Consider the following 85,774-nt stretch of genomic DNA (forward strand, 5'->3'; position numbering starts at 1 on the left):
CAACCGGCTGTATTTCTTCCATCCGGGCGAAGGCTACCGTGCAGGCGATCCCCGCCATCAGAGCCCGTATATGGAAGTGATGTTCCATAAGGGGACAGTGCTGTCAGTGTTCCCTGTGCCAGAAGGGACGGAGAACACGGTTGTAGGTGTGCTGCCGAAGGGAGATTGGCTGGAGCAGGAACAGGCGCTTTACGGCCTGGTCCGGGGCGTTTATTTTGCTGTCTGGCTGTCCAGGGCGTATCAGCTGACCAGCCGGGAGGATTACTTGGAAGTAACGGCGGCAGGAATGCCGGGCGGTGTAGCGGTTGAAGCTATATCAGCAGCCGAGGCAGCGGAAAAAGGCATCGGCAGCCTGGCGGAGTTTGCCGCTGCTCTGTCAGCCCGTAAGCCGGTGTTCACGGCTGGAGCTGTACTCTCGGCAGAATACACTACCCTCGGCGGTGATCTGCTGCGGCTTGAGGCCGGCATAGACAAAAGGCCGGCAGCTTCAATTAACAGCAAACCAGTTAGATGGGAAGATTATAAGGTATAGTTATTGCTGCTGTTTATTATTTGATAACGCGCCCTGCAAGTGATATCCTTTTTGGGAGAATAACTCACAATACGCTGTTTGGTTCCTATGATGCGATACATTAGTTGGATTTTCGCCACCTAATTTCAATGTTTCTTACTATTAATCGGCACTAGTTGGAAAAACGCCACTTATTTCGGGCTGTAAGCCCTGCTGGGTGCAAAATATGTAGAATTAAGATGCGTTTTTCCACTTGTTTCTTGCTTTTCGATAGTTTGCTAAGAATTAGGTGGCGAATTTACACTTATTTTGATCATCAATCGCCTTAAATGGAGCAATCCCACTCAGATTCGGAGGAATCCAGATGACTGCCAGACTTCAGAAAGTGCCGGACGGCTTTACAGCAACGTTTGACCGCCATTACAAGCATACAGTAGATGAAGTCTGGGCTTATCTGACGGACAATGAGCTGCTTTCCAAATGGTTTCCTGAGCTTAGGGCCGGTGAGCTGGGCACGGGCGGAAGCATGACGTTTGATATGGGGGACGGGACGTATGAGGTGATGGGCATCTCGGATTACGAGCCTGCCGCTGTGCTGGAGTACGCCTGGGGTGAGGATAAGATCAGGTTTGAGCTTGTAGCAGAGCCGGGCGGAAGCAGTCTTCGGCTAATCGAGACGATAAGTACAATTACGGACCACACTCCCAGGGACCTGGCCGGCTGGCATGTCTGTCTGGATGTTATAGAAGCGCTGCTGGAGGGAAAAGGTTTCGTTAACCGCAAGCATGCGTGGGAAGAACAGTATAAAGTGTATTCCGGACTGGTTGAGCGGATGCGCAATAGCTGAATAGAGGATCATATGAAGCTGCCCTGCCGGGCAGCTTTTTGCATGATCAGATGCCTATCGTACCCTCTACAAGTGAGACACGAAAGAAAAATCGAATTCATTCACATATATGTAATAAATTTACTCAAAAGCATCTGTACAATCCTAAAAAAGGATTTATAGTGGAAGTTAGGTTGACTCCTGCGGAAATGTGTTTTTCGCAGCAATCTGCAGTTTCCAAGTTATTGGAGGGATGTCATGAACGATGAATAACTGTTATCGGTAATAACAGCAAGAATGACATGGAATGCTACAGCTGCAGCTGCTACTGAAAAAATAAAAAATTAATCCGGAGGTAAATGTTAACGTGAAAATAAAAAAGAGATATTCTTTCACTGCATGTATTGCGCTTTCTGCTGTAATCGCTTTTGGCGGCTTGCAATGGGGGATACCGTCAGTACATGCGGCCAACGTCTTCAGTGATGATTTTGAGTCCGGCAGCGCCGGTAATTGGACCAGCACGACAGGTACCTGGTCAGTAGTAAAGGACGGCAGCTCTTATGTATATTATCAATCCGGCAGTTCAGAAGGCCGTACCTCGGCAGGCAGCGGCTCCTGGACCGACTACAGCGTCAAGGCTGATGTCAAAATCGATAATTTTAACGGCACAAACCGTACGTATGTGTGCGGACGTTACAAGGACGGGAACAATTACTACGCCGCTTCCATCTCCAATTCGAACGGGGGAACACTGGAAATCCGCAAAAAGTTCGGCGGCGAAAGCACTACACTTGCTACGAAGACCGGCTTCTCCATCACGACAGGAACAGTGTACAACATCCGGCTGGAACTAGCCGGGGATTCGATCAGCATGTATGTAAATAATGTGCTGCAACTAAATGCACACGATAACATTTTAAGCTCCGGCGGGGTTGGATTGATTGCCTACAAGACGGCTGCCAAATTTGATAATGTAATTGTAAGCGATACCACAGCTGCTCCTACATCCACGCCAACCGCTACAACGGCACCCACCAGCAGTCCGACAGCAGCGCCTACACCGACTGCAACTCCTTCAGCAACAGCGACAACAGCGCCCACTCCTGCGCCTACAGCTGTCCCGACTGCAACTCCGGTTTCCGGCGCGCTTTATGTCGCTGCTAACGGTGCTGCGGGCAATGCCGGTACGATTGGAAGCCCGACTACGCTGCAATCTGCATTAACCCGGATTGCTGCGGGCGGAACGATATACCTGCGCGGCGGCACCTATTCCTTCTCTTCACCAGTGACGATCGAGCGGGATAACAGCGGCACCGCCAGTGCGCGCAAGACCATCGTCGCCTATGGAAGTGAAAAGCCGGTTTTTGATTTCTCCGCCCAAGCATTTGCATCCTCGGAACGCGGATTACAGATCTTTGGTCATTACTGGCATGTAAAAGGACTTGAAGTCAAGGGAGCCGGAGACAACGGCATCTTTATTGGCGGTAACTACAACATTATCGAGAATATAGAGGCGCATCATAACCGGGATTCCGGACTGCAAATCAGCCGTTATGCCTCGTCTGCCGCCAGCATGAGCGAATGGCCAAGCTACAATCAGATTATCGGCGTATACTCCCATGACAATTTTGACCCGGATAACGGGGAGGATGCGGATGGCTTTGCCGCCAAGCTGACGATTGGACCCGGAAATGTATTCGATAAATGCGTTGCAGCCTGGAATACCGATGACGGATGGGATTTGTACACCAAGACGGATACCGGCCCCATCGGCGTAGTAACCATTAAGAATAGCATTGCCTACAAGAACGGCCAAACCTCCGACGGCAATTCAACTTCAAACAGTGACGGCAACGGCTTCAAATTGGGCGGGGAATCCATCTCTGTGAACCATATTGTGACGAACAGCGTGGCCTTCCAGAACAAAAAGCACGGCTTCACCTATAACAGCAACCCCGGCTCCATCAAAATGACCAACAATACGTCATGGAGCAACGGCGGAAGCAACTTTGCTTTTGATGCAGGTACCCATGTCTTCACGAATAACCTGAGCTTTGCCGGATCATCAAGCGACAAGACAAGCGGAACGGATGTTTCCAGCACTAACGTATGGTGGAAGAATAACGCGAGCACCAACGCCAAGGGGCTTGTGGCGAGCAGTGCGGATTTCGTCAGCCTGACTCCTTCGGTTATCCGGAATGCTGACGGCTCTCTCAGCCTCGGCAATTTCCTGAAGCTGGCCTCAGGCAGCGATTTGATCGGCTCCGGTACGCCAGCCGGCACTAATATCGGCGCCACCATTCAATAGTTTATGCAATAACACTGTATTAGGAGGAACCGGGCTGCTGTCCGGTTCCTTTTTGCTGCACTGCGGGTTGCTGCCCGGGGAGTACATGTTATAATATTTAGGAGCATTCATTATAGCTGCTGAACAGTTGCTAAAAGGAATCCCAGGAATGGCTTAATGGAGGTAAAGCGTGGCAAAAGCGAAAGTGGCCAAACGGCCGACGAGAGATGAATTTGTGCTGGAGGAGCTCGGCAACCAGTTGACAGAAGCAATGCAGGAGGAGTCAGTGATCGTGCTGACCGTATGGGGAAAAGAAGAAGAGGTGCGCGGGCAGATTACCGGTATGGACTCCCGGACCGGCAAGGTGCATGTCAGCTTTAACGGGGAACTGCACAAGGTTCCGTTTATGGATATTATGGCAGTGAATTATCCGCGCGATTAGCCGGGCAAGACAGCTTGACCGGATGACGATTCCAAATAACTGAACCCTTGGGCCGCCAAGGGTTTTTGTTATTGTCCGGCAGAGCTGTCCCGAGCATTAACGCATCCGGTATTATAGACTGCAAACGGCGCGTGTTATAATAGCTTTTATACATATTCAGCGGGTTATAATCTATTAAATGATACTGGGCAGAAAAGGGTGGGAAACATGCAGACAGGTAAAACAAACGCGCTGCGGATGCTGGATGCCAAGGGCATCCGCTATGAGGTGCATCATTATGATAACGAGGACGGGGCGATTCACGGAACCGCGGTGGCCGAAAAGATCGGTCTTGATCCGGATACGGTCTTTAAGACTTTGGTGGCACATAACGGACCCAATCTGTATGTGTTCGTCATTCCGGTAGGCGGGGAGCTGGATCTGAAGAAGGCCGCCAAGGCTGCGGGAGAGAAGAAGATCGAGATGCTGCCGATGAAGGACCTGCTGAAGTGGACAGGGTATATCCGGGGCGGCTGCTCGCCGGTCGGGATGAAGAAGCTGTATCCGACTTTTATTGAGGAAAGCGCGGAGCTGTACGATACGATTGCGGTCAGTGCCGGCAAAATCGGCATGCAGATGGAGCTGGACCCGCAGGAGCTGGCCGGCATGACAGATGCCGTATTTTACGATCTGGTCAAATAGGACGCAGGACACAAAAAGCAGTGGCGCGGGAAAAATTCCTTCGGCCACTGCTTTTTATTTAGTCCGCTGCCGGCCAGGCTGTCTATAACCTGGCCGCCAGCAGGCCAAGGTATTCCTTCAGCGCCACTCCGGTAGACTCCATCGATCCGGGTGAAGGGAACAGCTTGGAGAGGGTGAAGGAGCCTATGCGGCTGACCCTATAATCGCTCGGATAAGCCTGCGGGGATAACCCGGCGCTGCGGAATTCCTCCATGCCGCGCGCGATATGGAAGGCGGAGGTGACCAGCACCGGGCGGCTGAGCCCGTGCTCCTTCATCAGCGCTGCGGTAAACTCAGCGTTCTGCTCGGTGTTGAGCGACTGGTTCTCGGTCAGGATATCCTCTGCCGGAATGCCAAGGCCAATCAGCTGGCGCTTCGCAATGTCCGCTTCATTGCCGCTGTCGGCGAACACCTGGCCGCCGGTGAACAGCAGCGGCAGGCCGGTTTCCCTGTATAACCGGGCTGCCGTCAACAACCGGTTGGCCGCAGGCCCATACAGATTGCCCTCGCCGTCAATATCCGGCGTTCCGCTTGTTGCCCCGCCGCCCAGTACGACGATCACATCGCCGTCGATCCGGGATGGCGGACTGTATTTACGCTCCAGGCTGCCCATCAGCAGACTTGACATCAGCGGTGTCATAGACAGGTAGAGCAGCAAGGTAATAACCAGCAGAGTGACGGCCGGACGGCGGTTTTTGCGCCAGATCCAGAGTGCAGCCGCAGTCAGCAGCAGGACGAACAGGCCCGGCGGCAGAATAAAGCTGTAGATGAATTTAATGAAATAGATCAGGAAGATGACCGCCTTTCCTTTTTGGTACAAGTATACAAGCTGCAGCCGGATTGTGCCATGCGGCCGCATGAAGAGGGGAACAGACAGTTACGGATCACCCGCTTAAAAAACTGCGGTTTTCCATTAAAAAGCTGCATCTGTCCTGCCAGGCTTCTGTGGTACAGTAGTGGTGGGGCAATCCCGGAAGCGGCAGCAAGATGACATATACACGGAGGAACAAGCATGAACAGAAGCATACGTGTGGTACTGGCCGATGATGAGCCGGTCATTCTTCGCGGGCTCAAAAAACTGATCGCCTGGGAGTCGCTCGGCCTTGAAATCGTCGGGGAAGCAAGCGACGGGATTGAGCTGAAGACGCTGATAGACAGCGCTGCTCCCGATCTGATTATCAGTGACATTAGCATGCCGGGTTATTCAGGCATTGACATTATACGCGAGATTCATGAATCAGGCCGCTCCATCAAGGTGGTGTTCATCAGTGCTTATCAGGAGTTCGCTTATGCCCGGCAGGCGCTGCAGTACGGCGCGGTGGACTACCTGCTTAAGCCGGTCAATACCGGCCAGCTGGAACAGGCGGCAGGCAAGGCAGCCGCGCTGATCCGCCAGGAGTCGGAGGAGGAGCGGAACAAGGAGAGGCTGAAATCCTATGAACGTAAAAAGGTCTCGGGCACGATTGAAGAGCTGCTCGAACAGCTGACGGACGGCAACAAGGGGGCTGCAGTCACGCTGGCCCGGCTGGGGAATACGGCCATTACCCGCTTTGCTACCGTTTGTGCAGTGGAGATCGATGAATACAGCGGCGGCTCCTCCCGTTGGGAGGAGCATGAACGCAAGCTGGTGGAATTCGCGCTCAGCAATATTATCAAAGAGACGGTCGAAAGCAGCGGCAGCGGATATGTGTTCCGCAAGGGGGAACGGCTGTGTATGCTGCTGCAGCATGAGCAGGCTGAACAGCCGCTTGCTCTGTTGATTGATCTGCACCAGAAGATCAACAGCTATCTCAAGCTGCAGGTGACCATCGGCGTGGGCCTGCCGGGAGACGGAATGGAGGAGGCGGACGAATCCTACCGCAGCGCCTTGAAAGCGCTCAAATCCAAATATTTCTGCGGCTTGAACCGGGTTATCGCAGATGACGGCGCTGCTCAGGCTCATTCTTCACTGTCCTCGCCGGCCTTCCTGGCGGAGACTCAGCTGTCGCTGATAGAAGCGCTGAAGATGCTGGAGAAGGAGACTGCCGCCGGCCGGTGCAAAGAGCTGCTTGACCAGGTGGAGCAGCTCTCCGTCGGCAGCCCTGCCCAGGCGGTATCGCACATCTACAATACGGTGCTCCAGCTGGAGCAGGAACTTGCCGAATACAGTGCGGATGCTGCCGCCCAGCAGGGCCCCAGCCCGCTGCTGCTGGAGCAGCTTACTGCGGCTCCAACCTATGCTGCGCTGGGGGAGGCTTTCTGCAGCGTGGTACAGCAGCTGTACGACCAGCTGGCCGGCAGGCTGAGCGGCAAAGAGATGCCCCAGCTGCTCCAGGTCAAAGCTTATGTGGAGGAGCATTATGCCGAGAATATTACGCTGGAATCCATGGCAGCGATGCTGTACATGAACCCGTATTATTTCAGCAGCTTTTTCAAGAAGCATACCGGCCAGAACTTCAAGCACTATTTAACGGAGGTAAGGCTGAACCATGCCCGCCGGCTGCTGCTCCAGAGCAATCTGATGATCTATGAAATCGCCGAGCTGGTCGGCTATAACAATGCCCGTCATTTCAGCGATATGTTCAAGAAGAAATTCGGCAGGCTGCCGCAGGAATATAAACAGTCCTGGAAGCCTTGACGGCATGATAATAGAGTTTAAGGGGGAGTATGCGTGCTGAACCGGGGGAGGAGCAGCAGTATTTTCGTCAAATTTTCGGCATCCTTTCTGCTGGTCGGGCTGATTCCGCTGCTGGCGCTCAGCTTTTTTTCCGTCAAGACCTTTTCCGGTTATGTGGAGCGCTATACGGCCAACAATCTGCAGCAGATGGTGCTGTATATGGGCTATAATCTCAACTCCGCGTTTAACCAGTACAATGAAATCTCCAAGCTGATGTACACCGGCCGTTACGACGGATACATCGACAGCTACAGCCGCAACCAGACGGCGAATGTCAATGAGCTGGGGCAGATTAATGCCATCCCGATTGACAGCTTCCTCAAAACGCTGCTGTTCAGCGATTCCTATATTACCGGTGTGCAGTTTGTAAGGAGTGCGGACGGCAAGGTATACTCGCAGCAGAAGGAGAACCGCTCGCTGGTAACGGACGACTTCGCCCGGCCGGAGTGGCTGGCGGCCATGGCTAAAGATCCGGCCAAAGCAGCGGTATTTCCGGCACATACGGATGATTACTTTTTTGACTCTCACAAAACCGTATTCACCATCGGCCGCACCCTGATCGATACCTCGGGCAGAGTGTCCCGGGAGCCCAAGGTGGTTGGGACCCTTTTCCTGGACATCGACACCTCGCTGTTCCAGCAATTTATCGGGGAGCTCAGTCTCGGCGCCAAGGATGAGCTGTACCTGCTGGACGGCCAGGGCAGAGTGTATTTCAGCAATCAGAATGTGGCTCCGGGGGCAGTAGTAGAGCCCGTGCTGGATGATAAGGAGCGGATCACACTCAGTCAGGAGATCCCTTTTCTGGACGGGCAGATTATCGCCGGAATCCACCGCGGCAGCCTGTTCGAGCAGCTGCTGTCGGCAAGGATGACTGTATATACCGCCATTGCAATCTGCGCGGTTGTGATGATTGTAATGGGGGCGTGGTTTTCCCGCCGCCTGGCTGCACCGATCAGGGAGCTGATCAGGCAGATGACGGTGGTGGAGTCAGGCAACCTGGATACCCAGCTGACAGTGAACAGCAATGATGAGATGGGCCGGCTGGCCCATGGGTTTAACCGGATGGTGGAGCGCCTCAAAATTCATATTGACGAAGCCTATGTGGCCCAGATCAAGCAGAAGCAGACCGAGCTGAACGCGCTGAAAAGCCAGATCCGGCCGCATTATCTATACAACACCCTGGAGGTTATCCGCATGAATGCAGTGGATAAGGAGGCCGGGGAAGTGGCGGATATGATTCTGGCCCTCTCGGATCAGCTGAAGTATGTAATCGATTACGGGGAGGACCGGGTCAGCCTCGGCAGCGAGCTTAATCATCTTCATAATTATTTCTACATTATTTCCGTCCGGTATGAAAACCGGTATACGCTTCAGCAGGAAATTCCGCAGGATATTGATTTGGACTGGCCTGTGCTGAAGCTGTCGCTGCAGCCGGTGGTCGAGAATGCTGTACAGCATGGTCTGCGCCAGAAGGGCAAGGGAACAATAGGCATCACGGTTGAGCGTAGGGGACACGTAATGGCTGTCACCATTTATGATGACGGCATCGGGATGAGCCGGGAGACACTGGCACAGCTTCACCGGAATCTGGAAGACCCCGCCGCCCCCAGCAAAAATGTAGGCCTGAAAAATGTCCATGAACGTATCCGTTCCAGCTTCGGGGATGAGTATGGCCTTACCGTCAGCAGCCGGGAGCATATCGGAACATCCGTTACCCTGCTGTTTCCTGTTATTGAACAAAGATCGTAGTCTACTGTAAGGGAGCGCAAGCGGTGTATGTACAAGTTTAGCAAAAGAAAAACGGCAGCGGGTATTCTCACCCTCGCGATCCTTGCCTCCTGCAGCACGGGCCGCTCCGGGGATGAGGGCGGGGGAGAGGAGGAATCTCTCCGGCCGGTCACCTTTTCCATTGCTTATGCTGCCGGGGATATGGCGACGACTCAGGCACTGAAGGCGGTTATTGCCGCCTATATGCAGGCTCATCCCCATGTGACGATCAAGGACCTCAGCGAAATTTCCTCCAGCGCCTATCTGGACTGGCTGAAAATAAAGGATGCCGTCGGCGAGTTTCCCGATCTGCTGGAGATGCGTGATACAGAGGCCTTCGCCGCTGCAGGCAAAATCGCCCCGCTCCCGAAGGAGCTGGTGGAGCTTCTGGACCATCCTGTACAGGTGTACGGACAAGTGTGGAACGCTCCGCTGTATGAAACCCCGCCGCAGGGCATCATCTACAGCAAAAAAGCTTATGCGGCAGCCGGAATTACCAGTCTTCCGCAAACCTATGATGAGTTTCTGGACGTGCAGGAGAAGCTGAAGGCCTCCGGCATTACACCGCTGGTGGCCGGGGGGAAGGATCTGTTTCACCTGGGCTTCTGGATCAATAAATTTCTGATCGATAATGTGTATGCCGCTGATCCGGACTGGAACGAACAGAAAACGGCCGGCAAGACCAGCTTTACCGATGCCAATGTGATACAGGCCGTAAGCGACTTCAAGCAGCTGTTCACCCGTTATGTTGATCCAAGCTGGCAGAATATCGGCGATAACCAGACCGTATCCTTCCTTGTGTCAGGGAAAGCGGCCCAGCTCTACTCGGGGCCCTGGATGTTCTCGCCGATTGCAGCTGCGGACCCTGCCTTTGAATTCGGCTTCTATGCGGTGCCGGACCGCACCGGGCAGGTCAAGGTGACCGGCCTTCCTTCGCTTGCCGGCTGGTCCTTCTCGACGGAAGCCGCCGGTGATCCGGTAAAGGCAGCAGCGATTACGGATTTCCTGCAATTTTTCTTCAGTCCTGAGCAGTACGGCACCTTTCTGGCGGCAATTAACGGGATTCCGGCCACCATAGTTAAACCGGTCTATCCGGTCAGTGAGCCGATGCAGGAGGCGCTGCGTATTCTTGACGACCCGCAGACTGTGAAATCAAGGATGATCAACAACTGGTGGGGCGGCAATACCATTCCGCAGCAGTTCCGCAACTGGTACTATAAGCTGCTGGAGGAGCTCGTTGTCAGAAATGGCGATGTAAGCAGCGCAATGAAAGAAGCAGACCGGGAATATGACCGGCAGGCGCGGGAAGAGGGCTTGAAGGAATAGCAGAAATTTAGCTGAATAACGGACATGCGAGGGGGATCTGCGGATCTCCCTCTTTTTGTATCATGGAGATTTATTAAAATTACCGCATACGGAGCTTAAAAAACTGCATTCAACCCTTGAGTGCAGAATGCTATCCTGTAATCACAAGGAAACGCTTTCTAAGATGATGCGCACATCGGGTGCTGTTTCCCAGGCTTTAATCCATCTTCAGTCTCATAGGGGGTCTTGTTCATATGTATAAGAAATCAGTAACCGCATTGTCTGCAACCCTTCTGGCCGCAACGGCCATTCTGTCGGCTTGCGGAAGTAACAATAACGCTTCAAATACTGCTAACAACGGAAATAACACAGCAGCAACTAATGCACCAGCGGCAACAACGGACGCCAAAAAAGAAGTGCAGTTCTCCATCGGCTATGCGTCCGGCGACCCGGCGACCAAAGAGGCGATTGCAGAAGCCGTCAAGGCTTTCATGGAAGCCAATCCTAACGTCAAAATCAAAGACATCAGCGAAACCTCTTCAGCGGCTTATCTGGACTGGCTCAAAACCAAGGATGCCGTCGGCGAATTCCCGGATCTCGTTGAAATCCGTGACACCCAGGTGTTTGCAGATGCCGGCAAAATTGTCGAGCTGCCTGCCGATCTGGCCGAGCTGTTTGACAATCCGCCGCAGGTTGACGGTAAGGTGTGGAATGCTCCGATGTCGGTAAACGTGCCGCAAGGCATTATCTACAGTAAAAAAGCATATGCCGATGCCGGCATCACCGAGCTTCCCAAAACGTATGACGAGTTTCTCGCGATCCAGGAGAAGCTGAAGGCCAGCGGCATCACCCCGCTTGTTGTCGGCGGCAAGGATATTTTCCATATGGGCTTCTGGGTGAACAAATTCCTGATTGATGATGTGTATTCTAAGGACCCGGACTGGAACTCCAAGCGTACGGCCAAGACAGTCAGCTTCACGGACGCCAATGTTGTACAGGCAATGACAGACTTTAAGGACCTGTTCACTAACTATGTGGACAAAGGCTGGCTCAGCACCGGGGATAACCAGACGGCTTCCATTCTCGTAGCAGGCAAAGCGGCCCAGCTCTATTCCGGCACCTGGATGTTTACGCAGATTCAGGAGGCAGATCCAAGCTTTGAATTCGGCTTCTATGCCATTCCTGACCGTGAAGGCAAAGTGAACGTAATCGGTCTGCCGTCGCCGGCCGGCTGGTCGCTTTCTGCTGAAGCTGCCAAGGATGCGGACAAAACAGAGGCGATCAAGGATTTTATCCGCTTCTTCTTTGCACCTGAGCAATATGCCAAATATCTGGCCAGCATCAACGCCATTCCTTCCACCAAAGAGAAGGTTACTTATGAAACCGGAGAACAAATGCAGGTGGCTCTTGATCTGATTGCCGACCCGAATGTCACCAAATCGCTGGCAATCAACAACTGGTGGGGCGATAACCTGATTCCTCCGCAGTTCCGCAACTGGTTCTACAAGCTGCTGCAGGATCTGGTCGTGAAGGACGAGAACGTCACCGATTACATGAAGCAGGCCGACACCGAATATGACGCTCAGGTGAAAGCGAACCAGCAATAAGCAGCACCGGATTACAGGTAAAAAAAGAAAAGCTGCCCGGGGGAGGGAAGTCCTGCTATTGAGCGGGCCCAGACCTTCTTTCCGGGGAGCATCTCCGGGAGGGAGAGCATCCATGTCTACAGCATTGCAACAGACAGACAAGCCGCTTGCGGCGCTTAAGCCCAAGAAAAAGAAGCAGTGGCAGTCCTATGCGCTGATGTTTATTTTGCCGTCTTTTCTGATCTATACGCTGTTTGTCATCGTGCCGACAGCAGGCAGTATTTATCTCAGCTTCACCTCATGGGATGGTATAAGTGAGGATATGCGGTATATCGGGTTCGCCAATTTTGTGGAAATCTGGCACAGCCCCCGCGTACACAATGCACTTAAAAACACGCTGGTCATGACCATCAGCCTGGTGGTACTCGAAAATATCGCAGCGATTGCCATGGCGATTCTGGTGGATAAGGTCCGCTGGTTCCGCAATCTGTTCAGAAGTATTTTTTATTTCCCGACACTGCTGAGCGGGATCGTAATGGGCTTTGTGTGGGCAATGATCCTGAATTATAATTTCGGCGTGTTCAATCAGATTCTTGATGCAGTCGGACTGGGCAGCTGGGTGGTTGACTGGCTGGGCAATCCGAAATACGCCATGCTTTCGATTATTTTGTCTACGGTCTGGAAAGGCGCGGGCTATTACATGATTATTTATCTGGCCGGGCTGCAGGGCATTCCGCCTGAGCTGAATGAGGCGGCCAGCATTGACGGGGCGAACGGCTTCCAGCAGTTCCGGCACATCACCTTCCCGCTGCTGGCCGGTTCAATGACGGTATGTATGGTACTGTCGATGATCAGCGCGCTGAAGATTTTTGACCAGATTGCGGTCATGACGGATGGAGGTCCGGGCTTTGAGACCGAGACATTGACCTATATTATTTACAAAGTCGGCTTTGGCGAGCTGCGGCAGGGCTTTGGTACGGCGCTGGCCATGGTGCTGTTCCTGATCATTATGCTGATTACAGTCATTCAAGTGAAATTCCTCCGGAAACGGGAGGTGCAGATGTAGCATGACTCTTCAAACGAAAAAAAGATTTGCTGAAATCTCAATGTTCATTGTTACGCTGGTGCTGGCTGTCATTTTCTTTTTCCCGATCTTCTTCAATCTGATGTCGGCCTTCAAAAGCAACGCCGAAATCATGCGGGACGCGATTGCCTTTCCTAAAGGGCTATACCTGGAAAGCTTCAAATATCTGCTGACCGAGACGGACTTTCCGCGCGCCATTCTGAACAGCCTGATTCTGACCCTGGTGTCCATCGTGGCCCAGGTGCTGATCATTCCGATGGCCGGCTATGCGATTGAGCGGCGAAACGCGCGCTGGACCAGGTTCATGTTCCTGTATTTCCTGGCCGGGATGATGATTCCGTTCCAGGCTTACATGATTCCGCTGTTCAAGGAGCTGAGAATGTTCGGCTTGTACGGCAGTCTGGCCGGTCCGATTCTGGTCTATGTCGCCGGTGCTGTCGGCTTTGGCTGCCTGCTCTACACCAGCTTCGTTAAAGGCATTCCGCAGGAAATTGAAGAAGCAGCGGAAATTGACGGCTGCTCACGCTACGGGATCTTCTGGCGGATCGTGTTCCCGCTGATGGGTCCGGTTACGGCCAGTATGGTGGTGCTGAACGGACTGGGAATCTGGAATGACTTCCTGATGCCAATGCTGGTGCTGCCTTCTGGCGAGCCAAAGACGATGGTGGTGGAAATATACCGCTATATAGGAGAGTTCTCCTCACGCTGGGATATGATCTTTGCGGGAACGGCGATGTCGGTTGTGCCGGTGCTGATTGTGTTCGTCGCCCTGCAAAAATATTTCGTCAAGGGTATTGCGGCGGGAGCCACAAAGGGTTAAAAGGGTTAAAGGAACGTTCTTTATGAGGTTTGCCGCAGAAATATGCAGAAAGACAAGAAATATAGTTCTATAAAGAGCCTGCGCCCAGCGCGGGTTTTCTGTTTTAAGCCGGAAATGGACAAGTATAAAAAGGATTAAAATGTATCCGATTAATCCTCAGCAATAACTCAGCAAGTACAGATGTTCGAAATGGGGTCGAGTGCTTCAACCGATTTCCCATATTTGCACATGGCGTTACAGTCGTTTCGTAAATCCGAAAAACGAATGTATGAGACAGGGCCGCACTGCGTTCGCTGCAAAGAAGGACGAAGCAGTTGTGCTCGCACTTCTTTTTCCCGTCTATCCGGGCAAATTAGATACAGCCTGGACGTTGCATTTCCTATGGATAATGATAAATCATGCAGTCTGAGAATTCCGGAGTAGATGGAGGTGCTCTTCTCAACTTCAAACCCCGAAACAATCTCATTACGTTCATTGAGCCAAAGAACATCGATAAAAGCGATCGTATCCGTAACAGATTTAGGGAGATCCATGGCTGGAAAAGCAGACAGGGAATACCGCCCTAAAGTCTCGTTCTGCCACTGTCTCTGATGATCGTTCTGGGCGATCCAGACGTTGTACCCAAAGGACCGTCCCAGTCTCGCCAAATACAGCTGCATTTCGGAATGTTCACTTTCTTCGTTAGTATCATTCAGCACCTCCAGATGCCGCTTATACCGCCCCTTTTCCCGTTTCTTTTCCTCCTCTTGAAGAAATGCCTCAGCATTCCCGCTAACAATCAAGCGCCCGGTTCCTATTTCAAACAGCAAGCCAGAAATGGCGCCCAGGTCCTTGGATAAGGATGAGCGGTAAGCCGTGTTGATGTCCAGCAATGTCTCGCGCATCTCCAAGTAAGCCGGCCAGGAGCCGAGCTTTATCTTACGATCCAGCAGGGAGTTAAACCCATTCACGATGGCTGTGTTGAACGGGGGGAAAAGTGTAGGATGCAAAAAATACAAGATATTAGCTACCGCAGGACCAAGGCTTTTTATATGGTATTGATCCAGTTTCACGATCTCAGTCAATATTTGCTTTTCGTCAGAGGCCTGCAGCACGGCCTTCAAAAATCGGCCAAAAGCCAGCTGGTTCTCTTCATTTTCATAAATGTCGGGTATGCGCAGTTTAGGTTTCCAGTAAAACGCATGTGCAGCACCTTCAAAAACTTGTTTTTGTTCACAAATCGCCTCCATACTCAAATCATATCTTGGATTATAATGTCGATTTAACAGAGTTGCTGTGCGATTTGTTCGTTTGATGTGACCCTCCTCTTGGACGAATGAATGGAAGAGCAGGAAACCTCCAGCCACAGCGCCACGGCTCTTCATCTCAAGCGATGAGCGAAGAAGAGATGATGGCCACGATGTATAACATTTACACGGTTAATGGGAAATCGTGTTCCTTAATCGATCCCTTGACGGCCAGGGTCTTGGGATACGATTCGCTTACGTTTGATAAATGCCGGATTGTGAAACTCATTTTTTTCACAAAAACCACATTAAATCTTCATACTTTCAGGTTAATGAAAGATAGCATCACCTCATTCGAAGACAGAAAGGAGAATGTTGTTTCATGATACATGAACAGTTACAGGAGTGCATTGAGGAATGTCTACGTTCTATGCAGACGGTATGAAATCTGATTCGCTGGAGACGATAATGCATACGCGTTAGTCTGCATAAATTTCACAATTCACCTATGAAGGAGTGTTATTTATATGAAAAAAGGTTTGTTCATTTTAGCTACAGCGCTGGTGGTCGTCATCAGTGGCTGTGGAAATACCGCAAATAACGGAAATGAAGCGTCCAACACACCCAATAACGCTGCATCCAGCATGAATCATTCGGAGATGGAACATGAGAATATGACAAGTGAAGTACCTGAAGGGTTAAAGGAAGAAGCGAATCCGGAGTACAAGGTCGGCGATCAAGTCGTCATTACTGAGGGGCACATGCCCGGGATGAAGGGGGCTGCCGCAACCATTGTAGGGGCTTATGATACTAATGTCTACGCGGTATCGTATACACCGACTACGGGAGGAGATCCGGTTACCAATCATAAATGGGTCATTCAGCAAGAATTAGAAGATGCTGAAGACCAGCTTTATGTACCTGGCTCCGAAGTGGTGCTTGACGTTGATCATATGCCTAGTATGAAGGGGGCTGCCGCAACCGTAGATACAGGTGAGCAAACCACTGTATACATGATTGACTATACCCCGACAACAGGCGGAGAGCCCGTAAGAAATCATAAATGGGTAACAGGAGATGAGTTGAAAGCGAAATAACGAGGATGAAAGAAAGCAGCCGCCAAGGGCTGCTTTCTTTTGTTTTAAGGAAATCTTGCAGATATGGGGTCAAAGAATGCCGTTAAAAATTTGGCTACCTATGTCTTCTTTTTCTAACGGTGAAAAGGATTAAAATAAGTACGGTACTAACTAATATCAAAGCCACACTGAGGTATTCTTTGCTGAGAATCAGCAATTGCTGAATTGAATAGGCTTCAATAATCACGGCTGGTAACTTTCCAAGCATACTTGCCGATCCAAAAGTGAGCCAGCTAACGCGACTAATAGAACTGGAAATATTAACCAATCCTGATGGGACAAAGGGGAGGATTCTTAACGCGAGAATGAGAAAGAATGCTTGGTGCCCAGAAGTTTGTTGAAGTCTTTTTAAATATTTATTCTCATTTTTTATACCCCGCATTAAGGACAAAAAGCCCCTGCGATAAAGAACAAAGCTGACAATTGCACCGAGCACTTCTCCGAAAAAGGAAATAATCATTCCGTTAAGAAAACCGAAAAAAGTGATGTTAGCTCCTGTGAGAAATACACTAGGGATGAAAGCAAAAATGCTTATTAATATATTTAAAACCAAACTTAAGATAATGGCGAAATAGCCACTCTCACCTAACAATTCAACCACGAACGCAGCCATACAAAATCCGTTCCTTTTTTTATTTATAGAATCGCATCTATATCATCTGTTGGACAGTCTGATTCAATTAATTCTATCCCCCTATCATGGACTTTAAGTATATCCTATCCTCTTTTTGTTTGCACTTTGATAACTTGGGGCTCATCCGTGAGTTCTATCTCTTTATATAGTTTATTATCAATACGTATACTTGCATATGTACTGGTATCGGGCCGGTCCTTTCTTATGGTTTAATGAAGATGAGCTTGTTAATGGGCAGCATCTGACCATGATGAAGGAGCGGGATTAATGATTGTAAAGCAAGTCTTGCCTTCCCTGGCAGCGGGATACCGTCACACGGCCGGCCTGAAGGCAGACGGTACGGTAATGGCTGCAGGGGATAATAAATACGGCCAATGCAATGTGGACGATTGGAGCGGTATTGTCGCAGTAGCCGCCGGCAATGCGCATACCGGCAACGCCCACACCATCGGTCTCAGAGCAGATGGCACAGTGGCTGCAGCAGGCTGGAATAAGCACGGCCAATGCGAGGTAAGCGGCTGGCGCGATATTGTGGCGGTGGCAGCAGGCTGGCGCAGGACAATCGGCCTGAAAGCGGACGGCACTGCAGTAGCCGCGGGCCGGAATCAGGATGGCGAGTGCGAGGTGGGCGGCTGGCGGAATATCGTAGCGGCAGCCGCCGGTGACTGGCATTCAGCCGGACTGCGATCAGACGGCAGGGTTATTGCTGCAGGGAATAACCGGTATGGCCAATGCGGGGTAAGCGGCTGGCGCAGTATTGTGGCTGTAGCCGCCGGTTATCTGCATACCGCGGCGCTGGAGGCGGTCGGTACGGTGGTAGCCGCGGGCCGCAACAAGGAACGCCAATGCGAAGTAAGCAGCTGGCGAGGGATTACAGCGATTGCGGCGGGGAGCCATCATACTGTCGGCCTGAAAGCGGACGGTACAGTAACGGCTACAGGCTGGAATAAGTACGGCGAATGCGAGGTAAGCGGCTGGCGCGATATTGTAGCCGTAGCCGCCGGCTGTACCCATACTGTCGGTCTTAAATCCGACGGTACAGTGGTCGCTGCAGGGAGTAATGAATATGGACAATGCGGGGTAAGCGGGTGGTATGATATCCGCCTGCCCTTCATTGGATAATGAACAGCCATGTGCCGTTTCCGGCGCATGGCTTATTTTTTTTGTTTGTATGATGAGAATAACCTATGTTACTATTAACATAGGTTATTCGGATTGGAGCGAAAGGGATGTCCATCAATTATGCCATTTTGGGACTGCTAAGCAGCCAGTCCCTGACCGGGTACGACATGAAGAAGATCATTCAGGATTCTTCCTTCATGTACTGGTCAGGGAATAACAACCAGATTTATAAAGCGCTGGTTGAGCTTTTGAAGGAAGAATATGTGACGAGTGAGGTGCAGCATCAGGAGAGCTCGCCCTCCAAGAAAATGTACACCATAACCCCCGAAGGAAGGGCTGAGCTGAAGCGCTGGGTTCTGTCGGCACCGGAGCAGCCCGAAGCCAGAAACACCTTCCTTATTCAGCTCGCCTGGAGCGATCAGCTGGAAACTGCAGAAATTCTTGGCATGCTGGATGCTTATGAGCAGGAGATTAAGAGCCTTATCCACCTGGAACAGGGACGCGCAGCCAAAGGGCAGTATGCGCCCGGGCGGAGCCCGCGGGAAGCTATGCTCTGGAAGCTGATTCAGGCGAACAAGCTGTCGGCGCATACGAGTGAATTGCAATGGATTGGAGAGGTCCGCAGGGCCCTTACTAATGAGAATGGGGATGGAGTGAAGCAAATGAAGGTTGAAGTGATTACCCGTGAGGGACAGCAGTACCTCGAAGTACGCCCGGCTGACAGTATGCTAAATACAGAGCAGGATATTCTGGATCTGATCGGCGCCTGCATGGAGCATGATGTATATAAAGTTTTGCTCCATGAAGCGGCGCTACCGGAGGAATTCTATAATCTGCGGACCGGGCTGGCTGGCACGCTACTGCAGAAATTCATGAATTACAGAGTGAGAGGTGCGGCGGTCATTGGCAGCGGGCAGGCAGGCAAGGGCAGATTCAAGGAGCTGCTCTCCGAGCTGAACAAGGGGAGCAGCTTCAGGACATTCGGCAATGAGGAAGAGGCGGTGGCCTGGCTGCTGCAGAGAGTTTAACGTTATAGTGTATAGCTGTATTAAAGGCCGTCTATATGACGGTCTTTTTTGCTGCAAGTGTAAAAGCACTGTTAGTGGAATGTCATTTTTCAGTCAATTTGTTGTGGGAACGGCTGTAAGAAGGTAACATTCTATCTAGGCTTTCGATAACATACAGAGGTGATTGAAGTGGATAAGCGGGTACAGCCGGAGCAGGGATTATTCAAGACGCTGCTCGAAATTTTGATGGTATCAGGCAGATTGGGCTTCACCTCATTTGGCGGTCCCATAGCCCATCTTGGTTATTTTCATGATGAATATATCCGCAAAAGAAAATGGATGGACGAAAAAAATTACGCTGACCTGGTGGCGCTGTGCCAATTTTTACCCGGGCCGGCCAGCAGTCAGGTTGGGATTGGCATGGGGATTATGCGGGCCGGGGTACCGGGCGGGATTGTCTCATTCCTTGGTTTTACATTACCTTCTGTAGTGGCCTTAATCCTATTTGCATTGATCCTTCAGGGCCTCGATGTAAGTAACGCAGGCTGGATTCATGGCTTGAAATTGGTGGCTGTCGCCGTTGTAGCACACGCAATTATCGGCATGGCCCAAAAGCTGACTCCCGATTTAAAAAGAAAAGCCATCGCATTATTGGCACTGGTCATTACATTATTATGGCAGACCGCCTTTTCCCAGGTCGGAATGATTCTTTTATCAGCAATACTGGGTTTCCTGATCTATAGCCGGCACGAAGCAGAGGCAGACAGCAGAATCAGTTTTCCGGTTAAGCGCAGCCTGGCTGCGTTATGTTTAGCTTTACTTTTTGGATTGCTGCTGCTTCTTCCGGTGCTGAGAGAAATGACCTCCATTCGCTGGATTGCAGTGTTTGACAGCTTTTACCGTTCCGGTGCGCTTGTGTTTGGCGGGGGACATGTCGTCCTGCCGCTGCTTGAACGGGAATTCGTAGCCTCAGGCTGGGTGAGTAAAGAGGCCTTTCTCGCAGGATACGGGGCGGCTCAGGCTGTTCCGGGGCCATTGTTTACTTTTGCCTCCTATCTGGGTGCTGTGATGAACGGATGGGCCGGAGGCCTGCTCGCGACAGCAGCTATTTTCCTGCCAGCTTTTTTATTGATTCTGGGAACCCTTCCTTTCTGGGATGGACTGCGCCGGAATCCAAAAGCAAAAGGAGCTTTAATGGGTGTGAACGCTGCAGTAGTAGGTATATTAATCTCAGCCTTCTATCAGCCGATTTGGACCAGCTCCATCCTGGCTCCTGCTGACTTTGCTTTTGCTTCGATATTATTCAGTATGCTGGTTTATTGGAAGCTGCCGCCTTGGATCGTAGTGTTGACAGGTGCGCTGGGTGGAACTGTGATAGCTCTTATATAGATCGGAAGAGAAGGGTTACCAAGAGGACATAACGGATTGAATCTGAAGATTAAGGCAGCCTGTCTGGATGATGGGCTGTTTTATGCTGTGATAACGGCAGTAGAGATTAATTATATCTGTTATTTATAGACTCTGATTGATAGAAAAGAGGTATAATCGTTCCAAATCTTTTATCTGGAGGGAACATCATGCACATCGCTTTTGCAGACGATTCTGACTATGAATACATAAGCAGCCGTGACCGGCATATTCCTGAGAATCTTATATCCGGTAAAATAGAGCGGAAGGAAATCTATATCCTGCGGGACGGGGACGGAGCGAATATCGGATGGATGCGGTATGGATACTTCTGGGACAACATCCCGTTCATGAACCTGATCTGGATAGATGAACCCCATCGGGGCAAGGGTACAGGAGCTGAAGTTGTTCACTTCTGGGAGGAGCAGATGAAGCAAAAGGGGTTTGATATGGTGATGACATCCACCCAGGCTGACGAAGAAGCCCAGCATTTTTACAGAAAGCTTGGCTATAAAGACGCAGGCTGTTTAATCCTTGATTCGCAGCCGCTCGAGATCCTGCTTACCAAGAAGCTGGACCATACCGTTTGAACTTAAAAATGAAGAAGCCCGTTTTCGCCATCAGCCGGCTGAGAACGGCTTTCTTTTACCAGAAATAATGATGTTCACTGCGCCAGGCTCTCCAGATCCGGTTGTAATTTGTTCCGCAGAATATACAGCATCCCGGCACCGACGAGGAATGCAGCAGCATCCGCAATGACCAGTGACCAGACCACCCCGTGAAAACCGTTCATCCGGTTGGCGACGTAGAGCACAGGGATCAGCGTAGCGCCTTGAATAATTGACATAATAAATGCGGCGGTCCCTTGCGCTGTTGCCTGGAAGATCCCCGTAAACAACGCCGTCGTGCCTGAAATGAACAATGATAAGAAGGTCACATGCAGGATATAGCTGCCCATTTCAATTAACTGCGGATCATTCGTAAACAAGCCGATTAAATGGTCGGAAATCAGATAGACGATAAGACCGAAAGCGACAGCTAGTGCCACAATCGTTTTGACCGTGAATCCGATGGTTTGCTTCATCCGCAATCTGTTGGCTGTAAAGGAGAAAGCGATAAGCGGCACGACTCCCTCACATAAGCCCATAATAATGAACTCGGGAAACTGCAATAAACGGGATGAAATACCGTAAGCGGCTACGGCGGTATCGCCATATTCCACAAGATAGTGGTTGAAGATCAGCGACATTGCGCCCATGAAGATACTCATAATGAAGACGGGAACTCCGATTTTAACAACATTGCCGACAATTTCTTTGCTGGCCTTGAACCACCGTACGGAAACCGTTAAAAATTGGCTTTTATACCCCATATGGAAGGCGTAATAGACACTCGCAACGAGGTTGGAGACGACTGTGGCTGACGCAACGCCGATAACATCCCAGTGGAACACGAAGATGACCAGCGCATCGAGGATGATATTCACAGCAACGCTGAGAATCATGCCAACCATTGACTTAACAGCTGAACCTTCAGAGCGTACAATATTCTCCAGCGTGAAGCATAATACGAGGAAGGGTGAACCGATCAGCATAACGGTGACATAATCCTTAGTAAAACCGAAGGAATCAGGCGTTGCTCCAAGGCTATTCACAATGGAATCGATGAACGGGAGGCCAACAGCAATGACGATCAAACCGAGTGCCAGGCTGCTGTAAAAAGCGAATGAGGATACATGCTTTACGTCATCGTATTTCTTCTCACCGAGCAAACGGGAAATGAAGGTACCGCTGCCCATGCCGATAAAGTTCCCCAGCGCCATAATAATTGCGAATAACGGCAAGGTTAGCGCAAGTGCAGTTAACATCGCAGTATTGTGGAGTGTTCCGATAAAATAGGCATTCAGGATGGAGTAGATGACACTCATTGACATACCCAGCATCATGGGGACGGCGAAGTGTGCTACGGCTTTGGCAACAGGGGCTTTCTCGAAATAATGGAGGTTTTCTGCATCCATTTCAATCACTTCTTTCTGGTTTAATAAACGCTTATCTAACGGTGTTAGATTGAACCTTACAGTGTTAGATGATATCATGGGTTTAGGAACTTGTAAAGCATAAACTTACACTGTTAGATAAAAGGGCGGATTAGGATGAAAAAGCAGCAGCCTCAGATTTCGGAGGAGCGGATTTTGGAAGCTTCATGGGAGCTTCTTGGAGAAGAGGGCATTGAGAAATTCAGCATGAGACGGCTTGCGGACAGAGTGGGGATTCAGGCTCCCTCTCTTTACTGGTACTTCAAGAGCAAACAGAATCTTTATCAGGGCCTGGCCAATCAAATATCCAAAATCATTCTGGAGGGATTCCATGCTGAGGGGGATTGGAAAGCGCAGCTGACCGGACTTGCAGTAACCGTACGAAACGTGCTTAGCCGGTATCCCTGCTCTACACAGCTCATGATGATGACATTGCCGCATGAGCCGGATATTATCCGGTTTACGAACCGGATGCTGCTCTGTGTGGAAGAGACACCGCTTGAGCCGGAACAGAAAATGCAGGTAGCCACTACGCTTATGAATTATGTTTTCTTTTTTGTACTGGACCGTTATCAGCATGAGCGTAATATCTCCGCTATGATTAAAGATCAGGAAGCGCTCCCGGGTGAGGAAATGCTTCACCTTCTGGATTCTATGAGTGAGAAGGACGCGGGGCTGTTCCGGAGGATGTTTACGACCGGGCTGTTCGAGCTGATGGGGACCGACCGGGCGTTTGAGTTTGGCCTGAAGCTGATTGTGCTGGGGATTGAGCAGGTGATAATGGAGCAGGAAGGACAGTAAGGATCCATACGCGTCAGTTGAAGGTCTCACGGTAAAAGAATACTAAAGAGAGCAGCGCCTTTCCGGATTATGACGAAGGGCAGCTGCTCTTTATTTTGGTTTTGTAATTAATAAATAAAAATATAAAAAGATTCATACTTTTTAAAAATTTCAATTGACTAACATGGGAATATCACTATAGAATAAAAGCGGTTACAGAGTTTCTTAAAGGTTTTATTTTAGTTATGTATGAAATAAACAAAGGCCGAAAAGAAACTTTTTTATCGAATTTATCTTGTAAGCGTTTTATTTATACTGGCGATAAGGAGGTGCTTTCCGGTGCCTTAAATGCTGCTTATGGCTTATGTGCGAGAAAGGGAATGGTTAGGGAACCGTTGAGGCCAATTTTAGAAACGGAGGGATTTACTTTTGAATAAATGGACTGGCAGGCTGACATCTTCACTTCTTGCACTGCTGCTGCTTGTTCCTTCACCGGCATTGGGGGCTTCGGGAACAGTAATGGACGGCAATTCTGCGGGACTGCAGACGGCTGCAGCACCGGATTATACAGGGCATTGGGCAGCCGAAGATTTGCAGACATGGGCTGACAAAGGGCTGCTGTCGGGGTACGGAAACGGCGTATTTAAGCCGGATCAGAACATTACCCGGGCGGAATGGGTCACCCTTGTAAACCGGGTATTTAATCTGCAGACTATGGCTGCTGCAAACAGCTTCAGTGATGTGGAGCAGGGAAAGGCTTACTACACCGAAGTTATGAAAGCGGTATCTGCAGGATATGTGTCAGGTTACAGCGATGGAACCTTCCGCCCGCAGCAGACGGTCAGCCGCCAGGAAGCGGCAGTTATGCTGTACCGGCTGTACCGACTTGATGCCGCTGCTGCTGCGTCAGGATCGACTGATGCTGAAGTCCTGCCTTCATTCAGCAGAGAAGCCGTTAACACCCTGCTGAGCGGAGGATTCCTCAGCGGCTATGAGGACGGCAGCTTTAAAGGAGGACGTCCGGTAACAAGGGCAGAAGCTGTCCGGATGATCGGCAAGCTGTCAGGTGAGATTATTCTGCAAAGCGGCAGCTATACACAGCTGCAGGCTAAGAACCTGGTGATCAGCACGGCCGGTGTGACTCTAAAGGACACCGAAATTACAGGCAATCTGTATCTCACGGAAGGGATTGCCGGTGGAGATATTCTGCTGGACAACGTGAAGGTTGCGGGCAAGATTATCGTCAGCGGCGGCGGTGAAAACAGTGTCGTGCTGAACAATACCTCAGCAGCCTCGCTGATCGCAGACAAGCCGGACGGCAAGCTGCGGATTGTTCTGAAGGGCAGTAGTAGCATACCGGATGTAACAGCTGAATCGGGTGTCAGACTGGAAGAAGATACGGCACTTGGCGGAGCGGGCTTCAGCCGGGTTAAGCTTGAGACCACCCTGCCTGCGGGTTCGCGCATCCAGCTCAGCGGCAGCTTTGATTCTGTTGTAGTCAATGCTGCAGGGGAGCCGGAGCTTGTTCTGGTGAAAGGAACCATCGCGGAAATGACGCTTAACCGCATGGCGGCGCTGCGTGCAGAGGCCGGAAGCGAAATCAGGAATCTGATTCTTGGTCTGAGCAGTCAGCTTACAGTTCAGGGAACCGGCAAGGTAAGCTATGATCCGAAATTCAGCGGTTTAATCAAGCTGGAGACTCCAGCAGCAACGGCAACAGCTACGGCTGCACCTGTAAGTAACGGCGGAAGTCCTGTATCCCCCACCGCTACGCCAAGCCAAGCGGCATCGCCAACACCCGCAGCGACTCCGCCGGCTACACCGGAAGCCACACCTGCACCGACTGCTCCGGTGTTCAGCAACGTATCCGTGCACGACCCTTCAGTGGTGAAGGACGGCGGTAGGTATTATGTTTTTGGCTCGCATATTGAAGCGGCTAAATCGCAGGATCTGCTGAACTGGACTACGTTCACCAACGGCTACAAAACACCGGACAATGCCATATACGGTGATCTGTCCGGCAATCTGGCGGAATCCTTTGCCTGGGCCGGGGAGAATGATTCCGACAGTAAAGGCGGATTCGCCGTCTGGGCGCCGGATGTGTTCTGGAATGCGGATTATGTGAATGGCGACGGCACAAAAGGCGCATATATGCTCTATTACAGCACCTCATCTACTTATATCCGTTCTGCAATCGGCTTTGCCGTATCACAGAAGATTGAAGGCCCTTATGTTTACGGCGGCACGGTGATATACTCCGGCTTTACGCTGGATGAGCAGTACGATGCGAATAGCACGGTCAACAAAAAGTGGACCAACACTAACATTCAGACGCTGATCGGCAAAGGGATGCTGGAAGGCATGAATACGGCCTGGTTCAATGCCAACGGCACGTATAACAACAAGCAGTATACCAATGCGATTGACCCGACCCTGTTCTATGACAAGGACGGCAAGCTGTGGATGACCTACGGCTCCTGGTCAGGAGGCATCTTCCTGCTTGAGGTTGACCCTGCGACCGGACAGCCGCTATACCCCGGTAAAGACGGGACTACAGCTGACGGAAGATTGATTGACCGTTACTTTGGCACCAAAATTTCCGGCGGCAATTACAAATCCGGAGAAGGTCCTTATATCGTCTATGACCAGTCAACGGGCTATTACTACCTGTATGTAACCTACGGCGGGCTGGCTGCTGACGGCGGCTACAATATGCGGCTGTTCCGTTCTGTGAATCCGGACGGTCCTTACAAGGATACGGCAGGACAGAATGCAGTGCTGGCGACGGACGGGGATCACTCGAACATCGGCAACAAGCTGATCGGCAATTTCCTGTTCAGCAATCTGAACGGGGAGGCGGATTTCCCGGTATACGGCTATGTCTCCTCCGGGCATAACTCGGTCTTTTATGATGAGGAGCAGGACAAGCTGTTCAACTTCTTCCATACCCGATTCCCGCTGCGCGGGGAAACCCATGAGGTGCGGGTGCATCAGATGTTCATGAACGAGGACGCCTGGCCGGTTGTGGCTCCGCACCGTTATTCCGGCGAGACGCTTGCCAAGGTTCAGCGGGCTGACGTTGTCGGGTCTTATCAGTTCGTCAACCACGGCAAGGATACCTCGGCCAAAATCAAGCCGACCGTCAATGTCGATCTGCTGGAAGACGGCACTTTGGGCGGAGCGGTTAGCGGCAGCTGGGAACTGGCAGGCGATTATTATGCCCATTTGCTGATTGACGAAACAGAGAACGGCAGTACAGTACAGCGCCTGTACAAGGGTGTATTTGTGAAGCAGTGGGATTCCACCCGGAATGAACAGGTCATGGTCTTCACAGCGATGTCAGACCAGGGCGTTGCCGTCTGGGGCAGTGCCATCAAGCTGCTCAGCGATGATGAGCTGGTTGCTAATATTGCCGGCGGCCTGACACTTGGGGATACCAGCAAGGTCTATAGAGACCTGACACTGCCGGTGTCCGGTGTGCACGGAGCTGTCATTACCTGGACATCCTCCAGCCCGGCGGTTGTTGCGGCGGACGGCAAGGTTACCCGGCCGCAGGCGGGAAGCGGCAATGCCGAGGTGCAGCTGACAGCTGCCATTAAGCTTGGCAATGCTTCGGTCACGAAGACGTTCACTGTCGTTGTCGTTCAACTCGGCGGCACGCTGCTGGAGGACGGACTGGTTGCAGCGTATGACTTTGAAGACAGCCTGGCAGAGAGCGCCGGGCGGCAGGCTGACGGCAGCGCAACCGGCAAGCTGCTGAACACAGCAGATGGAGCAGTGGAGTTTGCGGCCGGCCAGGACGGGCAGGCGCTCAAGCTTACAGGCAGCTCTGGTGTCCGGCTGCCGGACGGCCTGATTAACGGCAGCGCCTATACGTTCAGCCTGTGGCTGAATCCGCAGGAGCTGACAGCCTTCACATCGGCCTTTTTTGGAGCCAAAACCACTAATAACTGGATGAGTCTGCTGCCTTACGGCAACGGGGGGGCAACGACCCGGGTATGGTTCGGCAGTGAAACCTGGCTGGATGCTGATGCCGGCCTGCAGATCCCGGCCGGCAAGTGGTCGCATATTGCGTTCACCTATGATGCCGGAACGGTTAAGCTGTACCTGAACGGAGTGCTGAAATATACAGGGACGAACTATACCGACCTGTTTGACGGTGAAGAAAGTGTCTTTGCGCTCGGGGTCAACTATTGGGATACCCCGTACAAAGGGCTGATTGACAAGTTCCGCGTCTATGAAAAAGCGCTGACGCCTGAAGCCGTCGGCTGGCTGGTAAACGGTGAACCGGATGCCGATGTGAAGGTGAGCGCGATTGCTTTTGCTGATACAGCTGCAAGCATCGCTGTCGGAAATTCCTATACTCCAGCGGTCTCCATCCTGCCGGCCAATGCAGGCAACCGGGCTCTAACCTGGACCTCGAGCGATCCTGCTATTGCTGAGGTTGATAGTGCATCCGGGGTTATAACGGCAAAGCATGCAGGCGATACCATCATTACCGCAGCCTCCACCGACGGAAGCAATGTAACCGCAAGCTTGTCTGTGAAGGTTACGGACGGCCGGGTCGCGGTGTACTCTTTTGACGGCAATTTGAAGGATTCGCTTGAGCTCTCAGGTGAAGGCAGAGTGACAGGGGCGCTGGTCGGCAGCGCTACTGTAGGCAGCATTACTTACGGTGACGGGGTAACGGGCCAGGCGGCATTATTTGACGGGGCTTCCGGTATCCGGCTGCCGGACGGATTGATTAACAGCAACTCGTATTCAGTCTCAATGTGGCTGAAGCCGGATCAGCTGACGACTTACACGACCGCCTTTTTTGGAGCAAGCTCGAACAGCAGCTGGTTTAGTCTTGTGCCAAAAGGGCCGTCAGATGCCACCATATTGTGGTCAAACGCTGTCTATGAGGCAACTGCAGGCTACGTAATTCCTGCCGGAACCTGGACGCATGTCACTTTCACGGTTAATAACGGAACGGTCAAGCTGTACATTAACGGGGAGGAAAAGTTCTCGGGCAGCGGATTTCCGGATATTTTTAAGGATAATAACGGAGTTTTCACGCTTGGGGTCAACTATTGGGATGTTCCATTCAAGGGGCTGATCGATGAGCTGAAGATTTATAACAATGTACTTGCACCGGAAGCGGTGCTGGCTGATTACCAAACGGCTGGTCTTTAACGGCCGGATCATTTAGAAGAAAAAAGAGAAGGAGCGGGACGCGATGTCCTGCTCCTTTTTTGTCTATACCTAAAGCTGCTGATCCAATCGAGCTAGCTCTTACAGCCATTTAATGGCCCACTTCTCCACATGGCTGAGCGCTGTCCCGAGCTCCTGTCCCTTGACAGTGAGTGAATATTCTGTGCGGACCGGCCGGTCCGGGATCACGGTGCGGGTAAGGAGACCGCAGCCTTCCAGCTCCTTTAGCCGTTCGTTTAATATGCGTTTGCTCAGATCCGGAATGAGGGTATTCAGCTCGCTGAACCGTTTGGGGCCTTCCATCAGCACATGAAGGATGAAATTCACCCATTTTTTTCCGACGATATGATAAGCATGCTCCACTTTGGCCAGTAACGGTCTGATTTCCTGATCCATCACACATCCGTCCTTATAGTTATTATTAGTATCCTGCTCACTATACCATAGCAAAGACTTCGTGAAAATAAGTACTTTTCGTAAATGTCGAAATGAGGTTGACGAATGGATTTTACAGGCGTATGATGAGTTTTGTTAAGTTCGTGAGTAATTAATAGTAACCTAATAAATAATATATAATAACGGGAGGAATGAAAGTGGAATCATCTACCTTTGTGCTGTTTGGCGCCACCGGGGATTTGGCGAAACGCAAAATCTATCCGGCTCTCTATAATCTGTTTGCCGATGGCAAGCTTTCCGGTCCTCTCTCGGTGATTGGCCTGGGCAGAAGAGAGCTAAGCAACGAAACGTTCCAGGCGCAGGTGCTGGATTCACTGCGTACCTTTTCCCGCCGTCCTGTTGTAGAATCAGCGGGACTGCAGCGTTTCCTGCTGGCTTTTGAATATAGCATGCTGGACGTTGGGCGTCCGGAGGATTATACGAAGCTGCTGGCCCACGTGCAGCAGCGGGAAGCAGAGCTCGGCATTCCGGGTAACCGGATGTTCTATTTGTCGGTCGGCCCTGAATTTTTCGGTCCGATTGCCGCGAATATTCATGAGAGCGGTCTGGGTGACACCACAGGCTGGAAACGTCTGATTATCGAGAAGCCGTTCGGCCGGGATCTGCAGTCCGCGCGGGAGCTTAATGAGAGCCTGACTGCGGCTTTCCGGGAAGAGGAGATTTTCCGGATCGACCATTTCCTCGGTAAGCCGATGGTGCAGAACCTGGAAGTACTCAAGTACTCTAACCCGGTGCTCCGGGCGCTCTGGCAGAACCGTTACATCGCTAACGTTCAGATTACGGCTGCCGAGACTGTTGGTGTGGAAGAACGGGCAGGCTATTATGACAAATCAGGTGCGCTGCGCGACATGTTTCAGAACCATATGCTGCAGCTGCTGATGATGATGGCCATGCAGCTTCCTAAAGACAGCAGTCCTGAGGATGTCCGAAGCAAAAAGCGCCATGTTATCCGTTCCGTGCGGCCGCTGCTGAAGGAAGAGGTGACGCAGCATGTGGTGCGCGGACAATACGGCGCCGGCCATATGAAAGGCAAAGCGGTGCCAGCCTACCTTAATGAACCGGGTATTGACGCAAGCTCGCAGAATGAAACATATATCGCCGCACGCTTATGGATCGATGATCCGATGTGGAGCGAGGTGCCTTTTTACATCCGCACCGGCAAACGGCTGAAGGAGAAATCAACCAGAATTGTTATTGAGTTCAAGGAACCGTTTAATGACTCTCATAACGTTAACAGAGGCAAGCTTACGCTTGAGCCTAATCTGCTGGTGATTGAAATCGGGCCCGGGGAAGGCATTTCGCTGCAGCTGAATACCAAAAATCCCCGCCAGCACGGGTCGCTCGAGCCGGTAAGCATCCGGCATGATTCAGCTAATCCCGATCTGCCTGAAGCCTATGAGAACCTTATTTACGATGCACTGCTCGGAGACGCTACTTTCTTCGCTCACTGGGAAGAGGTGGAGCTGAGCTGGCAGTGGGTGCAGCCGATTCTTGAGGCCGTGGAGGAAGGTAAGCTCCCGCTCCATACCTATGCTGCCGGTTCTAACGGTCCGGCTGCAGCGGATGAGCTGCTTGGCGAAAACCACTGGTGGCTGGATGAGCCGGAGGAAGACGTCGAAGCATCCCGCAGAACGGATGAGCAGGCGATCCGGGCAGGAGCGTAAGCCAGATTTAACTGGCATAATACACAATCAGAAATTAACCGGAGGGATATCTAATGAAAGTCGGATTAATCGGACTGGGTAAAATGGGCTTCAATCTCGGCCAGAACCTGCTGGAGCATGGACATGAGGTTGTGGCATACGATGTAAATGCTGATGCAGTAGCCGAGCTTGGCACAAAAGGGGCAGCTGGAGCAGCAAGCCTGGCTGAGCTCGTAAGCAAGCTGGATACACCGCGGATCGCCTGGATTATGGTGCCGCACCAATTCGTCGATTCCGTAATCGCCGAGCTGACACCACTGTTGTCCAAAGGCGACATTGTTATAGAAGCAGGGAATTCCCATTACAAGGAATCAATCCGCCGCCACGGTGAGTTGGAACAGTCAGGGATCTACTATCTGGATGCCGGAACCTCGGGCGGTATGGAAGGAGCCCGCAACGGCGCCTGCTATATGATCGGCGGGGATGAAGAGGCCTGGGTTGTGGCTGAGCCGCTGTTCCGTGATACGTCTGTGGAGAACGGCTATCTGTATGCCGGCAAATCCGGCAGCGGCCATTTCCTCAAGATGGTCCATAACGGAATTGAATACGGCATGATGGCGGCCATCGGCGAGGGCTTTGAGGTTCTGGAGAAAAGCGGATATGACTTCGATTTCGAGCAGGTGGCCCGCGTGTGGAACAACGGGTCGGTCATCCGTTCGTGGCTGATGGAGCTGGTAGAACGCGCCTTCTCTAAGGATGCCAAGCTTGATGACATCAAGGGCGTCATGCATTCCTCCGGCGAAGGCAGATGGACACTGGAGACAGCGTTTGACCTGCAGGCGGCCACTCCGGTCATTGCGATGTCGCTGCTGATGCGTTACCGGTCGCTGGAGACGGACACTTTTACCGGCAAGGTGGTTGCTGCGCTGCGTAATGAATTCGGCGGCCATGCGGTGGAAAAAAACTAAGCAGCTGAACCAGCCTGTACGCTGCAAAAGCGTCAAATTTCAAAGTCCTGAACGGGATTTGGGATTTGGCGCTTTTTGGTGATTCGGCAATGAGATTGCACCCTCCCTCTGAATAAACGGTTCCCTCAGCCTCCAGTCTGATGTAGTATATAGAGAAAGCTCAGACAGAGATAAGGGGGGATCCTATATGGTTAACTTACTCGAAGTATTGAAGAAGGAAATCGTTCCGGCGGAAGGCTGTACGGAGCCGATTGCAGTAGCCTATGCGGTCTCTTTGGCGGCAGAGCTGCTTGAGGAGGAAATTACAGGCATTCAGCTGTTCCTCAGCGGTAATATTATCAAAAATGCGATGGGTGTGGGCATTCCCGGGACCGGACAGACCGGACTCCCGATTGCTGCAGCGCTTGGTGCAGTAATCCGCCGCTCCCACAGAAAGCTGGAGATTCTTTCAGGGCTGACGGCTGTTGAGCTTAGTCAGGCTAATGCGATTATAGACCGAAAGCTGCTGGCGGTGGAACTCAAGGACACCCCGGAGAAGCTGTATATAGAAGCAAGGGTACAGAGCGCGAATCACCGGGCAACAGCGGTTGTTGCGAAGGAGCACACTAATATCGTTCTGCTGGAGAAGGATGGTATCCCTATTAATATCCAGAAGGATAAGGGAGATTGCGGGGAGGACGAGCAGCTAAGTCCCGAAGACTACGCCGTTTCTCTCGAAGGGATTTATGAGTTTGTCTGCACTACAGCTTTTACTGATCTGGAATTTCTTCTGGAAGGCGCAAGAATGAACAAGGCTATTTCAGATGAAGGCCTGCGGGGGGATTACGGTCTTCAGGTCGGCAAAAAAATGAGCCAGCGCTCCGCAGTCAATCTGTTCGGCAACGATGTGGCCAATTCCGTAATCGCGGCGACGGCTGCGGCTTCCGATGCACGGATGGACGGCAGTGCGATGCCGGTCATGACGACGGCGGGCAGCGGTAATCAAGGGATCGCAGCTACGCTGCCTGTCATTAAACTGGCCGAGCTTATGGGGAAAAGTGATGACATGCTGGCCCGGGCTATTGCCCTCAGCAATCTGGTCACTGTTCACGTCAAGCATTACATCGGCCGGCTCTCACCGCTGTGCGGCTCAGGAATTGCCGGCGGAGTAGGGGCGAACAGCGGGATCATCTACCTGATGGGCGGCAGCCTGGATCAGATCAAGCATGGCATCCAGAATACCATTGCTTCCTTGTCCGGCATGATCTGTGACGGGGCCAAGTCCACCTGTGCGCTCAAAATCTCCACCGCCACCAATGCCGCAATCCAGGCGGCAACGCTGGCGATGAATAACATTTCACCGACAGACAATGACGGAGTCATTTTTGAAAAGGTAGAGGATACTATCCGCAACATGGAACGGCTCGTCCAGGAAGGGCTTGCCGCTACAGATGAGACGATTCTGAATATTATGCTGTCCAAAGCTTAATGCAGGCTGCAGCAGCTATACTAAAAGGACATTTCCCGGGAAGGGGGAAATGTCCTTTTTTTGGATACACATATTATATAGAAGAAACACAATCATCCGCACTAGCAGAGAACCTCAATATTCTCCTTGGCCAGGCGCTTGAGCCAGGCTTCTGACGGCTTACGGTCAGTGATCAGCACATCGATCCGGTTCAGCTCCACCAGCTTCGTAAAAGCTGTCTTGTCAAATTTCGTATGATCCGCCAGCAGCACAACCTTCTCCGCCTGACGCAGCATGTACTTCTTGAGCTCGCATTCCGGTTCGTTGGAATCGGTAATTCCCCGGTCCATATCGATCCCCTTGCAGCTGATTACGGCGGTGTCCACATTGTAGCGCTGAATCGTATCATGGGCGACCGGGCCAACCAGCGAGAGGGAACGGTGGCGGAGAGAACCGCCGGTAGAAATAATGTTCATGCCGGAATTGGAGAACTCCTGTAAAATATTGATCGAGTTCGTGATGAGTGTCAGGTTATTTTTGTTGCCCAGCAGTTTAAGGAATTCGAACGAGGTTGAGCTGGGGTCTACCATCAGGGTATCCCCGTCATTGATCAGATCAAGCGCCTTCAGCGCGATGTTGCGTTTGATGTCGGTATTGAGCGCATTGCGGGTTACAAAAGGAAGATCCTCGTTCGTATGCCTGTTAAGCATAGCCCCGCCGTAAGTCCGGCTGACAATCCCGTCCTTCTCCAGCTTCTCCAGATCCCTGCGGATCGTTTCTTCCGTTACTTCGAACATGCGGCTCAGGTCGGAGACCAGTACTCTTTTATCCTGATGGACAAGATCTATGATTCTGTTGCGTCTTTCGGCAGCCAGCATTTGTTATCACCTTTCCGGAGCTATACTCTTGAATCCCAATAGATATCTATAAATATAGACCTGAATATCTGTGTTTTGCAATAAATTAGACGAAAACCACACATAATTTATTATAATATTCATTATAATCTGCGTTTTGTAAACAGTAAACAAATAAAAACAACATAAATAATATTTTATTTGTTGACAACACAGAATTATGGAGCTACGATAAGAGTGTTCATTTTCTCTTTGAAAGCGCATGCTTCATAAGATTAAGCGCCTGAGCATAAGGTCCGCTGCGATTACTACAGAGACCAGCCTGAGGTGCCGCAGCCGGGATAACCCTTACAGAGAAGAAGATAACGAACTGTGCAACACAACATTATCAGGAGGCTGGTCAATCAATGAGTACCCGTGTTTATTATGTTCCTTCTATTAACATTATGGGCAAAGGCTGTCTGCAGGAAATCGCTCCTTACATTCAAGAACTGAATTTGAAGAAGGCGCTTGTTGTTACCGACAAGTTCCTTATGAAGAGCGGAATCGCCGGCAAATTGCTGTCCGTACTGGATGCAGCCGGTATTGAGTATGTGGTATATGATGAAGTTAAGCCGAACCCGACCTGTAAAAATGTTCATGACGGCGTGGATTTCCTTAAATCGCATGAATGTGATTATCTGATCTCGATCGGCGGAGGTTCACCGCAGGATACGGCCAAAGCAATAGGTATCGTTGCTACCAACGGCGGACATATTGCCGAGTATGAAGGTGTACACAAATCCAAGAACAAATCACTGCCGATTGTTGCAGTTAATACAACTGCAGGAACCTCCAGTGAAGTTACAATTAACTACGTTATTACTGACGAAGAACGCAAGGTTAAGATGGTAATGGTTGATAAGAACAGCATTGCGACCATTTCTGTAAATGATCCTGAGCTGATGGTTGATAAACCTGCTGCACTGACTGCAGCAACCGGTATGGATGCATTGACCCATGCGATTGAAGCACTGGTAACCCCGGGCGCTTACCCTGTTACGGATGCTACGGCTCTGGCGGCTGTTGAGCTGATCTTCGGCAACCTGGCTAAGACTGTGAAGAACGGCCATGATATCGAAGCACGTGAACAGATGGTATATGCGATTTTCCTGGGCGGACTTGCGTTCAATAATGCCGGACTCGGTTATGTGCATGCAATGGCGCATCAGCTCGGCGGAGTGTATGATCTGCCGCACGGCGTATGTAATGCGATGCTGCTGCCTTATGTGGAAGAAGAAAATGCCAAGTATGTTCCAGAGAAATTCCGGGCAATCGCCAAGGCAATTGGGCTCCAGGTGGAAGGCAAAACCGATAAAGAGTGTGCAGACTTCGTTATTGAGTCGATCAAGGAGCTGTCCAAGGAAGTCGGTATCCCTGCCAAGCTGTCTGAGCTGGGGGTTGACGAGGTAGATCTTGACCTGCTGGCTGAGAATGCCATGAAGGACGCTTGTGCGCCTGGTAACCCGTTCATTCCGACCAAAGAAGAAGTTATCGCCCTGTTCCGCAAAATTCTCTAAATTAATCTCAAGATAAGGAGATTCCCTATGAACTATCATATCGCCGTCGATATCGGCGCCTCCAGCGGGCGGCTTGTGCTCGGCACCATCGCAGACGGAAGTCTCTCGCTGGAGGAAATTCACCGTTTCAGCAACGGGTTCACCGAACGTGACGGCTCCTGCTTCTGGGACATCGATTATTTATTTGAAGAAATTCTGCGCGGCCTGCAAAAGGCCAAAGCAGCCGGCATCAGCAAATGCACGCTGGGGATTGATACCTGGGCTGTGGATTATGTGCTGCTGGATGCAGAGGGTAAGCGGCTGCAGGAGGTATACGCCTACCGTGACCGCCGGACTGACGGGGTAATGGAGGAAGTAGCCAAGCTGATTTCTCCGGATAAGGTATACGCCAAAACCGGTATCCAGCAATTAACTTTTAATACTTTATACCAGCTGTATGCTCATGACGCTAAAGAGCTGGCTGCAGCTGATCAGATTCTGCTCGTCCCGGATTATCTCTACTACAGATTGTCCGGCCGCAAGATCAACGAAGTAACCAATGCCTCGACCACGCAGCTGCTGAATCTTGCAGAGCGTGAATACGATGCAGAGCTGCTGTCCCTGCTTAAGCTGAGAAGAGAGCAGTTCGCCCCGCTTACCGAGCCCGGCGAAGTGCTTGGCAGCATCAAGGATGAGCTGAAGCAGCAGTATGACCTGCCGGACTGTGAACTCATCTGCGCAGCTACTCATGATACGGCTTCAGCCGTACTGGGTGTGCCTGTGCAGGATGACCGGTCTGCTGCTTACATCAGCAGCGGAACATGGTCTCTGCTCGGTGTTGAGCTGGATCATCCAGTCAATACAGAGGCGGCAATGCAGGCGAATTACACAAATGAGTGGGGCGCTTTTGGAACCTACCGTTTCCTCAAGAATATTATGGGACTTTGGCTGATCCAGGAGGTACGCAGACTGGACAGAGAGCGTTACAGCTTCGCTGAACTGGCTGAGCTTGCCGCAGAAGCTGAAGGCTACCTCAGCCTGATTCCGTGCAATGATCCGCGGTTCCTGAATCCGGACAACATGATTGAAGAGATTCGCCTTGCCTGCGCAGAGAGCGGCCAGCCTGTTCCGCAAACGCCGGGCGAGCTTGCCCGCTGCATCTTCGACAGCCTGGCACTCTCGTACCGCAGTTATCTGGGCGAGCTGGAACAGCTGACCGGCAGACCGGTAGAGGTGCTGCAGATTGTCGGCGGCGGTGCGAACAACACGCTGCTGTGCCAGCTTACTGCCGATATTATCGGCCGGGAAGTTTTGGCCGGTCCTACGGAATCGACAGCGCTCGGTAATCTCGCAATCCAGCTGATTCACACCGGAGAAGTTGCGGACATCCGCGAAGCCCGGACGATCATCGGCAAGTCCTTTAAGATACAGTCTTACCTGCCGCGCCCGCTTCCGCAGCTTGAGGCCCTGCTGGCCCGCTGGGAAGCCCTGCATGCAGTTTCTGCAGGCGGCAGCCAATAGATATAACCTTTGTTGAAGACAGTTTTGCACGAAGTAGATCAGATGGAGCAGATGCTCACAAAACTAAGCGTATGCTTTCGAAGTCAGTTTTGTCCGAAGCAAAATCAATGGAGCAGATGCTCACACAAAACTTTTAGGAGGACCCCAACATGGATCAGAGCATCATCAACAGTTATAACGAAGCGAAGAAGTTATATGCAGCCCACGGCATCAACGTGGATGAAGTATTGGAGAAGCTGGCGGAGATCAAGATTTCCCTTCACTGCTGGCAGGGAGACGATGTACAGGGCTTCCTGTTCAAGGACAAGGAGCTGAGCGGCGGTATCGCTGTTACCGGCAGCTATCCTGGACGCGCCAGTACACCGGATGAGCTCCGCAAGGATCTGGAAAAGGCCTTGTCGCTGATTCCGGGCAAACACAAGGTCAACCTGCACGCCATCTATGCAGATACAGACGAAAAGGTGGATCTGGATGAGCTGGAGCCGCGCCATTTCGCTAACTGGGTAGAGTGGGCTAAGGAACAGGGACTGGGACTTGATTTCAACCCGACCTGCTTCTCCCATCCAAAAGCGGCAGACGGCTTCACCTTGAGCCATGCTGACGAGGAGATCCGCAATTTCTGGATCAAGCACTGCAAAGCTTCCCGCAAAATCGCTGAATCGTTCGGCCGCGAGCTGGGACAGCCTTGTGTAACTAACTTCTGGGTACCGGACGGCTACAAGGATACTCCGGTTGATCGCCTGGCTCCGCGTGCACGCCTGCGTGATGCGCTGGATGAAGTGTTCAGTGAAGAGATTGACCCGCAATACAACATCGATGCCGTTGAGAGCAAGCTGTTCGGCATCGGCTCCGAGAGCTATGTTGTCGGATCGCATGAATTCTATATGGGGTATGGTCTGACCCGCGGCAAAGCCATCTGCCTTGACGCCGGACACTTCCACCCGACTGAAGTGATTTCGAACAAACTGTCCTCGATCCTGATGTTCAGCGAGCAGCTGCTGCTGCATGTGAGCAGACCGGTACGCTGGGATAGTGACCACGTAGTAACAATGGACGATGAGCTGCTGGAAATCGCCCGTGAGCTGGTCCGCGGAGATTTGCTGCCGCGTACGAACATCGGCCTGGACTTCTTCGACGGCAGCATCAACCACGTTGCCGCATGGGTAATCGGAACACGCAACACCATCAAAGCGCTGCTGCGCGCTATGCTTGAGCCTGTTGCCGAGCTGAAGAAGATCGAACTGGAAGGTGACTATACTTCCCGCCTGGCACTGGTAGAAGAATTCAAATCTTACCCGTTCGGCGCAATCTGGGATTACTACTGCGCTTCCCAGAACACACCTGTCCGCGAAAACTGGCTGGCAGAAGTGAAGACTTACGAGAAGGAAGTACTGTCTGCTAGATAAGGCTATTTATATAAACAAACATTAACTTGAGTTTTTAAATGGTCGTCATTTTTACCACCAACAGATCTGCATCCAAAAGGAGCGAAAACATATGAGTACTTCAGTTATTGAAACCAAAGGTTATATCGCCAGCACAGAAGCACCTTTCATCCAGGAAATGTCCGAAATTACCCACCACATGTGGTCCCTGGGCTGGGATGAGCTGAACGGCGGCAACATCAGCTATCTGCTGGATGAAGAAGAAGTAGCCAAGTACATTGATATCCGTGAGCCCCTGCGTACTATCCAGCTTACTTTCCCTGTAACTGAGCTTGCAGGCAAATACTTCATCGTGACAGGTTCCGGCAAATACTTCCGCAACGTGATTAAAGACCCGGAAGCTAACCTCGGCGTACTGCGCGTATCCGCTACAGGTGAGAGCGTTGAAGTGCTGTGGGGTCTGCGCAACAATGCTGTACCTACAAGCGAGCTGGCTTCCCACTTCATGAGCCACATTGAACGCCTGAAGGTTGATCCTACGCACCGCATTGTTCTGCACACTCACGCTACCAACGTTATTGCTATGACGTTCACCCATGATCTGGATGAGCTGAAATTCACCAAGACGCTCTGGGAAATGTGCACAGAATGTCTGGTTGTATTCCCTGACGGCATCGGCGTTATCCCTTGGATGGTTCCGGGCAGCAGTGATATCGGCCGGGCAACAGCCGCCAAGATGAAGGACTACCGCGTAGTCATCTGGCCGCAGCACGGTATCTTCGTGACAGGTGCGACTATGGACGCTACCTTCGGCCTGGTAGAAACGATCGAAAAAGCAGCTATCATCTACAACCTGATCGGCGGCAGAGAAATCAAACAGACGATTACCGACCAGCAGCTGGCTGATCTGGCTGCAGCTTTCCGTGTAACACCAAAAGCAGGCGTTCTGGACTTGTAGAATTTAATTTATATAAGAGAAACCGGACATCAGCAGTGTTTCTGCGGGTGTCCGGTTATTTTTGTCTGTTTGGCTAATCGGGCGAAAACGGCCAAATGTGCTGCGCCATTTGCTTTTGATCCCGCCAGCCATCATAATATACTTACTTAAAGTAATTATATTATGTAATGGAGGACCGATATGAACACAGACCTATTGTTTACTCCTTTTCAGGCAGGAACGCTTTCCCTTGATAACCGGATTGTTATGGCTCCGATGACCCGTGCTTTTTCGCCGGAAGGTGTGCCTGGTCCAGATGTGGCTGCCTATTACCGCAAACGCGCGGAGGGCGGAGTCGGGCTGATTGTTACCGAAGGTACGGCTATCAACCACCCGGCAGCTGTCAGTCATCCCGGCATCCCGAATTTCCACGGCGAAGCCGCGCTTGAGGGCTGGGCTGAAGTAGTCAGAGAAGTCCACGCAGCCGGAGGCAAAATTATTCCGCAGCTTTGGCATGTCGGCATGGCCCGTTCCATCGGCGATCTTCCGAATGCGGATGCGCTGCCGGTCGGGCCGTCCGGGCTGAGCCTCGCCGGCGAGCCGGTAACAGAGCCGATGACCAAGCAGCAGATCGACGGCATTGTTGCTGCCTTCGCGCAAGCGGCAGCGGATGCCAAGCGAATTGGTTTCGACGGCATCGAGCTGCACGGGGCGCATGGCTATCTGATCGACCAGTTCTTCTGGGAGAAGACCAACCAGCGCACGGATGAGTACGGCGGTGATCTGGAAGCCCGTACGACCTTTGCCGTCGAAATTATTGATGCCTGCCGCCGTGCTGTGGGTCCGGATTTCCCGATCGTGCTGCGGTTCTCGCAGTGGAAGAGCGGCGACTATTCGGCCAAGCTGGCCCGTACACCGGATGAGCTGGCCCGGTTCCTGACACCGCTGAGCAATGCCGGCGTAGACATTTTCCACTGCTCCACCCGCCGCTTCTGGTTACCTGAGTTCGAAGGCTCCGAGCTTAATCTGGCCGGCTGGACGAAGCAGATTACCGGCAAACCGGTCATTACTGTAGGCTCTGTAGGCCTGAACAGTGAATTTACAGGCGGTGCAGCAGACCCGCATGAGGAGGATAACCTCGACCGTCTGGTAGAGCGGCTGGAGAAAGGTGAATTTGATCTCGTAGCTGTAGGCAGAGCGCTGATCAGCGACCCCGAGTGGCCAGCCAAAGTGCAGAGCGGACACAAGGAGGAGATTATTCCGTTTACTCCGGCTGCAACCCGAACATTAAGCTGATTTATTTTTTGAATGCATACACAGCAATGAATAACAGCATCAGCGAAAAGAGCTTTAACCGTTTGCTTAAGATTCTGATCAGCCAGATCCCGGATCTGGCAAGCGGCGAAAGCTCTTTTTGTCGTGGTTCCCTAATAAAAATTTATTCTCCGGGAAAAAGGGTGAATTAGGATGAGGCAGCGTATAGCTGTAACCGGGTTTGGGGTTAAGGTGCCTAATGGTGAGAATTGTGATGAACTGCTGCAGAATCTGCTGAGCGGAAATTATAAGTTTACAGTGCGGAAGGATCTTACCCCTGACGGGGTTTCGCTTACGGTTGGCGAAGTTAAACAGCCTCTCGGTTTATTGGATGAGAAGCAGTACCGGGTGTTGCCGCGGATCGCCAAACTTGCGGTCAGCACCCTTACGGAAGCGCTCGAAATGTCACAGCTGGACCTTAAAGATCCAGAGACAAGTACAGGAATATTTATGGGAACGACCATGGGAGGGACCACAGAACTTGAGGCGATGGTCAGACTTTCATCCGGGGATCAGTTCAAGGAAATGCCGGTCTACTGCTGCGGACTGGTGCACTATCACAGTCTGGCCTCGGCGGTTGCGGGTTATTTTCAGCTGAACGGGATTACCAAAACGGTGACCACCGGCTGTACTGCCGGTATAGAAGCTATAGAGGATGCAGTGGTGTATCTGCAAAACGGCCGGATCAATACGGCCATTGTCGGTGCAGCTGACAGCAGCACCAATAAAGTAACCGTTTTCGGTTTTGGCAAACTGCGGGCCCTGCCGTTCAATCAGCAGGCGGAGGCGGCAGGTGCCCCTTTCAGCAATAAGAGCAAGGGTTTTATATTATCGGAAGGAGCTGCGGGTCTGATTCTGGAAACAGAAGAGCACGCGAAAGCCCGGAAAGCAGTGATCTACGGGTATATTGATGCTATAGCGACTAACAACGACGGTAAATCGGTGAACGGGCAGGACCCGGCAGGCCGAATTATGAAGGAGGTTGTGGGCCGTGTGCTGGCCGGAAGAATACCGGATTATTACAACAGCCAGGCTCTCGGCTATGCTCCTAATGACAGCATTGAAGACATAGTCTCGCGGGATGTGTTCCATCACAAGGTTCCTCTGACTTCGGTCAAAGGGCTGATCGGGCATCCGTTCAGTGTAAGCGGGCCTGCACAGATTATTGCTTCGCTGCTTGGCTTCCGGGAGCAGTTCATTCCCCGGACGATCCGGACGGACCAGGCAGGGTATGAGCATCTTCCGCTAATCACGGAGACCCTGCTCCAGCCATCTGCTAAAGTGCTGATTACGAGCCACGGTTACGGCGGCAATAATGCAAGCGTGTTTTTGACGAGAACCTGAGCCGGACCGGTCCTATAATCGGGCGCCGGGCTTTTCTGGCGCAGGCTGCAGCATGGCCAGCTTGCTGCGCCATGTCCTGGCCTCCTGTTTCTGCTGGTTCAGCTCATATAGCACTGCAATCCGTTCATAGGCATCATACTCTTCCGGATTGAACAGGATAACATATTTCAGGCAGGCGATTGCCCTCGTATATTTACCAAGTTTAGCCAGCACATCTGCCTCATAATGGGCCAAGGCAACCAGATCGATCTCAAGCCGGGTCCGCAGATTCAGGTTCCAGTCCTGATCCAGATTCCGGAAGAGCTCATCATCGACCTGCTGGAAGACATCCTGGATCAGGCTGTCTTTACGTGCAGGGTCTGTTTCCTTAACCGCCAGCCTGGTATTCTCCAGCAGGGTCAGCAGGTCACAGTCTACCGGGGCCATCAGTGAAATCTGCTGGTTATCACTATATAGAAGCCGCGTTTCTTCATTATTAAGCAGCTGCTTCAGATGATTCAGGCAGACACGAAGCTGGCTCCGGGCCTTGGTGTTCTCCATGTCCTTCCAGAGATCCTCGCAGAGCTGATCCCGGGCAGCACCCGGGTGCAGCAGCAGGTATATCAGCAGCTCTTTGGCGCTTCTTCTCCCCCAGCCGCCCAGCACCTGCGTATCATCAAGGAAGACCTGAAATGATTTCAGCAGCGTTACCTTTAGCCGGGCAACAGGAGCAACAGGAGCAGCAGGGACAGAAGTGTCATCGAGCTGCGCCTCCACGTTTACCATTCCGATAAAATCGGAATGCAGCTCCAATAAATAAGGGTCAAGCGGTGCCCGGTTACTTGTCTCCGTATCAAAAAACATCCGGATTTGCTTATATGTCTCCTCCGGCTGGTCATAAAACAGCATGTTGGATGCATTGTAGACAGTCATAAAGCGGCAGTTCGGGTTCGCCGAGGCAATCAGGCCGGACAGGTACGGCGGGTACATCGGATCGCGTTCACCTGTCAGCAGAAGCAGAGGTCCTGTATGCTTCTTGAACATCTCCATGATCTCGTCGTGGGCCCCCGCAAAAAAATCCAGCAGCTCAATATAGCTGTCAAAGCTTACCCTTGCGAATGCTGCAAACAGACGGTTAATTTCCGGTGTTCCAGGCTGAAAAAGCGTTGCATTCGGAACGACATGGCCGGCCAGGGCGCTCATGGACTGATGCTTCACCAGATTTTTGCGATAGTCCGCATATTTGCCGGCAGTGCTGCTTGAATTGAATAACGGCAGTGACAGCATGACGTTGCTGCGTACTTTTGCAGGATATACCTTGGTATAGTAGAGGCCAATAATGCATCCGGCACCATGGGAGATGATATCAAATTGTTCAATCCCGAGTCGGCGCAGCAGGCTGTCCAGATGTTCTACATAAATCCAGGCAAGCTTGGAAGGGTCAATGCTGTCTGTGCCGCTTTGTCCGTGTCCGCGGAAATCGTATCTGAGCAGGTGGAATTCATCTTCCATATAGGGAACGATCCGGTCCCAGGAGGTCAGATCAAAGCCCATCCCGTGAATTAGGACAAGTGTCCGGGTATTTTCGTGAGCCTGTTTAGCCTCTTTATATTCGTAATGTAGTTGTAAACCGCTCTCCAAAGTATGCTTCATTTCAGTGCTCCTCTGTCGGACCGCATAATCTATGTATCTATATTGATAAAAAAGGCAGTTATTTTATCATAATATGCGGTTTTTTGTAGAAAAGTGTAACGTTAATGTAACGGTATGCTGTTAAAATGGGAGAAAGCTGAATTCACGGGGAGATGATTTGCTGAAATGAAGATGTTTTTCATCTGCGTCAAAAAATCCAAACTTGAGATGGTGTACCTGCGAATGTACATCCGCCGCAAATGATGATGCTCCGCATACTTTATATATCACTCAGAGCCTTCCTGCCGAATCGCTGGAAGGTTTATTCGTTATGCCTGCATTGCCGGATGGATTGGCCTCCAGCATTTATGCTATAATTTTTTATTGGCGATAATACAATTAACCGATTTGATTACTGAAGCTTTCATTCATAAAGGACGTGAAAACATGACAATGGGGAATAACTCACCGGACTTAAAATCCGGCAAGGGCGGTTCGAAGGATTACTCGAAGTATTTTGATTTTTCTGATGCCAAAGTCATCAGTGAAGAAGAGGGGAAAACGACTTACCGGATCAAGGGTCGTACCGTACAAATCAACTCCAACCCGGATTATAAGGAAGGCAAGCGCCGGGGCAAGCAGGAGATCGAGGTTATTAACTTTGAAGATGCGGAAACCATCCGGATTATGGAGCAGTTCCGTGAAATGAACAGTCATAAGCAGCAGTATTATTTCATTGCGACCTACGGCTGCCAGATGAATGAGCATGATACCGAAACGATGAAGGGCATGCTGGAGGAAATGGGCTATCAGCCGGTGGAAGACCGTACTGAAGCGGATATTATTCTGCTGAACACGTGCGCGATCCGCGAAAATGCTGAAGATAAAGTGTTCGGCGAGCTGGGCCACCTCAAAACACTGAAGCTGGAAAAGCCGGGGCTGCTGCTGGGCGTCTGCGGCTGTATGTCCCAGGAAGAAGGCGTTGTGAACCGGATTATGGCCAAGCACGGGTTCGTGGACATGATCTTCGGAACGCATAATATTCACCGTCTGCCGCAGATCATCAAGGAATCGCTGTTCAGCAAGGAGCTGGTGGTCGAGGTCTGGTCCAAGGAAGGAGATATTATTGAGAATCTTCCCAAGAAGCGGGAAGGCATGCGCGCCTGGGTGAACATCATGTACGGCTGCGACAAGTTCTGCACCTACTGTATTGTACCGTTTACCCGCGGCAAAGAGCGCAGCCGCCGTCCGGAGGACGTAATCACCGAAGTACGCGAGCTGGCCCGCCTGGGCTTCAAGGAAGTCACGCTGCTCGGACAGAATGTGAACGCCTACGGCAAGGATTTTACGGATATGGACTATACATTCGGGGATCTGATGGATGATATGCGCAAGATTGATATACCGCGCGTCCGCTTCATGACCTCGCATCCCCGCGATTTTGACGATAGATTAATTGAAGTGCTGGGCAAAGGCGGCAATCTGACGGAGCATATCCATCTGCCGGTGCAGTCCGGAAGTACGGCGGTGCTCAAAAAAATGAGCCGCAAATATACGCGTGAGGCTTATCTGGAGCTGGTCTATAAGCTGAAAGCGAGTGTGCCGGATGCCGTGCTGACCACGGATATTATCGTCGGCTTCCCCGGCGAAACCGAGGAGCAGTTTGAAGAGACGCTGTCCCTCGTCCGTGAAGTAGGTTATGATATGGCATATACCTTTATTTACTCGCCGCGTGAGGGTACGCCGGCTGCAGCAATGGAGGATAATATTCCGCTTGAAGTGAAGAACGGGCGGCTGAAGCGCCTGAATGATCTGATTAAGGAACAGAGCCGGGTCAGCAACGACCGGATGCTCGGTGAACTGGTGGAGGTGCTGGTGGAGGGGGAGAGCAAGAACAACGCAAATGTACTCTCCGGACGCTCCCGTGCCAACAAGCTTGTTCATTTCGAAGGTCCCAAGGAGCTGATCGGCAGCTTTGTGCAGGTAAGAATTACCGATACCAAAACCTGGTATATCAAAGGGGATTATGTGGCTGAGGCTGCAGCAGTCCTCTAATCATAGAGAAATGGGGCGAGAAGCATGAGCCAGGAGAACCCGAATGTGAACAAATACGGCATGCAGAGCTACGATACCCGTGATCTTATTGTACGTGAGGATATTATGGGCAAAGCCAAGGAGCTTGCTGCTCTGATCTCTACCAGTGAAGAAGTGCGGCATTTTCAGCAGGCGGAGCTCAAAATCCAGAATCACGAGCGGGTGCAGGGGCTGATTGCCACCATTAAGAAGAAGCAGAAGGAGATTGTGGCCTTTGAAAGCTTCGGCAATAAAGCGATGGTTGCTAAGATAGAGCAGGAAATCGAAGCGCTGCAGGATGAGATCGACGGCATTCCGCTGGTGAATGAGTTCCAGCAGAGCCAGAGCGACATCAACTACCTGCTGCAGCTGGTCATTTCGGTCATCAGGGATACCGTTTCTGAGAAAATCAGCGTGGAGGCCGGCACGGATGCGCCGCCGTCTACCTGCGGAGATTGATTCGGGCTTGAGAGGGGGGCGGATGAAGATCCGTCCCTTTATCTACATCTGAATGTGCCGGATTTATTGATTTTAGAAGAGCAGGTTTGGTACATTAAACGATACGAACAGTAAACAATGACAGCGGCAAAGGATGATCTAAAGTGAGCGAGAACGTGGAACAAACCTACAACGCCAAAAAGTACCGCACCCCGGACGGAGTTCCGGCCGACATTGTGATGTTCACTTTGACGAAGCGGGAACGGAAGACGGTCACGAAGACGCTTCCTCTGCGCGAGCTGAAGGTAATGCTGATCCGGCGCAAAAAATGGCCGTGTGCCGGCATGTGGGCGCTGCCCGGAGGCTTTTGCCAGGAGGATGAGTCCATCTATGATGCGGCCACGCGGGAGCTGAAAGAGGAGACGGGGGTGGACGGCGGACATCTGGAGTATCTCGGTGTGTATAGCACTCCCGGACGTGATCCGCGCGGCTGGATTATCAGCCATGCTTTTTTTGCGCTGGTGGAGGAATGGATGCTGGAGCAGAGACAGGCCTCGGATGATGCCGGTGAGGTCGGCCTGTTTACACTGCAGGAAGCGCTGGAAGAGCTTGAGCTTGCTTTTGACCATCGTGACATTATTAAGGATGCTTATCTGCGGATTCAGCAGCAGATGCTGCAGACGACGATTGCCCGGCAGTTTTTGCCCCGGCATTTTACACTAAGCGAGCTTTATCAGGTTATCCAGACGGTAGTGCCTGAGTTCAAAGAGCCGAATTTTATCCGCAAAATCACTTCAACACGCAGCAGGCAGGGTATATTAAAAGAAGTGCGTGATGAAGCAGGTAACCCGGTCAGCTCGAACCAGTATTCCCAGCGGCCTGCGCAGCTCTACATGTTCACTGACCATGAGCCTTTATTATCTATTTATACTTGATATAGCGCTTCAATCACCGTCTTACTACACTAAAGGAGGCTTATCCAATGAAGGCATTGATCGTGATAGATTTCACCAATGATTTTGTTGACGGCAGTCTGCCGGTCGGGCAGCCGGGAATTGATATTGCACCCAGAGTTAATGAATTGACGGAGCAGTTTGTAAAAAGCGGCGATTATGTGGTCATGGCGGTTGACCTGCATGAGGCGGCGGATCCTTATCATCCCGAGAGCAGGCTGTTTCCGCCCCATAACCTGCGTGAGACGTCCGGACGGGAGCTGTACGGCGGTCTGAAGGCTGTCTATGAAAAGCACCAGGGATCTATCTATTGGATGGACAAAACACGCTACAGCGCCTTTTGCGGCACCGATCTGGAGCTTAAGCTGCGTGAGCGCGGAATACAGGAGCTGCATCTGATCGGAGTCTGCACTGATATTTGTGTGCTGCATACTGCGGTCGATGCCTACAACAAAGGATTCGGAATTGTGATCCATGAGGATGCAGTGGCCAGCTTTAACGCTGAAGGCCATGCATGGGCACTCGGGCATTTCCGCGGCAGCCTCGGAGCACAAGTGGTACGTGCCGATGCAGAATAACACAGGTCTAGGAGATGAGGATTTGAGGAGAGAGCTTGCTCTACATACAGACAAGTATCAGATAAATATGATGTACGCCCATTGGGTGAACGGGACGCATAAGCGCAAGGCGGTATTTGAGGCGTATTTCCGCAAGCTGCCCTTCGGGAACGGTTTTGCCGTCTTCGCCGGATTGGAGCGTATAGCCCAATATATCAGAGACCTGCGGTTCACGGAAGATGATATCCGTTATCTGTCGGAGCAGGAGGAGAATTATGCGCCTGCTTTTCTCGAGGAGCTGCTGCAGTTTCACTTCAAGGGAAACATCCATGCCATGAAGGAAGGAGCGCTTGTCTTTCCGGATGAGCCGCTGGTACGCGTTGAAGGAACGATTATGGAAGCACAGCTTGTGGAGACAGCGATTCTGAACTTTATGAATTACCAGACGCTGATTGCCACCAAGGCTTCACGGATCAAGCAGGTTGCTCCCAACGACATCCTGCTGGAGTTCGGTACCCGCAGGGCGCAGGAGGCGGATGCAGCGGTATGGGGCGCACGGGCGGCATATATCGGCGGCTTCCATGCTACCTCCAACATGCTGGCCGGCCGGATGTTCGGCATCCCGACCAAAGGCACACATGCCCATTCTTGGGTCCAGAGCTTCAGCAGCGAGCAGGAGGCATTCGATGCCTATGCCAAGGTGCTGCCGGACGGCGTTACTTTGCTGGTAGACACCTTCGATACCCTTCGCAGCGGTGTGCCGCATGCGATCAATACCGCGAAGAAGCTGGAAGCCGCAGGCAAGAAAATGAACGCCATCCGCCTGGACAGCGGAGACTTGGCGTATCTGTCCATCCAGGCACGCAAGATGCTGGACGAGGCAGGTCTGGATTACGTGAAGATTGTTGCTTCAAATGATCTGGACGAGAATACCATTATGGACCTGAAGCTGCAGGGGGCTGCGATTGATACCTGGGGTGTCGGCACACAGCTGATTACAGCTGCCGATCAGCCTTCCCTAGGCGGGGTGTATAAGCTGGTAGAGATCGAGTCAGCCACCGGTGAGATGATCCCGACCATCAAGATCTCCTCTAACCCGGAGAAGGTATCTACGCCCGGCAAGAAGGATGTGTTCCGCATTGTCGGCACGAACGGCAAGGCAATGGCCGATTACATCAGCTCTCCGGACGAAGCTGCCCCGCGCAACGGCGCCCGGATCAAGCTGTTTAATCCGCTGCATCCGTATTTGCGCAAGAATGTTGACAAATACGAGGCGCTGCCGATGCTGGAGCCGATTTTCGTGAACGGGTTCCAGGTCTACTCCCTGCCGCCGCTGGAAGAAATCCGCCGCTATCATGAACAGCAGCTCGACTTGTTCTGGCCGGAATATTTGCGTAAGCTGAATCCCGAGGTGTACCGTGTTAGCCTCAGTGAGCAGGTATGGAACCGCAAGCAGCAGCTGATCGCCGAGCATATGCAGCTGGATCTTGAATAGCCTTATTTTGCCCCAGAAGCCCATCCATCCGGATGGGCTTTTTGAGTTGTCCTGACCGCCGGCAGGGTTGTAGTTGTGATAAAGATCATGTTTTATGTGACAAATTTAACATCTTAATTTTTAATTTTATAGCTAAATTAAGGGTGACCTTGTGTTCGCGGGAAAGCTCGTAAATGACGGATTACACATAATTTTCACATTTTGCAATTTCTATGGCAGGTTACCTTCTGTTCAGGTAACGCAGCGCTGTCGCGTATAAAGAAATCGATCGAAATCTATAAATTATTGTGATTCCCGGACCCGTGAAAATGCAAGATTTGTCACATTCGTTACCATCATTATCACGTTACAATCATTGAAAAAGTCAAAAGGATTGTTTTATTCTTGACACTCGAAAGGGGTTATGTAGGTGGTACAACTACCAAAAGTAAACAGTCTGGGATTCTTTGAAATCCGGCTGGAATCCATCGGAGGGCTCGGGGCTAACCTGGCCGGTAAAATGCTCGCGGAAGCAGGCGTTGTCGGAGCAGGATTGAACGGGGTCAGCTTCTCATCCTATGGCTCGGAGAAAAAAGGCTCGCCTGTCAAAGCCCACATCCGGTTCTGTGATCTGGACACGCATATCCGCGATACTTCACCGGTAGAACGTCCTCATGTGGTTGGCGTATTCCATGAAGCGCTCGCCAAGACGGTCAATGTAACCAGCGGGATCAGCGAAGACAGCACCGTTCTTGTGAACTCGGCCAAGACGCCGGAAGAACTCAAAGAACTGCTGAAGCTGAAAGCCGGTACCATTGCTGTCATTGATGCAACAAGCATTGCACTGAAAGAGAAAAACCGCGTAAATATGGCCATGCTGGGCGCGCTGTTCCGGCTTTGTCCGTTTCTTGACACGGAGACGATGAAGGGCGTTATCGAGAAATCGCTCGGCAAGAAATATCCGCAGGCTGTACAGTCCGCTATTACGACCTTTGAGCGCGGCTACAACGAAGTGAAGTTTATGCACTTTGAGCTGCCTGAAGGAGAGAGCATGCCTGAATACGTACGCTCCGACATTTCGGCTCTTGGCTACGACACCCAGCCGATGGGCGGCTCGATTGTGAATCCCGGCAACAGCTTCCTGAAAAACCTCAGCATTTCCCGTTCCGGCATGATTCCGGCTTATGAGAACGAGTCCTGTATCAATTGTGCACAGTGCGATACCGTCTGTCCTGACCAGTGCTTTGTCTGGGAAGAACGGCTTGACCGCAAAGGGCGTTCGCAGATGTTTCTGCTGGGTATCGACTATCAGTACTGCAAAGGCTGCCTGAAATGCGTAGGCGCCTGCCCGACCTCGGCACTGTCCAGTATCCTTGAGAAGGAAGGCTATGCAGACAGCCACACTGTGAAACATACCTTTGATTTGGTCCCGCAATTATAAATCCGGTAAGAAAGGCGGAATGAACAATGGCTATAGATTATGAAAAAGAAGTAGGCTCTGCCAAGGTAGAGCAGAAATTCCTGTATGAATCAGGCAATGAAATGGCAGCCTACGCTGCCCACCAGATTAATTATCATGTTATGGGATATTTCCCGATCTCGCCATCGACGGAGGTAGCCCAGTTCCTCGATACGATGAAAGCAAGCGGACAGCATGATATTATGCTCGTTCCTTCAGACGGTGAACACAGCTCGGCAGGGATCTGTTATGGTGCCTCCACAGCCGGCGGACGCGTATTCAACGCAACCAGTGCGCAGGGCTACATGTTCATGCTGGAGCAGCTGCCTGTACAAGCAGGTACGCGTATGCCTATGGTAATGAACCTGATCTGCCGCTCGATCTCAGGGCCGCTGAACATTCACGGTGACCACTCTGACTTGTATTTCGCACTCAATACCGGCTGGCCGATCCTGATGTGCCGTGACCCGCAATCGGTCTACGACATGAATCTGATGGCACTGAAGCTGGCAGAACATGCGAAGGTCCGGCTTCCGGTTATGGTTGCTTCGGACGGTTATTTCACTTCTCACCAGAAGCGCCGCGTACAGGCTTTCGCCCACCGGCAGGATGTCCAAAAGTTTGTAGGCGAACAGCCTCCTGTAGGCTTCACCGATACGCTTGACCGGAACAATCCGGTTACGGTTGGTCCTTACATGAATGAACCGGATTATATCAACAACCGTTACCAGCAGTCCGTTGCGATGTACAACGCCGGTGAGGTGTTTGAAGAAATCGCTCAGGAATTTGCCGAGCTGACCGGACGCCATTATGAGGTGATTGAGCAGTACCGGATGGAGGACGCCGACGTTGCCGTCTTCCTGATGAACTCTGCATCCGAGATTATCAAGGATGTTGTCGATCAGCTGCGCCTGCAGGGCATCAAAGCCGGAGCGATCTCCCCGAACATGATCCGTCCGTTCCCGCAGAAGCAGATTGCGGAAGCGCTGAAGAATGTCAAAGCTATTACTGTAGGTGACCGTGCGGATTCCGTCGGCGGACATGGCGGTAATATGGTCAACGAAATCAAGGCGGCCCTGTTCACCTACGGCAACACAACCACCAAGGTTATCAGCCGGATTTACGGTCTGGGCGGTAAAGACTTCTACGCAGAAGACGGCCATCACTTCTTCCAGCTGGCTATGGATGCCGTTGCCGCTGACCGTGTTGAAGTGCCGTTTGATTACTACGGTCACAATCCGGGCGAGGCAGACAAAGCACCTAAGCGCCTGCTGAAGCCGTTGGATTTCGATTCCCTGAAGACCGGGCTGATTACCGTTACCAAGAATGAAGAAACCGGCAAGCTTGCGGTTAAGGTTCCGCCGGTGCGCAGCCTGATGAAGAAGCCGAGACGCCTGTCTCCGGGGCATGGCGCATGTCCGGGCTGCGGTATTTTCTCAGGACTCGAGCTGTTCTTCAGAGGGATTGAAGGAGATATCGTCGCGCTGTATCACACAGGCTGCGCTATGGTAACTACAACCGGTTATCCCTACTCCTCCCACAAATCAACGTTTATCCATAACCTGTTCCAGAACGGTGCTGCTACGCTTTCCGGTGTGGTAGAAATGTTCTGGGAACGCAAACGCCGCGGTGAACTGGACGGACTCGGACTTAAGGATGACTTTACCTTCGTGATGGTTACCGGGGACGGCGGTATGGATATCGGGATGGGACCTGCTATCGGTGCAGCCCTGCGCGGACACAAAATGATTATCGTCGAGTACGATAATGAAGGCTACATGAATACCGGTGCACAGCAGTCGTATTCGACCCCTCTGGGGCACCGCACCTCTACATCCAGCATCGGCAAAACACAGCAGGGTAAAGTTACTCAGCACAAGGATACTGCGCAGATTATGGCAGCTACCAACATTCCTTACGTGTTCACCGGCTGTGAAGCTTATCCGCAGGATCTGTTGAAAAAAGCGGCGAAGGCACAGTGGTATGCACAGAACGAAGGCCTGGTTTACGGCAAGATTCTGATTGCTTGCCCGCTGAACTGGATGAGCGAGGACAAGGAAGGCACGAATATCGTGTCCTTGGCCGTTGAATCCTGCTTCTTCCCGCTCTATGAAGTGGAGCAAGGCGTTACTAATATTACCTACAATCCGGAAGAAAAGAATAAACGGGTTGAGGTGTCTGCGTGGCTGAAGACGATGGGTAAAACCCGCCATCTGCTCAAGCCGGAGAATGAGCCTGCACTGCGCAGCTTCGAGAGTGAGGTTCAGCGCCGCTGGAGCAAGCTCGTCGCTAAGCATGAGCATCCGGACCTGTAAGTAACTGCGGATTCATAACTTTTCATATCTCACAGCCTGACAGTCTAATTGTCAGGCTGTGTTTGTGTTATCAGGGCGGGTATTAAAGCTATTGCAGGGGAGTAGCTGCATTTTCTGCTGCATTTTGATAGAGTAGGGTTGATGAATACAGGAAGGCATGGACATTCTAAACAGCTGAATCCGGTAAAGGAGCGTGTTGGTGATGAAAAGGGTGGACTGGCAGGACGGAATCTGGAGTAATGAGCCGCATTCGGTTGCAGAGCAGAACGGCAAACTGATTGTTCAGGCTGTGGAGGGCAGTGATTACTGGCAGAAGACCATGTACGGCTTTCAGCATGATAACGGGCATGCGCTGCTTGCTGCTTGGACAGAAGGAACTGCGGTAGAGGTCAGCTTTGACGCCGGAAGCCTAACCGAGCTGTACGACCAGGCGGGGATTATGCTGTGGCACAGCCCGCTGCAATGGATCAAGGCCGGGGTCGAAATCAATGACGGCGTGCCGCATATAGGTGCTGTGGTAACAGATCAATACTCTGACTGGTCGCTGTCACCTGTTCCGGAATGGGCCGGGCAGATTGTGACCATCCGCGCTTCACGCCTGAAGGATGCTGTCATTCTCAGAGCCAGAACCGGCGTGTATCCATGGCGCACGATCCGGGTCGCCAGATTCCCTTATACGGGTGAAGTACAGGCCGGCCCGATGCTCTGTGCTCCGACCCGGCCCGGGCTCAGGGTGGAGTTCACAAGCTGGATCTCTACTTCGCCGGATACAGATGTTCATGATGAGCCTCCGGGGGAATGAGCTTGTTGCCTGATACTCTCTTATGGGGAATAGGCGGCATATTACATTTTGCATAAATAGCTTTTCTCCCAGCCATTCTAAGTATAAAAATTCTGCCGGGAGGAAGCTTTGATGAGATTTCAGATAATACTGCTGGCTGCCGCACTGGCTGCCGGGTTAGTAGGCGCGGGTAATATTCAGCATAACTATATCAAGCAAGCATATATAACATCACATGGAAGCCTGGAACAGCTCTCAGAGGGCTCTGTTGCCCGACTGTATACCTCTTTGGAGAAAGAGAAGGGCAAATATACAGATAAGCTAAAAGCGCTTCTAAACCAGCTTATGGACGGGGTGCATGCCTCGCATTAATACTTGGTGGAAAAATTTCAGCAGAAACAAGGCCGGTAACTGCATCGACAGATGCGTTACCGGCCTTGTTTGGCTTCCTGCTATTCCTTCTTATAAATCTCCCTCATCACATGCCGCAGCTCAGGAACAATCAGCCGGCTCATCGCCAGCTTGATGGCCCCCGTAGAGCCAGGCATCGAGAAGACCGCTGTATTGCCGATCGTGCCGGCGATAGCCCGGCTCAGGATGGCGGCAGAGCCGATATCCTCGGTAAAGCTGAGCAGCCGGAAGATTTCGCCGAAGCCCGGGAGCGATTTGTCGAGCAGCGAGGCGACAGCCTCATAGGTGGTGTCTCGCGGTGAAATGCCCGTGCCGCCGGTCAGCAGCACTGCTTCGATGCCGGAATGAACGGAGCTTTTGTAGACCAGTTCACGGATGTCCTCATAATCGTCTTTGACGATGGTGCGGCCGACGACCTGATAACCGGCCTCCTCCAGCATTGATACAAGGAGCTGGCCTCCCGTGTCTGTCTCCATAGTACGGGTATCAGAGACGGTGATGACGTAGCAGGCTACGGTCTGCGGTGCTTGCTTGCGGTGTTCTTCGACAGATGACATATTATCCACTCCTAGAGTCCAAATCGATTCCCTATCTTCCTATTTACCCATAATACCAGTCTTTATAAGGGCTGTTCCAGTGAAATGCGGTTTAAGGCCTTCTCTGTAAGCGGCATAAAGAAATTAAGGATGAATCCGCCCAGACATACGGTGAGCAGGGTGCCGATCCCGATAGGCCCGTTTGAAATAAAGGCCGCCAGCAGGAACAACAGATAAAGGAGCGTACGGGTAAAAAAGATGCTGCGGCCCGTCAGCTTTTGCAGCAATAGGGTCAGCCGGTCTAACGGGGAGGGAGCGAATTTGGCTTGCAGATACAATGCGGTTCCCAGTCCTGTGACGATTAAGCCTGATGCAAAGCAAACCAGTCTGCCGGCCGGCAATCCGGGTTCAATCCAGTCATTAAGCAAGTATAGCCAAACATCGATCCCGAGGCCGGTTACAAAAGCAGTCGCCAACCCTAATATTTCCGGTCTTTTTCCGGACAGCCAAGTGTTAAGCACCAGCAGCAGTATAGCGATGAGGATTTCCCAGCTGCCCACGGTCAGGCCGATACTGCCGGAAAGGCCGACCAAGGTAGCGTCAAAAGGGGAAGCACCAAGGCCGGATTGTATGGTCAGTGAAATGCCGAGCGTTAATATTAATAATCCGCCGATGAATAGAGAGGCAGCCGTTAGACGGGATCTGTTCATATCTGTGAAGCAGAAATCGCTTTGGTCATTAAAAAGTGCGGGATACCGTCTTCCATAAATTCTGCGGATGAGATCTGATAACCAAGCTTCTCATAGAATCCTTTGGCTTGTGACTGCCCGTGCAGTTTGACCCCGGTATAACCGTTTTGAACGGCGATTTCCTCAAGTGCAGAAATGATTTGTTTGCCTATCCCGAATTTACGGAAGGGCGCCAGAATGCAAATCCGCTCCAGCTTCCCTTTCCCCTCAAAAGCGCGAATCCGCCCTGTGCCCACCGGCTGTCCGTCATAATAGGCCAGAACATGCCGGCACTGACTGTCCAGTGTATCAAAATCATCAAATTCGTCAGCAAGCGGGACTCCCTGCTCCTCGACAAATACCTGCTTCCTGATCGAAAAAGCAGCTTGCAGCTCCTCTGGCAGCGTGATGGCCTGTACGTTCATTTTTCTCCAACCTTTCTTATCTGAAATCATTAACAAAGTATATACAAAAATATTATTGTTGTAAATGCAATAAAAATAAATCTGTCTAAGCCGGCTTTAGGCGCTCTCTGCCGAGTATCTTGCTTGTACACTCAGACTGTAGTACACTCGCTACCATACGGAATTTTTGGGGGAGCGATGAAACATGGAACAACAGGCCTTGCCGGTTTATATATTGTCCGGATTTCTCGGAAGCGGTAAAACAACACTGCTGCAGCGGCTGCTGGATCACTGGAAAAGCCAGAATCTGCGTCCTGCGGTCATTATGAATGAGCTGGGGGAAGTGAATCTCGACGGATTGCTGGTTGAGCAGGAGGTTCCGATGGCTGAAATGCTGGGCGGGTGCATCTGCTGTACAAGCCGCGGTGATCTCAGTACAGAGCTGACTACACTGGTCAAAAAAGAAAAACCGGATGTTGTGGTGATTGAAGCTACAGGTGCAGCGAATCCGCTGGAAATAGTTGATGCGGTAACGGAAACCTCACTGTATCAGCAGGTGGAGCTGAAGGGGCTGATTACCGTCGTTGATGCGGCGCATCTGCTGGAACTGTACCGCTCGCAGCAGGGAGCCACCTACCGGCTGATGCAGGAGCAGATCCGCTGTGCATCTGTTCTGATTCTCAATAAGACGGACCGTATTACAGCAGAAGAAGCTGAGGAAATCTCTGCCATTTTGCGGAAATGGAATGCATATGCCGAGATTTTGCCGGCTGTGCGCTGTGCCCTTGAACCGGAAGAGCTGCTCGGCGGCCTTGGCGGAGTGCATCTGGATGGAGATAGTGCGGATGGCGGGACTTCCGAAAGGGATGAAGAATACAGCGGGCAATCTGCCGGACAACAGGGCAAAGCTCACCATACCCATGACCATGTCATGGCGTACACCCACTACTTCAAAAATGCGGTGGACAGTGAAGCATTCGAGCAGTTTGTAAAAGAGCTGCCGCGTGATGTATACCGTGCGAAGGGCATCGTTACGTTCAGTGACACTGCGAGCCGGTTTTTGTTCCAGTATGCTTACAGGGAAGCTGATTTTATGAAAATTACACCGCAGGGAGAGGTGCCGGATGTAGCTGTCTTTATCGGTGAGCATTTCTCGGCAGGCGAGCTGCGTACCCGGCTGCTGCAGCTGGAAAAGCGCTACTTCGGCCGGCCGGCGGCAGTAAAGCGGGGCCTGTAACCGGCTCTTCCGGCAGGTCATCCGGAGCTGAGCTTCAAATTCCCGGACCTCCGGCAGACAGCCTGTTCAGCGGTGAGCTTGGTTCGTTCCTTTTCTTGCAGGTTAATACATAGGCATACCCTATACAAATTGCAGGAGGTTTAAGGCTATGACCCGAATCCAATATCAGGAATGCATCGATGCTTGTATTAAATGTATGAATGCCTGTAACTACAGCTACGTCTCCAGCCTGAAAGAATATGACCTGGCAGCGCTACGCGAGAGCATCCGGCTTGACCGGGAGTGTGCAGATATCTGTTCTTTCGCCGTTCAGGCAATGACCCGGCAGAGCCCGTTTGTCGTTGAAATCCTGCGTCTGTGCGCGGAGATCTGTGAACGCTGTGCCGACGAGAGCAGCCGGCATATGCAGACACACTGTCAGGAATGCATTGATGCCTGCCGCAGTGCAGCTCTGGCCTGCCGCCTGATCAGCGGTGCTGTTGAAGTATACGCCTAATTATCTATAACTTGATAGAACCAGACCGCCAGCAGTCCCGACTGCAGCGGATTCTGGTTTTTTTGTATGTTCGTTTGCTGGAATCATCTTCACGCAGGAAGGAAGGCGGCGATAATCTGACGAATAGTAGAGAGGATAACAAATTCAGTCACCGGTGATAGCCCGGCTGGCAGTATTTTTGTAAGGAGAAATCACCGTATGCATCAACCCCAATCTTTGATCAGCTTGACCGGTGCGACCAAACTATATGGAGGGAGAGCCGTACTGAATGAGGTTTCCCTCACCATCGGAGCCGGGTCCGCCACAGCCCTGATCGGCCGCAACGGCTCCGGCAAAAGCACACTGCTTGCCGTGCTGGCCGGGCTCCTGCAGCTCTCATCAGGTATCGTGAAGCGGTCACACCCTAAGCTCAGAATCGGCTATGCCCCCGAGGCTTTTACAGGAATGAAGCTTCCGGCAGAGCAGTATTTGCGTCACATGGGCAGGATTAGCGGAGCTCCCCCGGCTGAACTGGAGCGTCAGATCACAGAGCTGCTGGAGGCGTTTCATCTTCAGCCGTTCCGCAAGCAGCCGGTAATCGGCTATTCCAAGGGGATGCTGCAAAAGGTTAACCTGATCCAAAGCCTGCTTGGTGAACCTGAGCTGCTGCTGCTTGACGAGCCGTTGTCCGGACTTGATCTTCCGGCTCAGCACGTTCTGATTGACCGACTGCAGGAACTGAAGCGGAAAGGGACAGCGCTTGTATTCTCTGTACACGAACCGCTGTGTGTGGAAGCGCTGGAAGCGGGAGTGCATGTACTTCAGGCAGGCCGGACGCATATGATTACCAGCGCAGACAAGCTTAGAGAGAAGTCCTCCTCCTGTCTGGTATGCACGCCTTTGGAGAATCATGAGCAGCAAATCATTACAGGCATGCCCGGTTTTATTGCTGAACAGTCTGTCCATACCACTTTGGCAGGAAAGTGTACAGAGTGGACTGTCGATACTGCCTATGCGGATGATTTTTTGCGCTATATTCTCCAGCACGGCGGGTCGGTAATCTCTGTTGAGCACCGGAGCGGCCGTAATCGGCTTGAAGAATGGATGGACCCGAAACGCAGCGGGGAGGAGCATACCGGATGAGAGCGCTCATTGCCTATATGCTGAAAAGCTATACGACCTCACAACGGTTTTTTGGGCCTGTTGCAGCTGTCGTGATATTATTGCTGTTTCTTTATACATACAAGCCAAACCCTGTAATGGGCAGCTATGCAGCTACCGGTGTAATTCTGTTCATCGGCTGCGCCTGGATGGGAATCAGCTTTCTTAACCATGAGCAGGCCGTACAGCGGCAGGTCACAATCGTTCATCTGCGCAGCAGCATAAAGTACAGTCTGGGCGGCATACTGACGCTGGCTTTGCTTACAGTGGCGCTTGCATTGCTGATGGTGGTTTATCCGCTCTTGACCGGGAGCTTTGCTGAGCCGGCCGGATTATACCGGGTGACGGTCGCATTCACCGGACATCTGCTGCTGGGTATGCTCGGAGTCTCCATTTCACTGTTTCTGCAGGCTTCCTGGGTTCCCAAAAGCAGCTATGCCACCGGCCTGCTCCTGATCATCCTGATTTTGTCCATTAGCGGACTGAAGCTGGCTGAACTCATTCCCGGCCCGGTTGTGCCGGTGCTGCTGCCTCCTGCGGCGCTGTTAATGAATGCACTGATGAAGACAGATGAATGGTCGATGCCAGCGGTGCTGGGGACATTTGCCCATGCACTAATTTACATATTGCTGCTCTGCGGAGTGTATTTGTACCGCTCCGGACGCATGGATTATGGCAGGCATTTGTGAGAGAATAGATCAATAAAGAGAGAACAGCGGGAGGAAAGATGAAGGATACACAAATACCGGAGAGTGAACAATCCAAAGAGTTATTTGCTTATTTCGGACTGGCAGTCTATTATTGTCAGGCTTTGGAACAGCAGCTGACCAATCTGCTGCTGCTCACAAAGCTGTCTCAGGGAAAAACGCCTACAGAAGCAGATCTAGCTGATTTGTATCAGCGCAAACTCAGCAGTTCACTCGGCCAGCTCATCAAAGAAATCCAGCATCATTTTCCCTTCTCGGAAGAAGAGACGAATCAGCTGCAGGCTGTATGGAAGCAGCGTAATCATATTGTCCACGATTATTTCAAGGAGCGCATCCAGGAGACCTTTACTCCGGCAGGCAGGGCGCATATGATCCGTGAGCTGAAACGGTTCAAGAATAAGGCCAGCAGACTGGAAATCAAGCTGCAGGGATACTGCACGGAAATGTATGCCAAGCTGGGGCTGGAAGAGGAGCAGTTCGTTGAATAGAACAGGCGGGCAAGGCTATCAGTAAAGACTCACAATACACAGCATCTCCTGTGTATTGTGAGTCTTTTGCGGTTGTTATGATGCTGACCTATTAATCAGTCCTGCTATTGCACAGATTGTGGACAGCCTCCTCCAGCAGCCCGAGTCCGCCTGTGCGGACGGTCTCCGGAGAAAAGGCGACGCTGCCGGCTCTATTGCAGCGTGCCAGACTGGCGATTGCGCCGGCAAGCGCCGGGATCATTCCGGCGTTCAGGGCTTCGCCGGGCTCCCACCACCAGCGGAGAATGCTCAGGACTCCGGTTTTCTTGTTCATGACCGGCTCCAGCCGGGCAATAAACCGGTCGCCGAATAGAAGAGGCAGTACATAATAGCCGTATTCCCGATCTGCAGCCGGCTTGTACACCTCCCAGCGGTACTGGAAGCCGAACAGCTGGCGGATCAGCTCCCTGTCCCACAGGAGATTATCGAGCGGAGCGAGCACAGCGGCGAATCCGCCTTGCTCCGCAGCCTCTGCAGAACCGTCCCCGTCCGAAGCATCCCCGGCCAGTACAGCCCCAAGTCCGGGAGCATCCGCCGTCCGCATATACAGCGGCAGCTTCACATCCTCTACACGCACCTCACGGATGCTGTCATTCCGCAGCAGCCGTTCCACAGCAGCCGTTCTTTCCTTGCTCTTTAACCCGGAAATGCCCAGCCAGCCGTCACCGGATTTGTTCCACTGCAGGCCAAGGCTGCCGATCCGCCGCAGCACATACCAGTCGTGGTACTGCTCCTCCAGCGGATTCGGCTCCCCGGCACGTAGCAGATGCTCCGGCAGCAGCCTGGCCGTGAAATCGTAATAACGGCGGGTATGCACCCGGTGGTGGACGGACACTTCACCCCGGAAATACATCGTTTCCAGCGCGGCACGGGTCACTCTGGCCGGAGCCCAGGCCCAGTTCATCTTCTCCTTGCCTTCCAGATCAAGTGAGGAGAGGGGGCCGCGGGCTTCAAGGGCTTCCCGCACCTGCTCCATCGTCTTCAGGAGCAGTTCGTCGCCATTATGCCTTGCTGCTGCGGCCTCCCGCCTGCGGCTGAAATATGGCCAGTCCTCTGTGCAATAGATGGACATGTTCTTGTCCCAGCCGTCAATCAGCAGCCGGTCCGTGTACAGCAGCTCATTTGCCATGGCGGGAACAAAATCCGGAATCCGCGCCTGGAGCACCAGCTCGTGATTGTGCCCGGCAATGCTGAGCGGGTCATACTGGATGCAGCCGACATGGCGGACATACTGAAAAATCCCTGTCTTTCCGCCCGGCAGCATACCGGGAACGAGTCTTTGGTGCTGCAGCAGAAACCGTCTGGCCTGCTGCTTGCTAAGTGAATAGGTAATCATGGTTACCACCCCGTTCTTATGTATTATTTTTCATTATATAGAACGGATGTTCTGCGTTCAAGTATAGAAAACCCCTGGCAGCCTAAGCGCCGCCAGGGGGTGTATTGAACTCTTTAGCTGTGCTTCAGCGAGGGCTGCAGAACAGCTGCAGGCTTAGCCGGCGCAGCAGCATCAGCAGCCTGTGCAGCACCAGCTCCAAGCTGCAGCTGGTACATCCGGTAGTAGCGGCCTTCCAGCGCCATCAGCTCCTCGTGGCTGCCGCGCTCCACAATCTCGCCGTGATGCAGCACGAGAATCTGGTCTGCACTGCGGATCGTCGATAAGCGGTGGGCGATGATGAAGGTGGTCCGGCCTTTCTTCAGCACCTCCAGCGCGTCCTGGATAAGGCTCTCGGTCTCCGTATCAATATTGGAGGTCGCTTCATCCAGAATGAGAATCGCCGGATCGAACGAGAGCGCCCGGGCGAAGGAGATCAGCTGGCGCTGTCCGGCGGACAGCGTGCTGCCTTTTTCCACTACCGGCTCGTCGAAGCCCTGCGGCAGGTGGGCCAGCAGCTTATCCGCCCCGACCTCACGCAGCGCGCGTTCCACCCGTTCCCGGCTGATCCGTTCATCGCCAAGACTGACGTTGGACGCGATGGTACCGGTGAAGAGATAAGGGTCCTGCAGCACGATCCCCATATGGCTGCGCAGCCACTGCTTGGGAATGGAGGTGACCTCCTGGCCGTCAATCGTAATGCTGCCGCGCTGCGGATCATAGAAGCGGAACAGCAGATTGATGATCGAGCTTTTGCCCGAGCCGGTGTGCCCGACCAGAGCTACTGTCTCGCCCGGACGCGCCTCGAAGGAAATGTCCTTCAGCACGAAATCTTTTTTGTAGGCAAAGGATACGTTGTTGAATTCGACCTTGCCCTTGTAACGCGGCATTGAGCCGTCAGTCACAGCTTCGCCGGGTTCATCCATCAGGGTAAACACACGGCCTGCGGAGACCATCGAGCTGTCCAGATTCGCGAGCTGGTTGACCATACCGGTAATCGGCTGGAACATCCGTCCCAGTACATCAACAAAGGCATACAGCACGCCCAGTGATACAAAGGTCGATCCGCCAAGGCTGCCGAAGCCGAAGTACCATAGCACCAGCACAAAGGAAAGGTTACGCAGCGTATTCACCAGATTGTGTGAGGTCAGCGCGTTCAGGTTCAGCATTTTGTTCTGATACTTCATATAATCATCATTCAGATATTCGAATTCTTCGCGGCTCTGCTTCTGGCGGCGGAAAATCCGGATAATCGACATCCCCTGGATGGATTCATTGATAATGGCATTAATCTCACTAAGACGCGAGCGGATGATGGTATTGTATTTGGTTGCCACCTTCCGGTACAGCACGATCCAGAGAACGATAATCGGTACGATGAACAAGCTGATCAGGCCAAGCTTGACATCGAGCAGAAAGAGGGCAATGTACACCCCGGTGATATTAATAATTCCTGTAAAAAAGTTGGACAGCACGGCAATGAACAGGTCCTTGACGGCTTCTGTATCATTGGTGACCCGTGAGACAACCTTGCCCGCAGGCAAATTGTCAAAAAAGTACACCGGCAGCCGCTGGATATGTGCGTATACATCGGTTCGCAGCTTGCGGATGACCTGGTTGGCTGACGACTGCAGCCAGTAGGTTTTGCCGAATTCGGCCAGGATCGAGATGACCAGGAAGACCGCATACAGTCCTACCAGCTCATAAATCCCGGGAAACTCCGGCTTGTAAAAAGCAAATACCTCATCCGCGGACAGCTTCACGGCAGGGTAAGCAGAGATTTCATCCCCGTATTTGATCTCCAGCATCCCGTCCTTAAATGAACGTTCGCCATCAGCCTGTGCAACCGCCTCATTGATGAAATAAAAGCTTCTGCCTGACTGCAGCAGCCGGACCTCCTGGCCCTTGGCTTCACCCTCGGCAAAGCGGTCGCCGCGTTTGTAATAATTGCTGTTATACTCAGCGGCCTCTTCAGAGGATGCCGTCTGGAAGTAGGGCTGCTCGATGCCGAGCAGATGGTTGTCGATCATATTTTTGGCGATAAACGGGCCGGCCAGCTCGGCGGCCACGCCGATGGTAAGCAGCAGAAGGGCTGCGATAAAGGTTTTTTTGGCAGTCAGTGCATACTGCAGCAGGCGTTTGCCTGTACTCTGTGTCAACGGTGACACCTCCTAAAGGGTTATTAAGTCCCGGTTAAAAAATCTGGTTTAAAATATTGGATAAGCCAACCGGCATCCGCGGTTATTCCCCGCTCAGATTGTTCTCCACCTGCTGGCGGTCAAACTGCTCACGGTACCAGCCGTTCATCTCCAGCAATTCCTGGTGAGTGCCGCGCTCAATAATATGCCCATTATCCAGCACCAGAATCAAATCGGCGTGCTCGACGGCAGAGAGGCGGTGGGTGGAGATCAGGGTCGTTTTGCCGGCGCGCTCCTCGCGGATATTATCAATGATCCGGGCTTCGGTGCGTGCGTCAACGGCTGACAGGGCATCGTCCAGAATCAGAATCTCAGGGTTCGCGATAAAAGCTCTGGAGATCGAGACGCGCTGCTTCTGGCCCCCGGAGAGGGAGACGCCGCGTTCGCCGACCAGTGTATCCAGGCCGTCGGATAAGGTGCCGAGGTCGTTCTGGAACGCTGCGGCCGTAATGGCCTGCATAATGCGTTCATCACTGGCCTTGTCATAGCCGAACTGGATATTCTCACGGACCGATTTGGAGAACAGAATTTGCTCCTGCGGAACGTAGCCCATCCAGCTGTGCAGCTTGTCGAGAGCAATACTCTCAATCGGAACATCTGCAATCCGGATATCCCCTTTGCCGGTTGGATATTCATGAAGCAGCTGCTTCAGCAGTGTGGATTTGCCGCTGCCGGTGCGTCCGACTACCCCCAGCGTCTGGCCCTGGGACAGGGAGAAGCTGACTCCGCTCAGATTATCAATGGTGGAGGTAGGATAACGGAACGTTACATCCTTGAAATCGATCCGGGTTGGCTGGGCTACCGCTACCGGGCTGGCGACATCGGCCACATCCGGACGGGTATTCGTTGTTTCGTCGATCCGCTCCAGTGAAGCGCCGCCGCGCTGCATGATGTTGATCAGCTCACCGATGGCGAACATCGGCCAGACGATCATTCCCAGGTACATATTAAAGGAGACTAGGTCGCCCAGTGTAATCTGATTTCGGAATACGAGATAAATGCCATATGTAAGTGCAATGATATAGCTGAGGCCTACACAGAAACGGATGGTCGGTTCAAAAAAGGCATCTACACGGGCAACCGCCATATTTTTGCGGTACACATCTTCAGTAATGTCGGCAAATCGCTTCTCGTCCAGCCGCTCCTGCACATAAGCGCGGATAACGCGAATCCCGGATACGGATTCCAGCACTTGGTCATTCATATCCCCGAAGGCATCCTGGGCCAGACTGTAACGGTCGTGAATCGCTTTGCCGTAGAAAATCATCGCGATTGCGATCAGCGGCAGCGGCAGCACCGCAGCAAGCGTCAGCTTCCAGCTGACCAGAAAGCCCATTGCCAGCAGGACGACACTAAGATAGACAGTGGAGTCCACGAGCGTCAGCATTCCGAAGCCGACGGTGGTCGCCACGGCGCGGATATCATTGGTGGCGCGGGCCATCAGGTCGCCGGTGCGGTTTTTTTCAAAGAAAGAAGGGGTCATCGTCATCAGATGGTTCATGAACCGGGAACGCAGCAGCCGCTCGACCAGGTTGGAGCCGCCGAACAGCTTATGCATCCAGACATAAGTGATCCAGTAAATAATCAGCATCATCACGGTGATTGCGCCGATGTACTTCAGCAGTGACCCTGTGGTGATGGAGCCGCGGACAATTTCGTCGATAGCGTTGCCAAGCAGACGGGGCGGCAGCAGCTCTAATACACCTACTACAATTAGCAAAATCAGGCCGATAGAATAGCGCCTTTTCTCCCGGCGGAAAAACCAGCCGAGATCACGGAGTACGGAGAACAAGGGTAATCCCTTCCTTTCGTGTTTGGGGTGTCGTTGTCGGTTTGTGAATGTGTCTTAGAATGATGATGACAATAGCGGATGTCTATTAACAGCATGCAAAAAGGCATACCCTCCGTTAAACGGATGATATGCCTGTAAGATACAGTGATAATCATGTCCACGGTGCTTTGCAGCAGCACAGAAGACATGGAAGAGACTTACCTGGCTAAATTCAGGTACGGTGGATGTACTTGATTCAGCAGGTTTCCACTATTCGGGCTGCTTCGGTATGAGGTTGTGTATAGTCGCCGACAAAAAAGTTATAATCAACTGGTACAATGGTCAACACCGAAATCACCCTTTCGCTCATTTTTGGTAATTACTTCAAGACGCTTCGTATGTTCAGAGTTTATCATCAGTCTCTGAACAATGTCAAATAGAATTTTGAACAATTTGCGAAGACGGAGTATCATAGATAAGGAACGGCTGATTTGGAATACCGCCGGCTTATAGTATGATATACAGAAACGGAGGTGCACTAACACAAATGGATATGACAATTAGTCCGGAGGCGGCAGCCTGGTTCAAGAAGGAACTTAACCTGAAGAACGGGGACTCTATTCGTTTATTTCCGCGTTACAGCTCGGGCGGAGGACTGCATCCCGGATTTTCACTGGGTATTGCTACGGAACCACCCGCGCGTCCTGCAGCAGAGGCGGAGCAGGGAGGCCTGATTTTTTATATGGAGGAGCAGGATCTCTGGTATATGGAGGGCTACAGCCTGTCTATTAATTATGTCGCTGCCGAGGATGATATCGAGTATGTGTATCAGCCGCTGAGCGCGGCGGGTCAGGCTAAGGAGTAGCCTTTGCTGCCTGAAGCGGGCTGGCTGGAGCCAGCTGCAGTCTGAAGGGCGGCCTGCACAAAAAGCCCCTGCCGGGCGGCAGGGGCTTTTTGTGCAGTGGCGGGTAAGTATAAGATAGCCGTTTTATTGCGAGCTGCGGAAGGTCTCTTCCTCCATCGCAAACTCAAAATCATCGATGTCATACACCTGCACCGGGATTCCGCCTTCGATGATGCGCTGGATTAGCTCGAACTGGTCGGTCAGGACAGGTACCTTTTCCCGCACGGAGGTCAGCAGCAACTCTGTCTCAATCGGATCAAAGGCTTCCCCGTAGGCTGCGTTGTCAACGCTGTTGATAATCGTAACCTGCGCCCGTTCACCGAGCAGAATGCCGGAGCTCTTCGCCCAGGGTACGGACAGGCAGCGGTTGATCTTCTTGGAATTGAGCGGCTCCTCGAAATAGGCAATCAGCTCACGTATTTTGCTTTTGACATGCTGGTCATCGTCTGCCCGGTTCATCAGCGGCTCGTCACTGTCCCGCAGCTCGTATAGTTCCATAACGGTCGTGTAGGGCACGATATATTCCACAGGGCTTTGCGGTACGAGAAGCTGGCCGTAGATGGCCATCATGACCGCTTCCGTCACAAATTGTCTAGACATCATTATCCTCCTGAAGTTCGGTACTGCACTTGCACTTGTGTACCTAAGAAATATAAAAACACTGTAAGCCTCAAATGTCAACAGTACCCAGAGCGGTATAAAAAAAGAAAGGGCGTAACGTTCTGTGAAGCAATGGAAAGCGTATTATACCTTTGTCCGGCCTTATATGAAATGGATTGTGCTGACGCTCGTTATCGGCATGATCAAGTTCAGCATTCCGCTGACTCTGCCGATGATTTTGAAATATGTGGTCGATGATCTGCTGACACCCTCAGCTCTGACTGCAGCGGAAAGAATCTCGAAGCTGTTTTATGTACTAGGCGGCGCATTTCTGCTGTTTGTTGTAATCAGGGGGCCGGTGGAGTACTACCGCCAATATTTTGCCCAGCTGATTACGAGCAAAGTGCTGTTCGATATGCGCAACAAGCTGTACAGCCATCTGCAGCGCCTGTCCCTGCGGTATTATCAGAATACGAAGGTAGGCGAAGCGATCTCCAGGTTCATCAACGATGTGGAGCAGTCCAAAAACCTGGTCGAGGTCGGGATGATGAACGTCTGGCTTGATATGTTCACGCTGATTTTTGCGCTGGGGTTCATGTTCTATCTCAATCCGGTGCTGGCGCTCGTCTCGATTGCAGTTCTTCCGCTGTACGGCATTGCCGTTAACACACTTTACAAGCGGCTGAAGGTACTGACCAAGGACAGATCACAGGCACTGGCTGCCATACAAGGCTATCTGCATGAACGGATTCAGGGGATTGCCATCATCCGCAGCTTTACAATGGAAAAGGTTGATCAGAAGCAGTTCGAGGGTATTAACGGCAAGTTTCTGGAAAAAGCGCTGGCTCATACCCGCTGGAACGCGGTTACCTTCGCCATTATTAATACCTTGACGGACCTTGCCCCGCTGCTCGTAATCGGATACGGCGGCTATGAGGTCATCCGCGGTAATCTGACGCTCGGCACCTTTGTTGCTTTTTTCGGCTATCTGGACCGGATGTATGCGCCGCTGCGGCGGCTGATTAACTCCTCCACCGTATTGACCCAGGCTTCTGCTTCGCTGGAGCGGGTTATGGAGCTGCTGGATGAGCCTTATGATATTGCTGACCGGCCCGGTGCAAAGCCACTTCAGGATGCGGCCGGAGCCATCCAATTTGACCATGTGTGGTTTAAGTACAGGGAAGACAACGAATGGGTGCTGAAAGAAATAAATCTCAGCATCAGCCCGGGACAGACCGTTGCGTTTGTCGGGATGAGCGGGGGCGGCAAATCCTCCCTCATCAGCCTGATTCCGCGTTTCTATGACATCAGCGAAGGGCGACTGCTCATGGATGGACAGGACATCCGCGGACTGACCCAGGAGAGCCTGCGGCGGACGGTGGGCATGGTTCTGCAGGATAACTTCCTGTTCAGCGGCTCGGTGCGTGACAATATCCTGTTCGGCAACCCGGATGCCGGTGAAGCGGAGGTTATTGCCGCTGCACAGGCTGCGAATGCCCATGATTTCATTATGCAGCTGCCTGAGGGGTATGACACCGAGGTCGGTGAGCGCGGAGTGAAGCTCTCAGGCGGCCAGAAGCAGCGGGTAGCGATTGCCAGAGTCTTCCTCAAAGATCCGAAGGTGCTTATTCTGGATGAGGCCACGTCTGCGCTGGATCTGGAGTCAGAGCACCTGATCCAGCAGTCACTGCAGTCCCTGGCCTCAGAGCGAACAACGCTGATTGTCGCCCACCGATTGTCCACTATCACCCATGCGGACCAGATTATCGTGCTGGAAAACGGTGAGATTACCGAGCGCGGTACTCATGAAGAGCTTATGCTGCTAGATGGCAGCTATGCCCGTCTGTTCAATGTGCAGCGGCTGGATGGATAGATAAACTATATTAACGGTTTCCTTCACAGAGGAAGCCGTTTTTATTTGCATTTGTTTATTGGTTACAGTAAACTGTAACTGAGACACTTAACTGTATCTATATATGTCTGGAGGCTGGAATGATGAATACTTACACCGGCAAACAGCTGGCTGAGCTGGTACAGCAGGAAGCTCCTGATATGAACCTGCGGACCGTGCGTTATTATACACAGATTGGCCTGCTCCCGCCGCTTGAGCTGTCCGGCAACAAGCGGGTTTATACCGACCGCCATTACAGACATCTGAGGGCTATTCTGGCTTTGTCCAGAAGTGGAGAGACGCTTGCCGATATCCAGCTTAAACTGGCAGACATGCCGGAAGATGAGATAACTAAGCTTGGCGAACGTCTGAAGTTCATGCAGCCGGAACAGCTTCTGTCCGGGGACACGCTGGTAGTCAGCGAGGATGTGATGCTGACGGTCAGCCCGCGGATTTCACCAGAGCTGAGGCTGGAGCTTCAAGATACGATTACCCGGATGCTGAAGGAGGGGCAACGAGGATGATAACAGCGCGGCTGGCCAAATCGGTGCTTGAGAATGAGGAAGGGCTAAACCATCTGCTTATTCAAATCCACCCGCCAGAAATGTCTGATTATGCAGTAGTAAGGCTTGTTATGCCGGAAGGAATTCAAGTGGGGGAGACTTACGGCGAGTTTGAGGCAGACGGCTCAGGTGATATGCTCCTGCACTCGCTGGACAGTATGAACGAGCTGCTGGTGGAGATTTATACCGGCGAAGCTATTACCTGCGGCCAAGTAAGCTTATGTATAGTGGTGAAGTACACAGATCTCCAAGGGAATGTAGAGAGCGAACAGCTTGCTGTTCAGCTGATGATTGCAGAAGCTGACAGTGCAGAAACAGAGGAGCCTGAGATTGATGAGGAGGTCGTTAATAAGGTTAAGGCATCAGCAGGGCTTGCGGGGGCAGAGCGCAATGTTTCAGCCGGTAACGATTTTCTTGATTGCACGCCCGAGAAGAGAATAACCTTTGATCCGCATTACCGTTCCGAACTGGAGAAGCAGTATCGTGTAGACGGAGGCGGTGCCTTTTAAGGCATAGAGTGATGAATAAACAGCTATGACACCGGCATCAGAGCAAAATATTAAGGCTGGCATAACCCGCATATTCCTGCGGATGATGCCAGCCTGTTCATGTGGAGCGCAGCAAAGAGATTATCCCCTCCCGATAATCAGCGACAGAAGGCCCGCGGCAATCAGCGGACCGACCGGAACGCCCTTGAACAGGGCGACGCCAAGCACAGTGCCGATCAGGAGGCCGGCGACAACCGTCGGCTGGCTGCCCATCAGCACGGCGCCGCGGCCGCCCAGATAAGCGACCAGCATGCCGATGCCGATGGCGGCCAGCGATTTCCAGTGGAAGAAGGACTGCCAGACCGTGTTCAGCGAGATTTTGCCGCTGGCCAGCGGGGTCATTACCCCGATGGTCAGAATGATGATGCCGAGCGTCAGGCCGTGCTTTTCCAGCCACGGAAAGGTCTGCTGCAGTCCCAGTACCCTGAGCAGCAGCAGTACAACCATAGCGATAGTTACCGGCGAATTGCTGCTGATAATGCCAAGTGCGGCCAGGCCGAGCAGCAGCAGGGAGGTGATATCCATGTAGACGGGCACTCCTTGTCTTATTTGAGCTTTTGTGAAACGATATGGTCGGCAATCAGCTTGCCGTGACCGCGTCCGGTCTCGATGAAAACCTCATTGGCGTTGCGTCCGGAAGCGATAACCCCTGCCACGTAAAGGCCGGGAATGTTACTCTCCATGGTCGCAGGGTTGAACGACGGTTTGTCCAGCGCATCATCCATGAGCACGCCGGCGGAAGACAACAGTGCCCTGCTTGGACGGAATCCGGTCATTGCCAGCACAAAATCATTATCCAGCTCGCTGGTTTCCCCGGTGTGTCTCGTTACAATGACCGAGGATGGAGTAATTTCCGTAACACGTGATTCCAGATGAAGCGTGATAAGGCCCTTAGTTACCATACTCTCAAAAATCGGCCGCACCCACGGCTTGATATTGTCGGAGATGCTTGCCCCGCGGTAGACCATATCTACCGAAGCGCCGACACGGATCAGCTCCAGAGCCGCGTCCACTGCGGAATTGCTTCCCCCGATAACCGTTACCTTCATCCCGGTATACGGATGGGCCTCGCCAAAGTAATGTGTAACCTTGGGCAGCTCTTCACCCGGTATACCGATCATATTCGGCTGATCGAAATAGCCGGTCGAAATAACGACATGGGCAGCCTGCCGGCTCTGGCGTTCTCCGCGTTTGTTGACAGTATGTACAGTAAAGCTGCCGTCTTCATTCCGTTCCACGCTCAGCGCTTCTTCATACGCTGCAATCTCAAGGCCATGCTGTTCAGCAGCACGGCGGTAGTAGACAAGCGCTTCGTGGCGGAACGGCTTGTCATTGGGGGAGGTAAAGGGAACACCGCCGATTTCAAGCAGCGCGGTGGTGCTGAAGAACTGCATGCTGGTCGGGTACAGATAAATGGAGTGCACGATAAAATTTTTCTCAATAATGAGGCTCGACAGCCCCTGGCGCTGACATTCCATTGCCGCTGACAGCCCGCAGGGACCGGCGCCGATAATAATAACGTCTTTCATAAGACTTGCGACCTCCTGGTGGATAAGTTCTGTCTCTAAATGTTACCTTAATTTTTAATTTAACGCCAATTCCTGCGTAAAAGATCAGCTGCTGCGGTTGCCGGATATCCTCAAATTTGATATAATTAGATACATATCTAAATATTATTCCTTTTCATCCCAGCTTATATTTGCTACAGGAGCGTGACCCCATGCAGCTTGATAAAATTGTTAATTACCATAAGGCCTTGTCCGATCCGACGAGATTACGCATATTGCTGCTGTTGTCCAAAGGAGAGGAGATTCACGGCCAGGCGCTGGCGGAACGGCTCAACCTGTCACAGCCGACTGTAACCCATCATGCTGCCAAGCTGAGGGAAGCTGCAATGATAACAGAGCGGCGGGACAAGAACACCGTCTACTTCAGACTTAATCCCGAGTTTATCCGGGCAGGCTCCGAGGCTTCCTTGAGCTTTATTTTTTCAAAAGGCACGCAGGAGCTGGAGGAGCAGTCACCGGAGAACAGCCTGAAGGAATCGGTGCTGCGCAACTTTTTTGCCAAAGACGGAAGGCTGCGCCAGATCCCGGCCCAATACAAGAAGAAGCTGATTGCCCTGCAGTACATGGCTGAGAAGCTGACCCCGGGAACTGTCTACAGCGAGAAAGAGATGAACGAGTTCATCAAGCAATACCATGACGATTATGCCACGATCCGCCGTGAATTCATCATGCATCAGTTCATGTACCGCGAGCATGACAAATATGAACTGAACCCGCCTGAAATGTGGACGCGCTGGGAGAACGTGAAATAATGCAACTTGTCACTTAATGCTCTTATAATTACGGAGATTCTGTGACAAATAAATGCACTGCTGATTAAAGGTTAGAAAAGTGAATAAACTGGAATTGTAAGCGTTATCTGACATATACTTCGGAAAGGAGACTTTCAGTATGATATTCAAACGCGCTAAAAAAAATACAATCCCTGAGCCGATCACTGTCACCTTGCCGCAGATCAAGCAGGCTGTAAGGCAATTCGAAGAAGATATGCCTGCCTCAGTCAACCGTACTGTCCTGATTATGGAGGATAAAAGCATAGACTTGTCCAGGCTGAAACGTTATTTGGGCGGTGTTCCCCAGCAGAAATTCTATATGTCCCGTGAAACCTACGAAATTTTTGAGGAAGCTGACAAGCTGGTGCCCTACTATCTCGATCTGGTTCAATCTGCGGTGGATCATTATATCAGTGATACCGGCAAGCTGCCGCTAATCGAGGATGCCTGGCTGCCGGAGGTCCACTACCGTCTGCTCCATTCGGAACGTTATCTGACGGAGACACCGCCGTTTCCGCTGTATATTACGCAAGAAGAGATGATGCTGACCCACCGTGCGGAGCATTTTGAGTAACCTGATGATCCATTTATATGTTGCCAGCAGGCTGTTCAGCAGTTAAAGGAGGATGTTGCTTCTTTTCTGCAGGGCAGTCTTTTCTTTATCCGGACATGCATAGTACAATTATCTCTGACATTTAAGCGGATAAGGAGACTTTATCAAGATGCAAGAGAAACAGGCATTGCTGTTTGATCTGGACAACACCCTGATGGACCGGGATTATACGTTCCGAAGCTTCAGCACCCGGTTTGTAAAGGATTTCCTGGGCCATCTGCCGGAGGAAGAGGCTCTGCGGGTTGTTGAGGATATGATTGTGCGGGATGCTGACGGCTACCGGGATAAGGACGGTTTTTTTGCCGAGCTTAGCGAAGTGCTGCCCTGGCGGACACCGGTGAGTGCAGCGGATATACGGGCGTATTATGATACAAACTATTTCAGCCACGGGGCAGCCATGAAGGATGCAATTGAAATCCTGAATTACTGCCGGGAGCGGGGGTACATCCTGGGGCTCGTAACCAACGGCAAAAAGAATCTGCAGGACAGCAAAATCGATTTGCTCGGATTGCGCGGCTATTTTAAGGCGATTGTGATATCGGGCGAAGCCGGAATCAGCAAGCCTGATCCGGCCATCTACAAGCTGGCTCTGGAGCGTATGGGTAACTCTGCAGAGCAGACCCTGTTCATCGGAGATCATCCGGTTAATGATATCTGGGGTGCCGGCAAGGCGGGCATGGACACCGTCTGGCTGAAGCGTAACCACCCGTGGGACGAGCGTCTGGATGTGCAGCCGTGGAGAACCATCAACGAGCTGGATGAGCTGAAGGAAATTATTTAGAGATTCAGGTAGACTTTATTTATAAATAATACTTTACCGGGGTTAATCGTTGACAATGCGCATCCGGGACGTTTATAGTTACAGCATATTAACCAAGAAGGAGACGATGTAATATGACAGTTTATACAGCACGTTCATTATCGGTAACAACTGTTGTAGATACGTGTCTTCCGGGAACAGCGGCTGCACAGCAAGTGTGATGCAGCTTAGCAGGTAAGCTCTTAGAGTGCCTTTTAGAGCCGTCCGGGACCGTATGTGTTCCGGCGGCTTTTTTGCGCGGTCAAGCGTTACTGAATACGGATAAGTACCGTATTTGGTATGCCCGGGTCGCGCACAGAAATGTGCGGTTCTCCCTTACCCGGGAAGACCGCAGCTTTCTGTATATGATTTGATCGCAGTCCTTCCTTTCAGCAGGAGGGGAGGTCTGTGATCCAATCCGCCGCCGGAACGTCAGGTTCCGGCGGCTTTTTGTGTTCCGGGACATGTGAGTGGAGAAATAAACCAAATATCGGGAGGAACTAACATTACAATGATTATTGAACAATACGGATGGAATGAAAATTGGCAGGTAAAATGGAACGGGATTATTCACAATCAGGAGCGGGCACACAATAAGCGTGTTCCCGGCCGGATCACAGGGGACTTTGGCAGCAAATACCGGGTCATGACTGAGGCAGGCGAAACCTGGGGTGAGCTGTCCGGGAAGCTCCGGCATTCCGTCACAGATTCGGGTGAGCTGCCGGCTATTGGTGACTGGGTCGCTTTAGCTATGCAGGATGGGGGAGAGCACGCTGTTATTCACGGACTGCTGCCCCGTCAAAGTGTTATTTCGCGAAAAGTAGCGGGAAATACGCAGGCAGAGCAGATTGTCGCTTCCAATGTAGACACCTTGTTTCTGGTCAGTGCCTTAAATGATGATTTCAATGTGCGGCGGATGGAGCGGTATCTGATTATGGCCTGGAACAGCGGGGCGAGTCCGGTCATTCTGCTGACCAAGGCCGATCTGTGCCCGGATGCGGATACCAGAATAGCGGAGATGGAGCGGGCTGCACCCGGCGTGCCGGTGCATGCGGTCAGCGCCCTGCTGGGGGACGGCCGTGAAGAGCTGCTGCCGTATATCCGCAGCGGGCAGACGGTGGCTCTTACCGGCTCCTCCGGCTGCGGCAAGTCAACGATGGTCAACTGGCTTAGCGGCCAAACCCTGCAGCTGACCCAGGACGTCAGAGAGGGAGACAGCCGCGGACGGCATACAACGACGCACCGGGAAATGTTCGTGCTGCCTGAAGGCGGGATTATCGTGGATACCCCCGGGATGCGCGAGCTTCAGCTGTGGGAGGATGAGGGCGGGCTTGACCTTGCCTTTGGCGATATAAGCAGCCTGGCGGCAGAATGCCGCTACAGCGACTGCAGTCACGAGCGCGAGGAGGGCTGCGCTGTGCTGGCGGCTGTATTCTCTGGTCAGCTGGAGGAGAAGCGGCTTATGAACTTCCGCAAGACACAGAAGGAGCTGCGCTTCCAGAGCAGCAAAGAGCAGAGACAGAAGCGGAAGGCTGTTGCTTCTGCTGGTAAAACGAGCACCCCCCGGCCGCGGAAAACGTCATGGGAGCGGCAGCTTGAGGAGTATTGATCCTGAACAGGCAATAAATTCCCCCGCAAACCGCAGCTCTGCAGGGATGCTGACTCAGGGGCCAGCGGGGACCCCTAAATATATAAATTTTTACCATTAAAAAAAGGCCATCAGGATGCCCTGCAGTTGTCTGCTCAGGCGCCCTGATGGCTTTTTTTAAAAAGGGGTCCCCGCAAAGTGCCTGTATCAGCTTTTATGTAAAAGCCTCACTTTGTGGGGTTGCTTTATGCTGCAGAGGTACAGCCCGGGGAAGGGCTGTGCCTCTGCTATATATGAATAAAAGTCCGGATGCTGAGTAAAACCGATGCCTGATCTTCTTGCGAATGTCTATACTGCGGGCCGGACCTTTAACGCTGGTGCTGTATTAGAACGATGCAGCAGCGGATTTAGCTTCTTCCAGACCTTTTGCGATGATGTTAGCAGACTCCTGCGGGTTCTGGTTGTGGCCTTCGATGATCACCTGTGTGATATCCTGGAAGCCCCAGAAGCTCAGGTTGTTCACGATGAAGTTAACAGCCATTTCAGCGTTTGCTGCAGGACCAGTGGAGTAGATGCCGCCTCTTGCGTTCAGGACAGCCGCTTTTTTGCCGGTAAGCAGGCCTACAGGACCTTCAGCTGTGTATTTGAAAGCAGTACCAGCCTGGTTCACGTAGTCGATGTAAGTGTGCAGAACAGCAGGAACAGTCATGTTCCAGAGCGGGAAGCCGAATACAACTTTATCAGCTGCAACGAATTGATCCAGATATTTCTTAACCAGTGCTGCACCTGCAGCTTCTTCAGGAGTTGCTTCAAAGCCCTGGGCAGCTTTATAGATACCAGTGATCAGGGTGTTATCGTAGTAAGGAAGCTCTTCAGCGAACAGATCCAGTTCAGTTACCTGGTCTTCCGGGTGTGACTCTTTGTAGCTTGCAAGGAATGCGTTGTAAAGTTGAACACTTACAGCCTGTTCAGCAGGGCGGTTGTTTGCTTTGATGAAAAGTACATTAGACATTATGATTTCTCCTTAAATATATATTTAATACTTACTATATTTAATATAGCATTGAATATTTAGTTTGTAAATATCCGTCGAAAGAAAAATAATTTTCAGCGACAGCAAATGCCTTGGAATTGCACGGCTACCATATCTCCTGATGGATAACAGCATAACCGGAACTGAAGCTCAATATGTAGTAAAGTCGTTCCGACAAGTCTTTTTTACCAGAAAATAGAAGCGTTTGAGCATCCGGGGACCCGGTTATATAGGTGATACAAGGGAGGCAGGAAATGATTTCCTGAGTCCATTAACGGTAAAAGATATTCAAAAAGGAGCGATTGACATGTCCATTGACCGTTTTATCATTAAAAAACTGGACAGCTGTCACGAAGAACAGACACGCATCAATTTAGTGAAGTTGTTCAAGCTGCGTATCCAGAAAGCGGAGAAAGAAGAAAATAAAAACCGGCCGACCGGTTAAAAACCGGCCGCTGACTTACAGCTATTCGGCCTAACATATAGAGCGGAGCACCTTCTTTCCAGGCGAAAGAGCGTGCTTTTTTTTGTAATCTCGCAGAAACGGATACCATCCTTTAAAGGACGGCAAAGCCGGTTCTCTTGTGTACAAAAAAACTATCCCTCTGCTAGTAGAGGGATAGTGCGAGTGAATCATTTTCACTGTAACTGTGCAATATAGCTTCTGAGCCTTTTATTTCGATACTGATCAGTGAATTTAAACATTTCTGCAATGCGCTTTTGCCCTTTTGGATTTTGAGCTCCAGTGTATTATTCAAAATTCGGAGTACCTTTTGGGTAGGCTGTTTGTTTTCAGTGGTGAAATATACCGGTACAGACTTGTTTTGAAATGTGATGAGCATTCTCATAATCGAAATCACCTCGCTAAAAGTATTTCATGCTATGATCATACCCGGCATTTCTTAATTTTACCTTAAAATTAGCTTATGATAACATAAAGATTGCAAGTTTGGTAGATTCGAGCTTTTTACTGCTGGGCGATTCCTGATCTCCTGGGAATCCGGGAAGGAAATTGGACTGTGAATAACGATGAAATGGTATATTTAGCGCGTTTTCTGTTTCCTGAAGCGCCGGCGCACGGAAAGGAAGTATCCGGTTTGCTGCAAATGGCGGGTTCTGCAGAAAGAATATGCCGGCTGAAATATTGTGAAGGGGAGCATACCCAGGATCTCTGTCTGCAGGTATTCAAGGAACGGACCATCATCTCCAGCATTCAGGAGGAGGATCCCTTCGGCTATGAGCTTACTGAGCCCGCAAAGGTGAAGCGGGCATGTTTTTATTTGTTCAACTGCCCTGAGCAGATGGAAGGAATCCCCTGTTCAGATGCCCCCGCCCTGCAGATGTCCAGAAGCAGGTTCGAGGAACTGAAAGCCCAGGCGGCAACCTACACGCTGTACACTTTGGCCGAGTGCCTGAATGCCGAGACAGGAGACCTCCTACGTTCGGCCCAGCTGGCCAGAGTTCTTAAATACCGGACGGCTGACGGTGAGCTCAGGCTCTGTTCCCGCAGCACGGACAGCTGGGTTTTTCAGCATGCGGGATACATAGAAGATGCCTCCGGCGGCTGGCTGCTCCGGATGAGCTGCGAATCCGCAGAGGACTGGATCGTTGCCGTACCTGCAAGCAAAGCGGAGGTCTGCTTGGCATTATATGAATGGATGCTGCATGCCTCGCATGCGGTTAATCCAGAATAACAGCAGAATAGGGCGGAAGGGTAAGTTCAGCTCCGCTATAGGAGGCTTCCTCCGGAACAGCTTTGATGATGTTCGTATATCCTTTGTCATTCGTTCCCTGCTTCAGGGTAACGGTCTGACTGCTGCCTGTCAAATTAAGCATAACGAGCACCTGCTGTTCGGCTGTTACACGTTCAAATGCCATGACACCGTCATTCCCGGAAGCATAGTCCCGTATATCCCCTTTCTGGAGCGCGGGTACCTGGCTGCGGAGGGCAATTAGCTGACGGTACCAGTCCAGCAGCGAGCCGGTGCTGCTGAGCTGGCTCTCCACATTTCCTCCGGAATTCCCCTTGTTGTTAGTGGCCGCTTCCCAGGTTGTCTGGCCGGCACTGCTGCTGTCCGCTGACCACTGCATAGGCTCACGGATTCCTTCATCCGGTTTGCGGCCTAACATGCCGATCTCTTCCCCGTAATAAATAAACGGATTGCCCGGCAGCGTAAACAGCATTGCGGCAGCCATTCTGGCATGATTCGGATTGCCCTCAAGCTGGCTCATTACCCTGTTCTGGTCGTGATTCGTCAAGAAGACTGCATCTGTAAACCGGCCCTCAGAAATCTGCGAATACAGCCTGTAAGTCCGCTCCAGTGTGAATGCTGCCCCGCTGTCCTTTTCCGTCCTGGCGGAGTTCACCAGCGTCTCGGCCAGCCCGAAGTTAAAGCCGGAATCAAAAGCCTTATCCAGATAGGCGCCGACGGATACGGCAGAGTTCTCCCAAACCTCCCCTACAATATAGGCCTGCGGGTTAACCTCGTTCATGGCCTGGCGGAATTCCTGCCACCAGGCTACATTTTTGGCAGTCGTCTCCGTACTCTTATCCGTTACAAGATCCTCATAAATATGTTTGGCCGCATCAAGGCGGAAGCCGTCGACACCCTGCTCCAGCCAGAACTTTCCGATGTCCTTCATTTCATTGCGCACGTCAGGATTATCGAAATTGAGATCGGGCATCCCGTCCCAGAAGGTGCCCATGTAATGGCTGCCCAGCACGGAATGCCAGGGGCTCCCGCTGCCGGCTGCACTGCTTCCGCTGACAGGGCGGTTCTGATCTTCAGCCCAGACATAATAACCGCGGTACTTACTGTCCTTTTTTTTGGCGGATTCCACAAACCACGGATGCTCCCTGGACGTATGGTTCACAACAAGGTCCATGATCACCTTGATTCCCCGCTTGTGCGCCTCACGGATCAGCTCCTGCATATCCTCAAGCGTCCCGTACTCGGGATTGATGCTGCGGTAATCAGTGACATCATACCCGTGATAGCTGGGAGAAGGGTTAACCGGCATCAGCCAGATGCCTCCAACCCCCAGGTCGTCCGCAGTCGAAGGGTCACCGTCGTTCAAATAATCCAGCTTGCCTGTCAGCCCGCGGAGATCACCTATGCCGTCGCCGTCTGAATCATAAAACGAACGGACGAACACTTCATAGAACACAGTGGAGGGTTGCTCATCAATAGCAGTACCGGAAACTGCAGCAGGCTGCTGAGATTTCAGCGGTGCCGTACCGGCGTCCGGTGAAGGTGAAGCCTGTGCAGCCGGAACGGCGGAAGCTTCTCCGTTAATGCCGGCGGGGGAATTTCCGTTATTCGTGCAGCCGGCCAGCAGTGCGGCGGTAAGTCCGGTTAAGGCCAGGGAATGGAGGATACGGCGTCCCGGTAGCCGTTTAAACTCATGTTTCATCTGTAAATAAACCCCTTCCTGATGGTGTTGCTTCATTAATATGTATCTAGTAAGCGCTTTACTAAATATAGTAGTGCAATCGAGCTTTTTGGTAAAACGTTTGCACAGGCTTGGATTGGCTAAAATTTATTGTTTATAACGATTTATGCTGGATTATACATAGTTATCTTTACAAATCATAAAATTACTCTTGATTAAGCGGATTATCAGCATAATTAAATAGATTGATTCATTATTTATAACAAATTACTCGCTGAGTTCTGCTGAAGTGACAGTGCAAACGGTTTTCCTTCACACTTTTAACCAAACAATAGGCCTTCGCATATGCTTTAGGTAAGGGCCAAAGACCCGGGATGAAAGGAGAAATGAAGGATGACAATCAAGAAAAAGCTGGCGCTGCCGCTGCTGCTCCTCGTCTTGTGCTTCTCAGTGCTCGCCGGCTGCGGCACAGAGCAGGCGGGAGTAAAGGTGAAAGTCGGCGAAGTAACCCGTTCTGTCTTTTATGCGCCTGAGTATGTGGCATTATCACAGGGCTTTTTCAAGGATGAGGGGCTGGATGTGGAGCTGCAGACCATTCCTGGCGGGGATAAGACGATGACCGCTCTGCTCTCAGGGGCCATAGATGTGGCGCTTGTCGGGTCTGAGACTTCGATCTATGTAGCCCAGCAGGGAGCAGATGATCCTGTAATCAATTTTGCCCAGCTTACCCAGCGGGACGGCACGTTCCTGTTTGCCCGCAAGGCAGAAGGTGAGTTCAGCTGGGATCAGCTGAAAGGGTCGACGTTCCTCGGGCAGCGGGCTGGCGGCATGCCGCAGATGGCCGGTGCATTTACGCTCCATAACAAAGGGATCGATGCCGGCAAGGATCTTACGCTGATTCAAAATATTGATTTCGCCAATATTGCCGGTGCATTTGCGTCAGGAACAGGAGATTACGTACAGCTGTTCGAGCCGCAGGCTTCGATCTTTGAAAGTGAAGGGCGCGGTACAGTCGTAGCTTCGTTCGGTGTGGAGAGCGGCTATCTGCCTTATACGGTCTTCATGTCCAAGCAAAGCTATATCAGTAAAAATGGCGATACAGTGCAAAAGTTCACCAATGCGGTCCAGCGGGCCCAGCTGTGGGTGAAGGAGCACAGCGCAGAGGAAATTGCAGAAGCGGTTATGCCTTATTTCGAGAACACTGACCAGGGGATTGTCATTTCCGCCATTAATCGTTACAAGGAGCAGGACACTTATGCTGTAAATCCTGTTATTGATGATAAAGAGTGGAACAATCTGCTGGATGTCATTGAACACGCCGGTGAGCTGCAGGAACGGATTCCGCTGGAAAAGATCGTGGACAACAGCTTCGCCGGGAAGGCGGAAGCGGAAATTAAAACTTCATCCGGGAAATGAGGGGCTGATATGCTGCCAGTTGTGCAATTGAAGGGTGTGACGCACGCTTACCTGGGCGACCGTGAGGCTTCACTTGCCATTGAGGACCTGAGCCTGGAGGTGGAGAAGGGGGAGTTTGTCAGCCTGGTCGGACCGAGCGGCTGCGGCAAAACAACCCTGCTATCGATCATCGCCGGGCTGCTGAAGCCATCGCTCGGAGAGGTGTCGGTCAGCGGCCGGCTGATCCAGGGTCCTTCGCCTGAAGTGGGCTATATGCTCCAGCAGGACTACCTCTTCCCCTGGCGGACCATCCTTGACAATGCATTGCTCGGACTTGAGCTGACCGGTAATCTGACTGCCGAAGCCCGGCAGAATACAGTGGATCTGCTGGCAGATATGGGCCTGGCCGGCAAAGAGAAGGCTTATCCGGCCCAATTGTCCGGCGGAATGCGCCAGCGCGTGGCCCTGGTGCGCACACTTGCAACAAATCCGGGGCTGCTCCTGCTGGATGAGCCGTTCTCGGCGCTGGATTATCAGATCAAGCTGCAGCTGGAGGATCTGGTATCGGAAACTTTGCGCCGGCGCGGGACTACGGCGGTTCTGGTGACCCATGATCTGTCTGAAGCGATTGCGGTCAGCAGCAGAGTTATTTTGCTGCAGCGCAATCCAGGCCGGATCCGCAAAATTTTTGAGGTGCCTGAGGAAATCCGCAGCACGCCTCCGCTGTACGCGCGGGATCTGCCGGGGTTTGCGGAGCTTTTTCATGAATTATGGAAGGAAATGGAGCTGGCAGGGAGGGAAGGACAGTGAGCAGGAACGGGCTAAACGAAATGCCTAACTCCCGCGCGGAGTGGCTGCAGCAGAAGCACCAGGACTTTAAAAAGCAAAAGCGCCGCTGGAGCAGCCGGGTCATGGCCGTACGGGCCAGTCTGCTTGTGCTGTTCTTTTTCTTCTGGGAGGCCGGGGTAAGACTGGGCTGGATCGATGAGCTGCTGTTCAGCTATCCGACCAAGGTGCTGCGGCAAATCTGGAGTGATATGGCCAGCGGCAGCCTGTGGCCGCATCTTGGAATGACAGTCGGTGAAACGGCGGTCGGCTTTGTGCTGGGAACACTGCTTGGCACATTGCTTGCGGTCATCATCTGGTGGTCGCCTTTTTTATCAGCCGTGCTTGATCCGTATATGGTTGTGTTCAACAGTATGCCCAAGGTGGCACTCGGTCCGATTTTTATCGTGATGTTCGGAGCCGGCTTTACTGCGATTGTCATTACCACCTTATCCATTACCGTAATTATTACTACACTGGTTGTCTATAACAGCTTCTGCAGTGTTGATCCCAACCTGATCAAGGTGGTGCGTTCCTTCGGGGCATCACGGGTGCAGGAGTTTAACAAGGTGATTCTGCCCGCCTCTTTTCCCGCAATAGTGTCTACCCTAAAGGTTAATGTCGGAATGTCGTGGGTCGGGGTGATCGTCGGTGAATTTCTGGTGGCCAAATCAGGGCTCGGCTATCTGATCATTTACGGTTTTCAGGTTTTCAATTTCACTCTGGTGATGTCCAGCCTGCTCATTATAGCCGCTGTTGCTACTGCGATGTATCAGCTGGTGGTCTATGTGGAGAAGCTGCTGCTGTCACGGCTGTGAATTTTATGTCATATTGTGTCTCCTTGAAAAATCCTGTACCATGTCTATATCTTTACAAGCAAGCTGAAGCAGAGAGTCAAGGAGAGGTATTTACATGGGATTTAGGGTTATCAAAACAGCGGCCGCCACGCTGCTGTCCATACTGCTGGCAGCCGCTGCGGGTATTCCGAATGCGCAAAGCGCCGGCCTGCTGGCCATTCTTGGGGTGGAAACAACGCGGAAAAGGAGTCTTCGCACGATCACTGCCCGTTTTTCCGCCTCGCTTGTAGGCCTTCTTATCGGCTGTTCCTTATTTGCCGTGCTGGGTTTTCATTACTGGGTGCTGGGGTTATATGTGCTGTTCGGCTTTCCGCTGATCGTCAAATCAGGCTTTAAGGAAGGGATCGTCACCAGCTCCGTTATTTTGTTTCGCGTATTCGGACAAGCTGAGCTGACCCTGCATGTCCTGCTGCAGCAGATCGAGCTGCTGATCATCGGACTGGGCTCGGCCGGTCTGGTCAATCTGATCTATATGCCGCAGGCCACCGGCGTTATATCCGGCATACGCAAGGAAGTGGACGGTTATTTCTCGGTTATTTTCAAACAAATGGCAACGACACTCCGTGATCCTTCTTATATATGGGACGGTAAGGAGCTGATCGGTGCAAACGCCGCTATCCAGCGCGGACTTACTGCAGCCACCAGAGAGCTTGAGAATCATGTGATTCATCCGGACGAGGCCTGGAATGTCTACTTCTATATGCGCAAGGAGCAGCTGGAATCGATTCAAAATATGCTGCAGCTTCTATCCCAGGTCTACCGGCAGCTTCCGCACGGCGGGATGGTTGCCGACCTGTTCGACCAGCTGAGCGGGGATGTGCTGGCAGAGGAATATACCGGGCGCACGGAGCGGCTGCTGGCAGGCGTCGAGCAGGAGTTTCAGCAGATGGAGCTTCCTTCGACCCGCGAAGAATTTGAAGTCCGTTCAGCTATTCTGCAGGTGTGCCGGGAACTGGCGCTATACCTGAAAATTGCCAAGCAGCATAAGGTTCCGGTCGAGATCAAGCCGGCAAAACGTCTGCTGCGGGGCCGCAGCAACTGATCATACATAACACGAAATAGGTGACAGGTATTCACATTACCGTGTAAAATTACGATAAGAAATGTAAGCACAAAAAGTGAGCCGGTAATCCTTTTGCCGTTCACTGTTCATGAGAGAAGAAGTTCAATTACTGCAGATTGTTCGCTTATGTGAATTTCTGCTCTGGCAGGTGAGGACAATGAACATCAATAATGAACAATATCTCGGCAAGCAGCTTGCAGCCAATCTTTTTAATCACAAGGGCGTGTTCGTCCTGCCGGCGATGACACTGCTGAACAGTGATCATATCCGCCTGATCACCCGGCACAGGATTATGCTGGAGCCCCAGGACGTAGTCCATGTTGACAGCGCCGCCTTTTACCAGATTGCGGTTGATGAGTGTACTGCAGCAATGGAGAGTATTTTTGAACAGCTCCGCTATAACAAAAGCAAACGTTTACCGATGATTGAGCTCAGAAATGAAGTTATTCCTTTTATCCAGCAGGTTAGTGAGAAGAACGATTTCTTTGGCATACTGGCTGCACTCCAGCCGAAGGACGACTATACATACAGACATAATGTTGCGGTGGGTATCCTGTCCACGCTGCTCGGCAAATGGCTCAAGCTGAAGCCGGAGGAGCTGGGCATGCTGACGATTGCCGCGACGCTGCACGACATCGGCAAAATCATGATCCCTTCGGAGATTCTGACCAAGACCGGTCCGCTGGACGAGGAAGAAACGGCGCTGATGAAGAAGCATACCACCTACGGCTATGAGATGATAAGAGATACGGTAGGGACCAATCACATGCAGGCACTTGTCGCGCTGCAGCATCATGAGCGGATGGACGGCAGCGGCTATCCGTTCGGGGTACTGGGGCACCGGATTACAGATTTCAGCAAAATCGTCGCCGTGGCGGACATTTTCCATGCGATGACCTCGGAACGGTTCTACCGTCCGGCTGCGCCGCTGTACGAGGTGCTCAGGCAGATGGAGGATGACGTATTCGGCAAGCTCGACCCTTATATCTGCAGAGTCTTCATTAATAAGCTGATGCAGTCCATGCTGGGCAATGATGTAGTGCTTACTGACGGCCGGACCGGCAAAATCATCCTGATTCTCGCCCATGATCCGTTGCGTCCGCTGGTGAACATCGAGGAGGATTTCGTGGATCTCAGCAGGCACCGGGATCTGGGTATCGTACGGGTTATTCCGCAATAGCCGGGGAGTATACTTGATCATTTTCGGTTAATAGAGCCGGCCGGCAAGTCCAATCGCATAAGGCACCCAAAAACACCAGTCCATCCGTTACGGAGGAGCTGGTGTTTTTTTACGGGGAGACGGGCTGGCTATGTATCATAAGGCGGTGTTTTTAACAATAAAATGGACTATGAAGCTTATAGCGGGACGGGTGGAGGGCTTACCCAAATTTATTTCTACTCTAACAATCAACAAATGCCCAGAACGTGCATACACTTGATAGTGAATGATTGTATGGAGGAGGTTCAAAGATGTCATTAAGCCATAAACGTCAAACAAGGGAGATCATTACGAAGGCAATCTGCGGCAAAGGTCGTAAGTTCTCTACCGCAACCCATACCGTGACTCCGCCACATCATCCGACTAGTATTCTGGGGGCTTGGATCATTAACCACCAGTACGAAGCGGTTGCCGCCGGAAACGGAATTGAAGTAATCGGTACTTACGATGTGAACATCTGGTACTCGTATGACAAAAACAAGCAGACTGAGGTAGCCAAAGAAACAGTCTCCTATGTTGAGCTTATCCCCCTGTCATACCTGGACCCTAGACACCGCGCTTCCACGGTTGAAGTCTCTGCGGAGGCAACGCAGGAACCCAACTGTGTGGAAGCGGGTGTCTCGCCAGGCGGCGGCAGTGTGACGCTCCGCGTGGAACGCGAGTTTGAGGCGGAGCTGGTGGCTGAGACCAAGGTCCGCGTGTACGTCAGTGATCAGGCCGACGATCTGGAAGACAAGGATTATGATTTCGAAGGTGAGAGCTTCGACTATGATGATCTGGACCCTGACGCCCTGGATGATGAGCTGTAAGGAAGGAGGGCGCCGCCGCCGCTGATTACCGGTGGGTTATGGTCCATTATATGTAGCGGGGGCGGCGGCGAGAGGGCGAACGCCCTCCTTTTTTAATTTTAGCGTGCCCAGAGGCACGCATTATCTAATTGGTGAAAGTCCAACCCAAGGAGGGGCCAAGCCACCTTGGTAGCTAGGATGCTTGCGCATGG

Annotated in this window: 76 protein-coding genes (1 of these 76 only partly in view); 57 read left to right on the top strand and 19 right to left on the bottom strand. The window is 51.9% G+C overall.

Annotated elements, in window-relative coordinates; all coding sequences use genetic code 11:
* The 5 genes from BLR64_RS07880 to ybaK all read left to right on the top strand — a co-directional run.
* Positions 1 to 532, top strand: the final stretch of a protein-coding gene (locus BLR64_RS07880) for a hypothetical protein (protein ID WP_208607148.1). Its footprint begins 1,142 nt before the window's first position; 532 of the gene's 1,674 nt are visible here — the last part of the coding sequence; the start codon falls outside the window, past its left edge; its stop codon occupies positions 530 to 532.
* 343 nt (positions 533 to 875) lie between these two features.
* Positions 876 to 1,358: an SRPBCC family protein gene (locus BLR64_RS07885; RefSeq protein ID WP_090713598.1), complete on the top strand. Its 483-nt coding sequence runs from the start codon at positions 876 to 878 to the stop codon at positions 1,356 to 1,358.
* A 955-nt stretch (positions 1,359 to 2,313) separates the two neighbouring features.
* Positions 2,314 to 3,645, top strand: coding sequence for a right-handed parallel beta-helix repeat-containing protein (locus BLR64_RS07890; protein WP_415840996.1), 1,332 nt, complete (start codon positions 2,314 to 2,316; stop codon positions 3,643 to 3,645).
* A 169-nt stretch (positions 3,646 to 3,814) separates the two neighbouring features.
* Positions 3,815 to 4,066 carry a YolD-like family protein gene (locus BLR64_RS07895; protein WP_068720975.1) on the top strand — a complete coding sequence of 84 codons (252 nt, stop codon included), beginning with the start codon at positions 3,815 to 3,817 and terminating at the stop codon, positions 4,064 to 4,066.
* Between the two features lie 207 nt (positions 4,067 to 4,273).
* Complete coding sequence (gene ybaK / locus BLR64_RS07900) at positions 4,274 to 4,747, top strand: Cys-tRNA(Pro) deacylase (RefSeq protein WP_090713599.1); 474 nt, start codon at positions 4,274 to 4,276, stop codon at positions 4,745 to 4,747.
* Positions 4,748 to 4,829: 82 nt separating this feature from the next.
* Here ybaK and BLR64_RS07905 read toward each other — a convergent pair whose 3' ends face one another.
* Positions 4,830 to 5,576 carry a YdcF family protein gene (locus tag BLR64_RS07905; RefSeq protein ID WP_090713669.1) on the bottom strand — a complete coding sequence of 249 codons (747 nt, stop codon included), beginning with the start codon at positions 5,574 to 5,576 and terminating at the stop codon, positions 4,830 to 4,832.
* A gap of 222 nt (positions 5,577 to 5,798) precedes the next feature.
* Between BLR64_RS07905 and BLR64_RS07910 the strand changes: the two genes are divergently transcribed.
* The 6 genes from BLR64_RS07910 to BLR64_RS07935 all read left to right on the top strand — a co-directional run bounded on the left by BLR64_RS07910 (position 5,799) and on the right by BLR64_RS07935 (position 14,004).
* Entirely contained in the window at positions 5,799 to 7,403 is a 1,605-nt protein-coding gene (locus BLR64_RS07910; RefSeq protein WP_090713600.1) for a response regulator, read from the top strand.
* Between the two features lie 33 nt (positions 7,404 to 7,436).
* Positions 7,437 to 9,191: a cache domain-containing sensor histidine kinase gene (locus BLR64_RS07915; RefSeq protein WP_090713601.1), complete on the top strand. Its 1,755-nt coding sequence runs from the start codon at positions 7,437 to 7,439 to the stop codon at positions 9,189 to 9,191.
* Between the two features lie 27 nt (positions 9,192 to 9,218).
* Positions 9,219 to 10,535 (top strand): ABC transporter substrate-binding protein, encoded by a 1,317-nt coding sequence (locus tag BLR64_RS07920; protein WP_090713602.1) that lies wholly within the window; start codon positions 9,219 to 9,221, stop codon positions 10,533 to 10,535.
* A gap of 233 nt (positions 10,536 to 10,768) precedes the next feature.
* On the top strand, positions 10,769 to 12,121 hold the full coding sequence (locus tag BLR64_RS07925) for an ABC transporter substrate-binding protein (RefSeq protein ID WP_090713603.1): 1,353 nt from the start codon (positions 10,769 to 10,771) through the stop codon (positions 12,119 to 12,121).
* 112 nt (positions 12,122 to 12,233) lie between these two features.
* On the top strand, positions 12,234 to 13,166 hold the full coding sequence (locus tag BLR64_RS07930; RefSeq protein ID WP_090713604.1) for a carbohydrate ABC transporter permease: 933 nt from the start codon (positions 12,234 to 12,236) through the stop codon (positions 13,164 to 13,166).
* Position 13,167: 1 nt separating this feature from the next.
* Positions 13,168 to 14,004: a carbohydrate ABC transporter permease gene (locus BLR64_RS07935; RefSeq protein WP_090713605.1), complete on the top strand. Its 837-nt coding sequence runs from the start codon at positions 13,168 to 13,170 to the stop codon at positions 14,002 to 14,004.
* A 167-nt stretch (positions 14,005 to 14,171) separates the two neighbouring features.
* Here BLR64_RS07935 and BLR64_RS07940 read toward each other — a convergent pair whose 3' ends face one another.
* A complete protein-coding gene (locus BLR64_RS07940) occupies positions 14,172 to 15,350 on the bottom strand; it encodes a hypothetical protein (RefSeq protein ID WP_090713606.1) in 1,179 nt (392 codons plus the stop codon).
* Between the two features lie 407 nt (positions 15,351 to 15,757).
* Here BLR64_RS07940 and BLR64_RS07950 point away from each other — a divergent pair, with 407 nt between their 5' ends.
* Positions 15,758 to 16,327 carry a YdhK family protein gene (locus tag BLR64_RS07950; protein WP_090713608.1) on the top strand — a complete coding sequence of 190 codons (570 nt, stop codon included), beginning with the start codon at positions 15,758 to 15,760 and terminating at the stop codon, positions 16,325 to 16,327.
* A gap of 94 nt (positions 16,328 to 16,421) precedes the next feature.
* Here the strand turns inward: BLR64_RS07950 and BLR64_RS07955 are convergent, their stop codons facing one another.
* Positions 16,422 to 16,979: a TVP38/TMEM64 family protein gene (locus tag BLR64_RS07955; protein ID WP_090713609.1), complete on the bottom strand. Its 558-nt coding sequence runs from the start codon at positions 16,977 to 16,979 to the stop codon at positions 16,422 to 16,424.
* 288 nt (positions 16,980 to 17,267) lie between these two features.
* Between BLR64_RS07955 and BLR64_RS07960 the strand changes: the two genes are divergently transcribed.
* The 4 genes from BLR64_RS07960 (at position 17,268) to BLR64_RS07975 (ending at position 21,126) form a co-directional block, all read left to right on the top strand.
* Positions 17,268 to 18,122, top strand: coding sequence for an RCC1 domain-containing protein (locus tag BLR64_RS07960; RefSeq protein ID WP_090713610.1), 855 nt, complete (start codon positions 17,268 to 17,270; stop codon positions 18,120 to 18,122).
* Positions 18,123 to 18,229: 107 nt separating this feature from the next.
* Positions 18,230 to 19,150 (top strand): PadR family transcriptional regulator, encoded by a 921-nt coding sequence (locus tag BLR64_RS07965; RefSeq protein WP_090713611.1) that lies wholly within the window; start codon positions 18,230 to 18,232, stop codon positions 19,148 to 19,150.
* A gap of 225 nt (positions 19,151 to 19,375) precedes the next feature.
* Positions 19,376 to 20,518 (top strand): chromate efflux transporter, encoded by a 1,143-nt coding sequence (gene chrA, locus BLR64_RS07970; protein ID WP_208607151.1) that lies wholly within the window; start codon positions 19,376 to 19,378, stop codon positions 20,516 to 20,518.
* Between the two features lie 188 nt (positions 20,519 to 20,706).
* Positions 20,707 to 21,126, top strand: coding sequence for a GNAT family N-acetyltransferase (locus BLR64_RS07975; RefSeq protein ID WP_090713613.1), 420 nt, complete (start codon positions 20,707 to 20,709; stop codon positions 21,124 to 21,126).
* Between the two features lie 74 nt (positions 21,127 to 21,200).
* Here BLR64_RS07975 and BLR64_RS07980 read toward each other — a convergent pair whose 3' ends face one another.
* Positions 21,201 to 22,553: an MATE family efflux transporter gene (locus BLR64_RS07980; protein WP_090713614.1), complete on the bottom strand. Its 1,353-nt coding sequence runs from the start codon at positions 22,551 to 22,553 to the stop codon at positions 21,201 to 21,203.
* Positions 22,554 to 22,688: 135 nt separating this feature from the next.
* Between BLR64_RS07980 and BLR64_RS07985 the strand changes: the two genes are divergently transcribed.
* Both BLR64_RS07985 and BLR64_RS07990 read left to right on the top strand, forming a co-directional pair.
* Complete coding sequence (locus tag BLR64_RS07985; RefSeq protein WP_090713615.1) at positions 22,689 to 23,372, top strand: TetR/AcrR family transcriptional regulator; 684 nt, start codon at positions 22,689 to 22,691, stop codon at positions 23,370 to 23,372.
* Positions 23,373 to 23,780: 408 nt separating this feature from the next.
* Positions 23,781 to 28,526, top strand: coding sequence for a LamG-like jellyroll fold domain-containing protein (locus BLR64_RS07990; protein ID WP_090713616.1), 4,746 nt, complete (start codon positions 23,781 to 23,783; stop codon positions 28,524 to 28,526).
* A gap of 99 nt (positions 28,527 to 28,625) precedes the next feature.
* On the opposite strand, the gene BLR64_RS07995 is transcribed toward BLR64_RS07990, so the two are convergent.
* Complete coding sequence (locus BLR64_RS07995; RefSeq protein ID WP_090713617.1) at positions 28,626 to 28,940, bottom strand: winged helix-turn-helix transcriptional regulator; 315 nt, start codon at positions 28,938 to 28,940, stop codon at positions 28,626 to 28,628.
* A 197-nt stretch (positions 28,941 to 29,137) separates the two neighbouring features.
* On the opposite strand from BLR64_RS07995, the gene zwf reads away from it, so the two are divergent.
* The 3 genes from zwf to BLR64_RS08010 all read left to right on the top strand — a co-directional run bounded on the left by zwf (position 29,138) and on the right by BLR64_RS08010 (position 33,079).
* The gene (gene zwf, locus BLR64_RS08000; RefSeq protein ID WP_090713618.1) at positions 29,138 to 30,664 is read left to right on the top strand and encodes a glucose-6-phosphate dehydrogenase; all 1,527 of its coding nucleotides are present in this window, start codon (positions 29,138 to 29,140) and stop codon (positions 30,662 to 30,664) included.
* A gap of 53 nt (positions 30,665 to 30,717) precedes the next feature.
* Positions 30,718 to 31,611: a phosphogluconate dehydrogenase (NAD(+)-dependent, decarboxylating) gene (gene gnd, locus BLR64_RS08005; protein ID WP_090713619.1), complete on the top strand. Its 894-nt coding sequence runs from the start codon at positions 30,718 to 30,720 to the stop codon at positions 31,609 to 31,611.
* A gap of 187 nt (positions 31,612 to 31,798) precedes the next feature.
* Positions 31,799 to 33,079, top strand: coding sequence for an L-cysteine desulfidase family protein (locus BLR64_RS08010; RefSeq protein WP_090713620.1), 1,281 nt, complete (start codon positions 31,799 to 31,801; stop codon positions 33,077 to 33,079).
* 101 nt (positions 33,080 to 33,180) lie between these two features.
* On the opposite strand, the gene BLR64_RS08015 is transcribed toward BLR64_RS08010, so the two are convergent.
* Entirely contained in the window at positions 33,181 to 33,936 is a 756-nt protein-coding gene (locus BLR64_RS08015; RefSeq protein ID WP_068720942.1) for a DeoR/GlpR family DNA-binding transcription regulator, read from the bottom strand.
* Positions 33,937 to 34,322: 386 nt separating this feature from the next.
* On the opposite strand from BLR64_RS08015, the gene BLR64_RS08020 reads away from it, so the two are divergent.
* The 6 genes from BLR64_RS08020 (at position 34,323) to BLR64_RS08045 (ending at position 41,954) form a co-directional block, all read left to right on the top strand.
* Positions 34,323 to 35,474 carry an iron-containing alcohol dehydrogenase gene (locus BLR64_RS08020; protein WP_090713621.1) on the top strand — a complete coding sequence of 384 codons (1,152 nt, stop codon included), beginning with the start codon at positions 34,323 to 34,325 and terminating at the stop codon, positions 35,472 to 35,474.
* 27 nt (positions 35,475 to 35,501) lie between these two features.
* Positions 35,502 to 36,974 carry a rhamnulokinase gene (rhaB, locus tag BLR64_RS08025; RefSeq protein ID WP_090713622.1) on the top strand — a complete coding sequence of 491 codons (1,473 nt, stop codon included), beginning with the start codon at positions 35,502 to 35,504 and terminating at the stop codon, positions 36,972 to 36,974.
* Between the two features lie 149 nt (positions 36,975 to 37,123).
* The gene (gene rhaA, locus BLR64_RS08030; protein WP_090713623.1) at positions 37,124 to 38,380 is read left to right on the top strand and encodes an L-rhamnose isomerase; all 1,257 of its coding nucleotides are present in this window, start codon (positions 37,124 to 37,126) and stop codon (positions 38,378 to 38,380) included.
* Between the two features lie 91 nt (positions 38,381 to 38,471).
* Positions 38,472 to 39,317, top strand: coding sequence for a rhamnulose-1-phosphate aldolase (rhaD, locus tag BLR64_RS08035; protein ID WP_090713624.1), 846 nt, complete (start codon positions 38,472 to 38,474; stop codon positions 39,315 to 39,317).
* Between the two features lie 180 nt (positions 39,318 to 39,497).
* The gene (locus BLR64_RS08040; RefSeq protein ID WP_090713625.1) at positions 39,498 to 40,592 is read left to right on the top strand and encodes an NADH:flavin oxidoreductase; all 1,095 of its coding nucleotides are present in this window, start codon (positions 39,498 to 39,500) and stop codon (positions 40,590 to 40,592) included.
* Between the two features lie 171 nt (positions 40,593 to 40,763).
* Positions 40,764 to 41,954 carry a beta-ketoacyl synthase N-terminal-like domain-containing protein gene (locus tag BLR64_RS08045; RefSeq protein WP_090713626.1) on the top strand — a complete coding sequence of 397 codons (1,191 nt, stop codon included), beginning with the start codon at positions 40,764 to 40,766 and terminating at the stop codon, positions 41,952 to 41,954.
* 12 nt (positions 41,955 to 41,966) lie between these two features.
* Here the strand turns inward: BLR64_RS08045 and BLR64_RS08050 are convergent, their stop codons facing one another.
* Positions 41,967 to 43,586 carry an alpha/beta fold hydrolase gene (locus BLR64_RS08050; RefSeq protein ID WP_090713627.1) on the bottom strand — a complete coding sequence of 540 codons (1,620 nt, stop codon included), beginning with the start codon at positions 43,584 to 43,586 and terminating at the stop codon, positions 41,967 to 41,969.
* Positions 43,587 to 44,012: 426 nt separating this feature from the next.
* Between BLR64_RS08050 and miaB the strand changes: the two genes are divergently transcribed.
* The 9 genes from miaB to BLR64_RS08095 all read left to right on the top strand — a co-directional run bounded on the left by miaB (position 44,013) and on the right by BLR64_RS08095 (position 53,987).
* On the top strand, positions 44,013 to 45,620 hold the full coding sequence (gene miaB, locus BLR64_RS08055) for a tRNA (N6-isopentenyl adenosine(37)-C2)-methylthiotransferase MiaB (protein WP_090713628.1): 1,608 nt from the start codon (positions 44,013 to 44,015) through the stop codon (positions 45,618 to 45,620).
* A 24-nt stretch (positions 45,621 to 45,644) separates the two neighbouring features.
* Entirely contained in the window at positions 45,645 to 46,097 is a 453-nt protein-coding gene (locus BLR64_RS08060) for a YlbF/YmcA family competence regulator (RefSeq protein WP_090713629.1), read from the top strand.
* Positions 46,098 to 46,240: 143 nt separating this feature from the next.
* Complete coding sequence (locus BLR64_RS08065; protein WP_090713630.1) at positions 46,241 to 47,011, top strand: NUDIX domain-containing protein; 771 nt, start codon at positions 46,241 to 46,243, stop codon at positions 47,009 to 47,011.
* Positions 47,012 to 47,058: 47 nt separating this feature from the next.
* Entirely contained in the window at positions 47,059 to 47,607 is a 549-nt protein-coding gene (locus tag BLR64_RS08070) for a cysteine hydrolase family protein (RefSeq protein WP_090713631.1), read from the top strand.
* On the top strand, positions 47,597 to 49,081 hold the full coding sequence (locus tag BLR64_RS08075) for a nicotinate phosphoribosyltransferase (protein ID WP_090713632.1): 1,485 nt from the start codon (positions 47,597 to 47,599) through the stop codon (positions 49,079 to 49,081). The genes BLR64_RS08070 and BLR64_RS08075 overlap by 11 nt, the downstream gene beginning before the upstream one ends.
* 409 nt (positions 49,082 to 49,490) lie before the next feature.
* Positions 49,491 to 50,501, top strand: coding sequence for a 2-oxoacid:acceptor oxidoreductase family protein (locus BLR64_RS08080; RefSeq protein ID WP_090713633.1), 1,011 nt, complete (start codon positions 49,491 to 49,493; stop codon positions 50,499 to 50,501).
* 26 nt (positions 50,502 to 50,527) lie between these two features.
* A complete protein-coding gene (locus BLR64_RS08085; RefSeq protein WP_090713634.1) occupies positions 50,528 to 52,834 on the top strand; it encodes a thiamine pyrophosphate-dependent enzyme in 2,307 nt (768 codons plus the stop codon).
* Positions 52,835 to 53,030: 196 nt separating this feature from the next.
* Positions 53,031 to 53,636: a DUF1349 domain-containing protein gene (locus BLR64_RS08090; RefSeq protein WP_090713635.1), complete on the top strand. Its 606-nt coding sequence runs from the start codon at positions 53,031 to 53,033 to the stop codon at positions 53,634 to 53,636.
* A gap of 111 nt (positions 53,637 to 53,747) precedes the next feature.
* A complete protein-coding gene (locus BLR64_RS08095) occupies positions 53,748 to 53,987 on the top strand; it encodes a hypothetical protein (protein WP_090713636.1) in 240 nt (79 codons plus the stop codon).
* Positions 53,988 to 54,067: 80 nt separating this feature from the next.
* On the opposite strand, the gene BLR64_RS08100 is transcribed toward BLR64_RS08095, so the two are convergent.
* The 3 genes from BLR64_RS08100 to BLR64_RS08110 form a co-directional block, all read right to left on the bottom strand.
* Positions 54,068 to 54,583 (bottom strand): MogA/MoaB family molybdenum cofactor biosynthesis protein, encoded by a 516-nt coding sequence (locus tag BLR64_RS08100; protein ID WP_090713637.1) that lies wholly within the window; start codon positions 54,581 to 54,583, stop codon positions 54,068 to 54,070.
* A 62-nt stretch (positions 54,584 to 54,645) separates the two neighbouring features.
* Positions 54,646 to 55,272 (bottom strand): YczE/YyaS/YitT family protein, encoded by a 627-nt coding sequence (locus BLR64_RS08105; protein ID WP_090713638.1) that lies wholly within the window; start codon positions 55,270 to 55,272, stop codon positions 54,646 to 54,648.
* Positions 55,269 to 55,715 carry a GNAT family N-acetyltransferase gene (locus BLR64_RS08110; RefSeq protein ID WP_090713639.1) on the bottom strand — a complete coding sequence of 149 codons (447 nt, stop codon included), beginning with the start codon at positions 55,713 to 55,715 and terminating at the stop codon, positions 55,269 to 55,271. Before BLR64_RS08110 ends, BLR64_RS08105 begins: the two co-directional genes overlap by 4 nt.
* A gap of 184 nt (positions 55,716 to 55,899) precedes the next feature.
* Between BLR64_RS08110 and BLR64_RS08115 the strand changes: the two genes are divergently transcribed.
* From BLR64_RS08115 to BLR64_RS08135, 5 genes are all read left to right on the top strand, one after another.
* Positions 55,900 to 56,931 carry a CobW family GTP-binding protein gene (locus BLR64_RS08115; protein ID WP_090713640.1) on the top strand — a complete coding sequence of 344 codons (1,032 nt, stop codon included), beginning with the start codon at positions 55,900 to 55,902 and terminating at the stop codon, positions 56,929 to 56,931.
* Positions 56,932 to 57,079: 148 nt separating this feature from the next.
* Positions 57,080 to 57,427, top strand: a complete 348-nt coding sequence (locus tag BLR64_RS08120; protein WP_068720905.1) for a four-helix bundle copper-binding protein — start codon at positions 57,080 to 57,082, stop codon at positions 57,425 to 57,427.
* 198 nt (positions 57,428 to 57,625) lie between these two features.
* Positions 57,626 to 58,549: an ATP-binding cassette domain-containing protein gene (locus BLR64_RS08125; RefSeq protein ID WP_090713641.1), complete on the top strand. Its 924-nt coding sequence runs from the start codon at positions 57,626 to 57,628 to the stop codon at positions 58,547 to 58,549.
* Positions 58,546 to 59,256, top strand: a complete 711-nt coding sequence (locus BLR64_RS08130; protein ID WP_090713642.1) for a hypothetical protein — start codon at positions 58,546 to 58,548, stop codon at positions 59,254 to 59,256. Before BLR64_RS08125 ends, BLR64_RS08130 begins: the two co-directional genes overlap by 4 nt.
* A gap of 38 nt (positions 59,257 to 59,294) precedes the next feature.
* The gene (locus tag BLR64_RS08135; protein WP_090713643.1) at positions 59,295 to 59,762 is read left to right on the top strand and encodes a hypothetical protein; all 468 of its coding nucleotides are present in this window, start codon (positions 59,295 to 59,297) and stop codon (positions 59,760 to 59,762) included.
* Between the two features lie 91 nt (positions 59,763 to 59,853).
* On the opposite strand, the gene BLR64_RS08140 is transcribed toward BLR64_RS08135, so the two are convergent.
* The 3 genes from BLR64_RS08140 to BLR64_RS08150 form a co-directional block, all read right to left on the bottom strand.
* Positions 59,854 to 61,137 (bottom strand): winged helix-turn-helix domain-containing protein, encoded by a 1,284-nt coding sequence (locus BLR64_RS08140; RefSeq protein WP_090713644.1) that lies wholly within the window; start codon positions 61,135 to 61,137, stop codon positions 59,854 to 59,856.
* Between the two features lie 113 nt (positions 61,138 to 61,250).
* Positions 61,251 to 63,332: an ABC transporter ATP-binding protein gene (locus BLR64_RS08145; RefSeq protein WP_090713645.1), complete on the bottom strand. Its 2,082-nt coding sequence runs from the start codon at positions 63,330 to 63,332 to the stop codon at positions 61,251 to 61,253.
* A gap of 82 nt (positions 63,333 to 63,414) precedes the next feature.
* Positions 63,415 to 65,163 carry an ABC transporter ATP-binding protein gene (locus BLR64_RS08150; protein WP_090713646.1) on the bottom strand — a complete coding sequence of 583 codons (1,749 nt, stop codon included), beginning with the start codon at positions 65,161 to 65,163 and terminating at the stop codon, positions 63,415 to 63,417.
* A gap of 526 nt (positions 65,164 to 65,689) precedes the next feature.
* Here BLR64_RS08150 and BLR64_RS08155 point away from each other — a divergent pair.
* Positions 65,690 to 66,007 (top strand): HesB/YadR/YfhF family protein, encoded by a 318-nt coding sequence (locus BLR64_RS08155; RefSeq protein WP_090713647.1) that lies wholly within the window; start codon positions 65,690 to 65,692, stop codon positions 66,005 to 66,007.
* A gap of 123 nt (positions 66,008 to 66,130) precedes the next feature.
* Here the strand turns inward: BLR64_RS08155 and BLR64_RS08160 are convergent, their stop codons facing one another.
* Positions 66,131 to 66,646 (bottom strand): ADP-heptose synthase, encoded by a 516-nt coding sequence (locus tag BLR64_RS08160; RefSeq protein ID WP_090713648.1) that lies wholly within the window; start codon positions 66,644 to 66,646, stop codon positions 66,131 to 66,133.
* A gap of 124 nt (positions 66,647 to 66,770) precedes the next feature.
* Between BLR64_RS08160 and BLR64_RS08165 the strand changes: the two genes are divergently transcribed.
* From BLR64_RS08165 to BLR64_RS08175, 3 genes are all read left to right on the top strand, one after another.
* Positions 66,771 to 68,519: an ABC transporter ATP-binding protein gene (locus tag BLR64_RS08165; protein ID WP_090713649.1), complete on the top strand. Its 1,749-nt coding sequence runs from the start codon at positions 66,771 to 66,773 to the stop codon at positions 68,517 to 68,519.
* A 119-nt stretch (positions 68,520 to 68,638) separates the two neighbouring features.
* Complete coding sequence (locus BLR64_RS08170) at positions 68,639 to 69,061, top strand: MerR family transcriptional regulator (protein ID WP_244157638.1); 423 nt, start codon at positions 68,639 to 68,641, stop codon at positions 69,059 to 69,061.
* The gene (locus tag BLR64_RS08175) at positions 69,058 to 69,609 is read left to right on the top strand and encodes a hypothetical protein (protein ID WP_090713651.1); all 552 of its coding nucleotides are present in this window, start codon (positions 69,058 to 69,060) and stop codon (positions 69,607 to 69,609) included. The genes BLR64_RS08170 and BLR64_RS08175 overlap by 4 nt, the downstream gene beginning before the upstream one ends.
* 120 nt (positions 69,610 to 69,729) lie before the next feature.
* Here BLR64_RS08175 and BLR64_RS08180 read toward each other — a convergent pair whose 3' ends face one another.
* Positions 69,730 to 70,173, bottom strand: a complete 444-nt coding sequence (locus BLR64_RS08180; RefSeq protein ID WP_090713652.1) for a DUF441 domain-containing protein — start codon at positions 70,171 to 70,173, stop codon at positions 69,730 to 69,732.
* 20 nt (positions 70,174 to 70,193) lie between these two features.
* Positions 70,194 to 71,177, bottom strand: coding sequence for a YpdA family putative bacillithiol disulfide reductase (locus tag BLR64_RS08185; RefSeq protein ID WP_090713653.1), 984 nt, complete (start codon positions 71,175 to 71,177; stop codon positions 70,194 to 70,196).
* 191 nt (positions 71,178 to 71,368) lie between these two features.
* Between BLR64_RS08185 and BLR64_RS08190 the strand changes: the two genes are divergently transcribed.
* From BLR64_RS08190 to rsgA, 4 genes are all read left to right on the top strand, one after another.
* A complete protein-coding gene (locus BLR64_RS08190) occupies positions 71,369 to 71,968 on the top strand; it encodes a DUF2087 domain-containing protein (RefSeq protein ID WP_090713654.1) in 600 nt (199 codons plus the stop codon).
* A gap of 139 nt (positions 71,969 to 72,107) precedes the next feature.
* Complete coding sequence (locus tag BLR64_RS08195; protein WP_090713655.1) at positions 72,108 to 72,563, top strand: DUF3939 domain-containing protein; 456 nt, start codon at positions 72,108 to 72,110, stop codon at positions 72,561 to 72,563.
* 148 nt (positions 72,564 to 72,711) lie between these two features.
* Positions 72,712 to 73,383: an HAD family hydrolase gene (locus BLR64_RS08200; protein WP_090713656.1), complete on the top strand. Its 672-nt coding sequence runs from the start codon at positions 72,712 to 72,714 to the stop codon at positions 73,381 to 73,383.
* A 529-nt stretch (positions 73,384 to 73,912) separates the two neighbouring features.
* Positions 73,913 to 75,010, top strand: a complete 1,098-nt coding sequence (rsgA, locus tag BLR64_RS08205) for a ribosome small subunit-dependent GTPase A (RefSeq protein WP_090713657.1) — start codon at positions 73,913 to 73,915, stop codon at positions 75,008 to 75,010.
* Positions 75,011 to 75,374: 364 nt separating this feature from the next.
* Here the strand turns inward: rsgA and BLR64_RS08210 are convergent, their stop codons facing one another.
* On the bottom strand, positions 75,375 to 76,001 hold the full coding sequence (locus BLR64_RS08210; RefSeq protein ID WP_039873862.1) for an FMN-dependent NADH-azoreductase: 627 nt from the start codon (positions 75,999 to 76,001) through the stop codon (positions 75,375 to 75,377).
* A gap of 328 nt (positions 76,002 to 76,329) precedes the next feature.
* Between BLR64_RS08210 and BLR64_RS30245 the strand changes: the two genes are divergently transcribed.
* The gene (locus BLR64_RS30245) at positions 76,330 to 76,467 is read left to right on the top strand and encodes a hypothetical protein (protein WP_167360624.1); all 138 of its coding nucleotides are present in this window, start codon (positions 76,330 to 76,332) and stop codon (positions 76,465 to 76,467) included.
* Between the two features lie 163 nt (positions 76,468 to 76,630).
* On the opposite strand, the gene BLR64_RS30750 is transcribed toward BLR64_RS30245, so the two are convergent.
* Positions 76,631 to 76,870: a hypothetical protein gene (locus BLR64_RS30750; RefSeq protein ID WP_039873859.1), complete on the bottom strand. Its 240-nt coding sequence runs from the start codon at positions 76,868 to 76,870 to the stop codon at positions 76,631 to 76,633.
* Positions 76,871 to 77,041: 171 nt separating this feature from the next.
* On the opposite strand from BLR64_RS30750, the gene BLR64_RS08220 reads away from it, so the two are divergent.
* On the top strand, positions 77,042 to 77,716 hold the full coding sequence (locus BLR64_RS08220) for a hypothetical protein (RefSeq protein WP_090713658.1): 675 nt from the start codon (positions 77,042 to 77,044) through the stop codon (positions 77,714 to 77,716).
* On the opposite strand, the gene BLR64_RS08225 is transcribed toward BLR64_RS08220, so the two are convergent.
* Positions 77,703 to 79,436 (bottom strand): alpha-amylase family glycosyl hydrolase, encoded by a 1,734-nt coding sequence (locus tag BLR64_RS08225; protein ID WP_090713659.1) that lies wholly within the window; start codon positions 79,434 to 79,436, stop codon positions 77,703 to 77,705. The genes BLR64_RS08220 and BLR64_RS08225 overlap by 14 nt on opposite strands.
* Positions 79,437 to 79,808: 372 nt before the next feature.
* Here BLR64_RS08225 and BLR64_RS08230 point away from each other — a divergent pair, with 372 nt between their 5' ends.
* From BLR64_RS08230 to BLR64_RS08255, 6 genes are all read left to right on the top strand, one after another.
* Positions 79,809 to 80,831: an ABC transporter substrate-binding protein gene (locus BLR64_RS08230; RefSeq protein WP_090713660.1), complete on the top strand. Its 1,023-nt coding sequence runs from the start codon at positions 79,809 to 79,811 to the stop codon at positions 80,829 to 80,831.
* Between the two features lie 9 nt (positions 80,832 to 80,840).
* Entirely contained in the window at positions 80,841 to 81,620 is a 780-nt protein-coding gene (locus tag BLR64_RS08235; protein WP_090713661.1) for an ABC transporter ATP-binding protein, read from the top strand.
* A 20-nt stretch (positions 81,621 to 81,640) separates the two neighbouring features.
* Positions 81,641 to 82,453, top strand: a complete 813-nt coding sequence (locus tag BLR64_RS08240; protein ID WP_090713670.1) for an ABC transporter permease — start codon at positions 81,641 to 81,643, stop codon at positions 82,451 to 82,453.
* A 94-nt stretch (positions 82,454 to 82,547) separates the two neighbouring features.
* Positions 82,548 to 83,534 carry an aromatic acid exporter family protein gene (locus BLR64_RS08245; protein ID WP_090713662.1) on the top strand — a complete coding sequence of 329 codons (987 nt, stop codon included), beginning with the start codon at positions 82,548 to 82,550 and terminating at the stop codon, positions 83,532 to 83,534.
* Positions 83,535 to 83,712: 178 nt separating this feature from the next.
* Entirely contained in the window at positions 83,713 to 84,735 is a 1,023-nt protein-coding gene (locus BLR64_RS08250; protein WP_090713663.1) for an HD-GYP domain-containing protein, read from the top strand.
* A gap of 290 nt (positions 84,736 to 85,025) precedes the next feature.
* Positions 85,026 to 85,583: an outer spore coat protein CotE gene (locus tag BLR64_RS08255; protein WP_039873832.1), complete on the top strand. Its 558-nt coding sequence runs from the start codon at positions 85,026 to 85,028 to the stop codon at positions 85,581 to 85,583.
* Positions 85,584 to 85,774 lie beyond the last annotated feature (191 nt).

Source organism: Paenibacillus typhae (assembly GCF_900099765.1).
GTDB classification, from domain to species: domain Bacteria; phylum Bacillota; class Bacilli; order Paenibacillales; family Paenibacillaceae; genus Paenibacillus_AQ; species Paenibacillus_AQ typhae.

What these genes read in the sequence shown, in the direction of transcription:
- BLR64_RS07885 (WP_090713598.1), top strand. Translation starts at nt 876, where the DNA reads ATGACTGCCAGACTTCAGAAAGTGCCGGACGGCTTTACAGCAACGTTT.
- ybaK (WP_090713599.1), top strand. Translation starts at nt 4,274, where the DNA reads ATGCAGACAGGTAAAACAAACGCGCTGCGGATGCTGGATGCCAAGGGC.
- BLR64_RS07910 (WP_090713600.1), top strand. Translation starts at nt 5,799, where the DNA reads ATGAACAGAAGCATACGTGTGGTACTGGCCGATGATGAGCCGGTCATT.
- BLR64_RS07920 (WP_090713602.1), top strand. Translation starts at nt 9,219, where the DNA reads ATGTACAAGTTTAGCAAAAGAAAAACGGCAGCGGGTATTCTCACCCTC.
- BLR64_RS07925 (WP_090713603.1), top strand. Translation starts at nt 10,769, where the DNA reads ATGTATAAGAAATCAGTAACCGCATTGTCTGCAACCCTTCTGGCCGCA.
- BLR64_RS07930 (WP_090713604.1), top strand. Translation starts at nt 12,234, where the DNA reads ATGTCTACAGCATTGCAACAGACAGACAAGCCGCTTGCGGCGCTTAAG.
- BLR64_RS07935 (WP_090713605.1), top strand. Translation starts at nt 13,168, where the DNA reads ATGACTCTTCAAACGAAAAAAAGATTTGCTGAAATCTCAATGTTCATT.
- BLR64_RS07950 (WP_090713608.1), top strand. Translation starts at nt 15,758, where the DNA reads ATGAAAAAAGGTTTGTTCATTTTAGCTACAGCGCTGGTGGTCGTCATC.
- BLR64_RS07955 (WP_090713609.1), bottom strand. Translation starts at nt 16,979, where the DNA reads ATGGCTGCGTTCGTGGTTGAATTGTTAGGTGAGAGTGGCTATTTCGCC.
- BLR64_RS07960 (WP_090713610.1), top strand. Translation starts at nt 17,268, where the DNA reads ATGATTGTAAAGCAAGTCTTGCCTTCCCTGGCAGCGGGATACCGTCAC.
- BLR64_RS07965 (WP_090713611.1), top strand. Translation starts at nt 18,230, where the DNA reads ATGTCCATCAATTATGCCATTTTGGGACTGCTAAGCAGCCAGTCCCTG.
- chrA (WP_208607151.1), top strand. Translation starts at nt 19,376, where the DNA reads ATGGTATCAGGCAGATTGGGCTTCACCTCATTTGGCGGTCCCATAGCC.
- BLR64_RS07975 (WP_090713613.1), top strand. Translation starts at nt 20,707, where the DNA reads ATGCACATCGCTTTTGCAGACGATTCTGACTATGAATACATAAGCAGC.
- BLR64_RS07980 (WP_090713614.1), bottom strand. Translation starts at nt 22,553, where the DNA reads ATGGATGCAGAAAACCTCCATTATTTCGAGAAAGCCCCTGTTGCCAAA.
- BLR64_RS07985 (WP_090713615.1), top strand. Translation starts at nt 22,689, where the DNA reads ATGAAAAAGCAGCAGCCTCAGATTTCGGAGGAGCGGATTTTGGAAGCT.
- BLR64_RS07995 (WP_090713617.1), bottom strand. Translation starts at nt 28,940, where the DNA reads ATGGATCAGGAAATCAGACCGTTACTGGCCAAAGTGGAGCATGCTTAT.
- gnd (WP_090713619.1), top strand. Translation starts at nt 30,718, where the DNA reads ATGAAAGTCGGATTAATCGGACTGGGTAAAATGGGCTTCAATCTCGGC.
- BLR64_RS08010 (WP_090713620.1), top strand. Translation starts at nt 31,799, where the DNA reads ATGGTTAACTTACTCGAAGTATTGAAGAAGGAAATCGTTCCGGCGGAA.
- BLR64_RS08015 (WP_068720942.1), bottom strand. Translation starts at nt 33,936, where the DNA reads ATGCTGGCTGCCGAAAGACGCAACAGAATCATAGATCTTGTCCATCAG.
- BLR64_RS08020 (WP_090713621.1), top strand. Translation starts at nt 34,323, where the DNA reads ATGAGTACCCGTGTTTATTATGTTCCTTCTATTAACATTATGGGCAAA.
- rhaB (WP_090713622.1), top strand. Translation starts at nt 35,502, where the DNA reads ATGAACTATCATATCGCCGTCGATATCGGCGCCTCCAGCGGGCGGCTT.
- rhaA (WP_090713623.1), top strand. Translation starts at nt 37,124, where the DNA reads ATGGATCAGAGCATCATCAACAGTTATAACGAAGCGAAGAAGTTATAT.
- rhaD (WP_090713624.1), top strand. Translation starts at nt 38,472, where the DNA reads ATGAGTACTTCAGTTATTGAAACCAAAGGTTATATCGCCAGCACAGAA.
- BLR64_RS08040 (WP_090713625.1), top strand. Translation starts at nt 39,498, where the DNA reads ATGAACACAGACCTATTGTTTACTCCTTTTCAGGCAGGAACGCTTTCC.
- BLR64_RS08045 (WP_090713626.1), top strand. Translation starts at nt 40,764, where the DNA reads ATGAGGCAGCGTATAGCTGTAACCGGGTTTGGGGTTAAGGTGCCTAAT.
- BLR64_RS08050 (WP_090713627.1), bottom strand. Translation starts at nt 43,586, where the DNA reads ATGAAGCATACTTTGGAGAGCGGTTTACAACTACATTACGAATATAAA.
- miaB (WP_090713628.1), top strand. Translation starts at nt 44,013, where the DNA reads ATGACAATGGGGAATAACTCACCGGACTTAAAATCCGGCAAGGGCGGT.
- BLR64_RS08060 (WP_090713629.1), top strand. Translation starts at nt 45,645, where the DNA reads ATGAGCCAGGAGAACCCGAATGTGAACAAATACGGCATGCAGAGCTAC.
- BLR64_RS08070 (WP_090713631.1), top strand. Translation starts at nt 47,059, where the DNA reads ATGAAGGCATTGATCGTGATAGATTTCACCAATGATTTTGTTGACGGC.
- BLR64_RS08075 (WP_090713632.1), top strand. Translation starts at nt 47,597, where the DNA reads ATGCAGAATAACACAGGTCTAGGAGATGAGGATTTGAGGAGAGAGCTT.
- BLR64_RS08085 (WP_090713634.1), top strand. Translation starts at nt 50,528, where the DNA reads ATGGCTATAGATTATGAAAAAGAAGTAGGCTCTGCCAAGGTAGAGCAG.
- BLR64_RS08095 (WP_090713636.1), top strand. Translation starts at nt 53,748, where the DNA reads ATGAGATTTCAGATAATACTGCTGGCTGCCGCACTGGCTGCCGGGTTA.
- BLR64_RS08100 (WP_090713637.1), bottom strand. Translation starts at nt 54,583, where the DNA reads ATGTCATCTGTCGAAGAACACCGCAAGCAAGCACCGCAGACCGTAGCC.
- BLR64_RS08105 (WP_090713638.1), bottom strand. Translation starts at nt 55,272, where the DNA reads ATGAACAGATCCCGTCTAACGGCTGCCTCTCTATTCATCGGCGGATTA.
- BLR64_RS08110 (WP_090713639.1), bottom strand. Translation starts at nt 55,715, where the DNA reads ATGAACGTACAGGCCATCACGCTGCCAGAGGAGCTGCAAGCTGCTTTT.
- BLR64_RS08115 (WP_090713640.1), top strand. Translation starts at nt 55,900, where the DNA reads ATGGAACAACAGGCCTTGCCGGTTTATATATTGTCCGGATTTCTCGGA.
- BLR64_RS08120 (WP_068720905.1), top strand. Translation starts at nt 57,080, where the DNA reads ATGACCCGAATCCAATATCAGGAATGCATCGATGCTTGTATTAAATGT.
- BLR64_RS08125 (WP_090713641.1), top strand. Translation starts at nt 57,626, where the DNA reads ATGCATCAACCCCAATCTTTGATCAGCTTGACCGGTGCGACCAAACTA.
- BLR64_RS08130 (WP_090713642.1), top strand. Translation starts at nt 58,546, where the DNA reads ATGAGAGCGCTCATTGCCTATATGCTGAAAAGCTATACGACCTCACAA.
- BLR64_RS08135 (WP_090713643.1), top strand. Translation starts at nt 59,295, where the DNA reads ATGAAGGATACACAAATACCGGAGAGTGAACAATCCAAAGAGTTATTT.
- BLR64_RS08140 (WP_090713644.1), bottom strand. Translation starts at nt 61,137, where the DNA reads ATGATTACCTATTCACTTAGCAAGCAGCAGGCCAGACGGTTTCTGCTG.
- BLR64_RS08155 (WP_090713647.1), top strand. Translation starts at nt 65,690, where the DNA reads ATGGATATGACAATTAGTCCGGAGGCGGCAGCCTGGTTCAAGAAGGAA.
- BLR64_RS08160 (WP_090713648.1), bottom strand. Translation starts at nt 66,646, where the DNA reads ATGTCTAGACAATTTGTGACGGAAGCGGTCATGATGGCCATCTACGGC.
- BLR64_RS08170 (WP_244157638.1), top strand. Translation starts at nt 68,639, where the DNA reads ATGATGAATACTTACACCGGCAAACAGCTGGCTGAGCTGGTACAGCAG.
- BLR64_RS08175 (WP_090713651.1), top strand. Translation starts at nt 69,058, where the DNA reads ATGATAACAGCGCGGCTGGCCAAATCGGTGCTTGAGAATGAGGAAGGG.
- BLR64_RS08180 (WP_090713652.1), bottom strand. Translation starts at nt 70,173, where the DNA reads ATGGATATCACCTCCCTGCTGCTGCTCGGCCTGGCCGCACTTGGCATT.
- BLR64_RS08185 (WP_090713653.1), bottom strand. Translation starts at nt 71,177, where the DNA reads ATGAAAGACGTTATTATTATCGGCGCCGGTCCCTGCGGGCTGTCAGCG.
- BLR64_RS08190 (WP_090713654.1), top strand. Translation starts at nt 71,369, where the DNA reads ATGCAGCTTGATAAAATTGTTAATTACCATAAGGCCTTGTCCGATCCG.
- BLR64_RS08195 (WP_090713655.1), top strand. Translation starts at nt 72,108, where the DNA reads ATGATATTCAAACGCGCTAAAAAAAATACAATCCCTGAGCCGATCACT.
- BLR64_RS08200 (WP_090713656.1), top strand. Translation starts at nt 72,712, where the DNA reads ATGCAAGAGAAACAGGCATTGCTGTTTGATCTGGACAACACCCTGATG.
- rsgA (WP_090713657.1), top strand. Translation starts at nt 73,913, where the DNA reads ATGATTATTGAACAATACGGATGGAATGAAAATTGGCAGGTAAAATGG.
- BLR64_RS08210 (WP_039873862.1), bottom strand. Translation starts at nt 76,001, where the DNA reads ATGTCTAATGTACTTTTCATCAAAGCAAACAACCGCCCTGCTGAACAG.
- BLR64_RS30245 (WP_167360624.1), top strand. Translation starts at nt 76,330, where the DNA reads ATGTCCATTGACCGTTTTATCATTAAAAAACTGGACAGCTGTCACGAA.
- BLR64_RS30750 (WP_039873859.1), bottom strand. Translation starts at nt 76,870, where the DNA reads ATGAGAATGCTCATCACATTTCAAAACAAGTCTGTACCGGTATATTTC.
- BLR64_RS08225 (WP_090713659.1), bottom strand. Translation starts at nt 79,436, where the DNA reads ATGAAACATGAGTTTAAACGGCTACCGGGACGCCGTATCCTCCATTCC.
- BLR64_RS08230 (WP_090713660.1), top strand. Translation starts at nt 79,809, where the DNA reads ATGACAATCAAGAAAAAGCTGGCGCTGCCGCTGCTGCTCCTCGTCTTG.
- BLR64_RS08235 (WP_090713661.1), top strand. Translation starts at nt 80,841, where the DNA reads ATGCTGCCAGTTGTGCAATTGAAGGGTGTGACGCACGCTTACCTGGGC.
- BLR64_RS08240 (WP_090713670.1), top strand. Translation starts at nt 81,641, where the DNA reads ATGCCTAACTCCCGCGCGGAGTGGCTGCAGCAGAAGCACCAGGACTTT.
- BLR64_RS08245 (WP_090713662.1), top strand. Translation starts at nt 82,548, where the DNA reads ATGGGATTTAGGGTTATCAAAACAGCGGCCGCCACGCTGCTGTCCATA.
- BLR64_RS08250 (WP_090713663.1), top strand. Translation starts at nt 83,713, where the DNA reads ATGAACATCAATAATGAACAATATCTCGGCAAGCAGCTTGCAGCCAAT.
- BLR64_RS08255 (WP_039873832.1), top strand. Translation starts at nt 85,026, where the DNA reads ATGTCATTAAGCCATAAACGTCAAACAAGGGAGATCATTACGAAGGCA.